The 82,879-nt window shown below is 70.2% G+C and carries 68 protein-coding genes, 2 tRNA genes and 1 pseudogene; 47 read left to right on the top strand and 24 right to left on the bottom strand.

Annotated elements, in window-relative coordinates:
* Window positions 1–510: 510 nt before the first annotated feature.
* The 3 genes from H9640_RS08535 (at window position 511) to H9640_RS08545 (ending at window position 6,570) form a co-directional block, all read left to right on the top strand.
* Window positions 511–2,880 (top strand): glycoside hydrolase family 3 N-terminal domain-containing protein, encoded by a 2,370-nt coding sequence (locus H9640_RS08535; RefSeq protein ID WP_225226918.1) that lies wholly within the window; start codon window positions 511–513, stop codon window positions 2,878–2,880.
* A gap of 128 nt (window positions 2,881–3,008) precedes the next feature.
* On the top strand, window positions 3,009–3,422 hold the full coding sequence (locus H9640_RS08540; protein ID WP_191790309.1) for a hypothetical protein: 414 nt from the start codon (window positions 3,009–3,011) through the stop codon (window positions 3,420–3,422).
* A gap of 157 nt (window positions 3,423–3,579) precedes the next feature.
* Complete coding sequence (locus H9640_RS08545) at window positions 3,580–6,570, top strand: glycoside hydrolase family 3 C-terminal domain-containing protein (RefSeq protein ID WP_191790310.1); 2,991 nt, start codon at window positions 3,580–3,582, stop codon at window positions 6,568–6,570.
* 205 nt (window positions 6,571–6,775) lie between these two features.
* Here the strand turns inward: H9640_RS08545 and H9640_RS08550 are convergent, their stop codons facing one another.
* Window positions 6,776–7,474 carry a PAS and ANTAR domain-containing protein gene (locus H9640_RS08550; RefSeq protein ID WP_191790311.1) on the bottom strand — a complete coding sequence of 233 codons (699 nt, stop codon included), beginning with the start codon at window positions 7,472–7,474 and terminating at the stop codon, window positions 6,776–6,778.
* A 292-nt stretch (window positions 7,475–7,766) separates the two neighbouring features.
* Window positions 7,767–7,840, bottom strand: a tRNA-Leu gene (locus H9640_RS08555).
* A 120-nt stretch (window positions 7,841–7,960) separates the two neighbouring features.
* On the opposite strand from H9640_RS08555, the gene H9640_RS08560 reads away from it, so the two are divergent.
* Both H9640_RS08560 and H9640_RS08565 read left to right on the top strand, forming a co-directional pair.
* Window positions 7,961–8,659 carry an ANTAR domain-containing response regulator gene (locus H9640_RS08560; RefSeq protein ID WP_191790312.1) on the top strand — a complete coding sequence of 233 codons (699 nt, stop codon included), beginning with the start codon at window positions 7,961–7,963 and terminating at the stop codon, window positions 8,657–8,659.
* A gap of 219 nt (window positions 8,660–8,878) precedes the next feature.
* Complete coding sequence (locus H9640_RS08565; RefSeq protein ID WP_191790313.1) at window positions 8,879–9,547, top strand: GNAT family N-acetyltransferase; 669 nt, start codon at window positions 8,879–8,881, stop codon at window positions 9,545–9,547.
* A 71-nt stretch (window positions 9,548–9,618) separates the two neighbouring features.
* Here H9640_RS08565 and H9640_RS08570 read toward each other — a convergent pair whose 3' ends face one another.
* Entirely contained in the window at window positions 9,619–10,065 is a 447-nt protein-coding gene (locus H9640_RS08570) for a hotdog fold thioesterase (RefSeq protein ID WP_191790314.1), read from the bottom strand.
* On the opposite strand from H9640_RS08570, the gene polA reads away from it, so the two are divergent.
* The gene (polA, locus tag H9640_RS08575) at window positions 10,031–12,763 is read left to right on the top strand and encodes a DNA polymerase I (RefSeq protein WP_191790315.1); all 2,733 of its coding nucleotides are present in this window, start codon (window positions 10,031–10,033) and stop codon (window positions 12,761–12,763) included. The two genes, H9640_RS08570 and polA, sit on opposite strands and share 35 nt — an antisense overlap.
* A gap of 72 nt (window positions 12,764–12,835) precedes the next feature.
* Here polA and H9640_RS08580 read toward each other — a convergent pair whose 3' ends face one another.
* Window positions 12,836–13,051, bottom strand: a complete 216-nt coding sequence (locus H9640_RS08580; protein ID WP_225226919.1) for a helix-turn-helix domain-containing protein — start codon at window positions 13,049–13,051, stop codon at window positions 12,836–12,838.
* Window positions 13,052–13,183: 132 nt separating this feature from the next.
* Complete coding sequence (locus H9640_RS08585; RefSeq protein WP_191790317.1) at window positions 13,184–13,993, bottom strand: class I SAM-dependent methyltransferase; 810 nt, start codon at window positions 13,991–13,993, stop codon at window positions 13,184–13,186.
* Between the two features lie 131 nt (window positions 13,994–14,124).
* On the opposite strand from H9640_RS08585, the gene H9640_RS08590 reads away from it, so the two are divergent.
* The 3 genes from H9640_RS08590 to H9640_RS08600 all read left to right on the top strand — a co-directional run bounded on the left by H9640_RS08590 (window position 14,125) and on the right by H9640_RS08600 (window position 17,678).
* The gene (locus H9640_RS08590; RefSeq protein WP_191790318.1) at window positions 14,125–15,150 is read left to right on the top strand and encodes a 6-phosphofructokinase; all 1,026 of its coding nucleotides are present in this window, start codon (window positions 14,125–14,127) and stop codon (window positions 15,148–15,150) included.
* A gap of 318 nt (window positions 15,151–15,468) precedes the next feature.
* The gene (gene rpsA / locus H9640_RS08595; RefSeq protein ID WP_191790319.1) at window positions 15,469–16,941 is read left to right on the top strand and encodes a 30S ribosomal protein S1; all 1,473 of its coding nucleotides are present in this window, start codon (window positions 15,469–15,471) and stop codon (window positions 16,939–16,941) included.
* Between the two features lie 143 nt (window positions 16,942–17,084).
* Window positions 17,085–17,678 carry an NUDIX domain-containing protein gene (locus tag H9640_RS08600; protein WP_191790320.1) on the top strand — a complete coding sequence of 198 codons (594 nt, stop codon included), beginning with the start codon at window positions 17,085–17,087 and terminating at the stop codon, window positions 17,676–17,678.
* A 13-nt stretch (window positions 17,679–17,691) separates the two neighbouring features.
* On the opposite strand, the gene H9640_RS08605 is transcribed toward H9640_RS08600, so the two are convergent.
* Window positions 17,692–19,605 carry an ABC transporter ATP-binding protein gene (locus H9640_RS08605; RefSeq protein ID WP_191790321.1) on the bottom strand — a complete coding sequence of 638 codons (1,914 nt, stop codon included), beginning with the start codon at window positions 19,603–19,605 and terminating at the stop codon, window positions 17,692–17,694.
* A gap of 155 nt (window positions 19,606–19,760) precedes the next feature.
* Between H9640_RS08605 and H9640_RS08610 the strand changes: the two genes are divergently transcribed.
* Genes H9640_RS08610 through H9640_RS08620 form a run of 3 tightly spaced genes read left to right on the top strand, consistent with a single transcriptional unit; the run spans window position 19,761 to window position 21,518 of the window.
* On the top strand, window positions 19,761–20,225 hold the full coding sequence (locus H9640_RS08610; protein ID WP_307824083.1) for a MarR family winged helix-turn-helix transcriptional regulator: 465 nt from the start codon (window positions 19,761–19,763) through the stop codon (window positions 20,223–20,225).
* A 16-nt stretch (window positions 20,226–20,241) separates the two neighbouring features.
* Window positions 20,242–20,859, top strand: coding sequence for a dephospho-CoA kinase (gene coaE / locus H9640_RS08615; protein ID WP_191790323.1), 618 nt, complete (start codon window positions 20,242–20,244; stop codon window positions 20,857–20,859).
* Entirely contained in the window at window positions 20,856–21,518 is a 663-nt protein-coding gene (locus tag H9640_RS08620) for a pyroglutamyl-peptidase I (RefSeq protein ID WP_191790324.1), read from the top strand. The genes coaE and H9640_RS08620 overlap by 4 nt, the downstream gene beginning before the upstream one ends.
* 66 nt (window positions 21,519–21,584) lie before the next feature.
* Here the strand turns inward: H9640_RS08620 and H9640_RS08625 are convergent, their stop codons facing one another.
* Entirely contained in the window at window positions 21,585–22,970 is a 1,386-nt protein-coding gene (locus tag H9640_RS08625) for a choice-of-anchor A family protein (RefSeq protein WP_191790325.1), read from the bottom strand.
* 247 nt (window positions 22,971–23,217) lie between these two features.
* Between H9640_RS08625 and uvrB the strand changes: the two genes are divergently transcribed.
* The 4 genes from uvrB (at window position 23,218) to H9640_RS08645 (ending at window position 28,110) form a co-directional block, all read left to right on the top strand.
* Complete coding sequence (gene uvrB / locus H9640_RS08630) at window positions 23,218–25,317, top strand: excinuclease ABC subunit UvrB (RefSeq protein WP_191790326.1); 2,100 nt, start codon at window positions 23,218–23,220, stop codon at window positions 25,315–25,317.
* A gap of 61 nt (window positions 25,318–25,378) precedes the next feature.
* On the top strand, window positions 25,379–25,801 hold the full coding sequence (locus H9640_RS08635) for a VOC family protein (protein ID WP_191790327.1): 423 nt from the start codon (window positions 25,379–25,381) through the stop codon (window positions 25,799–25,801).
* Between the two features lie 297 nt (window positions 25,802–26,098).
* On the top strand, window positions 26,099–27,097 hold the full coding sequence (locus H9640_RS08640) for a TerC family protein (protein ID WP_191790328.1): 999 nt from the start codon (window positions 26,099–26,101) through the stop codon (window positions 27,095–27,097).
* Window positions 27,097–28,110 carry a TerC family protein gene (locus H9640_RS08645; RefSeq protein ID WP_191790329.1) on the top strand — a complete coding sequence of 338 codons (1,014 nt, stop codon included), beginning with the start codon at window positions 27,097–27,099 and terminating at the stop codon, window positions 28,108–28,110. Before H9640_RS08640 ends, H9640_RS08645 begins: the two co-directional genes overlap by 1 nt.
* Window positions 28,111–28,227: 117 nt before the next feature.
* Here H9640_RS08645 and H9640_RS08650 read toward each other — a convergent pair whose 3' ends face one another.
* Together H9640_RS08650 and H9640_RS08655 are read right to left on the bottom strand one after the other, a co-directional pair.
* Window positions 28,228–28,527, bottom strand: coding sequence for a YciI family protein (locus H9640_RS08650; RefSeq protein ID WP_191790330.1), 300 nt, complete (start codon window positions 28,525–28,527; stop codon window positions 28,228–28,230).
* Window positions 28,528–28,603: 76 nt separating this feature from the next.
* Entirely contained in the window at window positions 28,604–29,311 is a 708-nt protein-coding gene (locus tag H9640_RS08655; protein WP_191790331.1) for an MBL fold metallo-hydrolase, read from the bottom strand.
* A 226-nt stretch (window positions 29,312–29,537) separates the two neighbouring features.
* Here H9640_RS08655 and uvrA point away from each other — a divergent pair, with 226 nt between their 5' ends.
* The gene (gene uvrA, locus H9640_RS08660) at window positions 29,538–32,561 is read left to right on the top strand and encodes an excinuclease ABC subunit UvrA (RefSeq protein WP_191790332.1); all 3,024 of its coding nucleotides are present in this window, start codon (window positions 29,538–29,540) and stop codon (window positions 32,559–32,561) included.
* Window positions 32,562–32,622: 61 nt separating this feature from the next.
* Here uvrA and H9640_RS08665 read toward each other — a convergent pair whose 3' ends face one another.
* Entirely contained in the window at window positions 32,623–33,108 is a 486-nt protein-coding gene (locus tag H9640_RS08665; protein WP_191790333.1) for an OsmC family protein, read from the bottom strand.
* A 103-nt stretch (window positions 33,109–33,211) separates the two neighbouring features.
* Between H9640_RS08665 and uvrC the strand changes: the two genes are divergently transcribed.
* From uvrC to H9640_RS08710, 9 genes are all read left to right on the top strand, one after another.
* Window positions 33,212–35,356 carry an excinuclease ABC subunit UvrC gene (uvrC, locus tag H9640_RS08670; protein WP_191790334.1) on the top strand — a complete coding sequence of 715 codons (2,145 nt, stop codon included), beginning with the start codon at window positions 33,212–33,214 and terminating at the stop codon, window positions 35,354–35,356.
* Between the two features lie 189 nt (window positions 35,357–35,545).
* Window positions 35,546–36,484, top strand: a complete 939-nt coding sequence (gene rapZ, locus H9640_RS08675) for an RNase adapter RapZ (RefSeq protein WP_191790335.1) — start codon at window positions 35,546–35,548, stop codon at window positions 36,482–36,484.
* Between the two features lie 2 nt (window positions 36,485–36,486).
* Complete coding sequence (locus H9640_RS08680; RefSeq protein WP_191790336.1) at window positions 36,487–37,449, top strand: gluconeogenesis factor YvcK family protein; 963 nt, start codon at window positions 36,487–36,489, stop codon at window positions 37,447–37,449.
* Between the two features lie 193 nt (window positions 37,450–37,642).
* Window positions 37,643–38,623, top strand: coding sequence for a DNA-binding protein WhiA (gene whiA / locus H9640_RS08685; RefSeq protein ID WP_191790337.1), 981 nt, complete (start codon window positions 37,643–37,645; stop codon window positions 38,621–38,623).
* A gap of 443 nt (window positions 38,624–39,066) precedes the next feature.
* Entirely contained in the window at window positions 39,067–40,071 is a 1,005-nt protein-coding gene (gene gap, locus H9640_RS08690; RefSeq protein WP_191790338.1) for a type I glyceraldehyde-3-phosphate dehydrogenase, read from the top strand.
* A gap of 132 nt (window positions 40,072–40,203) precedes the next feature.
* Window positions 40,204–41,403: a phosphoglycerate kinase gene (locus H9640_RS08695; RefSeq protein WP_191790339.1), complete on the top strand. Its 1,200-nt coding sequence runs from the start codon at window positions 40,204–40,206 to the stop codon at window positions 41,401–41,403.
* A gap of 43 nt (window positions 41,404–41,446) precedes the next feature.
* Window positions 41,447–42,241, top strand: a complete 795-nt coding sequence (gene tpiA / locus H9640_RS08700) for a triose-phosphate isomerase (RefSeq protein ID WP_191790340.1) — start codon at window positions 41,447–41,449, stop codon at window positions 42,239–42,241.
* A 262-nt stretch (window positions 42,242–42,503) separates the two neighbouring features.
* Complete coding sequence (secG, locus tag H9640_RS08705) at window positions 42,504–42,746, top strand: preprotein translocase subunit SecG (RefSeq protein WP_191790341.1); 243 nt, start codon at window positions 42,504–42,506, stop codon at window positions 42,744–42,746.
* A 77-nt stretch (window positions 42,747–42,823) separates the two neighbouring features.
* The gene (locus H9640_RS08710; RefSeq protein WP_191790342.1) at window positions 42,824–43,171 is read left to right on the top strand and encodes an RNA polymerase-binding protein RbpA; all 348 of its coding nucleotides are present in this window, start codon (window positions 42,824–42,826) and stop codon (window positions 43,169–43,171) included.
* 164 nt (window positions 43,172–43,335) lie between these two features.
* On the opposite strand, the gene pgl is transcribed toward H9640_RS08710, so the two are convergent.
* From pgl to tkt, 5 genes are all read right to left on the bottom strand, one after another.
* Window positions 43,336–44,124, bottom strand: a complete 789-nt coding sequence (gene pgl / locus H9640_RS08715; RefSeq protein ID WP_191790343.1) for a 6-phosphogluconolactonase — start codon at window positions 44,122–44,124, stop codon at window positions 43,336–43,338.
* Window positions 44,121–45,038, bottom strand: coding sequence for a glucose-6-phosphate dehydrogenase assembly protein OpcA (opcA, locus tag H9640_RS08720; RefSeq protein WP_191790344.1), 918 nt, complete (start codon window positions 45,036–45,038; stop codon window positions 44,121–44,123). Before opcA ends, pgl begins: the two co-directional genes overlap by 4 nt.
* Before the next feature lie 67 nt (window positions 45,039–45,105).
* Entirely contained in the window at window positions 45,106–46,647 is a 1,542-nt protein-coding gene (gene zwf, locus H9640_RS08725) for a glucose-6-phosphate dehydrogenase (protein ID WP_191790345.1), read from the bottom strand.
* A 148-nt stretch (window positions 46,648–46,795) separates the two neighbouring features.
* Entirely contained in the window at window positions 46,796–47,935 is a 1,140-nt protein-coding gene (gene tal / locus H9640_RS08730; RefSeq protein ID WP_307824084.1) for a transaldolase, read from the bottom strand.
* Between the two features lie 90 nt (window positions 47,936–48,025).
* Entirely contained in the window at window positions 48,026–50,188 is a 2,163-nt protein-coding gene (tkt, locus tag H9640_RS08735) for a transketolase (RefSeq protein ID WP_191790346.1), read from the bottom strand.
* Between the two features lie 414 nt (window positions 50,189–50,602).
* On the opposite strand from tkt, the gene H9640_RS08740 reads away from it, so the two are divergent.
* From H9640_RS08740 to H9640_RS08800, 13 genes are all read left to right on the top strand, one after another.
* Window positions 50,603–51,601, top strand: a complete 999-nt coding sequence (locus H9640_RS08740) for a heme o synthase (RefSeq protein ID WP_307824085.1) — start codon at window positions 50,603–50,605, stop codon at window positions 51,599–51,601.
* Between the two features lie 51 nt (window positions 51,602–51,652).
* Entirely contained in the window at window positions 51,653–52,678 is a 1,026-nt protein-coding gene (gene xerD, locus H9640_RS08745) for a site-specific tyrosine recombinase XerD (protein ID WP_191790347.1), read from the top strand.
* A gap of 221 nt (window positions 52,679–52,899) precedes the next feature.
* Window positions 52,900–53,715, top strand: coding sequence for a ParA family protein (locus H9640_RS08750; protein ID WP_307824295.1), 816 nt, complete (start codon window positions 52,900–52,902; stop codon window positions 53,713–53,715).
* Window positions 53,716–53,851: 136 nt separating this feature from the next.
* A complete protein-coding gene (locus H9640_RS08755; protein WP_318243724.1) occupies window positions 53,852–54,820 on the top strand; it encodes a segregation and condensation protein A in 969 nt (322 codons plus the stop codon).
* An 11-nt stretch (window positions 54,821–54,831) separates the two neighbouring features.
* Window positions 54,832–55,569, top strand: coding sequence for an SMC-Scp complex subunit ScpB (gene scpB, locus H9640_RS08760; RefSeq protein ID WP_191790348.1), 738 nt, complete (start codon window positions 54,832–54,834; stop codon window positions 55,567–55,569).
* A complete protein-coding gene (locus H9640_RS08765; protein WP_138824506.1) occupies window positions 55,566–56,528 on the top strand; it encodes a pseudouridine synthase in 963 nt (320 codons plus the stop codon). Before scpB ends, H9640_RS08765 begins: the two co-directional genes overlap by 4 nt.
* Window positions 56,529–56,615: 87 nt before the next feature.
* Window positions 56,616–56,978: a chorismate mutase gene (gene aroH / locus H9640_RS08770; RefSeq protein ID WP_191790349.1), complete on the top strand. Its 363-nt coding sequence runs from the start codon at window positions 56,616–56,618 to the stop codon at window positions 56,976–56,978.
* Window positions 56,975–57,793, top strand: coding sequence for a (d)CMP kinase (locus H9640_RS08775; protein WP_191790350.1), 819 nt, complete (start codon window positions 56,975–56,977; stop codon window positions 57,791–57,793). Before aroH ends, H9640_RS08775 begins: the two co-directional genes overlap by 4 nt.
* Window positions 57,790–58,491 carry a lysophospholipid acyltransferase family protein gene (locus H9640_RS08780; protein ID WP_191790351.1) on the top strand — a complete coding sequence of 234 codons (702 nt, stop codon included), beginning with the start codon at window positions 57,790–57,792 and terminating at the stop codon, window positions 58,489–58,491. Before H9640_RS08775 ends, H9640_RS08780 begins: the two co-directional genes overlap by 4 nt.
* Before the next feature lie 73 nt (window positions 58,492–58,564).
* Window positions 58,565–60,151 carry a ribosome biogenesis GTPase Der gene (gene der, locus H9640_RS08785; RefSeq protein WP_191790352.1) on the top strand — a complete coding sequence of 529 codons (1,587 nt, stop codon included), beginning with the start codon at window positions 58,565–58,567 and terminating at the stop codon, window positions 60,149–60,151.
* Between the two features lie 334 nt (window positions 60,152–60,485).
* Window positions 60,486–60,562, top strand: a tRNA-Pro gene (locus H9640_RS08790).
* Window positions 60,563–61,069: 507 nt separating this feature from the next.
* Window positions 61,070–62,293, top strand: a complete 1,224-nt coding sequence (locus tag H9640_RS08795; protein ID WP_191790353.1) for a tyrosine-type recombinase/integrase — start codon at window positions 61,070–61,072, stop codon at window positions 62,291–62,293.
* A gap of 248 nt (window positions 62,294–62,541) precedes the next feature.
* Window positions 62,542–63,255, top strand: coding sequence for a zeta toxin family protein (locus H9640_RS08800; protein WP_191790354.1), 714 nt, complete (start codon window positions 62,542–62,544; stop codon window positions 63,253–63,255).
* A 449-nt stretch (window positions 63,256–63,704) separates the two neighbouring features.
* Here the strand turns inward: H9640_RS08800 and H9640_RS08805 are convergent, their stop codons facing one another.
* Together H9640_RS08805 and H9640_RS08810 are read right to left on the bottom strand one after the other, a co-directional pair.
* The gene (locus H9640_RS08805) at window positions 63,705–64,085 is read right to left on the bottom strand and encodes a DUF2255 family protein (RefSeq protein ID WP_191790355.1); all 381 of its coding nucleotides are present in this window, start codon (window positions 64,083–64,085) and stop codon (window positions 63,705–63,707) included.
* A 28-nt stretch (window positions 64,086–64,113) separates the two neighbouring features.
* A pseudogene (locus tag H9640_RS08810) lies at window positions 64,114–64,815 on the bottom strand (aldo/keto reductase); the annotation flags it as partial.
* 822 nt (window positions 64,816–65,637) lie between these two features.
* On the opposite strand from H9640_RS08810, the gene H9640_RS08815 reads away from it, so the two are divergent.
* From H9640_RS08815 to H9640_RS08830, 4 genes are all read left to right on the top strand, one after another.
* Window positions 65,638–66,027, top strand: a complete 390-nt coding sequence (locus H9640_RS08815; protein WP_191790356.1) for a hypothetical protein — start codon at window positions 65,638–65,640, stop codon at window positions 66,025–66,027.
* Between the two features lie 185 nt (window positions 66,028–66,212).
* Window positions 66,213–67,613 (top strand): glutamate decarboxylase, encoded by a 1,401-nt coding sequence (locus H9640_RS08820; protein ID WP_191790357.1) that lies wholly within the window; start codon window positions 66,213–66,215, stop codon window positions 67,611–67,613.
* Window positions 67,614–67,623: 10 nt separating this feature from the next.
* A complete protein-coding gene (locus H9640_RS08825) occupies window positions 67,624–69,261 on the top strand; it encodes an APC family permease (RefSeq protein WP_191790358.1) in 1,638 nt (545 codons plus the stop codon).
* 744 nt (window positions 69,262–70,005) lie between these two features.
* The gene (locus tag H9640_RS08830; protein WP_191790359.1) at window positions 70,006–73,788 is read left to right on the top strand and encodes a YobI family P-loop NTPase; all 3,783 of its coding nucleotides are present in this window, start codon (window positions 70,006–70,008) and stop codon (window positions 73,786–73,788) included.
* An 825-nt stretch (window positions 73,789–74,613) separates the two neighbouring features.
* On the opposite strand, the gene H9640_RS08835 is transcribed toward H9640_RS08830, so the two are convergent.
* Window positions 74,614–75,003: a hypothetical protein gene (locus H9640_RS08835; protein ID WP_191790360.1), complete on the bottom strand. Its 390-nt coding sequence runs from the start codon at window positions 75,001–75,003 to the stop codon at window positions 74,614–74,616.
* A 200-nt stretch (window positions 75,004–75,203) separates the two neighbouring features.
* Here H9640_RS08835 and H9640_RS08840 point away from each other — a divergent pair, with 200 nt between their 5' ends.
* Window positions 75,204–75,644 carry a hypothetical protein gene (locus H9640_RS08840; protein ID WP_191790361.1) on the top strand — a complete coding sequence of 147 codons (441 nt, stop codon included), beginning with the start codon at window positions 75,204–75,206 and terminating at the stop codon, window positions 75,642–75,644.
* A 241-nt stretch (window positions 75,645–75,885) separates the two neighbouring features.
* Here the strand turns inward: H9640_RS08840 and H9640_RS08845 are convergent, their stop codons facing one another.
* Both H9640_RS08845 and H9640_RS08850 read right to left on the bottom strand, forming a co-directional pair.
* The gene (locus H9640_RS08845) at window positions 75,886–76,374 is read right to left on the bottom strand and encodes a hypothetical protein (RefSeq protein ID WP_191790362.1); all 489 of its coding nucleotides are present in this window, start codon (window positions 76,372–76,374) and stop codon (window positions 75,886–75,888) included.
* 69 nt (window positions 76,375–76,443) lie between these two features.
* Window positions 76,444–76,821 (bottom strand): ArsR/SmtB family transcription factor, encoded by a 378-nt coding sequence (locus H9640_RS08850; protein WP_191790363.1) that lies wholly within the window; start codon window positions 76,819–76,821, stop codon window positions 76,444–76,446.
* A 75-nt stretch (window positions 76,822–76,896) separates the two neighbouring features.
* Here H9640_RS08850 and H9640_RS08855 point away from each other — a divergent pair, with 75 nt between their 5' ends.
* The gene (locus H9640_RS08855; RefSeq protein WP_191790364.1) at window positions 76,897–78,321 is read left to right on the top strand and encodes an FAD-dependent oxidoreductase; all 1,425 of its coding nucleotides are present in this window, start codon (window positions 76,897–76,899) and stop codon (window positions 78,319–78,321) included.
* A gap of 24 nt (window positions 78,322–78,345) precedes the next feature.
* On the opposite strand, the gene H9640_RS08860 is transcribed toward H9640_RS08855, so the two are convergent.
* The 3 genes from H9640_RS08860 to H9640_RS08870 form a co-directional block, all read right to left on the bottom strand.
* Window positions 78,346–78,627, bottom strand: a complete 282-nt coding sequence (locus H9640_RS08860; protein ID WP_191790365.1) for a DUF2510 domain-containing protein — start codon at window positions 78,625–78,627, stop codon at window positions 78,346–78,348.
* A 34-nt stretch (window positions 78,628–78,661) separates the two neighbouring features.
* Window positions 78,662–79,075: a hypothetical protein gene (locus tag H9640_RS08865; protein WP_191790366.1), complete on the bottom strand. Its 414-nt coding sequence runs from the start codon at window positions 79,073–79,075 to the stop codon at window positions 78,662–78,664.
* Between the two features lie 171 nt (window positions 79,076–79,246).
* The gene (locus H9640_RS08870; RefSeq protein WP_191790367.1) at window positions 79,247–80,197 is read right to left on the bottom strand and encodes an alpha/beta fold hydrolase; all 951 of its coding nucleotides are present in this window, start codon (window positions 80,195–80,197) and stop codon (window positions 79,247–79,249) included.
* Window positions 80,198–80,366: 169 nt separating this feature from the next.
* On the opposite strand from H9640_RS08870, the gene H9640_RS08875 reads away from it, so the two are divergent.
* Complete coding sequence (locus H9640_RS08875) at window positions 80,367–81,545, top strand: sensor histidine kinase (RefSeq protein ID WP_191790368.1); 1,179 nt, start codon at window positions 80,367–80,369, stop codon at window positions 81,543–81,545.
* On the top strand, window positions 81,542–82,210 hold the full coding sequence (locus H9640_RS08880; protein ID WP_191790369.1) for a response regulator: 669 nt from the start codon (window positions 81,542–81,544) through the stop codon (window positions 82,208–82,210). The genes H9640_RS08875 and H9640_RS08880 overlap by 4 nt, the downstream gene beginning before the upstream one ends.
* Before the next feature lie 30 nt (window positions 82,211–82,240).
* On the opposite strand, the gene H9640_RS08885 is transcribed toward H9640_RS08880, so the two are convergent.
* A complete protein-coding gene (locus H9640_RS08885; RefSeq protein ID WP_191790370.1) occupies window positions 82,241–82,849 on the bottom strand; it encodes a histidine phosphatase family protein in 609 nt (202 codons plus the stop codon).
* Window positions 82,850–82,879 lie beyond the last annotated feature (30 nt).

Raw genomic sequence — 82,879 nt, forward strand, 5'->3', positions numbered from 1 at the left:
CGCACCACCCTGCACCAGATCTCCAACCTGCCCGGCAGACCCGGACGCCACCTGTCCGTCCTGGCCTACAAAGCCGCACAACGCGTCATCGGCTTCAACTGACTCTCCCCACCAAGGGCCCGACACCACCACGGTGCCGGGCCCTTCACCCTGCGCGCCCTGCGCGCCGACAGCACCGCCATCGGGCGAAGGAGCCCGCTCCGGCGACAGGTTGTGCACTGAAATCGACAGGTTGTGCAGAACGGTCCGGGGGCCGTCGGGAACCGCGCTGTGATGAGTCCGCTGGGCTCCGCTGATGGGACACCGCGTGTGCCATGCGCAGCGCAGCGTCGTCCGGACAGGGACCGACTCCGATGTCGACCAGGTCCGCACGACCGATGTTGCCACGAGGGGGCATCTAGGGCGCGGCAGCACTTGAAGAGTCGAAGGAGACACACACGTGTACACCCGCAAGCGCGACGAAATGGGATGTCGATGAAGACTACGGCTACGGCACGACGAGGCCAGAGGATGACCAGAGGGGCCAAGGGAGCGGCGGCGCTCTCGGCGATCGCCCTGATCGCGGTTGCGGGCTGCACCAGCGGCACCTCCGACGAGAACGACACCAAGAGCGGGAACGCCTTCACCACCCGCGAGGTCACGGACGGCAAGACCGACTTCGTCGTCGTGACGAACCCCGGCGACGGCCCGGTCCTCTCCTACGGCGCCGACAGCGGGATCGAGCTCCTGACCGAGGAGGTCGACGGCAAGAAGGTCGCGTTCAAGGACATGAACGCCAACGGGACGCTCGACACGTGGGAGGACTGGCGCGAGACCGCTCAGGACCGCGCCGCCGACCTGGCCCAGGAGATGTCGGTCGAGCAGATCGCAGGCCTGATGCTCTTCAGCTCGCACGAGCGCTCCCAGGCGGACGGGCTCACCGACGCTCAGAAGGAGTACCTGAAGGACTCCAACCTGCGCAACGTGCTGCACGCCGGCGCGAGCGACGCCGACGCGACGGTCAAGTGGGCGAACGCGATGCAGGCCTACACGGAGACCCTCGCAGCCGAGGGCACCCCGTACGTCCCGGTGAACTTCGCGTCCGACCCGCGCTCGACCGCAGGCTCCGGCGGCTACAACGCCGAGGGCGCGGACATCTCGCGCTGGCCGTCGAACCTGGGTCTCGCCGCGACGTTCAACACCGAGCACACCAAGAACTTCGGCGAGATGTCCTCGGCGGAGTACCGTGCGCTCGGCCTGACGACGGCTCTGTCGCCGCAGATCGACCTCGCGACCGAGCCGCGCTGGCTCCGCGTCGGCGGCACGTTCGGCGAGGACGCCGACCAGAACACCGAGCTGGCTGCGGCGTACGTCGACGGCTACCAGGGCAGCGAGGGCACGGACCAGTGGGGTCCGGAGTCCGTCAACGCGATGATCAAGCACTGGTCCGGTGACGGTCCGGGCGAAGGTGGCCGCGAGGGTCACACCGACGCCGGCAAGTACGGCGTCTACCCGGGCGACAACATCGCGGCGCAGCAGCAGGCCTTCCTCGGCTCGCTCGACTCCGCGGCAGTGATGACCGCGTACTCGATCGCGCTCGACGCGAACGGTGAGCCGAAGTTCACCGACCGCATGGGCACGGCGTACGACCAGGACCGCATGGACCAGCTCCGCAAGGACGCCGGCTACGAGGGCGTCGTGGTCACCGACTGGGGCGTCATGAGCGGCGCCGACGACGAGGGCGAGATGTTCGGCATGGCCTGGGGCGCCGAGAGCCTCACCCCGGCCGAGCGCTACCTCAAGGTGCTGGGCACCGGTCACGACATGTTCGGTGGCGTCAACGACGCGACCCACATCCTCGAGGCCGCCGACCTGTGGCAGCAGAAGTTCGAGGCCGGCGAGCTCGAGGAGGACGCGCAGACCCGCTTCCAGGAGTCCGGCGCACGCATCCTGACGATGTTCTTCAACCCGGGCCTGTACGAGAACCCGTTCCTCGACCTCGAGCAGTCGAAGGAAGTCCTCGCGAGCGACGACAAGGTCGAGGCGGGCTACGCGGCCCAGCTCGACTCGGTGGTCATGCTCAAGAACGACGGCGAGACCATCTCGGCCACAGACGCCGCGGACTGGAAGGACAAGACCGTCTACATCCCGCGCAACTTCAACACAGGTTTCCCCAGCGCGTTCGGTCCCGGTGAGTACACCGAGGCACCGAGCATCGACATCGAGACTGCCGAGAAGTACTTCGGCAAGGTCGTCACCGACGAGGCCGTGACCGACGCCGAGGGCGTCGTGTCGAGCTACACCGCTCCCGACCTCTCCGACGTCGACGTCGTCCTGGTGGGCATGGACTCCCCGGACAACGGCGGCAACTTCTCCAACATCGGTCACGACCTGGAGAACGACACCTGGTACCCGCTGTCGCTGCAGTACCGTCCGTACACCGCGGACGGCGAGAACGTCCGCAAGGTCTCCCTCTCGGGGGACATCCTGGCCGACGGCACCAAGCAGAACCGCTCGTACTTCGGCAACACCTCGAAGATCGCGAACGAGTCCGACCTGGACGCGTTCGAGCGTGCCACGGCTGCTGTCGAGGCCACCGGCAAGGACATCCCGGTGATCACGGTCCTCAAGGCGATCAACCCGGTCGTCCCGACCGAGTTCGAGGGCAAGTCCGACGCCATCGTCGTGGGCTTCGGCACCAGCGACCAGGCGCTCATCGAGGTCGCACTCGGCCTCTACGAGCCGAAGGGCCGCCTGCCGATCCAGTTCCCGAAGGACATGGACACGGTCGAGGCCCAGCTCGAGGACGTCTCCAAGGACATGACGCCCTACGTCGACGCCGCGGGCAGCTCGTACGACTACGGCTTCGGCCTGAACTTCGCGGGGCCGATCACGGACTGACGGCCGCGCACCGGGTGGCCGGCGGCTCGCGCCGCGGCCACCCGGGTACCGGGGCGTCCCGTGGACGCCCCGGTGCACCCGCAAGGCCGCGGGACGTGCTCGCGGCCAGAACTCACCAAGGAGCAGAAGTGAAGCAGAACAAGGTGCTGACCACCGGCCTCGGCGTCGTGCTGGGGCTGACGGGGCTCTTCGGCCTCACCGCCTGCGGCAGCGGCGACGGCGACTCGGGCGCGAACGCCTCCGCGGAGCAGGCAGCCGACGTCGACATCAAGGACGACCTCGAGAACGCCAAGACGGCCGTGGCGGACGCCCTGGCCGAGGACGACTCCTGGGCCCAGATTATGCTTGCCAGCGACGTCAAGGCCCCGACCGTCAAGTACGGCCTCCTCGTCGTGCCCTACACGGCCTCGGACGCCGCGTCGCGCGTGCAGGGCACGGTCGACATCAAGGACGGCAAGTTCACGATCGAGGGCGACTCGGCCGCCACCGGCCAGACGTGGCAGATCGACCAGGACGGGAAGATCTCCGAGGTGTCGGAGTAGCTCTGCGGAGCACCGCCCGGTCCCTGGCCAGACGACGTCCGCGGGGCCGGGCCGTCGACCAATCACGACGAGACGCTGGCAGTGCGTCACGTCCGCGGCGCACAGCCGACGATCCCACCCATGATCTGATCGCTGCCCGCACTCGAGGAGGAATGCAGTGAACGCCAAGGCGAAGAACGCCGATCGGCAGAAGAAGCCGATGTCGAACAAGAAGTACCTGTGGATCTGGGCACCCACGCTCGCCACGGTGACCGTCGTGACGGTCGTCGCGAACGTCGCGCTCAACGTCGCCGGCGGCTGGGTCGCGTCCCAGTTCGGCTCCGGCACGTACGAGTTCACGAACGCGGCGGAGTCGGCCGACTGGGACACCGAGTACTACACGTCCGACTTCGGGTCGATCGACGAGGTCGACGCTGCGGCCAAGACGCTCGTCGAGGAGATCGCGGCCGGCGGGATCGTCCTGGCGAAGAACGATGCTGGAGCGCTGCCGCTGGCGCCGAGCTCGCGCGTCACGATGCTGGGTCGCGCGGCAGCGGACCCCGTGTTCGGCGGTTCTGGCTCGGGGTCGGTCGACACGAACTCGGCGGTGACGGCACGCGCCGGCCTCGAGAACGCCGGGTTCGAGGTCAACGACCAGGTCTTCACCACGATCGAGGCGTTCGCGGCGGAGAACCCCCGGGGCTACATCGAGATGGACCGCCCCGACATCTCGACGTACTACATCGGTGAGATGCCGGTGAGCGAGTACGAGGCGCAGGCCTCGTCGTTCTCGCAGTACTCCGACGCGGCCGTCGTCTACGTCGGGCGTCCGGGCGGTGAGGGCGGTGACCTCACGCAGGACATGGCCGACTGGGACGAGAACGCCGAGCCCGGACAGCACCAGCTCGAGCTCAACAAGGACGAGCGTGACCTGATCGCGCTGGCCAAGGAGAGCTTCGAGACGGTCGTCGTCGTGGTCAACGCCTCGACGACCATCGAGATGGGCGACCTCCAGGACGACCCCGGTGTCGACGCGATCCTGCTCGCCGGCTCGCCCGGCGCGACGGGCCTCGACGCGCTCGGCGACATCCTGGCGGGCGACGTGAACCCGTCGGGTCGCACCTCGGACCTGTGGGCCGCCGACTTCACGGCAGACCCGACCTTCGCCAACTTCGGCGGCTTCGTCTACGACAACATCGAGGCGTCGTTCCCGGTCCCGGCGATCGAGAAGGCCACCTCCAACGCGACGCTGACCTCCGACGCCCCGTTCGTGAACTACGCCGAGGGCATCTACTTCGGCTACCGCTACTACGAGACCGCGGCGGCAGAGGGCTTCATCGACTACGACGACGCGGTCGTCTACCCCTTCGGGTACGGCCTGAGCTACTCGAGCTTCGCCTGGAACGTCGTCAGCACCGAGGCCGGTGCGGTCGACGGGAAGATCTCCGTGACCGTCGAGGTCACCAACACGGGCGCCACGGCGGGCAAGGACGTCGTCGAGCTCTACTACACCGCTCCCTACACGGACGGCGGGATCGAGAAGTCCGAGGTCGTGCTCGGTGGGTTCACCAAGACGGGGCTGATCGAGCCGGGCGCGAGCGAGACCGTGACGATCGACCTCGCGGTCGAGGACATGGCCTCGTACGACCACCTGGGCAACCAGGCGTACGTCCTCGAGGCGGGCGACTACAGCATCACCCTGCGGACCGACTCCCACACCGTGGCCACCGGCACGGAGCCGTTCGTCTACACGGTCGCCTCCGACGTCGTGTACTCGGGCGACGACCACCGCGCGACGGACCTCGCTCCGGTGACCAACCAGTTCGACGACGTCTCGGCGGCGTTCAGCACCGAGCCGACCGAGGGCAAGATCCTCTCGATGTCCCGCGCGGACTTCGCCGGGACGTTCCCGAAGGCTCCGACCGCGGACATGCTCGTCGCGGACGAGGCGGTCCAGGAGGGCTTCCAGCCCTGGGACGACGAGGCCGCGGCGGCAGCGTTCGAGGGCGAGACGCCCACGACCGGTGCGCAGACGGACCTCACTCTCGTCGACATGCGTGGTCTGCCCAAGGACGACCCGAAGTGGGACGAGCTGCTCGACTCGGTCTCGGTCGGTGACATGACCAGCATGCTCCTCAACGGTGCCTACCAGACGGCCGCGATCGGTTCGATCGCCAAGCCGCAGACCGTCGAGCCCGACGGCCCCGCGGGGTTCTCCTCGTTCATCAACTCCTCGATCAACGGTGTGGCCTACCCGTCGGAGTTCCTCATCGCGCAGACGTGGGACGTCGAGCTCGGGAGGGCGATGGGCGAGATGCTCGGCAACGAGGCGATGTTCAAGGACATCAACGGCTGGTACGCGCCCGCGATGAACCTTCACCGTTCGCCGTTCGGCGGCCGCAACTTCGAGTACTACTCGGAGGACCCGTTCCTCTCCGGTGCGATGGCGACCGCGGTGTCCAACGGTGCCGCGAGCAAGGGTGTCTACACGGCGCTCAAGCACTTCGCGCTCAACGAACAGGAGACGAACCGCGTCAACAACGGCATCGCCACCTGGGCGGACGAGCAGACGATCCGCGAGATCTACCTCAAGCCGTTCGAGATGGCTGTCAAGAACATCACGATGGACGTGCAGTACGTGTCCGACGAGAACGGCACGATCTCGGAGACGACGATCGGAGCGGGCGGCATCATGAGCTCGTTCAACCGCATCGGCGCGACCTGGGCGGGCGGCTCCGAGGCGCTCATGACGAACGTCCTGCGCACCGAGTGGGGCTTCGAGGGTTTCGCGATCTCGGACTTCAACCTGTACCCCTACATGAGCCCGAACCAGGGGATCAGCGCGGGCACGGACCTGACCCTGACCTTCCAGCCGTCGAAGTCCTTCGTGGACACGACGTCGGCCAAGGCGGTCAGCGACATCCGTGAGGCGACCCACAACATCCTGTTCACGGTCGCCAACTCGAACGCCATGAACGGGCTCGCGCCCGGGGCCACGGTCACCTACACGCCGCCGACCTGGGTCTACATCCAGATCGGTGCGACCGTGCTGATCGGTCTCCTGGTGCTGGCCGGCGGGTTCATGGTCACTCGGCGTGTGCTGCGGCACCGCAAGGCCGAGGCTCCGGCTGCCTCGCCGGAGCGGGTGGCCGTCGGCGCCGACTCCTGAGACCGCCTCGGTCCGTCGTGCGGGTGGTCCCCCGACACGCGCACGACGGACCGAGGTTCCTGCGGCCGGGCGGCCGACGGTGCGTGTTCCAGCGCGTCCCGTCGGCCGCCCGGCCTTCTTCGTGGTCTCCTCGTCCCCCGTGGGGGACGGCGTCGGGGGAGGCGGGCGGGCGCCGCCCGACGGCGGGGGTGCGGCGACCTGTCGGTCAGGCCGGTCGTTCGAGCACGGCCGCCTCCTGCTGCGGCTCGCACGGTCGGTCCAGGAGATCGTGCACCGACCGCCGATGCTCCTCGGCGACAGGGAGCCGTTCGGCCAGCTCGACGACCCACCCCGACAGCCTGCGCAGGGGCACGTCGTGGTCGTTCGACGCGGCCCGCAGGACGCTGAAGGCGCGGCTGGTGCTCACGTCGCACGTGAGCGCGAGGATGCCCTTCGCCTGCTCGATCGTGGCGCGGTGCTCGGCCGCAGCACGGATCTGCTCGCCTGCGAGCACCTCGGCCCGCTGAGCGAGGGTTCGCGTGAGGTCGGTGAGGTACCCCATGACCTCGACGACCTCGTGCGTGTCGCAGTCCCGCCGTCCCTGTCCCACGAGGCACACGGTCCGTCCTCGCCCCTGGGCCGTCTCGATGCGGTGCACGCTCGAGAGGGGCATCCCGCCCTCGCCCGCGCGCCGGAGCGCCTCCTCGACGTCGGCGCGGTCGTCGGGATGGCGGAGGGCCAGGAAGATCTCCGTCGTGGGGGTGATCTCGTCCAGGTCGTAGCCGTGCAGGACGTACGTCTCGGACGACCACCACCAGCGCCCGGTGACCAGGTCGTGCCGGAACCTGCCGGCGGGAGCCCGCGCGGGACGGCCCGGGCTCCTCGAGGACACGACGCGCTCCGGACGGGTGGGGGTGATGGTCATGGTGCGGCGACTCCTCGGCATGGGGGCTCGTGTCGGTGTCGGCCCCCCGTCGTGACGGCCCTTCACGTTCTCGCACCGTGCGCGCTCCCACCTCGAGCGAAAGTCGATACTCGATCGACCGGAGGTCGAGAGGGCCGCCATCGGGAGGAGACCCGGATGCGACGTGGCGGACCAGGCGCGTGGGATCCTCTTCGGGGGGCTCCGGCGCGCAGCGTGGGTGGACCGGGCCCTGTCCGGCCTCATGAACGACGATGCAGGCCAGGCGTCAACGCGCTGACCTGCATCGTGGGGGTGCCCCGGGTGGGATTCGAACCCACACTGGATCGGGTTTGAGCCGAACGCCTCTGCCGGTTGGGCTACCGGGGCACTGACCGTCCGGGGACCTCGAGGAGCCCGCAGCGGTGCGTGGACCATCGAACCACAGAACCGGGACGAAACGAGAATCACACCCACAGCGCGGGGCGAACGGGGTGTTCTCCCACTACGATGAGGGACGTGAGTGACGACAACGCGCAGCCCGATGCCACGGCACCGCTCGACCTGCCCCCCCTGATCAAGCCCGAACCGAGCGTCGAGGCCGAGGCGCCCGCTGCGCCGTCGGGCGGTCGCCCTGCCCGCCGTGCCGTCGTCGCCGAGGACGAGGCGCTGATCCGCATGGACGTCGTCGAGACGCTCCGCGAGGCGGGCTTCGACGTCGTCGGCGAGGCGGGGGACGGCGAGACCGCGGTCAGGCTCGCGCTCGAGCTCAAGCCCGACGTCGTCGTGATGGACGTCAAGATGCCCGAGCTCGACGGCATCTCGGCGGCCGAGCGCATCGGCAAGGCGCACGTCGCGCCCGTCGTGCTGCTGACGGCGTTCTCGCAGACCGAGCTGGTCGAGCGCGCGCGGGACGCCGGCGCCATGGCGTACGTCGTCAAGCCGTTCAGCCCCGCGGACCTGCTGCCCGCCGTGGAGATCGCGATCTCCCGCTACTCGCAGATCAGCGCGCTCGAGTCCGAGGTCGCAGACCTGGCCGAGCGGTTCGAGACCCGTAAGCGCGTCGACCGCGCGAAGGGTCTGCTCATGACCAAGATGGGTCTCTCCGAGCCCGAGTCGTTCCGCTGGATCCAGAAGACGTCCATGGACCGTCGTCTGACGATGCGAGAGGTCGCGGACGCCGTCATCGAGCAGGTCGGCGGCGCCTGATCCGGTGCGGCACGTCGCGAACCGGGTCGTGAACAGCCTCTTTGTTCGGGACGCTCAAGAAGGCTATCGTCATGGACAGGTGTCCAGGACGATGAGTTCGACGATCCGGACTCCCACGAAGCATCAGTCGATCGATGACCGGGGGCGCTCGTCGGTGGCAGACAGCTCTGCTGCCGCCGGGGTGCTCCGAGGTCGGAGGATCCTACGAGGAGGTTCCACGTGCGTGCAGCAGTAGTGGTCAGGCCTGCGGTCGGCAACGACCTCCCTGGTGTCGCTGCACTCTGTGCCGAGGCGCGTCGCGAGTCCGCGGCCGGTCCTCAGGTCTGCCTCTCGGACGAGTCCAAGCTGGTCCGCCAGCTCCGGGTGCTGCTGTCCGTCCCCGGCGGCACGGCGCTCGTGGCGTTCCACGACGACGTCCCGGTCGGCTTCCTCCTCGCCCGTGTGCTCGACCCGCACCTCTTCAACGACGAGCCCAGCCTGTACATCGAGGCGCTCTACGTGTCGCAGGACGCGCGGCGACGCGGGGTGGGCCACGCGTTGCTCACGGCGACCGCGGAGCTCGCAGCCGAGCACGGCGCGATCGACGTCTTCTCGGTGCCGATCCCGGGCTCCCGGGGCGTGCAGCGGTTCCTCGCGCGGCTCGGTTTCGCACCCGCCGCCGGGCATCGTGTCGTCTCGACGTCGGTGCTCCAGCGTCGGCTCGCCGCGGACTCGGGCACCCTGCGCCGTGGCGCGCGCAGTCTCGAGGACCTCATCGCACGCCGTCGCAAGGCGCGGACCGACGGTCAGACGGGTCCGGTCGACCTGCGCGCCTTCCAGGACGACTACCGTCGCGAGGCCGCCGCGGGTCTCGACGCCCCGCTCGTGAGCGAGCCTGCGACCCGCTGACCCCGACACGTGAAGGGCCCGGCTCGATCCTTCGAGCCGGGCCCTTCGTGCGCCTGGTGGTCGGGCGGGCCTCAGCGCCCGTCGAGCACCATGCAGGTCAGGCGCGCGGTGCACACGCGCCGCCCCTCGTCGTCGACCACCACGATCTCGTAGCTCGCGGTGGTCCGTCCCAGGTGCAGCGCCGTCGCGACGCCGTGCACCGAGCCCGAGCGCACGCCACGGTGGTGTGTGGCGTTGATCTCGATGCCCACGGCCGCGCGCCCCTCGCCCGCGTGGATCTGCGCCGCGATCGAGCCCAGGGTCTCGGCCAGCACGACCGAGGCGCCGCCGTGCAGCAGTCCGGCGGGCTGGGTGTTGCCGGTGACCGGCATGCTGCCGGTCACGCGGTCCGGGGCGACGTCGTCGAGGGTGATGCCCATGCGCTCGATGAGGGTGCCCACGGTGCTCGCACGCAGCGCCGCGAGCGCTGCGTCGTCGGGGGAGATGGTCGGGCTCTCGGCTCCGTGCGTGTCAGTCATAGCGGATAGGTTTGCACTCGTGACCACCACTGCGCGACCTCGCCTCCTGCTGATCGACGGACACTCGATGGCCTACCGGGCCTACTTCGCCCTGCCGGTCGAGAAGTTCTCGACGACCACCGGCCAGTCGACGAACGCCGTCTACGGGTTCGTCTCGATGCTGACGAACCTGCTGCGTGACGAGAAGCCGACGCACGTCGCGGTCGCGTTCGACGCCGGGCGAGCCTCGTTCCGCACCGAGGTCCTGCCGACCTACAAGGGCACGCGCGACGCGAGCCCGGAGCCCTTCAAGGGTCAGGTCCCGCTCATCAAGGACATCCTCGCGACGCTCAACATCCCCGTCCTGCAGAAGGAGAACTTCGAGGCGGACGACATCTTCGCGACCCTCGCGACCCAGGCCGCGGCCGTGGGCATGGAGGTCCTGATCTGCTCGGGCGACCGCGACTCCTTCCAGCTGGTCCGCGAGGACGTGACGGTGCTCTACCCGAAGGTCGGTGTCTCGACGCTCGCGCGCATGACCCCGGACGCGGTCCTGGAGAAGTACGGCGTCCCGCCCGAGCGCTACCCGGACCTCGCCGCACTCGTGGGGGAGACCAGCGACAACCTGCCGGGCATCCCGGGCGTGGGTCCCAAGACGGCGGCCAAGTGGATCAACGCGTACGACGGCCTGGACGGCGTGCTGGCCTCGGCCGACAAGATCACGGGCAAGGCGGGGGAGAACCTGCGGGCCAACCTCGACCAGGTGCGCCTCAACCGGCAGCTCAACGCCCTGCTGACGGACATGGAGCTCCCGCTCGGCCCGGACGACCTGCTGGCCCAGCCCTGGGACCGCGAGGCGATGCACCGCGTGTTCGACGCCCTGGAGTTCACGGCACTGCGCGAGCGCCTGTTCGCGCTCGCCCCGGAGGGGGAGGAGGACGTCGAGGAAGGCTTCGACGTCTCGCTCGCCGCGCTCGGGCAGGGTGAGCTCGGTGCGTGGCTCACCGCGCGCAAGGAGCGCCCGGTCGGGCTCGTGGTGGCGGGCAAGGCCGCCCCCGTGGGCGGTGACGCGTGGTCGCTCGCCGTGGCGGACGACGGCGCCGCTGCGGTCGCGGTCGACCTCGCCGACGTCGCGGTCGTCGACGAGCAAGCCCTGGCGGCGTGGCTCGCGGACGCCGACGCGCCCAAGGTGGTCCACGGCGCCAAGGCCACGTGGCACGAGCTCGCCGCGCGCGGCTTCGACCTGCAGGGTGTCGTGTTCGACACCGAGCTCGCGGCCTACCTCTGCCACCCCGACCAGCGCGGCTACGACCTGGGGGACCTCGCGATCCGGCACCTCAAGCGCGAGCTGCGGGTCGAGGAGGTCGACGAGCCCCAGGGGGCGCTCGACCTCTCGCTCGACGGCTCGGGCGAGGACAAGCGGGACGCCGTGCGCGCCGTCGGCGTCCTCGACCTCTCGGAGGTCCTGGTGGGCGAGCTGCGCGACCGCGGCGCGGACCACCTGCTCAGGGATCTCGAGCTTCCGCTGGTCGACGTCCTCGCTCGCATGGAGTCGCGCGGCATCGCTGCGGACGTCGAGTACCTGACCGAGCTCGAGAAGCACTTCGGTGAGCTCGTCGCGACCGCCGCGTCCGAGGCCTACGACGTGATCGGCCGCGAGGTGAACCTGGGCTCGCCCAAGCAGCTCCAGGAAGTCCTGTTCGACCAGCTGGGCATGCCCAAGACCAAGAAGATCAAGACCGGCTACACCACGGACGCGGCAGCCCTCGCGGACCTGTTCGCCAAGACGGGGCACCCGTTCCTCGAGCACCTGCTCGCGCACCGCGACGCCACGCGCCTGCGGCAGACGGTCGAGGGCCTGCTCAAGTCCGTCGCTCCCGACGGGCGCATCCACACGACGTTCCAGCAGACGATCGCGGCGACAGGGCGGCTGAGCTCGACGGACCCGAACCTGCAGAACATCCCCATTCGCACCGAGGCGGGTCGGCGGATCCGCCGCGCGTTCGTGGTCGGCGAGGGCTACGAGACGTTGCTGACCGCGGACTACAGCCAGATCGAGATGCGCATCATGGCGCACCTGTCGGGCGACGAGGGCCTCATCGAGGCGTTCCGTTCGGGCGAGGACCTGCACAGCTACGTGGGTTCGCGCGTGTTCGACGTCCCGACCGACCAGGTCACCCCGGCGATGCGCTCCAAGATCAAGGCGATGTCCTACGGCCTGGCGTACGGGTTGTCCTCGTTCGGCCTCTCGCAGCAGCTGGGCATCTCCGTCGGAGAGGCAGCGGGCCTCATGGAGGACTACTTCAAGCGCTTCGGCGGCGTGCGCGACTACCTCACGGGCGTCGTCGACGAGGCCCGGGTCACCGGGTACACCGCGACCATCCTGGGGCGTCGTCGCTACCTGCCCGACCTCACGAGCGACAACCGCCAGCGTCGCGACATGGCGGAGCGCATGGCGCTCAACGCCCCCATCCAGGGCAGCGCGGCCGACATCATCAAGGTCGCGATGCTGGGCGTCCAGCGCGCGCTCGACGAGCAGGACCTGCGCTCGCGCCTGCTCCTGCAGGTCCACGACGAGCTCGTGGTCGAGGTCGCGCCGGGGGAGCGGGACACCGTCGAGGAGCTCCTGCGCCGGGAGATGGGTGCGGCGGCCGAGCTCTCGGTCCCGCTGGACGTCTCGGTGGGTGCGGGACGCACCTGGCACGACGCGGGCCACTGAGGTCCGGTCGGCCGTCGTCGGGAGGCTGCAGCGCTGCCCGACGACGGCCGAGGCCTCCTCGTCGCTGCGGGCTCACGACCGGGCGAACCGGGACCCGCCGTACTTCTTGTGGACGGCCTGGCGGCTGACACCGAGGATCGTCGCGATGGCGGCCCAGGAGACGCCTCGGGAACGGGCGCGGCGCACCACGAGCGCCTCGCGGCGGTCGGCCTCGGACCGCAGCTCGCGCAGCGCCGCGAGGGCGCGCAGCGGGTCGTCGTCGTCGGCCGCGCGGACGAGCATCGTCATGTCGGGCTCCTTCATCGGGTGTCCTCCGGTCGGGTGGCCGTGGCCACTGTGTCAACATAGGTTGACGGTTGGCATTGCGTCAACCCATGTTGACAGCTCCGGCGCGCCTCGCCGACGCGGAACCTCGCCGCGTCAGCCCGACCGGCGCGTCCGGAAGATGGCGGTCCCCGGGAGGTAGGCACCGCGGACCGGTCCCCAGCCGCCCCAGACCTCCTGGTTGTCGGCCGGCCACTCGGGCTCGACCACGTCCTCGATCACGAGCCCTGCGCTCACGACCTCACGCACGTGGTCCCCGATCGTCCGGTGGTACTCGGCGTACGCGACGCGACCGGACGTGTCGGTCTCGACGTAGGGTCGGCGGTCGAAGTACGAGCGGTGCGCCGTCAGGCCGTGCTCGCTCGGGTCGTCGGGGAACGCCCAGCGCAACGGGTGGGTCACCGAGAACACCCACGCCCCGCCGGGACGCAGGAGGCGAGCGGCCTCGCGGTGGATCGCGGCGGCGTCGGGCACGAAGGGGATGGCCCCGAACGACGTGAACGCGACGTCGAAGCTCGCGTCCGCGAACGGTAGCCGGCGTGCGTCGGCCTGCACGAGCGGCACGGCGACGCCCGTCGACGCGTTGAGCCGTGCACCCGTGGCGAGCATCCCGCCCGACACGTCGGTCGCGACGACCTCGACGCCGCGCGACGCGAGCCAGCGCGAGCACTGGGCCGCGCCGGCTCCGACCTCGAGCACCCGGCGGCCGTCGAGGTCGCCCAGGAGGTGGGCCTCCGACTCGCGCAGCCCCTCGGGGCACCAGCAGAAGTCGACCGCGCCGAGGAAGTCGCCGTGCTCGTCGAGGTACTCCTGCGCGTTGGCGTCCCACCACGTGCGGCCCGCGGCCCCACCCTGCTCCGCGGGCACGTCGCGGTACCCGACCGACCCGATCGTCTCATCCGTCATGCATCCATCGTCTCGCGAGGAGGGTCGTTCCGCGGCATCGCCGCTGGTGATCGATAGGGTGGGGGTTGGTCGGTCGAGCGATGGCGCTGGTCCGCCTTCCGACGATCACTCATCACGAGACGAGGTTCGAGTTGCGCATCGGTCTGCTCACAGGTGGCGGGGACTGCCCCGGTTTGAACGCGGCCATCAGGGCTGTCGTCAAGCAGGGGATGGGCGAGTACGGGCACACGATCATCGGGTTCCGCAACGGGTGGAAGGGGGTCGTCGACGGCGACATCGTCCCGCTCGGACGCCAGGACATCCGGAACGTGCTGCCCGTGGGCGGAACCCTCCTGGGGACCGCCCGCTTCCACCCGCACGCCTCCGACGGCGGCATCGACGCGGTCCTCGCGACGGTCGAGGCCGAGCGTCTCGACGCCATGATCTGCATCGGTGGCGACGGCACGCTGCACGCCGCCAGCAAGGTCGCGGACGCGGGCGTCAACATCGTCGCGATCCCCAAGACGATCGACAACGACGTGGAGGGCACCGACCTGTCGATCGGCTTCCACACGGCCGTCAACATCGCGACCGAGGCGATCGACCGGGTCCACACGACCGCGGAGAGCCACAACCGCGTCATGGTCGTCGAGGTCATGGGGCGCCACGCGGGCTGGATCGCCGTCAACGCCGGCATCGCCGGCGGTGCCGAGGTCGTGCTCGCCCCCGAGGACCCGTTCGACATGGACGCCATCGAGAAGTTCCTGCGCCACCGTCACCGTGCGCACGCCAACTTCTCGATCGTCGTGGTCGCCGAGGGTGCCGTGCCGCGTGAGGGCAGCAGCATGAACTTCACGCAGGAGCTCGGCAAGTACGGCGAGATCATCGCGGGCTCGATCGGTGAGCGCGTGTCGGCCGAGATCGCCAAGCGCACGGGGTTCGACACGCGCCTGACCGTGCTCGGCCACGTCCAGCGTGGCGGGGAGCCCACCCCCACGGACCGCATTCTCGGCAGTCGTTTCGGCGTGGCCGCGGTCGACGCGATCTCGCGCGGGGAGTCGAAGGTCATGACCGCGCTGCGCGGGGAGAGCGTCGTCCTCGTCCCGCTCGACGAGATCGCGGGCAAGGTCAAGCACGTGCCCGCCGAGCTGCTGCGGGTCGCGCACGCCCTGTCCTGACGCACGCTCCCGCACCGCGGACGGCCGCTCGGGGCCGTCGCGCGTCGGTCGACGGGCCGCCGACCGACGCGCTCGACGCCGAACGGGTGAGAGCGCGTGCACAGACGCGGCTCCCTTTGACCCCGTCGCCTTTCCGTCGATAGGATGTCTGACGGTGCAGTGCGCCTACCGCCCTACCTCCTGCCTGAGACGTGACGCGTCCGTCGTGTTCGTCGTGGCGGGGCCGTTCCGTGCTCGGAGCGGAGGTCACCGGTGGCGACCACCACAGCAGCATCCCTATCCGAACTACTTCCTGTCCGCATCGGAGCATCGAACTCAATGACCATCTCCACCCCCGCGAAGTCCGCACCTCAGGTTGCCATCAACGACATCGGCACCGAAGAGGACTTCCTTGCCGCCATCGACGCCACCATCAAGTACTTCAATGACGGTGACATCGTCGAAGGCACGATCGTCAAGGTCGACCGTGACGAGGTTCTCCTCGACATCGGCTACAAGACCGAGGGCGTCATCCCCTCCCGCGAGCTGTCCATCAAGCACGACGTGGACCCCGGGGACGTCGTCAAGGTCGGTGACGCAGTCGAGGCCCTCGTCCTCCAGAAGGAGGACAAGGAAGGTCGCCTGATCCTCTCCAAGAAGCGCGCTCAGTACGAGCGTGCCTGGGGCACGATCGAGAAGATCAAGGAAGAGGACGGCGTCGTCACCGGCACCGTCATCGAGGTCGTCAAGGGCGGCCTCATCCTCGACATCGGCCTGCGCGGCTTCCTGCCCGCGTCGCTGGTGGAGATGCGCCGCGTCCGCGACCTCCAGCCGTACGTCGGCAAGGAGATCGAGGCGAAGATCATCGAGCTCGACAAGAACCGCAACAACGTCGTCCTGTCGCGTCGTGCGTGGCTCGAGCAGACGCAGTCCGAGGTTCGCTCCACCTTCCTGCAGACCCTGCAGAAGGGCCAGGTGCGCCCCGGTGTTGTCTCCTCGATCGTCAACTTCGGTGCGTTCGTGGACCTCGGCGGCGTCGACGGTCTGGTGCACGTCTCCGAGCTGTCCTGGAAGCACATCGACCACCCCTCCGAGGTCGTCGAGGTGGGCCAGGAGGTCACGGTCGAGGTCCTGGACGTCGACTTCGACCGCGAGCGTGTCTCCCTGTCGCTGAAGGCGACGCAGGAGGACCCGTGGCAGACCTTCGCCCGGACGCACGCCATCGGTCAGGTCGTGCCGGGCAAGGTCACGAAGCTCGTCCCGTTCGGTGCGTTCGTGCGCGTCGAGGACGGCATCGAGGGCCTCGTGCACATCTCCGAGCTGGCTGTCCGCCACGTCGAGCTGCCCGAGCAGGTCGTCAACGTCGGTGACGAGGTCTTCGTCAAGGTCATCGACATCGACCTCGAGCGTCGCCGCATCTCGCTGTCGCTCAAGCAGGCCAACGAGGGCGTGGACCCGGAGTCGGACGACTTCGACCCCGCGCTGTACGGCATGGCTGCCGAGTACGACGAGCAGGGGAACTACAAGTACCCCGAGGGCTTCGACCCCGAGACCAACGAGTGGCTCGAGGGCTTCGAGGCGCAGCGCGAGACGTGGGAGTCGCAGTACGCGAAGGCTCACGAGCGCTGGGAGGCTCACCGCAAGCAGGTCGCCGAGGCTCTCAAGGCCGACGACGAGGCTGCGACCTCGGGCGAGTCGTCCGCCAGCTCCGCTGCCACCTACTCCTCGACCCCGGTCCAGGAAGAGGCTGCCGGCACGCTGGCCTCGGACGAGGCTCTTGCCGCTCTGCGCGAGAAGCTCACCGGTAACTGATCTCCTCCCGGCCTCCGGGCTGGGGTGATGTCATGACGAGGCCCGCCACCTTCGGGTGGCGGGCCGTCGTCGTGCCCGGGGTGGGGCGCGTGCGCAGGCCTTCGGCGGGACCACGGGCGAGGATCGCCGTCTAGGCTGGGACGATGCCGTGGATCACCGAGAGCTCCCGCACCGCGTACGAGAACCCGTGGATGAGGGTGCGGGAGGATCGGGTGATCCGCCCCGACGGGGCGCCGGGCATCTACGGCGTCGTCGAGCTGCGCTGGCCCGCGGTCTTCGTGGTGGCCCTCACCGACGACGACGAGGTCGTCCTCGTGACGCAGCACCGCTACGCCACGGACGCGCTCTCGATCGAGGTGCCCGCCGGCGCGAGCGACGGGGAGGAGCCGCTGGTCGCCGCCCAGCGTGAGCTGTTCGAGGAGACGGGGCTCCGTGCCCGGGAGTGGGTGCGGGTCGGGGGCATGGACGCCCTCAACGGGCTCGCGAAAGCCCCCGAGCACGTGTTCGTGGCTCGGGGGCTGACGGGGCCGCTGCCCGGGCGAGCGGCCAGTGACGCGTCGGAGGCCACGGACGCGGCGCGGGGGCAGTCCACGAGTCAGGTCGAGGAGGGGATCTCCCGCGTCGAGGCCGTGCCGTTCCACGAGGTGCTCGGCATGATCTCCCGGGGGACCGTCCGTGACGGTGAGACGATTGCGGCCCTCGCCCTCGCAGGGCTGTGGCTCGGCCGGTTCGCCTGACCTCGGCCTCCCGTCAGACCGCCATGCTCTCCTCGTCGTCCTGGGGACCGAGCGTCTCGTCGGACGGCGGGCTCACGGTGTCCCGCGTCGCGAACTGCGTCCGGTAGAGCTCGGCGTAGAGCCCGCCGCTGACGAGGAGGTCGGTGTGGGTACCGGTCGCCACGACGCGGCCCTGGTCGAGCACGACGATCATGTCGGCCTGACGGATGGTGGACAGACGGTGCGCGATGACGAGGGACGTCCGCCCGTCGAGCGCCGCGTCGAGCGCGAGCTGGACGGCCGCCTCGGACTCGGAGTCGAGGTGGGCGGTCGCCTCGTCGAGCACGACGAGGGCCGGCGCCTTGAGGAAGAGGCGCGCGATCGCGAGCCGTTGACGTTCGCCGCCCGAGAGCCGGTAGCCGCGGTCGCCGACCACTGTCTCGAGCCCGGCGGGCAGGGACTCGACGAGATCCGCGACGTGCGCCTGGCGCAGCGCGGTCCACAGCTCGGCGTCGGTGGCGTCCGGCCTGGCGTAGCGCAGGTTGCCTGCGATCGTGTCGTGGAAGAGGTGAGCCTCCTGGGAGACGACGCCCACGGTGTCCTGGAGCGAGCGCTGGGTGACCTCCCGCAGGTCGCGCCCGGCGATGCGCACGGCGCCGCTGGTGGGGTCGTACATGCGCGTGACGAGCTGGGAGATCGTGGTCTTGCCCGCTCCCGAGGGGCCGACGATCGCGACCATCGCGCCAGCGGGGACCTCGAACGTGACGTCGGTGAGGGTGTCGCTCGTCGGGTCGGAGCTCACTGTCGCGACGGCCTCGAGCGAGGCGAGCGAGACGTCGGCGGCGCCGGGGTAGCGGAAGGTGACGTGCTCGAGGGCGAGGCTCGCGCCGTGGTGGGAGACGTCGTCGGACAGGTCGCGCGCGTCCGGGGCGTCGGTGACGGACGGCTCGAGGTCGAGGACCTCGAGCACGCGCTCGAAGCTCACGAGCGCGGTCATGACGTCCACCTGGACGTTGGACAGCGCGGTGAGCGGTCCGTAGAGGCGGGCGAGGTAGGCCGTGAGGGCCACGACGACCCCCACGGTGAGCGTGCCCCGGATGGCCATGACGCCTCCGAGCCCGTAGACGATCGCGACGGCGACCGAGGCAACGGTCGTGAGGGCGACGCGGAACACGGTCGCGTACATGGCCGAGGTCACGCCGATGTCGCGCACCCGCCCGGCCTGGTCGGCGTACGTCGCCGACTCCTGCTCGGGGCGCCCGAAGATCTTGACGAGGTGCGCGCCCGCGACGTTGAAGCGCTCGTTCATCATCTGCGCGGCGTCCGCGTTGAGGGCGTAGCTCTCGCGCGTGATGCCGGCGAGCTTGCGGCCGACCCAGCGGGCGGGCAGCACGAACACGGGGAGCAGAGCGAGTGCGATGAGGGTCAGCTCCCACGACATCGAGAGCATCGCGGCGAGCACGAACACGACCGTGAGCAGGTTCGAGAAGACGTTGGACAGCGTCGACGTGAACGCCTGCTGGGCTCCGAGGACGTCGCCGTTGAGACGCTGGACGAGGGCTCCCGTGCGGGTCCGGCTGAAGAAGGCGAGCGGCATGCGTTGCACGTGGTCGAACACTGCGGTGCGCAGGTCGAAGATGAGGCCTTCGCCGACCCGGGCGGAGAACCAGCGCTCCCCGATGCTCAGCAGGCCGGACGCGAGTGCGATCCCGGCGACGACGAGCGAGATCTCGACGACGACGTCGACGCGACCGGCCGTGATGCCGTTGTCGATGAGCGACTTGAACAGCAGCGGGGTCACGGCGCCGGCCGCGGCGTTGAGGGCGATGAGCACGAGGAACACCCCGAGCTGCGCCTTGTAGGGGCGCGCGAAGCCGAGGATGCGCCGGACCGTGCCGCGGTGCAGCCGCTGCTTGGCCACGGACGAGTCCTGACGGAAGGTGCGCATGCCGGAGCCGCCACCGAAGGACGAGGGGAAGGACACGAGGCCTCCAGGGGGTCGGAGGGGGAGGGGCGGCGGAGGAGGGGCCTCGACGCCGTTAGTGAGCCTACCTCACCATGAGTTGGTTCACAAGAGGCCGTCGGGCGACTAGTCTCGTGCCTGTGACGACAGACTTCGACGCCGAGAACGCCGAGTTCCTCACCCTCCTGCACGCCGCGATGCGCGCCGTCCGCAGAGAGGCGGGGGAGCGCCTCGAGCGTGCCCGGACCACGCCCGGGCAGTACCGCATGCTCCGGGTGCTCGACCGCTGCGGGGGGCCACAGCGCCCCGGCGCGCTCGCCGGCATCCTGGACGTCGCCCCCCGGTCCGTGACGACCAAGGTCGACGACGCCGAGGCCGCCGGGCTCGTGCGCCGGCTGCCCGACCCCACCGACCGCCGCGCGACGCTCGTCGAGCTGACCGACGAGGGACGGGAGACCCTCGCGGCGGTCGCCGCCGAGCGCGAGACGAGTGCGGGCACCCTGCTCTCGCGCCTCGACGCCGACGACCGGCACGAGCTCCTGCGGCTGCTGCGCGTCGTGGCGGGGGAGGCCGGAGCCTCCCCAGGGCGTGCGCACGGGGCATGACTGGCAGGATGGACCCATGTTTCGCGTAGGCCTGACCGGCGGGATCGCAGCAGGAAAGTCCGTGGCCCTCGACCGGTTCGCCGAGCTCGGGGCCTGCGTCATCGACTCCGACGTGCTCGCGCGCGAGGCCGTCGCGCCCGGCACCGTGGGTCTGGAGGAGGTCGTCGAAGCCTTCGGCGACGGCGTCCTCGCGCCCGACGGGTCGCTCGACCGGGCACGACTGGGGACCATCGTGTTCGGCGACGACGAGGCACGGCGCCGGCTCAACGCGATCGTCCACCCGGAGGTCCGTCGTCTGTCGGCCGAGCGAGAGGCCCTCGTCGCGGCGCGCGACCCGCGAGCCGTGGTCGTGCACGACATCCCGCTGCTCGTGGAGACCGGCCAGGCTGAGTCGTTCCACCTCGTCGCCGTGGTCGTCGCCCCGCAGGACGTACGCCTCCGACGCCTCGTGACCTCACGGGGCATGAGCGAGGACGAGGCCAGGGCGCGCATCGCCGCGCAGGCCGGCGACGCCGAGCGCCTCGCGGTCGCCGACGTCACGCTCGACGGCAGCGGCACGCCCGAGGCCCTGCGTGCCGAGGTCGACGCCCTGTGGGAGCGCGTCGTGCGCGAGACCGCGGAAGAGCTCGCATGACCGTCCTGCTCTCGGGTTTCGAGCCGTTCGACGGCGCCGCGACCAACGCCTCCTGGCAGGCCGTGAGCGCACTGCGCGACGCGTGGGACGCGGACGAGCCGCTCGTCGCTGTCGAGCTGCCGTGCACCTTCGCCGGAGCCTGGCCCGCCCTGCTCGCGGCGATCCAGGAGCACCGGCCGCGGGTCGTCGTGGCCGTGGGGCTCGCGGGAGGGACGGACGCGGTCCGCCTCGAGAGGGTCGCGATCAACCTGGTCGACGCGCGCATCCCCGACAACGAGGGCTCGGCCCCCGTCGACGTGCCCGTGGTCGAGGGCGGCCCGGCCGCCTACTTCACGACCTTGCCGCTCAAGCCGTCGCTCGTCGCGGTGCGCGAGGCCGGGGTACCTGTCGCGGTGTCGGGCACCGCGGGGACGTACGTGTGCAACGCGACCTTCTACGACCTCGTGCGCTGGGCGGACGGCCGGGACGAGGTCCGGGCCGGGTTCGTGCACGTGCCTGCCGTGAGCGAGCCGGGACGCCCCGTGCCCGACGTCGGGTCCCTGCCGCTCGCAGCCGTCGTCCGCGCCCTGCGGGTCGTCGTCGAGACGGCGCTGGCCGACCTCGACGGTCGGCTCGCCCCCGACGCCGCGCGGGTGGTCTCGGCGGGCGCCGAGCACTGACGCGTCGGACGGCCGAGGCCCCCGGGGAGCATCTCCCCGGGGCCTCGGCCGTCGTTCAGCAGAGGGTCAGCTCGTGGCGCGCTTGCGGCGAGCCAGCAGGACGAGCCAGGTACCGCCCGCGAGGAGGGCCGCAGCGACCACGACGATCAGCGCCGTCTGCGCGCCCGTGGCCGCGAGGCCGCCTTCTTCCTGGCCGGTCGCGGTCCGAGCGGCCTTCGCGGGCGCCGTGGCGCCCGGCCACGGCTTGGGGTCGGCGACCGGGGCGGCCTTGTCCACCGTGACCGTGGGCGGCGTGGCGGTCGGAGGCACGACCGGGTTGGCCGGGACCGGCGTGCTCGGGGTCTTCTCGCCGGGCGTGAGGGGCTGGGGGGTCTCGGTGACCGGCGGGCTCACGGTGGCCGGCGGGACGTCGCAACCGAGCGTCGCCGAGCCGATCCACGGGAAGTTGTGGTGCTCGAGGCCGCCGCTGGCGCCCTGGCCCCCGAAGGTCAGGTCGCCTCCGATGTACAGGCGACCGTTGGTGTGGGTCTTCTGCTCGACGTCGGCCTGCGGGGCGAGGATCGAACCGACCGTCTGGCTGCTGCTCGTCATGGTGAGGTTCGTGGCGTCGGGGAAGTTCCAGAGGATACGAGGGGCCCACTTGCCGAGGGCGGTCCCTGCGTCGATCCGGTCGCTGCCCGACGCCATGTAGTTCAGCGAGAGGTCCGGCGTGGCGCCCGAGACGTTCACGACGATGGGTGCGGACGTGCCGACGTTCTGGAAGGTGACCTCGCCGCCGAGGCCCGCCACCTGCTCCGCGGAGACGTCGAAGACCTGCACCGCGGCCGAGCCGTCGCCCGTGAGGACCTTGCCGGCGAGGCTACCGGTCGCGGGCTTGCTCGCGAGGTCGGCCGAGACCTTGCCGAGCTCGGTCCGGAGGGCCTTGGCCTGCGGTGCGGGCACGGAGGAGTGCGGGGTCTTCTTGCCGCCGTTGAGCTCGAAGGTCCCCTCGATGGCGCCTCCGGCGACGACGTTGCCGCCCTTGTCGAGCCGGTGGGCGACCTCGACCCGTCCGGACTTGACGGTCACGGCACCTGCGGCCAGGACCATGTCGCTGCCGCTCGCCGGCGTGAACTGGGAACCGGCCCCGACGACCCCGAGGTTCATCAGGTCGCCCGTGTCGATGGTCACCGAGCCCTGGGAGACGAGGACGCCCTCGGACTCCTTGGCCCCGCCCAGCGCGGTGTAGTCGCCGCCGACGAACACGGCCACGCCCTTGTCGGTGAACAGCGGCGTGTTCGTGAGGCCGCCGGTGAAGTCGGGGCACTCGTTGCCGAGCGCGGTCGCGGGCAGCGGCGTGGCGGCGAGGGCGGGCGCCGCGCCGAGGCCCAGCAGGCCGGTGGTCAGGGCGCCGGTGGCGAGCGCGCCGAGGAGGGTGCGCTGGGGTGTCCTGCGCGTCGGGCTGAGGAACATCGATGTCTCCGGGGTCGAGGCCGAAAGTAAGGTCTACGTACTAATCCACGGTCCAGGATGGCCCGACGTCTGGTTTGTCAGGGGATATCAGGAGATGCGCGAGGATCACCGGCACAGTATTGGGCCCCGTCGCGACACGCCAAATCCCTTGCCGGGTGAAAGTCCGCGTTCGGGTCGCGCGTTCGTCGACCGTGGGCTAGCGGCGGTCGATAGTTCGCTTGTCGGTGGTTCGCCGTACCGTGGAACCATGCGTCCCGTCACCGATCTTCAGCGCACCGTCGCCCCGTTCGAGGTCATCTCCGACTACACGCCGTCCGGTGACCAGCCCACCGCCATCGCCGAGCTCTCGCAGAGGCTGCGAGCGGGCGAGAAGGACGTGGTGCTGCTCGGTGCGACGGGTACCGGGAAGTCCGCGACCACGGCGTGGCTCATCGAGGAGCTGCAGCGCCCCACCCTGGTCATGGCTCCCAACAAGACCCTCGCCGCCCAGCTGGCCACCGAGTTCCGGGAGCTGCTCCCCAACAACGCGGTCGAGTACTTCGTGTCCTACTACGACTACTACCAGCCCGAGGCGTACATCGCGCAGACGGACACCTACATCGAGAAGGACTCCTCGATCAACGACGAGGTCGAGCGGCTGCGCCACTCCGCGACGTCCTCGCTCCTGACCCGTCGAGACGTCGTGGTGGTGGCCTCGGTGTCGTGCATCTACGGCCTCGGCACGCCGCAGGAGTACGTGGACCGCATGGTCCGTCTCGACGTCGGCGACCAGGTCGAGCGTGATGCGATGCTGCGTCAGTTCGTCACCATGCAGTACACGCGCAACGACCTGGCCTTCACCCGGGGGACGTTCCGCGTGCGGGGCGACACGGTCGAGATCATCCCCGTCTACGAGGAGCTCGCGATCCGGATCGAGTTCTTCGGCGACGAGATCGAGGCGATCCACCTGCTCCACCCGCTCACGGGAGACGTGGTCCGCTCGGAGACGAGCGTCAACCTGTTCCCGGCGACGCACTACGTCGCCGGACCGGAGCGCATGGAGCGTGCGATCACCTCGATCGAGGCCGAGCTGGAGCAACGGCTCGCCGAGCTCGAGCGGCAGAACAAGTTGCTCGAGGCGCAGCGCCTGCGCATGCGGACCACCTACGACATCGAGATGATGCGCCAGATCGGCTCGTGCTCCGGGATCGAGAACTACTCGCGGCACATCGACGGTCGAGAGGCGGGCACCGCCCCGCACACGCTGCTCGACTACTTCCCCGAGGACTTCCTCCTCGTGATCGACGAGTCCCACGTCACGGTCCCGCAGATCGGGGCGATGTTCGAGGGTGACATGTCGCGCAAGCGCAACCTGGTCGACCACGGCTTCCGCCTGCCGAGCGCCATGGACAACCGGCCGTTGCGCTGGGAGGAGTTCGTCGAACGGATCGGGCAGACGGTCTACCTCTCGGCGACCCCGGGCAAGTACGAGCTCTCGATGTCCGACGGCGTGGTCGAGCAGATCATCCGGCCCACCGGCCTGGTCGACCCGGAGATCGTCGTCAAGCCGACCACGGGGCAGATCGACGACCTGCTGCACGAGATCCGGGAGCGGGTCGAGCGCAACGAGCGCGTGCTGGTCACGACCCTGACCAAGAAGATGTCCGAGGACCTCACGGACTACTTCCTCGAGCGCGACGTCCGGGTGCGGTACCTGCACTCCGAGGTGGACACGCTGCGCCGCGTCGAGCTGCTGCGCGAGCTGCGCATGGGGGAGTACGACGTCCTGGTGGGCATCAACCTGCTCCGTGAGGGGCTCGACCTGCCCGAGGTGTCGCTCGTCGCGATCCTCGACGCCGACAAGGAGGGCTTCCTGCGCTCCGGCACGTCCCTCATCCAGACGATCGGGCGTGCGGCTCGTAACGTGTCCGGCCAGGTCCACATGTATGCCGACAAGATCACGCCGGCCATGGCCCAGGCGATCGAGGAGACCACCCGGCGCCGGGAGAAGCAGGTCGCGTACAACCTCGAGCACGGCGTCGACCCCACGCCGCTGCGCAAGAAGATCGCCGACGTCACGGACATGCTCGCGCGCGAGGACATCGACACCCAGGAGCTCCTCGCGGGCGGCTACCGGCAGCCCGGCAAGGGGCGCGCTCCTGTACCGGGCGGCCCCAAGGAAGGCGCGACGACCGCCAACCGGCTGGCGGGGGTCGCGGCCGGCGAGCTCGCGGACCTCATCCAGGAGCTCAGCGACCAGATGCACGCGGCGGCGGCCGAGCTCCAGTTCGAGCTCGCGGCGCGACTGCGCGACGAGATCTCCGGGCTCAAGAAGGAGCTGCGGCAGATGCAGTCGGCCACCGCCTGAGCGGTGGGCCCGCCCGGGCAGGCGCCGCCGGCCCGGCGAGAGCGACAGAACGAGGGATGCCATGGCACGCACGGTCCAGATCACGTTCGACGCAGCGGACCCGCGGGGTCTGGGTGCGTTCTGGTGCGAGGCGTTGGGCTACGTCGAGCAGCCGCCGCCGGAGGGTTTCGCGGACTGGGAAGCCGCGATGGCGGCCTGGGGCATGAGCCCGGACCGCTACAACGCGTTCTACGCGGTGGTGGACCCGGACGGCGTGGGGCCGCGGATCTTCATCCAGCAGGTCCCCGAGCCGAAGACCGCCAAGAACCGCATGCACATCGACGTGGGGGTCGAGGGGGACGGGGCCGAGCGGGTGGGCAACGTCCGGTCGCACGCGGCCCACCTCGTCTCGCTCGGCGCGTCCGTGCTCCAGGAGATGGACGAGAACGGAGAGTTCTGGATCGTCCTGCAGGACCCGGAGGGCAACGAGTTCTGCGTGCAGTGACGATCGCCCGAGGAGCGGGTGGGTGCGAGGTGTGGGCGAGGCGCACTCGGGAAGGTTCGCCGCGCCCAGGTGGTTGTGGAAGCGTGGGTGCTCGCCTCGTGCCATGCCCTATGCTTGCCCAGTTGAAGGGGAGTATTCCTAGAAACGGTGATGTCGTCATCACGGTCGGCGTAGTCGTCGGCCCGGTGTCACCGGTCCTGCACGGTCACCTCTCGCGATCCGCCCTCGCGGGGATCGGTGACCGCGAGGGCGGAAGAGACCTTCGGTACTCGACGCTACGTACCGGAGGTATGTGTGATGGATGTTCCTGTCTGGATGTGGGTCGCGACGGTCGGCATGATCCTCGCGATGCTGGCCTTCGACTTCGTGGGCCACGTCCGCACCCCGCACGCCCCCACGCTCAAGGAAGCCTCGTGGTGGTCCGCCGGCTACGTCGGCATCGCGATCCTCTTCGGGGTCGGGATCTGGGCCTACTTCGGCTCGGTCTACGGCGGGGAGTACTTCGCCGGGTACATCACCGAGAAGAGCCTGTCGGTCGACAACCTCTTCGTGTTCGTCCTCATCATGACGAGCTTCCGGGTGCCCAGGCTGTACCAGCAGAAGGTCCTGCTGATCGGCATCACGATCGCCCTGGTCCTGCGCACGATCTTCATCTTCCTGGGCGCCGCGCTGATCGAGAACTTCAGCTGGGTCTTCTACATCTTCGGCGCCTTCCTCATCTACACCGCCTACACGCAGGTCAAGAGCGCGCGTGAGCACGAGGACGAGGAGTACAAGGAGAACGGCGTCCTGCGCCTGACGCGTCGTTTCTTCCCCACGACGGACGCGTACGTCGAGGACCGGATGTTCACGAAGATCGACGGCAAGCGCTACATCACGCCGATGCTCATCGTGATGATCGCCATCGGCAGCGCCGACCTGCTGTTCGCGGTCGACTCGATCCCCGCGATCTTCGGCCTCACGCAGGAGACGTTCCTCGTCTTCGCGGCCAACGCGTTCTCCCTGCTCGGCCTGCGCCAGCTCTACTTCCTGATCGACGGCCTGCTCGACCGGCTCGTGTACCTCGCCTGGGGCCTGGCCGCGATCCTCGGCTTCATCGGGATCAAGCTCCTCATCCACGCGCTGCACAAGAACGAGATCCCGTTCATCAACGGTGGCGAGCACGTCACCGTCATCCCTGAGATCTCGACGGCCGTCTCCCTCAGCTTCATCCTGGTCACGCTGGCCATCACGACGGTCGCGAGCCTCGCCAAGGACAAGAGCGACCGTCGTCGCCTGGAGAAGGAAACCTACTGATGCAGCACGAGCTGCCGTTCTGGTTCGAGGCGGCGTCCCTGACGGCCCTCGTCGTCCTCCTGCTCGTCGACCTGGTGGTCGTGGGGCGTCGCCCGCACGTGCCGTCGATGAAGGAGAGCGGCCTGTGGGTGGCGTTCTACGTCGCCCTGGCACTGGTTTTCGGCGGCCTCGTCGCCCTCGTGGGCGGCAGTGCTCCCGCGGTCGAGTTCTACGCGGGCTGGCTCACGGAGTACAGCCTGTCGGTCGACAACCTCTTCGTGTTCGTCATCATCATGACGAGGTTCGCCGTGCCGCGGGAGCACCAGCAGAAGGTGCTCATGGTGGGGATCATCGTGGCGCTCGTGCTGCGCGGGGCGTTCATCCTCGCCGGCGCCGCGATCATCGCCCAGTTCGTGTGGGTCTTCTACCTCTTCGGCGCGTTCCTGATCTACACCGCGATCAAGCTGGTCGCGGGTGGGGACGAGCCGGAGGAGTACCAGGAGAACCGGCTCATCCGGTCGTTGCGCCGGGTGCTGCCGCTGTCGCCGACGTACGACGGTGGCAAGCTGCGCACCGTGGTCGACGGCAAGCGGCTCTTCACGCCCATGCTGATCGTGTTCCTCGCGATCGGCAGCACGGACCTGCTCTTCGCGTTCGACTCGATCCCTGCGATCTTCGGGCTCACGCACGACCCGTTCATCGTGTTCACGACGAACGTCTTCGCCCTCATGGGGCTGCGGCAGCTCTACTTCCTGCTGGGGGGCCTGCTCGAGCGGCTGGTGTACCTGCCGATCGGGCTGGCGGTCATCCTGGGCTTCATCGGGATCAAGCTGATCCTCGAGGCCTTGCACGAGAACACGTTGCCGTTCGTCAACGGCGGGCAGCACATCGAGGCCGTCCCGACGATCCCGATCTGGCTCTCGCTCGTGGTCATCCTGGGTGCGCTCGGGGTCACGACGGTGGCCAGCCTGTTGCGCACGCGTGGTCAGCAGAAGGACGAGGCCCTGCCCGACGACGTCGACGCGGCCTCGTAGGCGCGTCTCGGCAGGCGCTGCTCGCCCCGTGAGAACGGCCCGTCTCCCTTCCGGGGAGACGGGCCGTCCGCGTTCGTGGACGGGGGAGTCGAGCGCTCCGTCCGGCGGCGGCGACGCTCAGACTCGGTCGGCCCAGGGGCCGATGACGGGAGACCACGGGCGCACGGTGCGCCGCGTGATGACGTTCTCGCGGGCGAACGGGTCGGCGTCGAACGTGCTCGCGACCGAGGCCTCGTCCGGGGCGTCGACGAGCAGCAGCGCGCCCGCGGGGTTGGCCGCGTCCTGGGCGAGGGGGCCGGAGGCGAGCAGCGTGCCCTCGTCGAGCAGCCCGCGCAGGAACGCACGGTGCTCGGGGCGGAACTCGTCCAGGACGGCGGGCTTGTCGGCGTACGTGTAGGTCACGGCGAAGATCGGCATGGCGACATTGAAGCACCATCCGGCGTGGTGGTGGTGACGGTCCGTCGTCGGCCCGCTCGGCCGCGCGACCGGTGTCCTACCAGCCGCGCTCGCGCCACTCGTCGAGGTGGGGGCGCTCTGCCCCCAGCGTCGTGTCCGCGCCGTGGCCCGGGTAGACCCAGGTGGCGTCGTCGAACCTGTCGAAGAGCCTGGTGGTGACGTCCGCGTAGAGCATCGCGAAGCGGTCCGGGTCGTTCGACGTGCTCCCGAGGCCGCCCGGGAAGAGCGAGTCCCCCGTGAACAGGTGTGCTCGGCCGGGCACGGCGTCCGGTGCGCTCGCGTGCTCGGGCTCGCGGTAGACGAGCGTGACCGAGCCGGGGGTGTGACCGCGCAGGGCGACCACCTCGAACGTGAGGTGGCCGACGACGATCGTGTCGCCGTCGTGCAGGTGGCGCGTGATGGTCGCGCCGGTCGCCTCGGCGACGGCTTCCGCGTCGGGAGCGCCGGCCGCGAGCCGCGCGCCGGTGGCCGCGCCGATCGAGGAGAGCGCCCCGAGGTGGTCGAGGTGCCTGTGCGTCGTGACGACGAGGTCGAGGCGGGCGGTCGACGAACCCTCCCGGACGAGCTCGAGGAGCCGGTCGGGCTCGGCGGCGGCGTCGACGAGGAGCTGGGCGCCGCTCCCGCGGCAGGTCAGGAGGTAGGCGTTGTTCTCGGCGGGCCCGACGGCGAGCTTGCGGACCTCGACCTCGTCCAGCACCCGCAGGTCGCTCGGTCCCGCGACCGTGACGTCTCCGGTGTATCCCACGCCGATCTCCTCGCTGTGCTGGTTGGCGTCCTGACGGACGACCGGCCGCCGGTGTGACGAGCCTCTCGTGCCGAGTCTGGCACGCCGGTGACGGGACCCGGAGCGCCGTCCAGGAGCAGGTCAGACCGCCGGGGCCGTCCCTCGACAGGAACCGCAGGACCCTCGGCCCCGGTGACGTCGGTCGAACAGGTGTGCGAATGTCAGGGGCGAGGCTTACGATGCTTCGGTGAGCAACCGCCTTGTCATCGCTGGTGCCCGTGAGCACAACCTCCGCAACGTCGACCTCGACCTGCCGAGGGATCAGCTCATCGTCTTCACGGGACTCTCGGGGTCCGGAAAGTCCTCCCTCGCGTTCGACACGATCTTCGCCGAGGGGCAGCGTCGCTACGTCGAGTCGCTGTCGGCGTACGCCCGTCAGTTCCTCGGGCAGATGGACAAGCCCGACGTCGACTTCATCGAGGGCCTGTCGCCCGCGGTCTCGATCGACCAGAAGTCGACCAACCGCAACCCGCGCTCGACCGTGGGCACCATCACCGAGGTCTACGACTACCTGCGCCTGCTCTTCGCGCGCGCCGGCACACAGCACTGCCCGGTCTGCGGCGAGAAGGTCCAGGCCCAGACGCCGCAGCAGATCGTCGACCGCCTCCTGGAGCTGCCCGAGGGCACGCGCTACCAGGTCCTCGCTCCCGTGGTGCGTGGTCGCAAGGGGGAGTACAGCGAGCTCTTCAAGGAGCTGCAGTCGAAGGGCTTCGCGCGCGCCCGCGTGGACGGCGAGGTCGTCCAGCTCACGGACCCGCCGGCGCTCGAGAAGAAGCTCAAGCACGACATCGAGGTCGTGATCGACCGTCTCGTCTCGCGCGAGGGCGTGCAGCGCAGGCTCACGGACTCGGTCGAGACCGCGCTCGGGCTCGCCGGGGGGCTCGTCGTCGTCGAGCTCGTCGACGCCGACGCGGACGACCCGCAACGCGAGCGCCGGTTCTCGGAGAAGCGCGCGTGCCCGAACGACCACGAGCTCACGCTCGACGAGATCGAGCCGCGCACCTTCTCGTTCAACGCCCCCTACGGTGCGTGCCCCGAGTGCACGGGTATCGGCTTCCGCCTCGAGGTCGACCCGGACCTCGTCGTCCCGGACGACGAGAAGTCGCTCGCGGAGGGCGCGGTCGCGCCCTGGGCACAGATCTCCTCGGAGTACTTCCACCGCGTCCTGACGGCGCTCGCCTCGGACCTGGGCTTCTCCATGGACGTGCCGTGGCGCGCCCTGCCTCAGCGTGCTCAGCAGGCGGTGCTCTACGGCCAGAACCACGAGGTCCACGTCCGGTACAAGAACCGCTGGGGGCGCGAGCGTCAGTACTCGACCGGCTTCGAGGGCGTCGTGACGTTCCTCGAGCGCCGCCACGGCGAGACCGAGTCGGAGTGGTCCAAGGAGAAGTACGAGGCGTACATGCGCGAGACGCCGTGCCCGGTGTGCCAGGGCACGCGTCTCAAGCCCGAGGTCCTCGCCGTCAAGGTGGGGGACAAGTCCATCGCCGAGGTCTGCCGGCTCCCGCTGCGCGAGGCCGCGGCGTTCCTCGGTTCGCTCGAGCTGGGCACGCGCCAGAAGGCCATCGCGACCGAGGTCCTCAAGGAGATCGACGCCCGACTGGGCTTCCTGCTCGACGTCGGGCTGGACTACCTCTCGCTCGAGCGTCCGGCCGGGACCCTCTCGGGAGGCGAGGCGCAGCGCATCCGTCTCGCGACGCAGATCGGCTCGGGGCTCGTCGGTGTCCTGTACGTCCTCGACGAGCCCAGCATCGGTCTGCACCAGCGGGACAACCGCCGGCTCATCGACACCCTGACCCGGCTGAGGGACCTCGGGAACACGCTCATCGTCGTCGAGCACGATGAGGACACCATCCGGGCGGCCGACTGGATCGTCGACATCGGCCCGGGCGCCGGCGAGCACGGTGGACGCGTGATCCACTCGGGCGACTACGCAGGCCTCCTGGAGGCGCCCGAGTCCGTCACGGGCGCCTACCTCTCCGGGCGTCGCAGCATCCCGCTGCCCGCCGCCCGCCGCCCTGTCGACAAGGACCGTCGGATCACGGTCGTCGGTGCGCGCGAGCACAACCTCGAGGGCATCGACGTGAGCTTCCCGCTCGGCACCCTGACCGCGGTCACCGGCGTCTCGGGGTCCGGCAAGTCCACGCTGGTCAACTCGATCCTCTACACCGTGCTCGCCAACGAGCTCAACGGAGCCCGTCAGGTCGCAGGGCGTCACCGTCGGATCACGGGACTCGAGAACCTCGACAAGGTGGTCCACGTCGACCAGGGGCCCATCGGCCGGACCCCGCGGTCCAACCCCGCGACCTACACGGGGGTGTGGGACCACGTGCGCAAGCTCTTCGCCGAGACGAGCGAGGCCAAGGTCCGTGGCTACACGCCCGGCCGGTTCTCCTTCAACGTCAAGGGCGGTCGCTGCGAGGCCTGCTCGGGTGATGGGACCATCAAGATCGAGATGAACTTCCTGCCGGACGTCTACGTCCCGTGCGAGGTCTGCCACGGCGCGCGGTACAACCGCGAGACGCTCGAGGTGCACTTCAAGGGCAAGACCGTCGCGGACGTGCTCGACATGCCGATCGAGGAGGCCTCGGAGTTCTTCGCCGCGGTCCCGACGATCTCGCGCCACCTCAAGACCCTCTCCGAGGTCGGCCTCGGGTACGTGCGCCTGGGGCAGCCCGCGCCCACGCTGTCAGGAGGCGAGGCCCAGCGCGTCAAGCTCGCAAGCGAGCTGCAGAAGCGCTCGACGGGCCGGACCATCTACGTGCTCGACGAGCCGACGACGGGTCTGCACTTCGAGGACATCCGCAAGCTCCTCGCGGTGCTCCAGTCGCTCGTCGACAAGGGCAACTCGGTTCTCGTGATCGAGCACAACCTCGACGTCATCAAGAACGCCGACTGGGTCATCGACATGGGACCGGAGGGTGGGTCCGGCGGTGGACGGGTCATCGCCGAGGGCACGCCCGAGCAGGTGGCCGCGGTCCCCGAGAGCCACACGGGTCGGTTCCTCGCCGAGGTCCTCACGGGTGACCCCATCCCGGTCGCACCCCTGCCCAAGAAGTCCCCGGCCAAGGCCGCGACGGGCAAGACGGCGGCGAAGGCGCCGAGGAAGACGGCCGCGCGCAAGTCGTCGACGACGGCTGCGGCCAAGGAGAGCTCGTCGACCGTGAAGGCGTCCGCCGCCACGAGGAAGGCCGAGCCCGCGACCGAGTGACATCGACCGGCGGACGTCGACCGTCGGACCTCGGCCGGCTGTCGTCCGACCGGGTGCAGGCTCAGGCCGCGTGCGTGCGCAGCGGCGCGGGCTCGAGCAGCACCGGGAAGTTCACGGAGCGCGCCAGGAAGCAGTGGTCGTGGGCACGTCGGTGGATCTCGGCGACGGCCTCGTCGCTGACGTCGGGGCCGTCGTCGACCACCACGTGCGGGTGCAGCGTGACGTCCGTGAACTGCCCGGCTCCGGCGGACTCGACCCGCATGGTGCCGGTCACCTCGTCGGTGTACTCGCGCACCACGATCCCCGCCGCTGACGCGAGGTGCAGGAACCACAGCATGTGGCACTGCGAGAGGCTCGCGACGAACAGCTCCTCGGGGCTGTACCGGCTCGGGTCGCCCCGGAACGCGGGGTCGGCCGAGCCGGGGAGCGTCGGTCGGCCGGTGAGGTCGACGTCGTGGTCCCGGCTGTACGCGGTGTAGGTGGTCGTTCCGGTCTGGCCCGCGCCGGTCCAGCGGACGGTCGCGGCATAGGAGTGAAGGGCGCCCATGCCGTCACCCTAGCGGCGGTCGGGCGTTCGTGTGTGACGGGCGTCACGTGCGAGCGTCGGCGCAGGGGCGTGACTGTGGGTGCACTGTCCTAGGCTGGCGGACATGGCTGATCCGTCCTCGTACCGCCCCGCACCGGGAGAGATCCCCACGTCACCGGGCGTGTACCGCTTCCGCGACGAGCACGGCCGCGTCATCTACGTCGGCAAGGCGAAGAATCTGCGCGCCCGTCTCGGCAGCTACTTCCAGGACCTGACGAACCTCCACTACCGCACCCAGACGATGGTCACGACGGCCGCCTCGGTCGAGTGGACGGTCGTGGGGACCGAGGTCGAGGCCCTCGCGCTCGAGTACTCGTGGATCAAGGAGTTCGACCCCCGGTTCAACGTGAAGTACCGGGACGACAAGTCCTACCCCTACCTCGCCGTGACCCTGGGCGAGCAGTTCCCGCGCGCCCAGGTCATGCGTGGTGCCAAGCGCCCCGGCACCCGCTACTTCGGCCCCTACGGGCACGCGTGGGCCATCCGCGAGACCCTCGACCTGCTGCTGCGTGTCTTCCCGGTCCGCACGTGCTCCGCGGGCGTCTTCAAGCGTGCCCAGCAGACCGGTCGGCCCTGCCTGCTCGGCTACATCGACAAGTGCTCCGCCCCCTGCGTGGGACGCATCACGCCCGAGGACCACCACGCGCTCGCGGAGGACTTCTGCGACTTCATGGCGGGCGACACCGCGAAGTTCATCCGCCGGGTCGAGGCCAAGATGAAGGAAGCCGCGGCGGCCATGGAGTACGAGCAGGCCGCCCGTCTGCGCGACGACATCCTCGCGCTCGAGCGCGCCATGGAGAAGAACGCCGTGGTGCTCGGCGACGCGACCGACGCGGACATCTTCGCGCTCGCTGGCGACGAGCTCGAGGCCGCGGTGCAGGTCTTCCACGTGCGCGGTGGCCGCATCCGCGGGCAGCGTGGCTGGATCGTCGAGAAGGTCGAGGACGTGACCGACGCCGAGCTCGTCGAGCACCTCCTGCAGCAGGTCTACGGTTCGGTCGACGAGGCCCTCGGGGACTCCTCGACCCCGTCGTCGAGCATCGTGCCCCGAGAGGTGCTCGTGCCCGTCCTGCCGCCCGACACCGAGCAGGTCGTGGCCTGGCTCACGGGCCTGCGGGGCGCCAAGGTCGACGTGCGGGTGCCGCAGCGCGGTGACAAGCGCGAGCTCGCGGCGACGGTGCACAAGAACGCCGAGCACGCCCTCGCGCTGCACCGGACCCGCCGTGCGGGGGACCTGACCACGCGCAGCCAGGCGCTGCGCGAGATCCAGGAGGCGTTGGGTCTGGAGACCGCGCCGCTGCGCATCGAGTGCTACGACGTGTCGACGACGCAGGGGACCCACCAGGTCGCGTCGATGGTCGTCTTCGAGGACGGGCTCGCGCGCAAGAGCGAGTACCGGCACTTCGCGATCCGCGGCCCGGAGGGGCTGGGCGCCCGCGACGACACCGCGGCCATGCACGAGGTCATCACGCGCCGCTTCAAGCGCTACCTCGCCGACCGTTCGCAGGCCACGGACGTCGAGATGGACCTGGGGGCCGACGACGACACCGCGCGGGACGCGGACGCCGTCGCGGCGGGGTACGTCCCACGCTCGGGCGAGGTGGGCGCGGACGCACCTGCGGGCCGTGCCGCCCGTTTCGCCTACCCGCCCAACCTCGTCGTGGTCGACGGCGGACCGCCCCAGGTCGCCGCCGCCGCCCGGGCCCTCGCGGAGCTCGGGATCGACGACGTCGCGCTGTGCGGCCTCGCGAAGCGGCTCGAGGAGGTGTGGCTGCCGGGGGAGGACTACCCCGTGATCCTGCAGCGCAGCTCCGAGGGGCTGTACCTGCTCCAGCGTGTCCGGGACGAGGCCCACCGGTTCGCGATCTCCTACCACCGCAAGAAGCGCGGCAAGGCCATGACGGCCTCGGCCCTCGACGACGTCCCGGGCCTCGGGCCCGCACGCAAGAAGGCGCTCCTGACGCACTTCGGCTCCCTCAAGCGGCTGCGTGCGGCGTCGGCCGAGGAGATCGCGACCGTGCCCGGCATGGGTGCCGCGACCGCCGCGGCCGTCGTCGCCGCGCTCGGTCCGGCGAGCCCGACCGCCGCCGGAACCGTAGGACCCGGGGGGGCGGCGGCTCCCGAGGCGGAGTCGCCGGCGTCGCCGACAGACGCGCTCGAGGCGGCCGCGCCGGCGTCCCCCTCGTCCGAGGAGGCGGCGCCCGCATGAGCCGTCCCCGCGCGCACCCGGCGGCCGCGTCGCCCGGGGGCCCGGCGCCGTCGGGCGAGAGGGCCTGCCCGTGACCCGCGGCGCGGGGGCGGCCGGTCTCGAGCTCTCGGCCGGAGAGCAGGACACGCCCGAGAAGTGCCCGACGCCGGTCCGGCCCGCCCGCGCGCGACCGGCTGGCATGCTGGTGGCATGAGCACCGAACCCTCCCCGACGACCGTCCCGCAGGGCATCCCAGCGATCGAGGCGACCACCCACGCGCCCGAGCGCTCCGACGCCGAGGTCCTCGTGATCACCGGGATGTCGGGCGCCGGACGATCGCGCGCTGCCGCGGTGCTCGAGGACCTCGACTGGTACGTGGTCGACAACATGCCGCCCCGCATGCTCGTCCCGCTCGTCGACATGATGACGCGCGCGGGGTCCAGCGTGCAGCGCATCGCGGCCGTCGTCGACGTCCGTGGCGGGGGGTTCTTCACCGACCTCCTCGACGTGCTCAAGCACCTGCGCGACGCCGGGGTCTTCTACCGGATCCTGTTCCTCGACGCGTCCGACGAAGTCCTGGTGCGTCGATACGAGCAGGTCCGGCGTCCGCACCCGCTGCAGGGCAACGGGCGGATCCTGGACGGGATCGCCGAGGAGCGGCGCCTGGTCGCGAGCGTCGAGGAGCGCGCCGACGTCGTGATCGACACCTCGGACCTCAACGTCCACGACCTCGCACGGGAGGTCCGCGCGGCCGTCGCCGAGGGCACCCCGGACACGCTGCGCATCAACGTCGTCTCGTTCGGCTTCAAGTACGGCATCCCGCTCGACGCGGACCACGTCGTCGACATGCGGTTCCTCGCCAACCCCTACTGGATCACCGAGCTGAGGCACCTCACCGGGCGCGACGCGCCCGTCCGGGACTACGTCCTGGCCCGGCCCGGGGCGCTCGAGTTCGTCGACCGGTACGTCAGCGCGCTCGAGCCCGTCCTGGCCGGGTACCTGGCCGAGGAGAAGCGGTACGTGACCATCGCCGTGGGCTGCACGGGAGGCAAGCACCGGTCGGTCGCGATCTCCGAGGTGCTCGCCCAACGGCTGCGCGCCGTCGGGCAGCGCGTCACCGTGACGGCCCGCGACCTCGGCAAGGAGTAGTCGTGACCCTCGACAACCCGGCAGTGGTAGCACTCGGCGGCGGGCACGGCCTGTCCGCGACGCTCTCCGCGCTGCGCCTCATGTCCGACCGCATCACGGCGGTCGTGACCGTCGCCGACGACGGCGGGTCCTCCGGTCGGCTGCGGGCCGAGCTCGGTGTGCTCCCGCCCGGCGACCTGCGCATGGCGCTCGCGGCGCTGTGCGACGACTCCGAGTGGGGCCGGACGTGGAGCTCGGTCCTGCAGCACCGGTTCTCCTCGAGCGGCGACCTGGACCAGCACGCGGTCGGCAACCTCTTGATCGTCGCGCTGTGGGAGCTCCTCGACGACCCGGTCGCGGGCCTCGACTGGGTGGGCAAGCTCCTCGGTGCGCGCGGCCGGGTCCTGCCCATGGCTGCGGTGCCCCTCGGGATCGAGGCCGACGTGCGGACCGACCACGGGCTCGGGACGATCGTGGGGCAGAGCCAGGTCGCCGTGACCCGCGACCGCATCGAGCAGCTGCGGCTCGTGCCGCCCGACCCGCCCGCGTGCCCCGAGGCGGTCGACGCCGTCATGGCGGCCGACTGGGTGATCCTGGGACCGGGCTCCTGGTACTCCTCGGTCATGCCGCACCTGCTGGTCCCCGAGCTCGCGCACGCGCTGCACGAGACCACTGCCCGGCGCTGCGTCGTCCTCAACCTCTCGAACACCTCGGGCGAGACCTACGGCCTGACCGCGACCGACCACCTCGAGGCGCTGCACAAGCACGCACCCAGCCTGCGCATCGACGCGGTGATCGCCGACCCGAGCGCGGCCGAGGACGTCGGCCTGCTCGCGGACGAGTCGGCGCGCACGGGCGCCCGGCTGCTGCTGCGCCAGGTGGGCAGGTCGGACGGCACGCCGCAGCACGACGCGCTGCGGCTCGCGGCCGCCCTGCGCGACGTCTTCGACGGGTTCCTCGGCGACGTGGGCACCACGACCCGCTGAGCCGCGACCGCCCCCGGGGACCGGTCCGTGGGAGGTGCCGAGCCGACCGTCGGCCGTCGATCGGCGACAGCGCCCCCGGCCCCTATGCGGGCACGAGCGGCGTCAGCCGTGCGATCGGCGCGGGGGCGCGTCGTACGGCGGCTCCTGGCAGAAGGCGGTCACGATCGTTGCTCGTTGATGGGAGGATGTCGCCATGGCGTTGACGGCACAGGTGAAGGACGAGCTCGCGCGACTCAAGGTGGACAAGACCTCCTGCCGCAAGGCGGAGGTCTCTGCCACGCTGCGGTTCTCGGGAGGGCTGCACATCATCTCGGGGCGCATCGTGATCGAGGCGGAGCTGGACACGGCGATCGCCGCCCGTCGGCTCCGGCAGACGATCAGCGACGTGTACGGGCACACCAGCGAGCTGATCGTGGTCTCGGCCGGGGGGCTGCGCCGGGGGAGCCGGTACGTCGTGCGGGTCGTCAAGGACGGCGAGTCGCTCGCCCGACAGACGGGCCTGCTCGACAACCGGGGCCGCCCCGTGCGCGGGCTGCCGCCGCAGGTGGTCTCGGCGGGGGTCGGGGAGGCCGAGGCGGCGTGGCGCGGCGCGTTCCTCGCGCACGGCTCGCTGACGGAGCCGGGGCGCTCGTCGGCCCTCGAGGTCACCTGCCCGGGGCCCGAGGCCGCGCTCGCGCTGGTCGGCGCCGCCCGGCGACTCGGGATCGCCGCGAAGGCGCGCGAGGTCCGCGGGGTGGATCGCGTCGTGATCCGGGACGGCGAGGCGATCAGCGCGATGCTGACCCGCCTGGGGGCCCACGAGACCGTGGTCGTCTGGGAGGAGCGGCGGCAGCGCCGCGAGGTGCGCGGGACGGCAAACCGGCTCGCGAACTTCGACGACGCGAACCTGCGCAGGTCGGCGCGTGCCGCCGTGGCGGCAGGGGCCCGGGTCGAGCGCGCGTTCGAGATCCTGGGTCCTGACCTGCCGGACCACCTCCGGGAGGCCGGGGAGCTGCGCCTCGCCCACAAGCAGGCCTCTCTCGAAGAGCTGGGGCAGCTCGCCGAGCCGCCGCTGACCAAGGACGCCGTGGCGGGTCGTATCCGCAGGCTCCTGTCCACGGCCGACAAGCGGGCGGCCGAGCTCGGGATCCCCGACACCGAGGCAGGTCTGAGCCCGGACCTGCTCGACGTCTGAGCGGTCCGCGCCACGCGCGCCCGCGGTGCCTGCGGGCCCCGACGACACGCCGACGAGGGGCCCGCACCGCACGGTGCGGGCCCCTCGTCGCGTCGTCGGCGCCCGGCGTGCGACACGCCCGGTGTGACGTCGGTCTCGGACCCCGGTCACATTCCCACGGTGCGTCCGTGGGCGTCTCAGATCCGCCTCCAGGTCACGGGATGGGGAGGATCGGGTATAGGATCGGGGATGTCAGGTGACAAAGACGTGCTCCTTCACTGAGGTCTTCGGGACCCTGTTGAGTCGCAGCTGTCGCTGTGGCCCTGCGAGATTCCCGGAGTCCACGCCGCGAGGCATCCAGTGGGGGAGTACTTCGCCGTTACCACCTACGTACGCCGTAGTACGTGATCGTTCGGCATCAACCGTGTGCGTCGGAAACACCGGCGCGCCCTGAGGAGGGCATTGTGACCATCCGCGTCGGTATCAACGGCTTCGGTCGTATCGGACGTAACTTCTTCCGCGCCATCATCGCGTCGGGGGCGGACATCGAGATCGTGGGTGTCAACGACCTCACGGACAACAAGACGCTCGCGCACCTGCTGAAGTACGACACCGTCCTGGGTCGTTTCCCGCTGAGCGTCGACTTCGACGAGAACAACATCATCGTCGACGGCAAGGCCATCCGTGCCCTCGAGGAGCGCGACCCGGCGAACCTGCCCTGGGGCGAGCTCGGTGCTGACATCGTCATCGAGTCGACCGGCTTCTTCACCGACGCGACCAAGGCCAAGGCTCACATCGAGGCCGGCGCCAAGAAGGTCATCATCTCCGCTCCGGCGAAGAACGAGGACGGCACCTTCGTCGTCGGCGTGAACCACGAGCAGTACGACCCCGCGACGCAGCACATCATCTCCAACGCGTCGTGCACCACGAACTGCCTCGCCCCGATGGCCAAGGCCCTCAACGACGCGATCGGCATCGAGCGCGGTCTCATGACCACGATCCACGCGTACACGGGTGACCAGAACCTCCAGGACGGCCCCCACAAGGACCTGCGTCGTGCCCGTGCGGCCGCGCAGAACATCGTCCCCACCTCGACCGGTGCGGCCAAGGCCGTCGCCCTCGTGCTCCCCGAGCTCAAGGGCAAGCTCGACGGCTTCGCGATGCGCGTCCCCGTCATCACGGGCTCGGCCACGGACCTCACCTTCACCGCCTCGAAGACCGTCACGGTCGAGGAGGTCAACGCTGCGGTCAAGGCTGCTGCTGAGGGCCCCCTCAAGGGCGTCCTGAAGTACGTCGACGACGACATCGTCTCCTCGGACATCGTCACGGACCCGCACACCTCGATCTTCGACTCGAAGCTCACCAAGGTGAGCGGCGACCTGGTCAAGGTCGTCGCCTGGTACGACAACGAGTGGGGCTACTCCAGCTCGCTCGTCTCGCTCACGCAGTACGTGGGTGCTCGTCTCTGATCTCCGTCCTTCGTGACGTGAGGTGAATTCTGCGTCCGCGTGCGTGGCCGGCCCGGTTGGCCGCCCATGCACGCGGACGCAGTCATGTGTGACGTGACCTGTTTCGACCCTGTTCAGACCAGGAGTGTGCTCATGAAGACCATCGACTCCCTCGGCGACCTGCGCGGCAAGCGCGTGCTCGTCCGCTCGGACTTCAACGTCCCCCTCGACGGGACGACCATCACGGACGACGGCCGCATCCGCGCCGCGCTCCCCACGCTCAAGCGGCTGACCGACGCCGGTGCGAAGGTCGTCGTGACCGCGCACCTCGGACGTCCCAAGGGTGAGCCCGACGCCAAGTACTCCCTCGCTCCCGTCGCGGCCCGCCTGGGCGAGCTGCTCGGTGCCCCCGTGACGCTCGCGGACGACACCGTCGGCGAGTCCGCCAAGGCCACGGTCGCCGCGCTCGGGGACGGCGAGGTCGCGCTGCTCGAGAACATCCGCTTCGACGCTCGGGAGACCTCGAAGGTCGACGCAGAGCGCGAGTCGCTCGCCGCGGACCTCGCCTCGCTCGCGGACGCGTACGTGTCCGACGGCTTCGGCGTCGTGCACCGCAAGCAGGCGTCGGTCTACGACATCGCCAAGGTGCTGCCGACCGCGGTCGGCGAGCTGGTCCTCAAGGAGGTCGACTCCCTCAAGAAGGCGACCGAGGACCCCGCGCGCCCCTACGTCGTCGTGCTCGGCGGGTCGAAGGTCTCCGACAAGCTCGGTGTCATCGCCAACCTGCTGACCAAGGCGGACCGCCTGCTGATCGGTGGCGGCATGGTCTTCACGTTCCTCGCGGCCAAGGGCTACTCGGTGGGCAACTCGCTCCTCGAGACGGACCAGATCGACACCGTGAAGGGCTACCTCGCGGACGCCGAGAAGGCCGGCGTCGAGATCGTCCTGCCCACGGACATCCTCGCCGCGGACTCGTTCGCCGCCGACGCTCCCTACGAGGTCGTGCCCGCGGACGCGATCCCGGACGGCAAGATCGGCCTGGACATCGGTCCCGACTCGCAGAAGCTCTTCGCGAGCAAGATCGTGGACGCCAAGACGGTCGTCTGGAACGGCCCCGCGGGCGTCTTCGAGTTCGAGGCGTTCTCCGGCGGCACCCGTGCCGTCGCGCAGGCCCTGGTCGACGCGACGGCGAACGGCGCGTTCACGATCGTCGGCGGTGGCGACTCCGCCGCGGCAGTGCGCATCCTCGGCTTCGACGAGGCCGGCTTCAGCCACATCTCGACCGGTGGCGGCGCGAGCCTGGAGTTCCTCGAGGGCAAGTCCCTGCCGGGGCTCGCAGTCCTCGAGGCCTGACCCCACCACCGCAGCCTCACGGCTCACAGAAGGTAGACACACCATGACTGATGCACGTACCCCGCTCATCGCGGGCAACTGGAAGATGAACCTGGACCACCAGGAGGCCATCCACACGGTCCAGAAGCTCGCCTGGGCCCTCAAGGACGCCAAGCACGACTTCTCGGCCGTCGAGGTCACCGTCCTGGTCCCGTTCACGGACCTGCGCAGCGTGCAGACGCTGGTCGACGCCGACAAGCTCGAGCTGACGTACGGCGCGCAGGACGTCTCGCAGCACGTCTCGGGCGCCTACACGGGGGAGATCTCGCCCGTGTTCCTGAGCAAGCTGGGCGTGACCTATGTCGCGATCGGCCACTCGGAGCGTCGCCAGTACCACGGCGAGGACGACGCGCTCGTCAACGCCAAGTCGAAGGCCGCGCTCGCGCAGGGCCTGGTCCCGATCATCTGCGTCGGCGAGGCGCTCGACATCCGCAAGGCCGGCGAGCAGGTCTCGTACACGCTCGCGCAGGTCGACGGCGCGCTCGAGGGCCTGTCCGCGGAGGACGCCGCCAAGGTCGTCATCGCGTACGAGCCCGTCTGGGCCATCGGCACCGGTGAGGTCGCCACGCCGCAGGACGCTCAGGAGGTCGCGGGCGCGATCCGTGCCCGTCTCGCCGAGCTGTACTCGGCCGAGGTGGCAGACGCCGTCCGCGTGCTCTACGGCGGCTCGGTCAAGTCCTCGTCGATCGCCGAGCTCATGAAGGAGCAGGACGTCGACGGCGCCCTGGTCGGCGGCGCGAGCCTCGACCCGGAGGAGTTCGCGAAGATCGCGCGCTTCCAGTCGCACCACGGGGCCTGAGCCCCTTCGCTGCCGGGTCGCGCCGCACGGCGCGGCCCGGCAGCGTGGCCACCGCGCGAGCGGTGGCCTTTTCTCGCGGTAGCCCCTGGGGCGTGGCGTCCCGACCGGCAGCAACGACCGCCGGGCGGAACGGTTCGTCGGATCGGGCCCGCGTCGCCTACCCTTGTCCTCGGTGCCGTACCTGTGCCTCAGGTCGGTCCAGGACACCCGTTGCGGTCCGCTCTCGACTTCTCGACGTGGACCCAGAGCCAAGGACGTACTCGTGGACGCGCTGCGCATCATTCTCCAGATCCTGCTGGTCATCACCAGCGGCTTCTTGACCCTCCTCGTGCTCATGCACAAGGGCAAGGGCGGCGGCCTGTCCGACATGTTCGGCGGCGGTATCTCGAGCAGCGCCGGCAGCTCCGGCGTGGCCGAGCGCAACCTGAACCGCATCACCGTCACGTTCGCGATCACCTGGACCGTCGTGATCATCCTTCTGGGGCTCATCCAGAAGGTCAGCTGACCCGGCGCCGACGCCGTCGGCACAGGGTGTGGAACCGTCCCGGTACGCGGGCGGTCGTGAGTCAGGGGAGTGAAGTCGTGGCTGGTGGTAGTGCTATCAAGGGGTCGCGCGTCGGTGCCGGTCCGCTGGGAGAGACGGAGCGGGGCGACGTCGCCCCACGTGTCTGGGTCTCCTACTGGTGTGCCAACGGACACGAGACGCGTCCGAGCTTCTCGTCCGAGGTGGAGATCGTCACTCCTGAGACCTGGGACTGCCCGCGCTGCGGACTGCCCGGGGGGCAGGACCCGGCGAACCCGCCGAGCGCGCTGCGCAACGAGCCGTACAAGACGCACCTCGCGTACGTGAAGGAGCGCCGCAGCGACGAGGACGGCGTTGCCCTCCTCGACGAGGCGCTCGCCGCGCTCCGGGCACGCCGCGGCCGCTAGGCAGTGCCCGTGCGGCCGTGAACGGTCCGCACCCACAGCAAGGGCCCTCCAGGGCCTGTACACAGCACAGCGGGCCCCGTCCGAGAAGGACGGGGCCCGCTGTGCTGTCGTCGGCTGCGTCCTGCCGGTGCGCCGTGCCGTCGTCTGGTCCGGTCCGCCGGCTGTCAGTGCCTCAGCGCGTGGTGCTGGCTCGCCGCGAGGTCGACGAGCCACAGCGTGCGCTGGGTGCCCAGCGCCCCGGCCGCCGGGGTCGTCGTCACGGGGTCGCCCGCCAGTGCGGAGGCGACCGCGGGGGCCTTCTCCGCCCCCGCGGCCACGACCCAGACCTCCTGCGCGGCCTGGATCGCGGAGAACGTCAGCGACACGCGCTCGGGCGGCGGCTTGGGGGAGTCGTGCACCCCGGTCGTGGCACCGTCCGCGTCGAGCGCCGCGTTCTCGGGGAAGAGCGAGGCGACGTGCCCGTCCGGGCCCATGCCCAGCAGGAGGACGTCGAACGGGAGGTGCGCACCGCCGTCGGGCGTGAAGCGGGAGAGCTCGTCCGCGTAGAGCGCGGCCGATACCTCCGGCGTCCCGACGGCGTCGCCCGGCGCGGGCATGGCGTGCACGTTCTGCGGGGGCAGGGTCGGCAGGTGGTCGAGGAGGGCCTCGCGGGCCTGCGTCTCGTTGCGCTCGGGGTCGCCCGTGGGCAGGAAGCGCTCGTCGCCCCACCAGAAGTGCACTCCGGTCCAGTCGACCGCGTCGCGCACGGGGTGCGCGGCGACGGCGGCGAGGGACCGGATCCCGACCGTGCCGCCCGTGAGGACGACGTGGACGGGCGTACGGACGGACTGGATGTCGAGGATGCGGGTCAGCAGCCGAGCGGCGACGGCCTCGGCGAGGACCCCCGCGTCGGGGTGCACGACGACGAGGCGCGCCCCGTGCGCGCGCGCGTCGGTCCCCGTGTCGGCCGTCATTCGCCGATCCTCGCGAGACCCTTGGTGAGGACCTCGCCGTAGACCTCGTCGGGGTCGAGCCGGCGCAGCTCCTCGGTCAGGCACTCCTCGAGCTGCCGCAGCGGCAGCGAGATGCGGCGGTCGGGCTGGCCCGGCTGGGTCAGCGTCACGATGCGGCCGTCCGGCCGGGACAGCACGATCGCGCCGCCCTTGCGCTCGAGGGTCACCTTCGTGATCCCCTCGACGCCGCGACGACGGACCAGCTTGACCGGGCACCTGAGCTGCTGGGCGAGCCACGCCGCGAGGATGTCGACCGAGGGGTGGTGCTCCTCGCCCTCCACCTCGACGGCCGTGACGGACTCGTAGGGCGGCTGGTCGAGCGCTGCCGCGATGAGACCGCGCCACAGGGTCACGCGGGTCCACGCGAGGTCGGTGTCGCCCGGGTGGTGGCTCCTGCTCAGGTGCTGGAGCGTCTGGAGCGACTTGCCCGCGTTGACCGCGTCGGTGATGCGGCGGTGGGCCATCTGGCCGACCGGGTCCGCCGAGGGGTTGTCGGGCGTCTCGCGGGGCCACCAGGCCACGATCGGGGCGTCGGGCAGCAGGAGGGGCATCACGAGGGTGTCGCTGTGCGCGACGAGCGGGCCCGACGGGCGCAGGATGATGACCTCGCTGGCCCCCGCGTCGCCGCCGATGCGGATCTGGGCGTCGAGCCGGGCGGACGTGCGCTTGTTCGCCGGGGCGACGACCACGACGCGGCAGGGGTGCTCGCGCGAGGCGCCGTTGGCCGCGGCGACCGCGTCCTCGACGTCGGCCTCCTCGGCCAGCACGACGAGGGTCAGGACGCGGCCGAGCGCCACGGCGCCGCCCTCGTCGCGCAGCTTGACGAGGCGCTTGTTGACCGCATTGGTCGTCGTCTCGGGGAGATCGATGATCATGAGGTGAGGCTCCAGTTCGAGGTCCGGCCGGGGATCCGGGGCAGGCGGGAGATCGGTACGGTCGCGGTCACGGACGCCGCCACGTTCGACCGTCGCGAGCCATCATGTCGTCGGCCGAGGCGGGGCCCCACGTGCCGGAGCGGTACGGCTCCGGAGCGCCCTTGGACTCCCAGAACGCCGTGATCGGGTCGAGGATCTTCCAGGACAGCTCGACCTCCTCGTGGCTCGGGAAGAGCGGCGGGTCGCCCAGGAGGACGTCGAGGATGAGGCGCTCGTAGGCCTCCGGGGAGGACTCGGTGAAGGCGTGCCCGTAGCCGAAGTCCATGGTGACGTCGCGGACCTCCATCGCGGTACCGGGGACCTTGGCGCCGAAGCGGATCGTCACGCCCTCGTCGGGCTGGACGCGGATCACGAGCGCGTTCTTGCCGAGCTCGGACGTCGCGGAGGACTCGAACGGCAGGTGCGGCGCCGACTTGAAGACGACCGCGATCTCCGTCACGCGTCGGCCCAGGCGCTTGCCCGTGCGCAGGTAGAACGGAACCCCTGCCCAGCGGCGGTTGTCGATGTCGACGCGGATCGCGGCGAACGTCTCGGTCGTGGACTCGGGCGAGATGCCGTCCTCCTCGAGGTACCCCACGACCTCCTCGCCGCCCTGCCACCCGGCCGAGTACTGGCCGCGCGAGGTGTGGCGTCCCAGGTCTCGCGGGAGACGCACGGCCGAGAGCACCTTGAGCTTCTCGGCGCGCAGCGACTCGGCGTCGAACGAGACGGGCTCCTCCATCGCGGTGAGCGCGAGCAGCTGGACGAGGTGGTTCTGGATGACGTCGCGCGCCGCACCGATCCCGTCGTAGTACCCCGCGCGGCCGCCGATGCCGATGTCCTCGGCCATGGTGATCTGGACGTGGTCGACGTAGTTCGCGTTCCAGATGGGTTCGTAGAGCTGGTTGGCGAACCGCAGCGCCAGCATGTTCTGGACGGTCTCCTTGCCCAGGTAGTGGTCGATGCGGAAGACCGAGTCCGGCGAGAAGACCTTGGAGACGACGTCGTTGAGCTCACGTGCGCTGGCCAGGTCGTGGCCGAACGGCTTCTCGATGACCACGCGGCGCCACGCGTCCTCGCCCGAGCGCGAGAGCCCCGAGCGCGAGAGCTGCTCGCAGACCAGGGGGAACGCGCTCGGGGGGACCGAGAGGTAGAACGCGTGGTTGCCGCCCGTGCCGCGCTCCTTGTCGAGCTCCTCGACCGTGGTGCGCAGGCGCTCGAAGGCCTGCTCGTCGTCGAACTCGCCCTGGACGAACCGGATGCCCTCGGCGAGCTGCTTCCAGGTCGCCTCGCGGAACGGGGTGCGCGCGTACTGCTCGACGGCGTCGCGCACGACCTTGGCGAAGTCCTGGTCCTCCCAGTCGCGGCGGGCGAAGCCCGTGAGCGCGAAGCCGGGCGGGAGGAGCCCGCGGTTGGCGAGGTCGTACACGGCGGGCATGAGCTTCTTGCGGGCGAGGTCGCCCGTGACGCCGAAGATCACGAGGCCGCTGGGCCCGGCGATGCGGGGGAGTCGAAGGTCACGCGGGTCGCGCAGCGGGTTGTGCTCTGCGCTGATCTTTGCCGGTCTCAACTGATGTCACCGTTCTCGTCGGCGTGGGCTGGAATGGTCGAAAGGTCCGTCCTGCGGACCGGGATAGAGCCTAGGCGGTGGTCGGCGCGTGCCCGGGAGTCGTCCACGACCGTGCCGACCTCCGTGGGCCCCCGGTGGAAGGCGTGGGTCACGACGCGTCGCCGCGCGCGCGGGCCAGGCCGTCAGAGACGGTCGCGAGGAGGTCGGACCAGCTCGCCTCGAACTTCTCGACGCCCTCGACCTCGAGGTGCTGGGTGACCTCGTCGAGCGAGACCCCGAAGGACTCGATGGTGGACAGGACCGAGCGCGAGGCCGTGTACGTGCCCGCGACCGTGTTCCCCAGCACGACGCCGTGGTCGGCGAACGCGTCGAGAGTGGCCTGCGGCATGGTGTTCACGACGCCCGGGGCGACGAGCTCGTCGACGTACATGGTGTCGCGGTACTCGGGGTTCTTGACGCCCGTCGACGCCCACAGGGGGCGCTGCGGGTGGGCGCCCGCGGCCTCGAGCGTGCGCCAGCGGTCGGTCTGGACGACCTGCTCGTAGGCCTCGTACGCGAGCCGCGCGTTGGCGATCGCGGCGCGGCCGCGCAGGTCGAGGGCCTCGGGGGTCCCGATCGCGGTCAGGGCGGAGTCGACGGCCGAGTCGACGCGCGAGACGAAGAACGACGCGACCGACGCGATACGCGTCACGTCGTGCCCGGCGTCGCGTGCCTGCTCGAGGCCGGACAGGAACGCGTCCATGACCTGGCGGTAGCGGTCCAGGGAGAAGATGAGGGTCACGTTGACGCTGATGCCCTGGGCGAGGGTGCGCTCGATCGCGTCGAGCCCCTCGACGGTCGCGGGGATCTTGATGAGGACGTTGGGGCGGTCGACCGTCTGCCACAGCCGGACGGCGGTCGCGACGGTCGCGTCGGCGTCGCGCGCCAGGCGCGGGTCGACCTCGATCGACACACGGCCGTCGACGCCGTCGGTCGCGTCGTACACGGGGCGCAGGACGTCGGCTGCCGCGCGCACGTCGTCGGTCGTGATCCGCTCGACCGCGGCCTCGAGGTCGGTCCCGGCGGTGGCGAGCTCGGTGAGCTGCGCGTCGTAGGCGTCGCCCTTCGCGAGCGCGCCCGCGAAGATCGTGGGGTTGGTCGTGACGCCGACGACGGCACGGGAGGTGGTGAGATCGGCGAGTCCGCCGCTGCGCAGCCGTTCTCGGGAGAGGTCGTCCAACCAGATGGAGACACCTGCCTCCGACAGCTCGCGGACGGGTGCTGGCGCTGCGCTGTGGTGCACGGTCACGGTTCTCCCTCTCGTCGTCTGGCGGCCGTCCTCACGGACGTCCCAGGAGGGGGCGGGCGAGACCCGCCCCCTCCTGGAATCTACGGATGGTCAGAGCTGGTCGCCAGTGCCACCGACCGAGGGGATCGCCACACCGCCGGGAGCGGCGCCGGTGCGAGCCGACTCGATGGACTCCTTCGCGGCGGCGGCGACGGCCTCGGACGTGATCCCGAACTCGCGGTAGAGGATCTTGTAGTCCGCGGACGCGCCGTAGTGCTCGAGGCTCACGGAGCGGCCGGCGTCGCCGACCAGGTCGCGCCAGCCCTGGGCGATGCCCGCCTCGACCGAGACGCGCGCCTTGACGGCGGCCGGGAGCACGCTCTCGCGGTACTCGGGGCCCTGCGCGTCGAACCACTCGCGGCTCGGCAGCGACACGACCCGTGCCGCGATGCCCTCGGCCGCGAGCTGCTCGCGCGCCTCGACCGCGAGCTGGACCTCGGAGCCCGTGCCGATGAGGATCACGTCGGGCGTGCCCTCGGTGTCGAGCAGCACGTAGCCGCCCTTCGCGGTGCCCGAGGCGTCGGCGAAGCCGTCCGTGCCGCGGGGGAACGTCGGGACGTTCTGGCGGGTCAGGATGAGGCCGGCCGGGCGGTCGGTGTGCTCGAGGATCGTGCGCCAGGCCCATGCGGTCTCGTTGGCGTCGGCCGGGCGGACGACGTCGAGGCCGGGGATGGCGCGCAGGGCGGCGAAGTGCTCGATCGGCTGGTGCGTGGGACCGTCCTCGCCCAGGCCGATCGAGTCGTGCGTCCAGACGAACGTGGACGGGATCTCCATGAGGGCCGCGAGGCGGACCGCGGGGCGCATGTAGTCGGAGAACGTGAGGAACGTCCCACCGTAGGCGCGGGTGCCGCCGTGCAGGACGATGCCGTTGAGGATCGAGCCCATGGCGTGCTCACGGATACCGAAGTGCAGCGTGCGGCCGTACTCGTGACCCGGGAACTTCTTGGTCGCGTGCTCGGCGGGGACGAACGAGGGCTCGCCGTCCATGGTCGTGTTGTTCGAGCCGGCGAGGTCGGCCGAGCCGCCCCAGAGCTCGGGCAACGTGTCGGCCAGGGCCGTGAGGACCTTGCCCGAGGCCGCGCGCGTCGCGACGTCCTTGCCGGCCTCGAACGTCGGCAGGGACTCGGTCCAGCCGGCCGGCAACTCGCGGGCCTCGAGGCGCTGCAGCAGCGCGTGGCCTGCGGGGTTGGCAACCTTCCAGGCCTCGAACGCGGTGTCCCAGCGCTCGCGCAGCTCGGCGCCGCGCTCGCCCACGGCACGCGTGTAGGCCAGGACCTCGGCGGGCACGTCGAACGTCTTCTCGGGGTCGAGGCCGAGCTCGACCTTGAGGCCGCGGATCTCGTCGGCGCCCATGGCCGAGCCGTGGATCCCGCCGGTGTTCTGCTTGGTGGGCGAGGGCCAGCCGATGATCGTGCGCAGCGCGATGATCGAGGGCTTGCCGGTCTCGGCCTGCGCGGCGGCCACGGCCGCGGCGAGCTCGTCGACGTTCTCGGCGTAGCCCGTGCCGCCCTGGGTCCAGTCGACCTTCTGGGTGTGCCAGCCGTAGGCCGCGTAGCGCGCGAGGACGTCCTCGGTGAACGCGATGTCGGTGTCGTCCTCGATCGAGATCTTGTTGTCGTCCCAGATCACGATGAGGTTGCCGAGCTGCTGGTGGCCGGCGATCGACGAGGCCTCGGAGGTCACACCCTCCTGGAGGTCGCCGTCCGAGGCGATGACGTACACGTGGTGGTCGAACGGGCTCTCACCGGGAGCCGTCGACGGGTCGAGCAGGCCGCGCTCGCGGCGGGCCGCCATGGCCATGCCGACCGAGGACGCGAGGCCCTGGCCGAGGGGGCCCGTGGTGATCTCGACGCCGTTGGTGTGCTTGTACTCGGGGTGGCCGGGGGTCTTGGAGCCCCACGTGCGCAGCGCCTCGATGTCCTCGATCTCCAGGCCGTAGCCGGCGAGGAAGAGCTGGAGGTAGATGGTGAGCGAGGAGTGGCCCGCGGAGAGCACGAAGCGGTCGCGGCCGACCCAGTGCGAGTCGGCGGGGTCGTGGCGCATGACCTTCTGGAAGAGCAGGTACGCGGCGGGGGCGAGGGAGATCGCGGTCCCCGGGTGGCCGTTGCCGACCTTCTCGACGGCGTCCGCCGCGAGGGCCTTGATGGTCTTGACAGCCTGGTCGTCCAGGGGGGACCACTCGAGGGGCTGGTTGGCAGGAACGAACGCGTTCACCGGACCTCTTTCCCGTCCGGAGCCTGGCCCCGGATCATCGTCGGAACAACAAAGATCAACCGATGAACTATTCCGTCGCACGCACCCGGTCGCTCACAGGGGGAGCGGGGGGCCGAGCAGGCGACCGGCCGGTCGCGACGGTGGGTGCCGCGGGTCGGAGCCCTCGGGGTGCCCACCGGGGCACCAGGCCGTCGGTTGCTCCACCCAGCCTATACGCGGACCCCCGGACGGCGCCCTGCCCCGCCCACCACGTGGATTTCGGTCGGATCTCACACTTTTGCACGAGCCGGAAGGCGGCGGCGACGGAGGGGCCGACGTAACATAGGACGGATGTCCAGCGGGTCGGAGCCGACACGCACCGACTGCCGGACGACGCCCCCCAGCTTTCCTCGCCAGAACGGAACCCCGAAGCGCGTGCACACCACGAGCCAGGCACCGATCGACGAGACGGGTCTTCCGTCTCGTCCTGCCGCGACCGCGCAGGTCGCCGGACAGTCACGGGTCGCCGCGGACGGCAGCGCCGTCGCGGGGATCCGCAGCACGATCGGTGCGTACATCGCCCTGACGAAGCCGCGCATCATCGAGCTCCTGCTCGTGACGACGCTGCCCACCATGATCCTCGCCCAGGGCGGTTTCCCGGACTTCTGGCTGGTCGTCAAGACGCTCGTCGGCGGCACGCTCGCCGCGGCGTCGGCCAACGTCTTCAACTGCTACATCGACCGCGACATCGACGAGCTCATGAACCGCACCAAGCGGCGCCCGCTCGTCACGGGCGAGATCTCGCCGCGTGCTGCGCTGGTGTTCGCGACGGCGCTCGGCGTGATCGCGCTGCTGTGGTTCGCGCTGCTGGTCAACGCCCCCTCGGCCTGGCTCACGTTCGCGGCCATCGCGATCTACGTCGTCGGCTACACCATGATCCTCAAGCGCCGCACGCCGCAGAACATCGTGTGGGGCGGCATCGCGGGCTGCATGCCGGTCTTCATCGGCTGGTCCGCGGTCACCGGCTCGCTCAGCTGGTCCGCGGTCGCGCTGTTCCTCGTGATCTTCTTCTGGACGCCGCCGCACTACTGGCCGCTGTCGATCAAGTTCAAGAAGGACTACGCCAACGCGGGCGTCCCGATGCTTCCCGTCGTCGCCGACAACCGCAAAGTCGCCCGCGAGATGATCGGCTACACGGTCGCCATGATCGCCTCGTCGCTCGCCCTGTGGTGGCTCGCGCCCATGACCTGGGTCTACGGCGTGGTCGCGATCGGTCTCGGCGCCTGGTTCCTGGCGCTGTGCGTCATGATGCTGCGCCGGGCGAACGACCCGACCAAGGGCAAGCTCGGGGCCATGAAGGTGTTCCACGCCTCGATCACGTACCTGACCCTGCTGTTCGTCGCGGTCGCGGTCGACGTGTTCCTCCCCTTCTGACGGCCGACCCGGGACGCACGGGATGACCGACCACCCAGCAGCCGGTGCGCGATGACGCGCGCCGCTGCGGGGGAGCCTGCGCTCGTCGTCGGGCAGGACGTGCCTGAGGGGCCCGCGACCCCGGAGACCCCTGCAGCCCCACCGCTGCCCGCGGCCCTCGACCGGGCCGTCCGCGAGTACCTCGCGCACCTGACGGTCGAGCGCGGGCTGTCCCAGAACACCGTCGCGGCCTACCGGCGCGACCTCGCCCGGTACGCCGCCTACCTCGCGGCCCGGGGCAGGACGGAACCCGTCGACGTGACGCCGGCCGACGTCGCGGAGTACGTCACCACGGTCCGCACGGGAGCCGACGGCGCCGCTCTCCTCTCGCCGTCGTCGACGGCCCGCTCGGTGGCCGCGGTGCGCGGCTGGCACCGGTTCTGCGCGCTCGAGGGGCACACCGACTCCGACCCGTCGGCCGAGGTGCGCCCGCCCGCGCAGGGCAAGCGGCTGCCCAAGGCCATCTCGACCGAGGAGGTCGAGGCCATCCTCGAGGCCGCCGGCGCGGGGGAGGGGCCGGGACCGCTGCGGGACCGCGCGCTGCTCGAGCTCGTGTACTCCACGGGTGCCCGCATCTCGGAGGCCGTGAGCCTCGACGTCGACGACCTCGACCTGGGCTCGGGGGCCGTGCGGCTGTTCGGCAAGGGGGCCAAGGAGCGCGTCGTGCCCGTGGGGTCGTACGCGGTGCGAGCCCTCGACGCGTACCTCGTGCGGGGGCGCCCGGCACTGTCCGCGACGGGACGCGGGACGCCCGCGGTGTTCCTCAACACGCGCGGCGCGCGCCTGAGCCGGCAGAGCGCGTGGGCCGTCCTGCGCACCGCGGCCGAGCGCGCGGGGCTCGAGCACCCCGAGCGGATCTCGCCGCACACGCTGCGCCACTCGTTCGCGACGCACCTGCTCGCGGGCGGCGCCGACGTGCGCGTGGTCCAGGAGCTCCTGGGGCACGCGTCGGTCACGACGACGCAGATCTACACGCTCGTGACGCGCGAGACGCTGCGCGAGGTCTACGCGTCGGCCCACCCGCGGGCGCTGGGCTGACCCTCGGCGTGCCGCGCGGGTTCGCGCCACTCCGGCGCGTGCACGCGTCGTGCGCGAGCCCCTGGGGTACCGTGGCGGACGTGAGCAGCCAGGCCCCGAGCGAGATCCAGGACGCCGCCGGACCGTACGACGCACGCGTCGCCACGGCCGCAGGCGCCGCCGACGGTGGTGCGTCCGTCGCACCCGACAACGCCCCCCGCGTCGATCCGGTCGGCCGCGAGATCCCCGAGTTCCCCGTGCCGGCGCGGCTCGCGACGCACGGGCCGGGACGCATCATCGCGATGTGCAACCAGAAGGGCGGGGTCGGCAAGACGACCACGACCATCAACCTGGGCGCGACGCTGGCCGAGTACGGGCGCAAGGTCCTGCTCGTGGACTTCGACCCGCAGGGCGCCGCGTCGGTGGGCCTCGGCGTCAACCCGCACGAGCTCGACCGCACGGTCTACAACCTGCTCATGGAGCGTGGCGCGGACATCCGTGAGGTCATCGTGCCGACGGCCGTCGAGGGGCTCGACGTGCTCCCCGCGAACATCGACCTGTCTGCGGCCGAGGTCCAGCTCGTGGGCGAGGTCGCGCGCGAGTCCGTCCTGGCCAGGGTCCTGCGCCCCGTGCAGGACGAGTACGACGTGATCCTCGTCGACTGCCAGCCCTCCCTGGGGCTGCTGACGGTCAACGCGCTCACCGCGGCGCACGGGGTGCTCATCCCGCTCGAGTGCGAGTTCTTCGCGCTGCGCGGCGTCGCGCTGCTCGTCGAGACCATCGAGAAGGTCCGCGACCGCCTCAACCCGCGCCTCGAGGTCGACGGGATCCTCGCGACCATGTTCGACTCGCGCACCCTGCACTCGCGCGAGGTCGTGGCGCGCGTGCACGAGGCCTTCGGTGACAAGCTCCTGCACACCGTGATCGGGCGGACCGTGAAGTTCCCCGACGCGTCGGTCGCGGCCGAGCCCATCACGGTCTACGCGCCGTCCCACCCGGGTGCGGTGGCCTACCGTCAGCTCGCCCGCGAGCTGGTCGCCCGTGGCGACGCTGCCTGACACCGCACCGGCGGCCACCCAGGCCGCCGACCCGCAGGACGAGCAGCCCGCCTCACCGTCGACCGACGCGCAGGACGCTTCGGAGGCGCCACTCCCGGCCCCGGCGACCGACCGGAACGGCAACCCGGCCTTCGAGGTGCACCTCGAGAACTTCTCGGGCCCGTTCGACCTCCTGCTCTCGCTCATCGCGAAGCACAAGCTCGACATCACCGAGATCGCTCTCGCGCAGGTCACCGACGAGTTCATCGCGTACATCCGCACGGCCGAACGCCTCGCGCGCGAGGCCGAGGAGGCCGCGCGCGCGGAGACGGGTCCGGTCCCGCCCGGGGGAGCGGTGCCCGACGCCGGCGCTCCCGTCGCCAGGTCACGTCGCCCCCGTCCGGGGCGCGGCGGGCACCCTGGCTGGGACCTCGGCACCGCGAGCGAGTTCCTGCTCGTGGCCGCGACCCTGCTCGACCTCAAGGCCGCCCGCCTGCTGCCCACCGGGGACGTCGAGAGCGCCGAGGACCTCGAGCTGCTCGAGGCCCGCGACCTCCTGTTCGCGCGGCTCCTGCAGTACCGCGCCTACAAGCAGGTCTCCGCGGTCATCGCGGACCGGCTCGCGACCGAGGGGCGCCGCTTCCCGCGCATCGTGCAGCTCGAGCCGCACCTCGCGGCCATGCTGCCCGAGCTCGTGTGGAAGCTCGGCCCCGAGCAGCTCGCGGCGCTCGCGGCGAAGGCCATGGAGCCCAAGCCGCCGCCGCCCGGGGTGTCCCTGACCCACCTGCACGCGCCCGCGGTGAGCGTGCGCGAGCAGGCGAGCCTCGTCGTCGGGCTGCTGCGGCGGGAGGGGGCCGCATCGTTCCGCGTGCTCGTCGCGGACGCCGGCGAGACGCTCGTCGTCGTCGCGCGCTTCCTGGCGCTGCTCGAGCTCTTCCGCGAGGGGCTCGTCGCGTTCGAGCAGGTCGAGGCGCTGGGCGAGCTCACGGTCCGGTGGACGGGCAGCGACGGTGCGGACGACGAGGACGGCGCTTCGCTCGATGCCGTGGGCGGGGAGTTCGACGCCGACGACACCGACGTCCCCCCTGCCACGGACGTGCACCCCACGACACGGACGGACCCATGAACGAGGAGAGCATGACCCAGGACACCGCGGACGCCGCACTCGCTGCGCGCGGCGCAGAGACCGACGACGCGCCCGCGTTCAGCGCCGACCACCTGCCGGGCGGGGCGCTCGCGGCCCTCGAAGCCGTGCTCATGGTCGCCGACGAGCCCATCCCCGCGGTCCAGCTCGCGACCGCCCTCGGTCTGCCCCAGCGCGAGGTCGAGGACCTGCTGGGCGAGCTGTCGGCCGAGTACCGCGGCGAGCTGGGCGGACGGCCCCGCGGTTTCGAGCTGCGCCAGGCGGGCGGCGGGTGGCGCGTGTACTCGGCGCCGGTGTTCGCGGACGTCGTCGGGCGCTTCCTCCTGGAGGGCCAGAGCGCGCGCCTGACGCAGGCCGCTTTGGAGACCCTCGCGGTCGTCGCGTACCGTCAACCGGTCACGCGCGGCCAGATCTCGGCCGTGCGCGGCGTGAACGTGGACGGCGTCGTACGGACGCTGACGACCCGCGGGCTCGTCGCGGAGGTCGGCCAGGATCCCTCGACGGGTGCGGTCCTGTACGGAACCACGGGATACTTCATGGAGCGCATGGGCTTCTCGTCGCTCGACGAGCTCCCCGCCCTCGCGCCGCACCTGCCGGACGTCGACTCCATCGTCGACGCCGCCGACAGCACACTCGGAGCGTCCGGGGGTGGGAGCGACCGCGCACAGCCGCGGACGCCGGCCCTGCCCGACGGCGCTCGACCCAGCACGAACGACGAAGGAACATCATGAGCAGCGCACGCGAGGGTGGCCGACCGGCCGCCCGAGGACAGCGGTCCGAGAACTCCTCGGGCACCGGTCGACCGGGCAGTGGTCACGCAGGCGGTGGCCGGCCGGCAGGTCAGCGCTCCTCGGCCCCCCGCTCCGGAGCGGGCCGTGGATGGGCCGGCGACCCGCAGGCGGGCAAGAGCAAGCCGCCGCGCCGTCCGGCCGCGCCCAAGGGACCGCAGCGCGACGTCCACGTCGCCGACGGCGTGCGTCTCCAGAAGGTCCTCGCGACCGCAGGCCTGGGCTCGCGCCGCGCGTGCGAGGACCTCATCGCCGCGGGCCGCGTCGAGGTCGACGGCGTCGTGGTGCGCGAGCTCGGCGTCCGCGTCGACCCCGAGAAGGCCGTGATCCACGTCGACGGCATGCGCGTCCAGCTCGACCAGTCGCTCGTGACGATCGCGCTCAACAAGCCGCTCGGCGTCGTCTCCACGATGCACGACCCCGAGGGCCGCCCCGCGCTCACGCAGTTCGTCGCGACGCGCCCCGAGCGCCTCTTCCACGTCGGGCGCCTCGACGCCGACAGCGAGGGCCTGCTGCTCCTGACGAACGACGGCGAGCTCGCCAACCGTCTCTCGCACCCCAAGTACGAGGTCTCCAAGACCTACCTCGTGTCGGTCGAGGGCCGCGTTGCGGGCAACGTCGCGAACAAGCTGCTCCACGGCATCGAGCTCGAGGACGGCCCGGCCAAGGTCGACCGCTACCGCGTGGTCGACACGACCCCGCAGGCCAGCATGGTCGAGGTCGTGCTCCACGAGGGCCGCCACCGCATCGTGCGCCGCATGTTCGAGGAGCTCGGCCACCCCGTGACCCGGCTCGTGCGCACCCGCATCGGCTCGATCCACCTGGGCAACCTGCGCCCCGGCGCTACCCGCGTCCTGGGCCGCACCGAGCTCGGCACCCTCATGAGCGAGGTCGGGCTCTAGCACCCCTCCCGCCCCGGGAGCCGCGTCTTCACGCGCTCCCGGGGCGGCGCTACGCTCGACCCGACCCTCCCGTACGAAGGAGTACCCATGCCCGTCCGGGCCATCCGGGGCGCCACGCAGCTCGACGTCGACGAGCGCGAGCACCTCTTCGACCGCACGCGCGAGCTCGTCCAGGCCGTCCTCGACGCCAACGAGATCGACACCGCGTCGCTCATCTCGATCTTCTTCACCTGCACGCCCGACCTCGTGGCGGACTTCCCGGCCGCCGCCGCCCGCGAGATGGGGCTCGGCGACGTGCCCCTCATGTGCGCGGTCGAGATCGGCGTGCCCGGGGCGCTGCCCCGCGTGGTGCGGCTCATGGCGCACGCCGAGGTCGACGTGCCGCGGGCCGACGTCCAGCACGTGTACCTGCACGGGGCGACGTCGCTGCGCAAGGACCTGGCTCAGTGAGCGCGGACGGTACCCGTGCCGAGGGGCGCGGGCTGGTCGTCGCGATCGACGGGCCCTCCGGGTCCGGCAAGTCGAGCGTGTCGCGGGCCGTCGCGCAGCGCCTCGGCACCGCCTACCTGGACACGGGCGCGATGTACCGCGCCGCGACCTGGTGGTGCCTCGAGGAGGGCGTCGACCTCGCCGACCAGGCCGCGGTCGCCGCGGCCGTCGACGTCATGCCGCTCGTCATGGGCATCGACCCGGCCGCGCCGACCGTGCACGGCGACGGCACCGACGGCGGCGAGGCGAGCCGGACCACCGAGATCTCCACGGCCGTGAGCGCGGTGGCCACGAACCTCGCGGTCCGCGCCGAGCTGCGGCGCCTGCAGCGCGTCATCATCGCGGCAGAGTCGTCGGCGTCGGCTTCCGCGGCGTCCTCGACGTCTGCGGCGTCCGCGGCGTCCTCGGAGAGCGCCGGCACGAGCTTCTCCGGCGGGCGCGGCATCGTCGCCGAGGGGCGCGACATCACGACCGTCGTCGCCCCCGACGCCGACGTGCGCATCCTGCTCACCGCGAGCGAGGAGGCGCGTCTGGCCCGTCGCTCGCTCGAGGTCCACGGCGCGGCCGACGCGGCTGCCGTCGAGGCCACCAAGGACCAGGTGCTGCGCCGCGACCGCGACGACTCGACCGTCTCGCAGTTCCACGTCGCGGCCGACGGCGTCGTGACGGTCGACTCGTCCGACCTCGACTTCGAGCAGACCGTCCAGGCCGTGCCCGACGTCGTCGAGCACGCCACGGCCACCACCGCCGCAGGGGGCGAGGGGACCGCTCGGTGAGCACCCCGCACGTCCCCTCTCCCACCGGGCCCGCCTGGTCCCGGTGGGTGGGGCGCTTCCTCGCACGTGTGATCTGGGACACCCGTGTGGTCGGGGCCGACCGCGTCCCCGCCACCGGCCCCGTCCTGCTGGCCGCCAACCACACGGGCCTCGTCGACGGACCCCTCGTGCTGGGCGTCGCACCCCGGCCCCTGCACGTCCTCGTCAAGGAGGAGATGTTCGTCGGCCCGATCGGGTGGATCCTGCGCGCGGCCGGGCAGATCCCCGTCGACCGCCGCGGCGGACGATCGGCCCTCGTGACGGCGCTCGCGGTCCTGCGGCGCGACGGGGGAGTGGGCGTGTTCCCCGAGGGCAACCGCGGGCGCGGCGACGCCACGTCCGCGCGCGCCGGCGTGGCCTGGCTCGCGCTCAACGGCCACGCGCCCGTGGTCCCCGTCGCCGTGCTCGGCACGCGTCGCACCGGTGACGGCGTCAACCGCATCCCCGGTCTCCGTCGCCACCTGTACGTCGAGTTCGGCGCGCCCGTGGTCGTCGACAAGGCCGACGGCGTGCGCGGCAAGGCCGCCCTCGACGCCGCGAACGAGCAGATCCGGGCCGCGCTCGCGACGCTCGTGACCGGCGCCGTGGACCGCTCGGGCATCGCGCTGCCGGTCGACGGACCCGACCGCCTCCACCCCGGAGGACGCCCCGCGCAGTGACGTCGTGCACTCCGGGCGTGTCGCGCGCGGTCCTCGTTCGGAGAACTGCCCGGTTGCTGGGAGAATGGTCGCCATGACCACACCCGACCACGCACAGCCCGATGCCCAGGCATCCCTCGACGAGGTGTCGCAGACCCCCGGTGAGACGATCGACCAGGCGAGCGACGTCGTCGGGCAGCCCGAGGACACCACCGAACCACTGCTCGCCGCCGAGGGGGACGAGCAGGACGACGAGACCCGCGAGCGCGCCCTGCGCGCCGGCCTCGAGGACTACGAGCTCGCCGACGAGGACATGGCGCTCCTGTCCGGCGACGACTACGACTCTGCCGACGACGTCCCTGCCGCGCCGCTGCCGGTCCTCGCGATCGTCGGCCGCCCCAACGTGGGCAAGTCGACGCTCGTCAACCGCATCCTCGGCCGCCGCGAGGCCGTGACCGAGGACAAGCCCGGCGTCACGCGCGACCGCGTCTCCTACCCGGCCGAGTGGGCCGGACGCCAGTTCACGCTCGTCGACACGGGCGGCTGGGAGGTCGACGTCGCCGGCATCGAGGCGCGCGTCGCCGAGCAGGCCGAGGTCGCGATCGCGCTCTCCGACGCCGTCGTGTTCGTCGTCGACGCGACCGTGGGCCCCACGGCCACGGACGAGCGCGTCGTGAAGCTGCTCCGCAAGTCCGGCAAGCCCGTCGTGCTGTGCGCCAACAAGGTCGACGGCGCACGCGGCGAGGCCGACGCGACCGAGCTCTGGAGCCTGGGCCTCGGCGAGCCGCACCCCGTCTCCGCCCTGCACGGGCGCGGCACCGGTGACCTGCTCGACGCCGCCATGGAGGCGCTGCCCCTCGTCTCCGAGCACGCCGTCGTCCTGCCGTCCGGCCCCCGCCGCGTCGCGCTCGTCGGCCGCCCCAACGTCGGCAAGTCCTCGCTCCTGAACAAGGTCGCGGGCGCCGACCGCGTCGTCGTCGACTCCGTCGCCGGCACCACGCGCGACCCCGTCGACGAGCTCGTGCTCCTCAAGGGCATCCCGTGGTGGTTCGTCGACACCGCCGGCATCCGCCGCCGCGTGCACCAGACCAAGGGCGCCGACTTCTACGCCTCGCTGCGCACCCAGGCCGCGATCGAGAAGGCCGAGGTCGCCGTCGTGCTCGTCGACGCGTCCGTGCCGCTCACCGAGCAGGACACGCGCGTCATCTCCCAGGTCGTCGACGCCGGGCGCGCCCTCGTCATCGCCTACAACAAGTGGGACCTCATGGACGAGGACCGTCGCCCCTTCCTGGAGCGCGAGATCGAGAAGGACCTCGTGCAGATCCAGTGGGCGCCGCGCGTCAACGTCTCAGCCCGCACCGGTTGGCACACCGACCGCCTCGTGCCCGCGCTCGAGCGCTCGCTCGAGTCGTGGGACAAGCGCATCCCCACCGGGCGCCTCAACGCGTTCCTGGGCGAGCTCGTCGCGGCCCACCCCCACCCGCTGCGCGGCGGCAAGCAGCCCCGCATCCTGTTCGCGACCCAGGCGTCCACGCGCCCGCCGCGCTTCGTGATCTTCGCGACCGGCTTCCTCGAGGCCGGCTACCGCCGCTTCATCGAGCGTCGCCTGCGCGAGACCTTCGGGTTCGAGGGCACGCCCATCGAGATCTCGGTGCGCGTGCGCGAGAAGCGCAAGCGCTGACGCACCTCCAGCCGGGGCCCGTGGGGCTCCAGCGGGCCGTGTGAGGCGTCGAGAGACCCACGGGAGGGCCGTGCGTGCCGGAAGGCTCGCGCGGCCCTCCTGGGCGTTTCTGGGAAGCGCTGGGGGCGTGCTGGGACTGGGTGGGATCTGACGGTGCCCTGGTCGAGCGCTGGTGGCGCGCTGGGCGCGGCCTCGACGGGGCCTGTGACGCGGCCGGGAGCTCCCCGGACGTGCGTGACCCGTGCCACTCACCAGCGAGGATGCACGGAGCACGCCCAAAGTGGGGTATTGTTTCTCTCGGCCCTGAAGGGCTGGTGAAGCCCTCCGGGGCTCACGGGCTGTGGCGCAGCTTGGTAGCGCACTTGACTGGGGGTCAAGGGGTCGCAGGTTCAAATCCTGTCAGCCCGACCAAAAGCCCAGGTCAGGAGGTGTTTTTCATCTTCCCGACCTGGGCTTCGTCGTTGGAAGCCTCCACAAGTGGCACGTGGCGTCACGTCACGGCAGTGCAAGGGCGTCGGCGACGTCTCCACAAACCTGGACTCTGCGGCTCTCGGCAGCGGTGCGGCATCCAGTGCGAGGCCGACGGTCCCCGCGCTCGCCTGTGGCAACACGCCGTGAGGGGAGCCATTGGGCCGCCGCATAGAGACGGCATGACCCGCAACCACCGTTTGTTCACCGTGAGCGATCTCGCCACCCACCATGGCTCGTCCCGCCATGTCAGCCACCCCTTCCACGCATCCAGCGCCAGTCCGTGTGATCTACGTGGCGGTAGCAGGTTGCGGTACCGGCAGGACGATGGCCAGACGGGGCCTACTTGGTCACGATGGAGCCCACATTCGTTTCGATGTCTGGCGGCGATCGACCGCTGGACCTGACCCGGCGGTCGTCATGATGCGTAATGGTGGAAGACCTCAGCGTTTGCCCGGCACGCACGGTGCCCTGGTCCCGAAGAAGACCGCGACCGGGCGCTGGAGGGTCGATGCCCGTGGAAGCGATAGCGACGGGAGAGAGCATCGCATCCAGGTCACCGAAGACTCGCCCGCCGCCGCGATCACTGCGTGGGCGAGGAAGTTCTACTCCAACAGCGGACGCGCGGACAGCGTCACAGACCTGACTGCGAACACATTGTTCGAGACGGTGGCCCGCCTGTGGGTCACCTTGCGCATGGAGGAGGCTCACGCCCCTGGTGGACGGGTGCGGGTTCAGACAGTGGAGCAGGACCTACGGCTGCTGCGTGTCGACGTGGTACCCGTCATCGGGCAACTCAGGTTGCGTGACCTGACCACTCCGCTGCTGGAACAGTGGTTGGCGTCCATCCGTGGTGCCGACGGTGCGGAACATTCCCTGAATGACAAGCGCCGCAAGTGCAGGTCCCTCGTCAAGCGGATCCTGGACTACGCGATCCGCATGGGTGCGATCGAGGGTGTGAACGTTGCCGAGCGAACCACTGTCCCACCCAAGAGAAGGAGCCAGCCCCGGGCGTTGTCCACGGACGAGATCCACGCTCTGCGGGACGCCGCGCGCCGATGGCGTGCTGACTCGGCGAGGCGTCTCGGGCCCGCCCCGTCCCTCAATCTGGCCGTGCTGGTCGATCTGCTCCTTGGATCCGGGATGCGAATCGGGGAGGCACTCGCATTGCGGTGGGGGAACGTGCACCTTGCGACAGGGCCGGGGGAGCGGTCGACAGTGACGGTGGTGGCGACCATGGTGCAGGTTGGCTACCAGTCGGTTCGCCAGGAGGTCACGAAGTCCGAGCGCGGAATGCGCAGCATCACCGTTCCGCCGTTCACCGTCGAATCGCTACGGCTTCTGCGGCCCGACAACGCCGACCCGGATGACCCAGTGTTCAGGACCAGAGTCGGTACCCACTGGCAGACTCAGAACGCACGACGCTCCCTGAAGCAAGCGCTCGAAGCAGCTGGGATCGACCCGAGGTCGCTGCACCCGCACACGTTGCGAGCCACCGTCGCCACCGCCCTCCGGGCGGGTGGGTACGAGGTCGCCACCGCCGCCGCTGTCCTGGGGAACACCGAAGCTGTTACAGCGAACTACTACATCGAAGGCGTGCACACCGCCCCGGACGTTCTCGGCGTACTGCAGGACATCGTCGAACAGGCTGATCCACCGAAAGATAATGCCTGACCGCCGCCTCGTGCCCGGCCGTGGTTCGCTACTGCCACTTCTGTACCGAGGCCGAGAAACGTGCCCATGCGCGTGGCCGACAAGGGACGCTTCCTGCGCGGGGGAGACCTCGCTGACCACTGCCTCATCGCCGCCCCCACCCGCAGCGTCTCGAGTTTCAGCGCCAGCACCCGTCGGGTACCGCACCGAGGTGCCGCGCGAGGCCCCAGACCGAACGCGGGTAGACGAGCGATCGTCAGCAGCGCCGTGTGCGCTTGGGTTGGGTCGAGCTGGCTCGCCCGAAGCCGCTGCGCGAGGCCCTGGCCGACGGCAGCTATGAGAACTTCCTCAAGCCCGACGGCGTGCGTGAGCGCGAGGAAGCCGGCGAGCCGTTCTTCCCCCTCGACCTCGCTGCCCTCGTGCACGAGGAGTCCTCGCACCTGGCGCGCGTGCTGCGCGACGAGGCCCTGCGAGAGGGGACCAACGTCGTGATCGACTCCGTGCTGTCCAAGCCGGCCGCCGCGGTCGAGGTCGGTGAGAAGTTGGCGGCCGCGGGGTACGAGGTCGAGGTCGTGGACGTCGAGGTGCCCTACGAGCTCTCCCAGGCCCGCATCGCCCAGCGCTGGCGCCAGTCCTACGAGGGCGCCGTCGTGACCGGCGAAGGGCTCGGCGGACGTTGGGTCCCCAGCCTCTACGCCCGTGACGTCTTCAACGGCCCTGACGGGCGCTCCCGCTCCCATGAGTCCGCGGCCGCCCTTGCCGCCTCGTGCCCGGCCGTGGTCCGCTACCGCCGCTTCTGGACCGAGGCCGAGAACACGCCCATGCGCATGGAGACCGACAAGGGACGCTTCCAACGCGGGGGAGACCTCGTCGACCACAGCCTCATCACCGCGCGCACCCGCAGCGCCACGAGCTTCGGCACCAGCACCCGACCGACCCCACGCCGAGGCGGCGCGCGGGGCCCGCAGACCGAACGCGAGTAGACGAGCGATCCCCGCGGCGCTGCGCGCCCGGGCCGGGGGACGACGACGCTCCAGCAGGCAGGGGGAGCCGCCGGGGCGTCGTCGTGGGCGAGCGTAGCGCGAACGATTTTGTAGGTGACCCAACACCCCGGACTTGGTTCAGGTCAGACTTCCAACACCTGACTTGGTTCGTTGCCTACCTTGAACACCTGACTTAGCAAATTGCGGACCTTGAACACCCGAGCGGTCTCAGGCGTCGTCGACCAGCGGCCGCGCTGGTGGCTGGGCTTCCTCGAGCGGGACGTCGGGGCGTGCACCTGGCGGGATCCCATATTCGAGACCTTCAGTATTCCTCGCGCTTCGGAACGGCCCACGGTGCTCGGATGCGCCGAGCGCTGCCCCGGCTGCTGAGACCGACAGCCTCCGTGTCGTGGTCCCAGCGCCAGTGCTGTGGTGGTGCTGCGGGCTGGTCAGCGGGGCGAGACGCGGACTGAAGCACCCTTGGGGCCTTCGCCCTGCATGATCGGCACGGCGAAGCTCTCTTCGGCGCTGCCGTACTTAGCCTCGTAGGCAGCGTCGATCGCGGCCTCGTCGTCGCTGCCGGCGTCTTCGAAGGTGACCTCGTAGTCGACGCCGTCCACGCGCACGCGCCCGGCCTTCTGAGTGATCGCGGCCTGGTACCAGCGTGAGTCTTTGCCGTTGGCTGCGCGGACGTAGACCTTGCCGTCCACGACCAGGGCCCAGGTCTGGGTGGGGGTGCCGTAGGCGACCCCGTCTTCGCGGAACGGGGAGACGAAGAGGTCTTCGTGTTCGACGATCGTGCGGAGTTGATCTGCGGTCCAGGCGGTCATTGTTTCCTTCTCTCGGGTGGTGCGGTGGTCAGAGGTCGATCGAGGCCATGTTGGCGTCGTCGTGTCGTGCGCCAGCGGCGGGCTGCAGGGTGTCGAGGCGGTGGATCTGGTCGGTGGTGAGTTCGATGCTGTCGGCAGCGGTGTTCTCCTCGACGCGGTTCACGCGGCGAGTTCCCGGGATGGGGGCGATGTCCTCGCCGCGGGTGAGCAGCCATGCCAGTGCGGTCTGCGCGGGCGTCGCGTCGATCTCAGCACCGATGGCCTTCACCTCATCGACGAGAGCGAGGTTGCGGCGGAAGTTCTCCCCGGTGAATCGCGGGTTGGTCTTGCGCCAGTCGTCATCGGCGAAGTCGTCGACAGCGCGGATCTGGCCGGTGAGCAGGCCGTGGCCGAGCGGGGAGTAGGGCACCAGGCCGATGCTGAGCTCGCGCAAGAGAGGGAGGATCTCGGCCTCCACGTCACGGGTCCACAGAGAGTACTCGGTCTGCAGTGCAGTGACGGGCTGAATGGCGTGGGCGCGGCGGATGGTTTCAGGTGAAGCCTCCGAGAGCCCGAAGTGCAGGACCTTACCTTCGGCGATCAGCTCGGCGACGGCGCCTGCGGTCTCTTCGATCGGGGTGCTGCGGTCGACGCGGTGCTGGTAGTACAGGTCGATGTGGTCGGTGCCAAGACGCTGGAGGGAGCCTTCGACGGCGATGCGGATGTTCTCCGGGCTGCTGTTTGCACTGCGCCCACCTGCTGCAGGACGCCCGGTCCGACACCCAGACCGTAGCCGGGCACCTGCCCAAGGACGGCCCTGGTGCGTGAACGACCAGTCCAGGACGTGATGAAGGTGTGCTCAGACGCCCAGCTCTCCCGGGTATCTGAGCGCTGTCCTCCCCGCGGAAACGTGCATCAGATGCACGAAACCTACGGTGAAATGCGGCAAAACGGCACGAGCCGGAAGATCCTAAAGACGGCAGCGACAGATCGACGGGAGCGGTGATCTACACAGACGCGGACTCTGCCCGCGAGGAGCGAGCTCTTGCGTCCGCAACTCGCACTAGTCGCACGCCAAGTAATGCACCTAATGTCGGCTAATCCATCGGTTCGCAGTCGCAGAAGGACTAGCGAGGGAAACGAGGGTTGTCCGCTTTATCCAAAACAAGCCCCCTGCCCCGCACAACACCGGCCACATGCGGACGTTTTGGGTCAGATGCTCGCGATTGAGCGTGCTTGAGTCCGCGTCGGCGCGTCGGAGACAGGTGGGTTCCAAGGGGGCATGGCTGGGCTGGTGAACCCTTGTGTTTCCGGTTCTCCACCGGCAACGCCAACACGGCTGGCCGCGCGCCACGAGAGACCTCGTCGACGACGCAGGAGTCCTCGCCGCGATCGGAGCGGTCTTTTGACCTCCACCTTGAAGCCTTTCCTCGCGTTCCAGAAGTGGCCAGTCCAGGAAGAGTCTGCAACCGTGTATAACACAGCCCACGGCAAAGGAGATGCTGATGGTTACGCAGGGGGACATCTCGATCGTTCTGGCAAAGGTGCGGATGCACCGCGAGAGGCCAGATTCGTGGCCGATCAGATCGGCGCACTCGGGTACGAGGTCACGACCGGTGCCACGCAGAGAGGCGTCGGCGGCCTGCTCCGGAACGGTGCCGGACACCACGACCAGCACGAACATCACGACGCGGCTCCGGTCAACCACATGCTCGGCCACGACCCGCACGCCCCGTGCCTGCTCGCGGCGGCCGAGGTGCTGGCGAGCGACAAGGTGAGTTGGTCCGGGACGCTCATCCTCGTCTTTCAGCTGCGTAGGACCGTGGGGCACGCGACGCGAACGACTCCTCGCGGCGCGCTCAGGTTCTACCCCCTCGTTCGGAAGTGGCGCGCCCTCGCTCGTCGCAGCAGCCCGGAGCTGTTGCTGTCGTGTGAGGCGTCCGCACCGCTCCCTACAGCCTGAGTTCCTGGCAGGCCTCGGTCCGCGTTCTTGGCGGGCCTCGACGCATCCGCAACCCCGGATCGGTGGTTGCCCGTCGCCCGGCGAGTTCTCACACGAGCTGGCCTATGAGCCCGATGGCGGCGTTTCAACGGCATGCGGCGGTCACCACGGTGCCGCCGACTACCGTCCGACGAAAGGTAATGAACATGTCTGGATCAGCCCGAGGTGCAGAGTCCGAGGAGCGCGACGTCGTCGCGCTCAACCCACTGTTCGCCCGCCCCGGCGAGGCGACCGAGCTCCCCCGCAACGTCCTGCCGTCCGGAGAGTCACTTCCCGAGACGGCCTACCAGATCGTCCATGACGAGGCGATGCTCGATGGCAACGCCCGCCTGAACCTCGCGACGTTTGTCGGCACCTGGATGGACCCGTACGCCCAGCGGCTGTACGAGGAGACGGCCGACAAGAACATGATCGACAAGGACGAGTACCCGGCCACGGCCGCGATCGAGACCCGGTGCTGGAAGATGCTGGCGGGGTTGTGGAACGCCCCGGACCCCGCCGGCACGATCGGCACGTCGACCATCGGGTCGTCGGAGGCCGCCATGCTGGGCGGTCTCGCGCTCAAGCGGCGCTGGCAGCACGCGCGCCGGGCCGCGGGGAAGTCGACCGAGAAGCCGAACCTGGTCCTGTCGAGCGCGGTCCAGGTCTGCTGGGAGAAGTTCTGCAACTACTGGGACGTCGAGGCCCGCTACGTCCCCATCTCGTACGAGCACAAGGTGCTCGACGGGTTCGAGCTCGAGAAGTACGTGGACGAGAACACGATCGGGGTCGTCGCGATCCTCGGGGTCACGTACACCGGGATGTACGAGCCGGTCACGGAGATCGCAGCGGCGCTCGACCGCATCCAGGCCGCCACGGGGCTCGACGTCCCCATCCACGTGGACGGGGCGTCCGGGGCCATGATCGCGCCGTTCATCCAGCCGGACCTCGAGTGGGACTTCCGCGTCCCGCGCGTCGCGTCGATCAACACCTCGGGGCACAAGTACGGGCTCGTGTACCCCGGGCTCGGGTGGGTCGTCTGGCGCGACGAGGCCGCGCTGCCCGAGGACCTGATCTTCCGAGTCAGCTACCTCGGCGGCGACATGCCGACGTTCGCGCTCAACTTCTCGCGCCCGGGCGCCCAGGTGCTGCTCCAGTACTACCTGTTCCTGCGGCTCGGGTTCGAGGGCTACCGCAAGGTGCAGCAGGCCTCGCAGGACGTCGCGCTCTACCTCTCGGGCGAGATCGCGAAGATGCCGCAGTTCGACCTGTGGAATGACGGGAGCGACATCCCCGTCTTCGCCTGGAGCATCGCGCAGGGGCACGGCAAGAACTGGAACCTCTATCACCTCTCGGACCGCCTGCGGCTCAAGGGATGGCTCGTCCCGGCCTACCCCATGCCCGCAGACCTCCAGGACCTCACGGTCCAGCGCATCGTGGTGCGCAACGGCCTGAGCATCGATCTCGCACATGCACTCATCGACGACCTGCACGCTGAGGTCGCCTACCTCGACGCCCTATCAGGTCCCATGCCCATCGAGGGTCACCACCCGGGCTTCCACCACTAAGGGGACAGCAATGGACTCCATCTCTCAGGGTGACCGCACCCGGTCGAACGGCCCAACATCGGGCCCGTTCGTCCGGGCGGACGGAACCCACGCTCCCGGGGCGGAACATGTCACCCCGCACCCGTACGGCAAGGATCCGCAGCACACCGGGCCCGCCATCGGCGCGCCAGCCGCGACTGCGACGGCCTTCCTGTCGGTCTTCCAGCTCGCGATGCTCACGGTCGTCACCGTGGCGTCACTGCGTTCGCTGCCTGCCATGGGGGCCTACGGCCTCGGGTCGATCACCCTGTTCGTCATTCCTGCGATCGTGTTCCTCGTGCCGACGGCCCTCGTGGCCGCGGAGTTGGCCACAGGGTGGAAGGGGGGCGTGTACACCTGGGTCCGGGAGGCCTTCGGCAACCGGCTGGGCTTCACGGCCATCTGGCTCCAGTGGATCCAGAACGTGGTCTGGTACCCGACGCAGATCGCCTTCATCGCAGCGAGCCTGTCGTTCGTGATCGGGAACCAGGGGCTGGCGAGCAACGGCCTGTACACCGCGGTCGTGATCCTCGTCCTGTACTGGGGGTCGACCCTCATCACGCTCAAGGGCGGCAACCTGTTCGCCAAGGTGGGGTCGTGGAGCGGCATCCTGGGGACTCTGTTCCCTGCCGTCCTGCTGATCGTGCTCGGTGCGATCTGGCTTGCGACCGGGGAGAAGGCGGAGACCTCGCTGGAGGCGTCCGCCGTCATCCCGCCGTGGACCGGGATCGCGTCGATCGTCCTCGTGGTCTCCAACGTTCTCGCGTACGCGGGGATGGAGGTCAACGCCGTCCACGCGAACGACCTGAAGAATCCCGGGAAGGGGTTCCCCAAGTCGATCGCAATCGCGACGTTCCTCATTCTGCTCGTCTTCATCCTCCCCACGATCGCCATGGCGGTCGCGGTGCCCAAGAAGGAGCTGGGGCTGACCAACGGCATCAATCTCGCGTTTGAGGTCTTCTTCGACAAGTGGAACATGCCGTGGGCGGTCACCGCGATCTCGGCGCTCATCGCGCTGGGAGCGTTCGCGTCCGTCGTCACCTGGATCGCCGGTCCGTCGCGTGGCTTGCTGGCCGCGGCCCGGACGGGCCTGCTGCCCCCCTCGCTCCAGAAGCGCAACAAGGCAGGTGTGCAGGTGGGCATTCTCGGGGTCCAGGGGATCGTGGTGTCGGTCCTGGCCCTGCTGTTCATCGTCATCCCGAACATCAACACGGCGTTCATCGCGCTCATCGACATGGCGGCTGCGCTCTACCTGATCATGTACATGCTGATGTTCGCCGCGGCGATCAGGCTGCGACGTTCCAAGCCGGACGTGGTGCGCACCTACCGGACACCCGCGATGAAGTTCGTCGCGGGTCTGGGGTTCGTCGCCTGCGCCACGGCCTTCGTGCTGGCCTTCGTGCCGCCCGAGGGTTTCACGGGGGTCCCGCCCGCCGCCTACCCCTTCGTGGTGGCCGCCGTAGTAGTGGTCCTCGGTGGTCCGCCGCTGCTCTTCTACGCCATGCGCAAACCGTCCTGGGACCAACGGACCGCGGCCGAACACGAAACAGCCGAGGGTGTCCTCGTGAACCCGCCACCTGCGCAAGGGGCAGCGAGCCCGCCACCTTCGCAGTCGACAGAACTGCACTAGCCGCTCCTCGAAGGTGCCGAGCTGACCGACATGCGCGGGCTTGAACAGGCCGATCTTGGGCTCGATGACTATGTAGCGCAGCGACTCTACGTCCAGGTGTCGTTGTTGGTCGTGGGAAACGCTGTGTACGCGTCGTGGGCCAGGTCATGCAGCAGCTGGGACCAGTTCAGCAGGAGCCCCAGCTCGATTGTCGTTTCGTAGAGCAACGTCTACGCCTCGTCGATGGAGCACCCACACAGGTACGCATCTCGCGCCAGCTCATCAGAGATTGACATCCCACACGGTCGCGGTGGGTGCCGGTCACGCCCTGGTCGACATAGACCCGGCGGGTCGGCACCCACCGCCTCGAGCGCTTTGGTGCTGGGCAGTGAGTTCTTGCTCTGCGGTCGAGCAGCGCGCGTACCCGATGAGCGTCGCAGTCATGGCCCGGATGTCGCAGATAGGCAGCCTTCACCGGGCACAATTGCGGGCGGGTCTACCGGGCACCTTCAATCGGTGGAACCGTGCGCGGCGGTGAGAAGGCGCGAGGCGCCCGGTGAGGGATCGGCTTGCGAGATACTTCAAGGCACTAGCCGATCGTCGTCTGGTCGCCCTGCGGACGCGACCACAGGCCACTGCACCTGGTCGATGCCCCGGGGCGGTCGCCCGACCAGCGATCGCCTACTTGGCTGTTGTGTCCAGAGAATGGGGCGTGCGCCGGCGGTGCTCCGGTCGTTGCTACCAGGTAGGCAATACGATCCTGATGTGCCCACGAACCTCATCCCGGAGTCGACCGAGGCGAACCCCCGACCTGGCCAGCAGTTGCGCTTGGCAAGCCTTTCTCCGCAGTTCGACGGGCCACAACACCAGTTATACTGCGACCTACTGGTGCGAGCGATCGACAGCCCCCGGACCTTCAACGTGGCGCTGACGGGGGCATATGGCACGGGTAAGAGCAGCGTCTTGCACCAGTTGCGAACCGATCGTGCGGCTCGAGTCCTCGAGTTGTCGTTGTCGACGATCGCACCAGAGAGCGACGATGCGGCCGGGGAGAAGGCTCAGCCGGCCGTGGCTGAATCGCGAACGAACCAGATTCAGAAGGAGATCGTCAAGCAGCTGCTGTACCGACTGCCAACGATCAAGGTCCCGCGGTCGGGGTTTCGCCGTACCAGCGCGCCCGACCAGAAGCGTGAGTGGAGGATCGCTGTAGTCGCGGGGTTCGTGGTCTTTGCAGTCCTCTTCGGTCTCGGCTTGATCCAGCCTTTGGTTGAAGGACTGCTTCCAGCGGTCTGGCGACAGGTCGTCGCCTACGTCATCCTCGCTGGTGTCGCGATGGCAGGGGCTTGGGTAGTCGGACGGTTGGTGCGCAGCCGGCCAACTATGAGCGCATCGATGAGTTCTGGTCCAGCGACAGTGACCCTTTCGAAGGGGTCGGCTACGTACTTCGACGAGTATCTCGATGAGATCGTCTACTTCTTTCAGGTGAGCCAGTGCGACGTGGTAGTCATCGAGGACATCGACCGGTTCGAGGACGTGAAGGTCTTCGACACCCTGCGCGCGCTCAACGGACTGCTCAACAGTTCAGATCAGATCGCCCGTCGCATCGTCTTCGTCTACGCCATCCGAGACAGCGTCTTCGAGCGCATTGGGGCCGCTCAGAAGGACAGGCCGCCGGGGGAACAAGAAGCGCCTCAGGTCAAGGTCGACCGTGCCAAGGACACGCTTGGGCGTGCAAGCCGCACCAAGTTCTTCGACGTGATCATCCCGGTCGTGCCGTTCGTCAGCGCTGACAACGCCCGGGACGTGATGTCCAAGGCGATGAAGAGCAGCAACTTCAAGATCAACCCTGCCCTCATCCGCCTCGCGGCCCGCCACGTGGCCGACATGCGACTGATCCACAACATTCGCAACGAGTTCGAGGTGTATCGCAACAGGCTCGTCGTCTCAAAGACGAAAATGCCGGGCATCACCGACGACCTGGTGTTCGCGATTGTCCTGTACAAGAACACCCACTTGGCCGACTTCGAGAAGATCCGCCACCAGGACAGCACGCTCGACCGGCTGTACCGCAGGTGGCGCGAACTCGTGCGCGAGAACCTCGCGACGCAGACGACACGACTGGTCGCGCTGCGATCAGACCTGAGCCTAGAGCTGAGCGCGGACACGCGAGCAGCTGACCTCGGTAAACGGCTCGTCGAACTCGGGCAGGTGCTCGGCGCGTCCGTCTACCCTGGCGCACAGGACGTCTTGATCGAGTTGGCCGGAGTCACGACAGAGGACAACGCTGCAGACCGCGACACATGGGCCGTTATCGCATCCGGACAGGCCCAAGAAATTACCGTAGCTAGTCCAAGGGCGCGGAGCCGGGGGAAAGGTGCCGTCACGTTCTCCTTTTCGGCCGGTCAGTTGTCCGCGCTGCTTGGGTCTCCGGTTGACCCTGACCAGTGGAAGGACGTTGACCCTGTCGATCAGCGAGACCGGATCGCCAAAGCAGAAGAGCAGATCATGTTCCTCAGGCATCACACCTGGGAGAGCTTGAGCAGGCGGGCCGAGTTCACCTTGCCATCGCCAACTTCGGAGGGTGATCTAGTTCCGAAGCCTCCGGTGGTCCCAGCGCCGGCGGACGGTACGGTCGAACCTCCGCTGACCTTCGACGAGCTGCTGGACCAGGTTCTGGAGTCCGATCTTGCGTGTGATCTCGTCCGCCACGGCTTCCTCACATCTCACTTTGCGCTGTACATCTCCAGCTACTACGGCGAGCACCTCGGCCCCGACGGCGTCGAGTACACGAGACGCTGCATCGAGCCCGGGGTACCTGATCCGGGTTTCAAACTCAAGAGGCGGGACGTGATCCAGGTTCTCCGGGAGCAGGGAGCTGGCAAGCACGACACCGCGGATCTGTTCAGTGATGTGGGTGTGTACAACGTCAGCATCCTGGACTACTTGCTGACGGATCGGCCTGGAGCCGCTCGTACCGTTGCGCACAGCTTGGTTCGAATGGGGGCGCTAGAGCGTGAGTTCCTTGACACCTACGTCGCGCACGGCACGGCCCCTCAATCGTTACTAGCGGCGATCGCACCGATGTGGCCGGGTGTAGTGAAGTACGCCGCTGTCTCGGCTCCGGTTGACCCCACGACCCGTCTTGGCCTGCTCGACGCGGTGCTCGGCGTGGTCCCCGGCTATGAGTATGACGTCGACGAGGGTGTGGGCCAGGTGGTCGAGGCGAACTACCGTGGTCTGAGGGCTATCTGTAGCCCGGGCTCGCTAGCACGGGCGGAGATTGTCCTTCGCCTCGTGCAGGCAAGTGGCGCGGCCATTGAGCTTCTAGGCTCCTTGGACCAGCACGCGCGCTCGGTCGCCATCCGGATGGGCCTCTACCCCGTCACCGAGGCGAATCTCCACACCATCGTCTCCGGCGGCTCAATCGCCCTGGATGTCCTGTATGAACGTTACGGTTCCTCCTACTGGCACTGCATCAACCGACTCACGGATTACATGACGGCCTACGAGGCCTCACCCACGACACCGCACACGATGACCGAGCCACACCTATTCGCCAAGATCCTCACTGATGCTTCCTCTCGCGCCGACGCTTTGACCCTCAGTCGGCTTATCGACTCAGCCAGCGACGACTGCCGTGTGCCGATGCTCGTCCCGTCGGTCCCGGCCACCACCTGGCCGCTCCTAGCGGCTGCCAACCGAACCGACACGACGTTCGAGAACGTCAAGGGCTACCTAGACGCGTTCGGTGCTATCGATGCATCTCTCGGTCCGCTGCTTGCCAAGCACGAGACGATCACCGGTGCCGAGGACGTGCCGCTGGCGGACCGACTCGAGGTCGCGGTTGCGATCCTCGCCGCTCGCGAGGAAATCCCTGATAGCCGGTCCCGCGTGGGCCTAGCCGCCAGTGTCAACCCCGGAGCAATCTCCGCAACCACCATCGAACCCGAGGGAGGCCTACTTGTCGCTCAGCTCATCGACGCGCAGCTATTGGTAGACGACGAGACAGCGTTCTCCGAAGAACTCATGGTGGACTGGCCAACCTACGAGGCCGCGATCATCGCATCCGAGAACTACGCGACGGTGGTCTCCGTCGACATACTCTCCGTCGTGCAGATCCCTAACCTGCTACGCGGTGCCGTCTCGATCGACGTCAAAGAGGCAGTTGTCGCTGAACTCGACGAGTACCTTGCCGGCGCGACTCAGCAACAGGTCCAGACAGTAACTCGCACGCTCCACGAGCAAGGATGGAAACTTGGGTACACCATCCTCGAGGCACTCCGGGCTGCTGGCGCCGACCAGAGAGAGATCATCAACCTCGCTGCACAGGCGGGCGAGGTGCTTGACCTCAGGGACCTCAAGGAACTTCTACTTTCGATGGGCGACGAGTATTCCAAAGCAGCGACGGGCGGACGGGGCGCCCCGAAGTTTCCCGACGACCAAGCGCACCGTGAGGTCTTGGAACGACTCGTGGGCGCCACGATCCGCCGCGTGGAGCGGAAGGAATTCAAGACTCTTGGCACGAAGCTCGTCGTCTATCTACGCTGAAGTAGATCTGGCCGAGGGTGAGTTGGCCCCTGCTTGGGCGGTGACACTGTTCTGGATGCAAATCAGGGGTGAGTTCGAGTGCGCACCCTTGTCGTGGCAGCATGGTCGTATCGCGACATAAGAGAGGTTCTCGGCCTGGCTCATGCGCCGGGGCTGTGTGAACCAGGGGAAGGCCCCCTCTCACGAGCCTCGAAGGCGAGTCGCACGTGAGGCCCAGGCTCCATGGACCCGGGCGTGCGGCTCCACCGGCTCGGGCTCGTGTGAACTGGCCCCACCTCGAGACGCGACCTGCCACAGGACCAGGCATCCCCATGGACGGGTCCGTGCGGCAGTGCTGGCCTGACCACGAGCCGAGATCAGACCTATTGTCGTCGCGCTGTTCAAGCGAGCCGGCCGCGCATTCTTGGGACTTCTGAATACAGCGAACTGCGCCGGAGTGACCCGCTGGTCATGTGCATTTGAGGTTTCACGTATCGGGCTGTCGGTGGCTACCGCTAATCTGTCCCAGAAGGTGTCCTAGAACCCGGCGTACTGCGGCTCAGCGTGCCACAGGGCGGCACGGGGGAAGGGCGCAAAGACACGAGTTGCAGGAGGAAAGCCAAGCGATCCGGCGGAACTTGACCGTTCGATGGGCAATCAAGGGGTCGCAGGTTCAAATCCTGTCAGCCCGACAGAAGCGAGAGGCTCGGAATCGTTGAGATTCCGGGCCTCTCGTCGTTTGGTCGGGGGTGCGGCGAAGTCGCTGCAGACACCGGACCACCCGGCGCCGGAGTTGAGTTTTCTCCGCGAGGGACACGCCTCCTCGCCCTCGGCGCCTGGGCCTCCTCATCCGCGGAAGTAGTCAAAGCCGGATGTGGCCACTCGATGCTCGCTGTCCACCATGACGGCGATGTTGTCCAGATCTGCCCAACGGGCAGCCCGGAACGCCCCCTGTACCTCGGATCGCAGGGCGAGCAGCCACGTGTAGTCGATGGTCGTCGGCCGCAGCGACTCGATCAACAACGGCGACACCCTCAGCCATGCCGGGATCTGGTCGTCCGGCTTACCGCCCAGCAGGATCCAGACCACAAGGTGACGTGGATCGATGTCGACGGCCCCGTAGTGGAGGAGGGCGACGACCTTCAGCCCGTCGTGCTCGCGACCTCGCAACGTCCTGTTCAGCCTACGCATGACCTTCTCGGCCAGCTTCTGGTTCCGTGGAAAGGGGGGTGACATGCCGGCAGTCTGACATGTGCCGGTCGCGGCTCGTTCGGCAGGTCCGTGTCTCGTCCGGCCTGCCCGGGACGATGTGCCGTGGCGTGCATCGCCCCACCGCGTGCGAGCGGCATCGGACGGAATGTGTACCCTCAGGGGCACACGGTCACGACGGGGGTACGTTCATGCGAGGACAGCGGGCGGTTGGAGCATCGGCTCTGGTGTTCGTGGCAACGATGATGGCGGGCTGCAGCGGTGCTCTCACCGCCCAGCCCGACCGCACGACAGAAGTGCGCCAGGCGGATGCACCCGAGGGCGACGTGGCGCAGGACGCCGCCGCGTGCGCGGCCGTCTCCGACGTCATGTCGATCGTGGAGAACGCGGACATCGCCCTGAGCGAGGGCCGCGTGGCCGTCCAGGAGCAGCAGGGCTGGTACGAGGTCGCGACACGTGTCCTGTACCGCATCCCCTCGAGCGGCGACAGCGCCGTCAGCCAAGGGGTCGCCGACCTGCAGGAGGCTGTCCCCGCGGTCGAGTCCTGGGCGAGGACCGAACCCACCGTCATCAGGTCGGATGCCTGGCGGGATGCCCTTGACGCTCTCTTCGAGCCATGCCAGGCGGTCGATTCCGAGCTGACCATCTCCATGTTCACCGGCGGCTGAGGACTGCGAAAGACTGCCCCGCATCCCGAGGGGCTGGCGAATACGGCCCGCATCGCGCTGGCCGACCCGACGACGAAGGGAACGTCCGACCCGTGGGTGACCGCGGCGAAGCTGGCCGTACTCAAGCGACCGCGACTGCTGCCGAGGCAGGTGGGCGCACGTGCGTCTTCGACACGAGCGAGCTGCGGCTGCCCGATGTCGCCTTGTGGATGCACTCGATGCGCTGAGTCGGGGTCGGCGGTCAGGGGATGATGAGCGGTTCGCTGGTCGCCACCACCGCGTCGCCCGTGCCGTCCTCGGTGCTCACCTGCGGCCCGGTCAAGTTCTCGCCGTGCTCGCCGATGATCGACGTGACCTGCTCGGGCTGGTTGCGCGCGATCGGCATGGTGACGCGCACCGCGTAGGCGCCGGCCGGAAGGGCCTCGCCCTTCGCCGAGAAGGGGCCGAACGTGGCGGTGCCGTCCTGCAGCACGGCCCGGTCCTGCGCTGTGAAGACATCATCGGCCGACACCGACCCATCCAGCTCCGTTCCGTCCGGCAGGTTCGACTGCGCGGTCACCGTCACCGAGCCGTCGTCGTCGACGACCACGTCCGTGGTGAGCTCGACCTTGATCGTGGCGGAGGCCGACGACGGGGAAGTCTCGGAGGGCTCGGGGTCAGGATCGCCTCCGGAGCAGGCGCTGACCATGAGGACGGTGAGCGCTCCGACGGCCGCGAGGGTTCTCTTCATTACCCGAGGCTACGGCTGTGCACGCGAACTGGTGCGACCGCGAGCGAGCCTGCCCGACGTCGGGCAGGCTCAGCGTGTCGTCTCGGTCAAGGTGTCGGCGAGCGCGGTGAGGGCGCCGGGGACGAGCGAGTAGTACGCCCAGCGTCCGCGCTGCTCCCGGGTGAGGAGGCCGGCGTCGACGAGGATCTTCAGGTGGTGGCTGACCGTCGGCTGGGACAGGCCGACGGGCTCGGTGAGGTCGCACACGCAGGCCTCGCCGCCGTCGTGGGAGGCGACGATCGAGAGCAGCTGGACCCGGGTGGGGTCAGCCAGGGCCTTGAAGGTGCGCGCGAGGTCGCGCGCGGTCTGGGGGTCGGCGGCCTGGCGAACCAGCGGCGCGCAGCAGGCGGCCCCAGCCGTGCCGGCTGGAACGAGGGGCAGGTCCGTCGTCGTGGTCACGGACCCCATCTTGCCACGTATCGAAGTTTATGGATACGTTGTCGACGTGGCGTTCATTGATGGTTGTCGATGCGAGGAGTGGTGATGAGCGAGGTCGTGCGTGCGGATCTTCCGGTCGTGGTGATCGGTGGGGGACCGGTGGGGCTGGCCGCGGCCGCCCACCTGCTGGAGCGGGGGCTGGAGCCGGTCGTGCTCGAGGCGGGCGACGGGCCGGGCGCGACGGTGGCGTCGTGGGGCCACGTGCGGTTGTTCTCGCCGTGGCGCTACGACATCGACGACGCCGCGCGACGCCTGCTCGAGCCCACCGGATGGACCCCGCCGGACCTGGACCGGCTCCCCACGGGCGGCGAGCTCGTGGACCAGTACCTGGTGCCGCTGGCCGCGACCGAGCAGATCGCGTCGCGGTTGCGGACCAGGACCCGGGTGCTGGCGGTGGCTCGCGACGGTGCGGACAGGACCAGGTCCCTGGGCCGGGAGCGGCGCGCGTACCGGGTGCGGACCGTGAGGGCGGACGGGCAGGTCGAGGACGTGCTGGCCCGTGCGGTGATCGACGCCTCCGGGACGTTCACGACGTCCAACCCGCTGGGCACCAGCGGCCTTCCAGCGGTCGGCGAGGCGCAGGCGCAGGCCTTCGTCACGGGCCCGTTGCCCGACGTCCTGGGAACGGCCCGCGAGCGGTTCGCCGGCAAGCACACGCTCGTCGTCGGGATGGGGCACTCGTCAGCGAACACGTTGCTGTCCCTGGTCGAGCTCGCGGAGTCCGCGCCGGGCACCACGGTGACCTGGGCGATCCGCGGCGGTTCGGCGCGGCGCCTGTTCGGCGGCGGGGCCGACGACGAGCTGCCCGCGCGTGGGCTGCTGGGCACGCGCCTGCAGGCCGCCGTCGAGGCGGGCCGGTTGACGTTGGTGAGGTGGACCTCGATCGAGGAGCTCGTCCCCGGCCAGGCCGCGGTGCGGGTCCTGGGCCGTTCGCGCGAGGAGGTGCTGGACCTGCAGGTCCACGCGATCGTGAACGCGACCGGGTTCCGCCCCGACCTGGACATGCTGCGTGAGGTGCGCCTGGACCTGGACCCGGTGGTCGAGTGCCCGCGCCGCCTGGCCGAGCTCATCGACCCGAACTTCCACTCGTGCGGCACGGTGCCCCCGCACGGGGAGAAGCTGCTCCAGCACCCCGACGACGGGTTCTACCTGGCCGGGATGAAGTCCTACGGACGGGCCCCGACGTTCCTGCTGGCCACCGGGTACGAGCAGGTCCGCTCGATCGCCGCCGCCCTCGCGGGCGACCGGGCCGCGGCGGACCTGGTCCAGCTGAACCTGCCCGCCACCGGTGTGTGCTCGACCGATCTGGCGCTGGAGGCCGAGGACGAGACCGGCGGCTCGTGCTGCGGGACGACGCCCGCCGAGCCCCAGCTGGTCACCCTCGGGGCGCCGACCGGTTCCGGGTTCGCGACCGGAGTGGTGCACGGTCGCTCCGGGGACGAGCCGGCGCCGTCGAGCACCTGCGGCTGACCCCAAGCACCCCTCGGGCGGCCCCTAGGTGCAGTAGTGCGGGGCCTCGCCGCACACGACCCCTTGGACGATGTCGGCGAAGCCTGCGAACACGGCGACGACGACCACGACCACGACCACCATCGCCACCAGGAGCACGATCGCGCCGACGACGATCAGCGCGATCGTGCCCCCGCCCATCGTCCGTGGACGCGCGGGGGGTGGGACCGCACCAGGCTGCCAGTGCTCGGTCCAACGGATTCCGTCGAACCAGCGCACCCGCCGCTGGTCCTGAGGGTCGGGATACCAACCCGGCTGGTACGTCATGCGTCTCCTCCTCGCCGCCACGTCATGGAGCTGCTCACGATCGTTCGTCGGTCGCGGGGTCGTCGCCTCGCCGTCGGGCTCGACGCCTGTCCATGATCGCCGAGACCGTGACGGCCACGAAGACCACGAGGGTCCACAGGGCGAGCATCTGGGCCTCGCCGACCGTGTCGGGCGCCTTGCCCGAGCCCGGCGAGACCAGGACCGCCGGGACGACGAGACCGAACACGACGACGCAGGCGAAGAACGCCACGACGCACGCGCGTCCGAGGAACTCCGCCACGCGGTACAGGCGCTCCCGGTGCGGCGAGGACAGCGTCAGGGCGACCGATCCGGTCGTCCCGACGAGGCAGAGTCCGAGGAGGAAGAGCACCGCGAAGTTCCCCGCCAGGATCTCGTCCCCGCCCCGCCAGACGACGAGAGCACCGAGGCCCACGCAGACCGTGGTCATCAGCAGGCCTGCCCGGCGCGTCTGCGCCACGGGGGCGAGCGGTCGGCGACCGTCCGCACGTCCGCGTCTCGTTCCCCGTCGGGGCGATCGTCCGTTCACCCGCACACGGTACCGCCCGCTCCGCGAGCATCTCGCGCCGTCGCGCCGCCGCCCAGCAGTCCAGCCCAACCCTCAGCCCGTCGTCAGTGCGCGAGCAGCCTCCCACTCCCGGAACCCGGCGGCGATCTGCGGAGCGTGCGTGTGGTGGAGGTAGTGGGCGCCGGGCACGGGCACCACGGTGCCGTCCTCGACGCTCGCGGCCTGCTCCTCGTGCAGCGCCAGCCACTCCGGGTTGGTCGCGTTGTCGGCCTCGACGAACAGCAGCAGCGGCAGGTCCGCCGGGAACGTCGTGCCGAGCGCGCGCTCGAAGTTCGCGGCGATGTGCGACATCTCGTCGAGGTAGGTGGGGCGCAGGGAGTTCCGGTGGGCGAGCATCGTCATCTGCTCGCGCGCGTGGTCGGAGTACACGGATCCGTCGAGCCCGTCGCCGCCGACCGCGGTGAGGACACGGGCCAGGCCGAGGTTCTTGGCCGCGGCCAGGAGGCCCGTGGGGAACTCCGTGTCCATGTGCGGCTGGCCGGGGACGCTCGTGTCGATCCCGACGAACGCCGTCACCTCGTCGGGGTAGCGCGCGGCGTACTCGATGCCGTAGATCCCGGCGATCGAGTGCCCCATGAGGACGTAGCGGTCGACGTCGAGTGCCTGGAGCGCCTCGTGGACCTCGGCCACGACGTTCTCCGTGGTCCGCTCGACGTCGGTGCCGTCGCTCAGGCCGTAGCCGAAGGGTTCGACGACGAGGACCCGGTGGTCCTGGGCGAGGTCCGTGACGAGCGGCTGGAAGTCGAGGACGGGCGACGCGGTCCCGAAGCCCGGCAGCAGGACCACGTCCACGGGGCCGCTCCCGGTGACCAGGACGTTCATCTGCCGCCCGTCGACCGTCACGGTCTGTCCGTAGGTCTCGATCCGGTCGCGCTCCTGGCTGGTCGCGACCGCGTTCACGACGCTCGTCGTGCCCAGGCTGAGCACCAGCACGACCCCGACGGCCGCCACGGCCACGAGGGCTCTCTTCGCAGGCTTCTTCACGCGTTCCTCTCCACGGAGCACCCGGTGCGCTCCGCCGTCGGTCCAGCATCGTGGCCCGGCCGACCGCGCGCGTCAGCCCGGCGCGGACACCTGCGTACCGCGATCGTGGTACGCGCACGTCACCTTCTGGGGCGATCCGCCGCCGCGGGCGGGCCGGGATACTGGGGGAGTGACGTCCCCCCGTGCTGCCGCAGCAGCGGTTCCCCTCAGCGACGTCGTCGCGATCGCCGTCGTCGCCCTCTTCGGCGTCCTGCCGTTCCCCGACGAGCTGTTCCGGACGCGGGGGCTGCTCGTCGTCGTCGCGCTCCTGCCCGTCGTGGTGATCCCGTGGCGGCGTCGTCGACCGCTCGTCGCCCTCGGGGTGAGCCTCGCGTGCACGGTCGTCGTGGCGCTCGCGGGCACGCTCTCCCCGAGCGCGCTCGTCGCGGTCGTGATCACCGCGTTCGCGGTCACGGACCGGACGCGCCGCACGGTCGGCATCGCGTGCGTGGGCTCAGCCGCCCTCGTCGTCTTCCTCGTGGCCGCCGTCCCGCTCGACGGCGAGCTCTTCGACTCGCGGGCGATGCAGTTCGTGACGTTCGTCGTCCTGGCCGGAGCCCTGGGCGACGCGACCAGGTCGCGTCGCGAGGCGCTCGCGGCCGTCACGGAGCGCGCCGAACGCGCCGAGCAGGACCGCGACGAGGAGGCCCGACGGCGCGTGGTCGAGGAACGCGTGCGCATCGCCCGCGACCTGCACGACGTCGTCGCGCACCAGATCTCGGTGATCAGCCTCAGTGCGGGCGTGGCGTCGTCGTCGCTCGAGACCCGGCCCGACCGTGCGCGCGAGGCGCTCACGACCATCCGCAGCGCCTCGCGCACGGTTCTCGCGGACATCGGCGGGCTCATGGCCCTCCTGCGCGCGGAGGCAGACCACGAAGGGCACGACCTCCACCCGCAGGCCGGGCTCGACCAGCTCGATGCGCTGGTCGCACGGTTCGTCGACGTGGGCCTGCGGGTCGAGCTGCGGCGAGACCCGGGCGGCAGCGTCCTGACCCCGGCGAGCGACCACGTCGCCTACCTCGCCCTGCAGGAGGGGCTCACGAACGCCCACAAGCACGGCGCGGGCGACCGGGCCGTCGTGGAGGTCCGTCACCGCGAGGGCGTGCTCGCCCTGACCGTCACGAGCCCCCTGCGCGCGGGCGACGCGGAGGCGCCCGCCAGCGGGCACGGGCTGCGCGGGCTGCGGGAGCGGGTCGCGTCGGTGCGGGGACGGGTCGAGACCTCGCGCGCGGACGGCGAGTTCCGGCTCGACATCGAGCTGCCCGCCGAACGGACCGCGGTCGCCGCAGCGAGCGGGCCCCAACGATGATCACCGTGCTCGTCGTCGACGACCAGCCGCTGGTGCGTCAGGCCGTGCGGGACATCCTCACCGACAGCGGCGGGATCCAGGTCGTCGGCGAGGCGTCGAACGGGCGCGAGGCGGTGCGCGAGGCCGCGGCGTCGGCCCCCGACGTCGTCCTGATGGACATCCGGATGCCCGAGCTCGACGGGATCGCGGCCACCGAGCAGATCTGCGCCGGCCCCACGGGGAGCACGACGCGGGTGCTCGTCCTGACGACCTTCGAGGAGGACGAGTACGTCGTCGCAGCCCTGCGGGCGGGCGCGAGCGGGTTCATCGGGAAGGGCGCCGAGCCCGAGGACATCGTGCGCGCGGTGCACACGATCCACCTGGGGGAGGCGCTGCTGTCGTCGGCCGCGACGCAGGCGCTCGTCCAGCGCTTCGTGCACCGGCAGACGCCGCGAGCGCACGCGTGGGAGGGCGAGGGGCTCGCCCGCCTCACCGAGCGCGAACGCGAGGTGTTCCTGCTCGTCGCCCGCGGCCTGACGAACCAGGAGATCGCGACCGAGCTCGTGATCTCGACCCACACCGCCAAGACGCACGTCAACCGCATCATGGCGAAGGTCCACGCGCGCGACCGCGCGCACCTGGTGATCCTCGCCTACGAGTCGGGCCTCGTCACCGCGAGGTCCTGAGCCTCGGTCGGTGGTCAGCCCTGAGAGTCCTCACGGCCGCAGCCCGCCCGGGAACCCCGTCCAGCGCAGCTCGTCCGGCAGGTGGCTCAGGTCGTTGAACATCACGAGTCCCGGCGGCAGCCCCGGACGGAGGTCGATCACCGTCAGCGCCGTGTTCGCGCTGCTCAGGCCGAGCCAACGCTCGGGCGGCGCTCCGAGCGCGTGGCGCACGAGCCAGGCGATCGGGTAGTCGTGCGTGATCAGGACCTCGTGGACGTCGACGGTGCCCGCGCCCGGGTCCGGCGGTGCCGCGAAGCGTGCGACCAGCGCGTCGGCGGTCCGGCTGCCCGCGGCCGCCTCGACCTCGTCCCAGCCGTCGAAGAACCCCGCCCAGGACACCGGCGTCTCGGAGCGCGCGGGCACGTACGGCACGTGGTCGACGAGCTCGGCCGCCTCCGCGACCCGCGCGCCCGGCAGGTGTCGCGCGACGACGGCGGCGCTCGCGGACGCCCGGGGGAGCGGCGAGTGCCAGACGGCGGTCACCGGCACGTGCGCGAGGCGCTCGCCCAGCAGGTCCGACTGGCGGCGCCCCACGTCGGTCAGCTCACCGAAGGCATCTGCCGCCCCGTGGCGGGCGAGGTAGAGGTGCCGGGCGCTCATCGGAGCCCTCCCGGTGCGGGGGGGGGGGGG

This window comes from Oerskovia gallyi (assembly GCF_014836745.1).
In the GTDB taxonomy this organism is placed as follows: domain Bacteria; phylum Actinomycetota; class Actinomycetes; order Actinomycetales; family Cellulomonadaceae; genus Oerskovia; species Oerskovia paurometabola.

Excerpts from the sequence above, each read along its gene's own strand:
- H9640_RS08825 (WP_191790358.1), top strand. The coding sequence starts at position 67,624 with ATGGACTCCATCTCTCAGGGTGACCGCACCCGGTCGAACGGCCCAACA.
- H9640_RS08885 (WP_191790370.1), bottom strand. The coding sequence starts at position 82,849 with ATGAGCGCCCGGCACCTCTACCTCGCCCGCCACGGGGCGGCAGATGCC.
- H9640_RS08860 (WP_191790365.1), bottom strand. The coding sequence starts at position 78,627 with ATGACGTACCAGCCGGGTTGGTATCCCGACCCTCAGGACCAGCGGCGG.
- H9640_RS08605 (WP_191790321.1), bottom strand. The coding sequence starts at position 19,605 with ATGCGCACCTTCCGTCAGGACTCGTCCGTGGCCAAGCAGCGGCTGCAC.
- scpB (WP_191790348.1), top strand. The coding sequence starts at position 54,832 with ATGACCCAGGACACCGCGGACGCCGCACTCGCTGCGCGCGGCGCAGAG.
- H9640_RS08845 (WP_191790362.1), bottom strand. The coding sequence starts at position 76,374 with ATGAAGAGAACCCTCGCGGCCGTCGGAGCGCTCACCGTCCTCATGGTC.
- H9640_RS08625 (WP_191790325.1), bottom strand. The coding sequence starts at position 22,970 with ATGTTCCTCAGCCCGACGCGCAGGACACCCCAGCGCACCCTCCTCGGC.
- rpsA (WP_191790319.1), top strand. The coding sequence starts at position 15,469 with ATGACCATCTCCACCCCCGCGAAGTCCGCACCTCAGGTTGCCATCAAC.
- xerD (WP_191790347.1), top strand. The coding sequence starts at position 51,653 with ATGACGCGCGCCGCTGCGGGGGAGCCTGCGCTCGTCGTCGGGCAGGAC.
- H9640_RS08805 (WP_191790355.1), bottom strand. The coding sequence starts at position 64,085 with ATGACCGCCTGGACCGCAGATCAACTCCGCACGATCGTCGAACACGAA.
- uvrB (WP_191790326.1), top strand. The coding sequence starts at position 23,218 with ATGCGTCCCGTCACCGATCTTCAGCGCACCGTCGCCCCGTTCGAGGTC.
- der (WP_191790352.1), top strand. The coding sequence starts at position 58,565 with ATGACCACACCCGACCACGCACAGCCCGATGCCCAGGCATCCCTCGAC.
- H9640_RS08635 (WP_191790327.1), top strand. The coding sequence starts at position 25,379 with ATGGCACGCACGGTCCAGATCACGTTCGACGCAGCGGACCCGCGGGGT.
- H9640_RS08695 (WP_191790339.1), top strand. The coding sequence starts at position 40,204 with ATGAAGACCATCGACTCCCTCGGCGACCTGCGCGGCAAGCGCGTGCTC.
- H9640_RS08640 (WP_191790328.1), top strand. The coding sequence starts at position 26,099 with ATGGATGTTCCTGTCTGGATGTGGGTCGCGACGGTCGGCATGATCCTC.
- H9640_RS08580 (WP_225226919.1), bottom strand. The coding sequence starts at position 13,051 with ATGACGATGCTCGTCCGCGCGGCCGACGACGACGACCCGCTGCGCGCC.
- pgl (WP_191790343.1), bottom strand. The coding sequence starts at position 44,124 with ATGACGGCCGACACGGGGACCGACGCGCGCGCGCACGGGGCGCGCCTC.
- coaE (WP_191790323.1), top strand. The coding sequence starts at position 20,242 with ATGTTTCGCGTAGGCCTGACCGGCGGGATCGCAGCAGGAAAGTCCGTG.
- H9640_RS08560 (WP_191790312.1), top strand. The coding sequence starts at position 7,961 with ATGAGGGACGTGAGTGACGACAACGCGCAGCCCGATGCCACGGCACCG.
- opcA (WP_191790344.1), bottom strand. The coding sequence starts at position 45,038 with ATGATCATCGATCTCCCCGAGACGACGACCAATGCGGTCAACAAGCGC.
- H9640_RS08820 (WP_191790357.1), top strand. The coding sequence starts at position 66,213 with ATGTCTGGATCAGCCCGAGGTGCAGAGTCCGAGGAGCGCGACGTCGTC.
- H9640_RS08550 (WP_191790311.1), bottom strand. The coding sequence starts at position 7,474 with ATGACCATCACCCCCACCCGTCCGGAGCGCGTCGTGTCCTCGAGGAGC.
- H9640_RS08850 (WP_191790363.1), bottom strand. The coding sequence starts at position 76,821 with ATGGGGTCCGTGACCACGACGACGGACCTGCCCCTCGTTCCAGCCGGC.
- H9640_RS08645 (WP_191790329.1), top strand. The coding sequence starts at position 27,097 with ATGCAGCACGAGCTGCCGTTCTGGTTCGAGGCGGCGTCCCTGACGGCC.
- aroH (WP_191790349.1), top strand. The coding sequence starts at position 56,616 with ATGCCCGTCCGGGCCATCCGGGGCGCCACGCAGCTCGACGTCGACGAG.
- H9640_RS08880 (WP_191790369.1), top strand. The coding sequence starts at position 81,542 with ATGATCACCGTGCTCGTCGTCGACGACCAGCCGCTGGTGCGTCAGGCC.
- H9640_RS08665 (WP_191790333.1), bottom strand. The coding sequence starts at position 33,108 with ATGGGCGCCCTTCACTCCTATGCCGCGACCGTCCGCTGGACCGGCGCG.
- H9640_RS08650 (WP_191790330.1), bottom strand. The coding sequence starts at position 28,527 with ATGCCGATCTTCGCCGTGACCTACACGTACGCCGACAAGCCCGCCGTC.
- rapZ (WP_191790335.1), top strand. The coding sequence starts at position 35,546 with ATGAGCACCGAACCCTCCCCGACGACCGTCCCGCAGGGCATCCCAGCG.
- uvrC (WP_191790334.1), top strand. The coding sequence starts at position 33,212 with ATGGCTGATCCGTCCTCGTACCGCCCCGCACCGGGAGAGATCCCCACG.
- H9640_RS08765 (WP_138824506.1), top strand. The coding sequence starts at position 55,566 with ATGAGCAGCGCACGCGAGGGTGGCCGACCGGCCGCCCGAGGACAGCGG.
- H9640_RS08600 (WP_191790320.1), top strand. The coding sequence starts at position 17,085 with ATGCCGTGGATCACCGAGAGCTCCCGCACCGCGTACGAGAACCCGTGG.
- H9640_RS08620 (WP_191790324.1), top strand. The coding sequence starts at position 20,856 with ATGACCGTCCTGCTCTCGGGTTTCGAGCCGTTCGACGGCGCCGCGACC.
- tpiA (WP_191790340.1), top strand. The coding sequence starts at position 41,447 with ATGACTGATGCACGTACCCCGCTCATCGCGGGCAACTGGAAGATGAAC.
- H9640_RS08865 (WP_191790366.1), bottom strand. The coding sequence starts at position 79,075 with ATGACCACGGTCTGCGTGGGCCTCGGTGCTCTCGTCGTCTGGCGGGGC.
- polA (WP_191790315.1), top strand. The coding sequence starts at position 10,031 with ATGGTCGGGCTCTCGGCTCCGTGCGTGTCAGTCATAGCGGATAGGTTT.
- H9640_RS08585 (WP_191790317.1), bottom strand. The coding sequence starts at position 13,993 with ATGACGGATGAGACGATCGGGTCGGTCGGGTACCGCGACGTGCCCGCG.
- whiA (WP_191790337.1), top strand. The coding sequence starts at position 37,643 with ATGGCGTTGACGGCACAGGTGAAGGACGAGCTCGCGCGACTCAAGGTG.
- H9640_RS08835 (WP_191790360.1), bottom strand. The coding sequence starts at position 75,003 with ATGTCACCCCCCTTTCCACGGAACCAGAAGCTGGCCGAGAAGGTCATG.
- H9640_RS08535 (WP_225226918.1), top strand. The coding sequence starts at position 511 with ATGACCAGAGGGGCCAAGGGAGCGGCGGCGCTCTCGGCGATCGCCCTG.
- H9640_RS08855 (WP_191790364.1), top strand. The coding sequence starts at position 76,897 with ATGAGCGAGGTCGTGCGTGCGGATCTTCCGGTCGTGGTGATCGGTGGG.
- H9640_RS08570 (WP_191790314.1), bottom strand. The coding sequence starts at position 10,065 with ATGACTGACACGCACGGAGCCGAGAGCCCGACCATCTCCCCCGACGAC.